Origin of the sequence: Heterorhizobium halophytocola, from assembly GCF_017873095.1 — a bacterium.
Lineage (GTDB): Bacteria > Pseudomonadota > Alphaproteobacteria > Rhizobiales > Rhizobiaceae > Allorhizobium > Allorhizobium halophytocola.
Genome location: NZ_JAGGJU010000015.1, coordinates 1 through 112,192 on the forward strand (window position 1 = coordinate 1; position 112,192 = coordinate 112,192).

Consider the following 112,192-nt stretch of genomic DNA (forward strand, 5'->3'; position numbering starts at 1 on the left):
CCAATCCCTTGACCAAAGCCTGATCAAAAAACCATACTCAGAGGTGGCTCACTTCTCGGTGGAAAAACCGGCTCAGTTCCGCGTGGAAATCAACATGTAGGAACGGGTAGCTGGCTCATGGCGCGCCCTCGCCCCCCAATCCGGGCTCATGGGACTTGGCCTTCGCCTTTTGCCACCAGCGAGGCTCTGTGGCCTTGCCGGTGCCCTTACCGTAGCCCTTCTCCTTGCCCTTGCTGTCGCCAGCCGAGGAACCTTGAGCTTCCGAAGGCGCTCGGCGGTCAGCCTTGCACTCCCTCTCAAAAGCCGAAAGCACCCTCTCGGCTTTCTCAACGCTTGTTTTATAAACTTGAGTCACTGAGGTGCTCAAATTTTTGAACCCTATGGCCCTCTTGATCCAAGAACGCCAAGTCTCTGAAACAATTCGGATAATGTTCGTCAGGTTCTTGCCGGCGCGCTGCGGCCGCTCGCGCACCGAAATATCGCGTCGTTCGTTCGACCGCGCCTTGCGGATCGCGTTCTGCGCGGACGTGCGGCCGACGCCGGCGATACGGGCAATCTCGTCGATGCAGAGATCACAGAAGCCCTTTTCTTTGCACCGCTGAGCGATAACGCACATGACGGCGCGCTCGGACTCCGAGTAATGGCTCCGGAGCTCGGGCGGCATATTGCCACCGCCACTCCATTCTCTGCGGCGCTTGATCTCTTTTTCGCGTTCCGGGGCCGGTAGGGGCCGGCGGATGCGCCGGGCCACCTTCTGCGCGGCTCCGGCAAGCGATTGCTTCTCGTACGACTTGGATGCCGGCTTGGTGCCGGCCCCGCTTCCATAAAATCCATCGTCGGCTTGGTCGCTGCGGCCAACAATCCGCGTGCGAAGCAACGCAGCGGAGGGCGTAAACGAACTCATCGGATCGCGCCTCCGCGTTGGGGACGGCGCAATCGAGAAGAACGGGGCGAGAACGGACTCCCCGTAATTTCCCCGTATTCTTGCGGGGAAACACGTTTTGTTCCGCTCTGACGTGCCGGGGATTGGGGAGCGGTTGACGCGGAAAGTTCAGCATTTCCAGGGGGATAAATGGTGCTGCTAGAGAGATTTGAACTCTCGGCCTCTCCCTTACCAAGGGAGTGCTCTACCCCTGAGCTATAGCAGCATCCGTGTTCGGCGAAGCGGTGCCCGCCGGAAGCGAGTGGCCTATTGCCATAGCTGGACGGAGAGTGCAAGCCGCAAATCGACAATGCTGTGCACAAATCGCGGTCTGCTGCTTGGTGCTTCCGTCACTGCGGCTTTTCCGCTAGAGACGGGGCCATGTCAAAAGCCAGCGACGATAGCCCGGAAACGGGGGCCATGACGGGCATCCAGAAGCGCCAGCCGACCGAGGCCGATATCCGCCGGGCGCGCGTGGCGCAGAAACTGCGGGAAAATCTTGCCCGCCGCAAGCATCAGAACCGGGCCCGCCGCAGCGGCGAGGCCGACGAGACGGACGGTCTGCCTGCCGCAAAATCGACGCAGGCCGATGATTAGCCCTTTCTCCATCGGCGCGGAATTGATGCCTGCGCTGTTTTCCACTAAGACGCATGTCCCTTCCCCCGGAAGAACTGGCTGAATGAGAGAGGCGGGCTGCGCCCGAAGGTTGATAGATGGATCGAATTCGCATTGTTGGTGGCAATCAGCTGAATGGCGTGATTCCGATTTCCGGCGCCAAGAACGCAGCTCTGCCGCTGATGATCGCCTCGCTGATGACGAGCGACACGCTGACGCTCGAAAACGTGCCGCATCTGGCCGATGTCGAACTGTTGCTGCGGATTCTCGGCAATCACGGCGTCGATGTCGCGGTCAATGGCCGGCGCGAGCATCAGGACGGGTCCTATGCCCGCACCATCCATTTCACCTGTCGCACGATCGCCGACACCACGGCGCCCTACGAGCTTGTCTCCAAGATGCGGGCAAGCTTCTGGGTCATCGGTCCGCTGCTGGCGCGCGAGGGCAAGGCCCGTGTTTCGCTGCCGGGCGGTTGCGCCATCGGCACACGTCCGGTCGATCTGTTCATCGACGGTCTGCGGGCGCTCGGTGCGGACATGGAAATCGACGCCGGCTATATCAATGCGACCGCGCCGAAGGGCGGCCTGGTCGGGGCCAGCTACACCTTCCCCAAGGTCTCCGTCGGTGCCACCCATGTCATGCTGATGGCCGCCTCGCTGGCCAATGGCACCACGGTGCTGCACAACGCCGCGCGCGAGCCGGAAGTCGTCGATCTCGCCAATTGCCTCAATGCCATGGGCGCGAAGATCACCGGCGCCGGCACCGCCGATATCACCATCGAGGGCGTCACCAGCCTGTCGGGTGCCCGCCACCGTGTCCTGCCGGACCGGATCGAGACCGGCACCTATGCCATGGCGGTCGCCATGGCCGGCGGGGACGTCACCCTGTCCGGCACCGATGCGACGCTGCTCGACACCGCGCTGGAATCGCTGCGCCGCGCCGGCGCCGAGATCACCGTCGTCGAAAACGGCATCCGGGTGATCGGCCATGGCGATGCCATCCGTCCGGTCGATATCGTCACCGATCCCTTCCCGGGCTTTCCGACCGACCTGCAGGCGCAGTTCATGGGCCTGATGACGCGCTCGACCGGCATTGCCCATGTCACCGAGACGATCTTCGAAAACAGGTTCATGCATGTGCAGGAACTCGCCCGCCTCGGCGCCAGGATCAGCCTCAACGGCCAGACCGCGCGGATCGAGGGCGTGCGCAATCTGCGCGGTGCGCCGGTCATGGCGACCGACCTGCGCGCCTCCGTCTCGCTGGTGATCGCCGGCCTTGCCGCCGAGGGCGAGACCCTGGTCAACCGCGTCTATCATCTCGATCGCGGTTTCGAACGGCTGGAAGAAAAGCTGAGCCGTTGCGGCGCCATCGTCGAGCGCATCAGCGACTGATACCGGGCGGGACGGTGGCTTGTCGGCGGCTCGTCGGGGCACCGTCCCGGCCGGCAATCCGCAGCGTGCTGATCTCCCGGTCGCGCTGGCCGTTGCGTTGTCGCGTCCGGTGACCTATGTGCGAAGGCAGGAAGGCTGCACTCCTGTGGCCCGTAGGCGGGATCTGGCGAATGGACAATCTGAGGCTTCTGGCGCTCGATACGGAAGATCTGGCAATCGTTTCTGCCCATATGCAGGATGCGGTGCTGAAGGTCGGCGACATCTCGTTTTCCAACAAAAGCGGTCATTTCACCCTTGTCGCCAATCGCTTCGTCTGGGAAAAAGCCGCAAGAGCCGCGAAAAGTTTCGAGCGCCGCCGTGCAGGGCTCGGGTTCAAGCGGGTGCGGTCGGTCCGCTCCACCGGGTTTGACCGGGCCAGGCGTGACGAGGTTCTCTCGCTGCTGGCAATCCGCTTCCAGCCGCAGGGGGAGGGGCCGGAAGGCGTGGTCGAGCTGGTGCTGTCCGGCGGCGCGCTGATCGCGCTCGAAGTCGAATGCATCGAAGCGCAGCTTGCCGATACCGGCGGCGCGTGGGAAACGAAGTCCAGGCCCAGCCACCCCGACGACTGAGACGGGTGTCACAGGCCTTTTGAAGCGAAGAAGGTTTGAAAGAGCGTGGCAATCTGGCTGGAACAGGCGCAAGCCGATTTCGACGAGCGGTTCAAGACATTCCTGACCACCAAGCGGGAAGTCTCCGCCGACGTCAACGCCACCGTGGCGGACATCATCGCCGATGTGCGCCAGCGCGGCGATGCCGCTCTTGCCGAATATTCCAAGCGCTTCGACCAGCTCGATTTCGCCGAGACCCCGATGCGCGTCACGCCCGAGGAGATCGCCGAGGCGCTCCGCTCCGTCGATCCGCAGATCGTCGATGCCCTGAAATTTGCCGCTGCCCGCATCGAGAAGCATCATGCACGGCAGATGCCTGCGGATGACATCTATGAAGACGCGATCGGCGTCGGTCTCGGCTCGCGCTGGACGGCGATCGATGCTGTCGGCCTGTACGTGCCCGGCGGCACCGCCAGCTATCCGAGCTCGGTGCTGATGAATGCGGTGCCGGCCAGGGTTGCCGGAGTGCCGCGTATCGTCATGGTCGTGCCGGCGCTTGCCGGTGCGATCAATCCGACGGTGCTGGCCGCCGCCAGCATTGCCGGTGTCGAGGAAATCTACCGCATCGGCGGCGCCCAGGCGATTGCGGCGCTCGCCTATGGCACCGAGACGATCGAGCCGGTCGCCAAGATCGTCGGCCCCGGCAATGCCTATGTGGCGGCCGCCAAGCGTCAGGTCTTCGGCACGGTCGGCATCGACATGATTGCCGGTCCCTCCGAAGTGCTGGTGATCGCCGACCGGAACAATGACCCTGACTGGCTGGCAGCCGACCTCTTGGCCCAGGCCGAGCACGACACCGGCGCCCAGTCGATCCTGATCACCGATGATGCCGATCTCGGCCGCGCGGTCGAGGCCGCGGTCGAACGGCAGCTGAAGACGCTCGGTCGATCGGAGACGGCGACAGCCAGCTGGCGCGATTTCGGCGCGGTGATCGTGGTCCGGGATCTGCTCGACAGCCTGCCCCTGGCAAACCGCATCGCGGCCGAGCATCTGGAGCTCGCCGTGGATGACCCGGATGCGCTGCTGTCCGGTGTGCGCAATGCCGGCGCCATCTTCGTCGGTCGCCACACGCCGGAAGTGATCGGCGATTATGTCGGCGGCTCCAACCACGTGCTGCCGACCGCCCGCTCGGCGCGCTTCTCGTCCGGCCTGTCGGTGCTCGACTTCGTCAAGCGCACCTCGATCCTCAGGCTCGGGCCTGAGCAGCTTCGCCAGCTCGCGCCCGCGGCGATCACGCTTGCCCGCAGCGAAGGGCTCGACGCGCACGCGAAATCCGTCGCAATCCGCCTCAATCTCGAGGGATAGGATCATGGCCAAGGGCGACTTCCGGCTGAGCGACGTCGTGCTCGACGAGACCATCGGTCGCGCAGCACCCGATGTCGAACATGAGCGGGCTGTCGCGATCTTCGACCTGATCGAGGAAAACGAGTTCGAGCCCGTTGGCCATGCCGGAGGCCCCTACAAGCTCTATCTGTCGCTGGTCGATGCCAAGCTGGTGCTGTCGGTCAGGACGGAGGGGGACGAGGAGGTCGTTACCCATGTGCTGTCGCTGACCCCGCTTCGCCGGATCATCAAGGACTACTTCATGATCTGCGAAAGCTATTATGAAGCGATCCGCGCCTCGACGCCGAGCCGCATCGAGGCGATCGACATGGGCCGGCGCGGCATCCACAACGAGGGATCGCAGACGCTGATGGATCGCCTGTCGGGCAAGATCACCATCGATTTCGACACGGCGCGGCGGCTCTTCACCCTTGTCTGCGTGCTGTACTGGCGTGGATAGGCCGATGACCGGCGATCCGATCGCGCCCGAGATGCCGCGTCAGCCAGGATCGATCCTGTTCGTCTGCGGCATGAATGCGATCCGCTCGCCGATGGCCGAGGTGATCGCAAGGCAGCAGCTGCCGTCCGGCACCTATGTCGCGTCCGCCGGCGTGCGCGAGGGGGACCGCGACCCCTTCGTCGATGTGGTGCTCGACGAGATCGGGCTGAGCCTCGGGCGCCGCCAGCCGCAGACGCTGGAGGAGCTGGAGGACGATTTCTTCGATCTGGTGATCACGCTTTCGCCGGAGGCGCATCACGCCGCGCTGGAGCTGACCCGTTCGTCCGCCGTGGAGGTGCTCTACTGGCCGATGCCCGATCCGACGGGTGCGACGGGCCGGCGCGAGCAGATCCTGGCAAGCTACCGGGAGGTGCGCGACCGGCTGAAGAGCCTGATTGGCGAGCGGCTTGCCCATGCCAGACCGCCCGCCATATGAGGCTTTTCGGGCAAAAGTGAAATCCCCCGTCAACAAGGTTCACAAAGCCACCGTGATTGTGTAGTTTCCGCCCACATTTTAGCGGACCAGACGTTCCGCATTCCCAGAGACAGAAAGAAAACCCTTCAATGCCGAAAGAAGAAGTACTCGAATTCCCGGGTGTTGTGACCGAATTGCTGCCGAACGCGACATTTCGTGTGAAGCTCGAAAACGAACATGAGATCATCGCCCATACGGCCGGCCGCATGCGCAAGAACCGTATCCGCGTTCTGGCCGGCGACAAGGTGCTTGTCGAAATGACACCCTACGACCTGACCAAGGGTCGCATCACCTATCGTTTCAAGTAGGCCGAATGCCCTTGCCTCTGACACTGCCGAAGGCGTCATGGAACCGAGACAGTCACTGATATTGGCCTCCGGCTCGCCGCGGCGGCTGGATCTGTTGAAGCAGGTCGGCATCGAGCCTGCGCGACTGATGCCGATGGACCTCGACGAAACACCGAAGAAGTCCGAGCATCCGCGCTCGCTCGCCCGTCGTCTGGCACTGGAAAAGGCCAAGGCGGCGCTGGCCGAGACGAGCCGCGATCCCGCCTGGAGCGGTGCCTATATCCTGGCGGCCGATACGGTCGTCGCGGTCGGGCGGCGTATCCTGCCCAAGGCCGAATATCTTGAAGAGGCCTCCTCGGCGCTCCATCTCCTGTCCGGCCGCAATCACTGGGTCTTCACCGGTGTTTGCCTGGTGACTCCGGACAGGACGCTGCGGTTGAAGGTTGGCGAGACCAAGGTGCGGTTCAAGCGCCTGTCGACGCGCGACATCGATTTCTACCTGCAGTCGGGCGAGTGGCGCGGCAAGGCAGGGGCCTACGGCATTCAGGGCATTGCCGGCAGCTTCGCGCAGAAGCTTGTCGGTTCCTACACGAATGTCGTCGGCCTTCCGCTCTTCGAGACCATGCAGCTCTTGTCGGGGGAAGGCTTCGATGTCCATTCCGGCTGGGCGGAAGGGTGAGAGGACGATGACTGAGCAGACCAAGATCGAACCCCTGCGCCGGGCGCATCCGTGCCCGGAATGCAAGAAGGCATCGACCCGCGAGAACTATCCGTTCTGTTCGGAACGCTGCCGGGAGCTCGACCTGTCACGCTGGCTGACAGGCGCCTATGCCATTCCGGTGGCCGACGACGAGAGCAAGGCGGACGATGAGCAGTCCGATGCTTACGGGCGCGACCGCGCAGGCTTTTGACAAAGCTATTGCAGCTGCTAAGCTTGCTGCATGAGCGAAAAAGACGCCGCGGCGGCCCCTGAAGTCGAGCAGGCAATCGATCAGTCGGAGCGGAAGATTCCGCGCCGCCTGCGTCACAGCCTCGAAATGCATCTCCGGAACATCTATCCCGATGCCGATATCGGTCAATTGGCCGATGCGGTGATCGCGGCCTTCTGGGACAAGGCGCAGGCGCCGCGACGGCGCGCACGCACGCCGATGCATCCGATCTGGAGCGAGCGCGATACCTATGTCATCACCTATGGCAACAGCCTCGTCGACGGCGAGCACAAACCGCTCGATCTGCTCTACAATTTCCTGACTACCTATCTGAAGGGGACGATCACCGGCGTCCACGTGCTGCCCTATTTCCCCTACACCTCCGACGACGGCTTTGCGGTGACCGACTACCGGGCGGTCAACGGCATTCTCGGCGACTGGGAGGACATTTCCCGCATCGCCGGCGAGTTTCGCCTGATGTCGGATCTGGTGCTCAACCATGGCTCCAGCCAGAGCCAGTGGTTTGCCGAATATCTGCAGGGCCACGCGCCCTATGATCGCTTCTATTTCGAGGCGCAGCCGACCGACGATCTGTCCCAGGTGGTACGCCCGCGCGCCCACCCGCTGCTGCGCGAAGTCGAGACGTCCCGGGGCACGCGCCATGTCTGGGCAACCTTCAGCCATGACCAGGTCGATTTCGACTTTTCCAATCCCGAAGTCCTGCTCGAATTCATCCGCATCCTGCGCTTCCATGTCGATTGCGGCGTGCGCACGGTGCGTCTCGACGCCGTCGCCTTCGTCTGGAAGGAGGTCGGCACGACGAGCATCCACCTGCCGCAGACGCATGAGATCGTCCGGCTGTTCCGCGTGCTTGCCGACTGGGCGGAAGAGCCGCTGGTGCTGATCACCGAGACCAATGTGCCGAATGTCGAGAACCTCTCCTATTTCGGCAATCTCAACGAAGCCCATGCGATCTATAATTTCTCGCTGCCACCGCTGATGCTGCATGCATTGCTGAACGGCACGTCGAAGCATCTGGTCGCCTGGCAGATGGCCATGCCGCCCGCCCATCTCGGCTGCGCCTATCTGAATTTCACCGCCTCGCATGACGGCATCGGCCTTCGCCCGGCCGAAAGCCTGCTGGCTGACGACGACATCGCCGACATGATCGAGACGGTGCAGAAATTCGGTGGGCTGGTGTCCATGCGCCGGCTGCCCGACAACGGCTTTCATGCCTATGAGCTCAATGTCGCGCTGTTCGACGCGCTGAAGGGCACGGTCAAGGGCGAGGACGAATGGCAGGTCGAGCGCTTCCTGTGCAGTCAGGCGATCGCCATGTCGCTGGAGGGCATTCCGGCCTTCTACATCCATTCCCTGCTCGGCACGCCCAACGATCTGGAAGGCGTCGAGAAGGCCGGCCACAACCGCGCGATCAACCGCCGCCGCTGGAACTATCCCGAACTCCTGGCCCGGATGGAAGACCCGGAAAGCTTGCAGGCGCAGGTTTTCGCGCAGATGAAGCGGCTGATCCAGATCCGCATCCGGCAGCCCGCCTTTCATCCGAATGCCACCCAGTTCACCCTGCAGCTCGGTGACAAGCTGTTCGGCTACTGGCGTCAGAGCGATGACCGCAGCCAGAGCATCTTTGCCATTCACAACATGACCGACGAGGACGTGGTGCTGCCGGCCATGGCGCTCAACCTGATCGGTGGGGTCGGCTGGAAGGATCTGCTGAGCGGTGACGTGGTGCGCCCCGCCGGCAGCGAGATCGTCTTCGCGCCCTATCAATGCCGCTGGATCAGCAATCGCAGCTGAGCCGGAAGCCGTCCCTGAAACACCCTTAAATATCTGGCTGCACTCTATCTTTTGCCCCATTCGCAGGCCTGTCAAAAAAGTGATATTTGCGGCTGGACATGGCCGAGCAAGATGTTATAACCGCGCTCGTTCCGGGGGAGACCAAGCCTCGGACGGCCTTTAACCAAGGCTCGCCGCTTTCCCTCGGGAAAGCCGGATGCCCGGATAGCTCAGTTGGTAGAGCAGCGGATTGAAAATCCGCGTGTCGGTGGTTCAAATCCGCCTCCGGGCACCATTTTCCTCGGAAAATATAGTTCTCCCAGATCGGTTCGCCCGTGGTGGACATCATTCCCGTTTCCGAGGATGTCCGGGCTCATCGCCCCCGTATCGTGTCTCCGATCGGCGATTTCCGATCCGTTGCGGCGCCTCTCGGTCCTCGGCCTGTTCCGCCCGAAGCCATGCCGTCCACCGCCACTTATTTTCTCTCCACCCGGCAGACAGAACTTGCCTATGCCCTTAAGCAATCTATCTTGCTAGGTATTCAGGAAAGAGCATGGGCAGATATATGAGTGAAATGGCACGCACCGGCGTTCAGGGCCTTGATGATGTCTTGTCAGGCGGATTCACGCGGGGCCATGTATTTCTGCTGGAAGGGTCGCCCGGCACCGGCAAGACCACGATCGCCATGCAGTTCCTGCTCGAAGGCGCAGCCCTGGGCGAGCGCTGTCTCTATATCAGTCTCTCCGAAACCGAGCAGGAATTGCGCGACTGCGCGCGGTCCCACGGCATGCAGGTCGACGATGCCGTCGAGATATTCGAGCTCGTGCCGCCCGAGAGCCTGCTCGATGCCGAGCAGCAGCAGAGCCTTCTTTATTCGTCGGATCTGGAGCTTGGGGAAACCACCAAGCTGATCTTCGAAGCTTTCGAGCGCCTGAAGCCGCAAAGGGTCGTCATCGACAGCCTTTCCGAGATCCGGCTCCTGGCGCAGAGTTCCCTGCGATATCGCCGGCAGATACTGGCGTTGAAGCATTATTTTTCCCGCTCCGACGCCACGGTCCTGCTACTGGACGACATGACCTCCGACGCGCTGGACAAGACCGTGCACAGTGTCGTTCACGGTGTCATTCATCTCGAACAGCTGGCACCCGATTACGGCTCGGAACGCCGCCGTCTGCGGGTGATCAAATATCGCGGCCTCTCCTTTCGCGGCGGCTATCACGATTTCATCATCAGGACCGGCGGTGTTGCCGTCTTCCCGCGTCTGCGCGCGGTGGAACACAAGACCGGTTTCGAGCGCACCACGCTGAAAAGCGGCATACGGGAATTCGACGACCTGCTGGGCGGGGGGGTCGAGCGCGGTTCCAGCACGCTGCTGATCGGGCCTGCCGGCACCGGCAAGAGCCTGTTTGCGCTCAACTTCATCAATGCTGCCGTGAAGCGGGGCGAAAAGGCGGCGATCTTCGTCTTCGACGAGGAACTTGGCCTGCTCTTTACCCGCACGAAGCCGATGGGCCTCGATCTGGAGAAGATGCGCGACGACGGTATGATCCATATCGAGCAGCTGGATGCAGCCGAGCTGTCTCCCGGAGAATTCGCCCAGCGCGTCCGCGACAAGGTCGCGACCTTCGATGCCAAGACGGTCGTGATCGACAGCATCAACGGCTATCAGGCGTCGATGCCGGGCGAAAACGCCCTCGTTTTGCATATGCATGAGCTCCTGCAGTATCTGAACCGGCAGGGGGCCAATACTTTCCTGACTGTGGCGCAGCACGGTCTTGTCGGCGACATGAAGTCCCCGGTCGATGTGACCTATCTCGCCGATACCGTGATCCTGCTTCGCTATTTCGAAGCCATGGGCAAGGTTCGCCGCGCCGTCTCGGTGATCAAGAAGCGAACCGGCCGACATGAGGATACGATCCGCGAATTCAAGATCACCGGCGAGGGGCTCACGTTGGGCGAGCCGCTCTCCGGTTTCCAGGGGGTCCTGCGCGGTGTCCCGAACTTTATCGGCGACCGGGGACCCTTGCTTCCGCTTGCGGACAAGGATGCCGACTATTCCTAGCAACGACGCCATCGCTCTGGTCTTCGCACCGCTGGGACGCGACGCGCAGATTGCCACCTCGCTGTTGAGCGAGGCCGGCATCGCGTCGAGAGCGGCTGACTGTCTGGCCGACCTGATCGCCGGCCTCAGTGACGACACCGCCTTTGCCATTCTCACCGAAGAAGCCCTCAGATCGGTGGATCTCAGGGGTGTTTCCGCCTGGATCGAAGGGCAGCCGAGCTGGTCGGACCTGTCCTTCATCATCCTCACCAATCGCGGTGGCGGGCCGGAGCGCAATCCGGCGGCGGCGAGGTTGTCGGGGGTGCTCGGCAATGTCAGCTTCGTCGAGCGCCCTTTCCACGCCACCACATTCATCAGTGTGGTGCGCACGGCCATGCGTGGCCGGCGGCGACAATATGAGGCGCGGTCGCGCATAGAGGCGCTCGACGATGGCGAGCGCCGCCTTCAGACGGCCTTGCAGGCCGGGCGGCTGGGCGCCTGGGAACTCGATGTCGCCACCGGTGTCCTGACCACGTCGGCCACATGCAGGCAGGTGTTCGGGCGCGGGCGGGACGACACGTTTTCCTACCAGGACCTGCTGGATGCCATTCATCCGGACGACCTGCCGCGCATGCAGGCCGCCGTCAAGGCAACGCTTGAGACCGGCGCCGATTATTCGATCGAGTACCGCATCATATGGCAGGACGGCTCCGTGCACTGGGCCGAAATTCGCGCCCAGCTTTATCGCGACCGGCGAGGGACGGCGATAAAGCTCGTCGGGGTATCGGCCGATATCACCGTGCGGATGATGGCAGAAGAGCAACAGCGGCAACTCAACGAGACTCTCGAAGAGCGCGTGGCCGAGCGCACCCGCGAGCTGGAAGAAGCCCATGCGATCGTGATGACGGAGATCAGCCAGCGCGAGCGGGCGGAAGACCAGCTGCGCCAGGCGCAGAAGATGGAAGCCATCGGCCAGCTGACGGGCGGTGTTGCGCACGATTTCAACAATCTGCTGATGGCGGTGCTCGGCAATCTGGAACTGCTGCGCAAGCATGTCGGCGACGATCCCAAGGGCATCCGCCTGATCGACGGCGCGCTGGAAGGCGCCCGCCGGGGTGCGTCTCTGACGCAGAGACTGCTTGCGTTTTCCCGCCGGCAGGACCTGCGCATCGCGCCTGTCGACCTGCAGGGCCTGGTCCGCGGCATGGAAGACCTGCTGAAACGGTCTGTCGGCTCCACCATCTCGATCGAAGCGGTCACCCCCGATGGCCTGTCGCCGGTGTCGGCCGATGCCAACCAGGTGGAGCTCGCACTGCTCAACCTGGCCGTCAATGCCCGCGACGCCATGCCGAACGGCGGCACGATCCGGATCGTGTTGTCCGAGGCGGAGCAGACTCGCGAGACGGGCGAGCTTGCCGTGGGGCGCTATGTGGTGCTTTCGGTTGCCGACCAGGGCCATGGCATGGATGAGGAGACGCTGCGCAAGGCGGTCGAGCCGTTCTTCTCGACCAAGGAACTGGGCAAGGGAACGGGACTTGGATTGTCGATGATCCATGGCCTCGCCTCGCAGTTGAAAGGTGAGCTGAAACTGAAAAGCACGCTTGGCCACGGGACGACGGCAGAGCTCTGGATACCGGTCTCGCAATCGGCGATGTCTGCCATTCAGCTCGAAGCAGCGCCCACAGGCCAGGCGGCAAGGGTCTCCGGGCCCAAGCGCATCCTGCTGGTCGATGACGATGTCCTCATCGCCATGAGTTCGGCCGACATGCTGACCGATCTTGGCCATGACGTCGTCGAGGTCCATTCCGGCAAGGAGGCCCTTGCGCGGCTTGCCGAGGGAGCCGCCTTCGATCTGATGATCACCGACTATTCGATGCCGGGCATGACCGGCGGAGACCTGGCCAAGGCGGTGCGCCAGATGCTGCCCGACCTGCCGATCCTCATCGCCTCGGGATATGCCGATCTGCCGCCCGGTGTCGACCTGGATGTCGCGAGATTGGGCAAGCCCTATACGCAGAACCAGCTGGCGTCGGAGATCGACAAGCTCGTCTCCGCCTGAACCGTCGGCCGGAACCGCGGCTCCGTGCGGCGCGCATGGGGTCGAAAACAGGCGATTTCGTTTTTGGCCGTAATGCTTTAAGCCTGCGGTCATCAGAAAGGGAGACGCCTATGAAATCGTTGTTCCACCTCGCCATCCACGTCACGGACCTGGAAGAGACGCGCATTTTCTACCGGGATGTTCTCGGGTGCGAAGAGGGGCGTTCGACCGAAACCTGGGTCGATTTCGACTTCTTTGGCCACCAGCTCTCCCTGCATCTCGGCACGCCTTTCGCGACCACCCGCACAGGCAAGGTCGGCGACCACATGGTGATGATGCCGCATATGGGGGCCGTGCTGGCCCTGGCCGACTGGCTGGCGCTGGCCGACCGGCTGAAGGAAAAGGGCGTCACCTTCGACATTCCCCCCGTCGTCCGCTTCGAGGGCGAGCCCGGCGAACAGCGCACGATGTTCTTCTTCGATCCCTCGGGCAATCCGATCGAGATCAAGGGCTTTGCCGATTTCGAAGGGCTTTTTGCAAGATAGGGACAGGCGGGCATATATGCAGATCGATGGGCCCGGCCGGGGGTATGTATGGACGAGGTCCTGAGTAGCGTCGTGGCGCCGGCATTGCCGCCAGGCGCCTCCTACCTCCCGGAAATGCTGTCTGTGGACGACGAGCGACATCTCGTCGAACAACTCGACCAGATGCCGTGGAGCAGGGATCTGAAGCGCCGGGTCCAGCATTTCGGCTACCGCTACGACTACAGGGCGCGCTCGATCGCGGAGGCTGCCCATCTCGGACTGTTGCCGGACTGGCTGCAATCGCTCGCCGCACGGCTGGTTGCGGATGGCCTGTTCGAAACGCTGCCCGATCAGGTAATCGCCAATGAATACCGGCCGGGCCAGGGTATCGGTGCCCATGTCGATTGCATCCCCTGTTTTGACGATACGATCGTCTCGATCAGCCTGCTGTCGGCCTGCGAGATGGTGTTTCGTGACCTGCAGGGACCGGCAAGGACAGCCCTGATCCTGCGGCCGCGATCGGCCCTGGTGCTGAAGGGGGAGGCGCGCTACCGCTGGACCCATGCCATAGCGCCGCGCAAGTCGGATCCGATCGATGGCGGGCGGGTCTTGCGCAAACGGCGGGTGTCCCTGACCTTCCGCCACGTGCTCAAGCCGGCCTGAGATGGAAGAAGGCCACCGGGCGTTCCAACCCGGTGGCCTTGTCTTGTTCGCGTCCGGCGGTTGCCTGCCGTCAGCCTGCGATCGCGCCTGGGCCCGGCGTGGCGCCGGGTGGGCACTTGCCCATGATGATCATCCCGAGCACCTCGTCCTTGGTAACGTCGGTCGTCCTGGCCTGGCCGACCACCTGACCGTTCTTCATCACGAAGACCCGGTCGGCGAGGTCGAAGACGTCGTGGATGTCGTGGCTGATCAGGAAGATGCCGATGCCCTCGGCCTTCAGCTGCTTGATCAGTTCGCCGACCTGGGCGGTCTCCTGCGGCCCAAGGGCTGCCGTCGGCTCGTCCATGATCAGGATGCGGGCGTCGAACAGGATGGCGCGGGCGATGGCCACCGACTGCCGCTGGCCACCGGACAGTGCCTTGACCGGCTCCTTGAAGCGGCGGAAGTTCGGGTTCAACCGGCCCATCACCTCGCGCGCCTTGGCTTCCATGGCGACATCGTCGAGCGTGCCCCAGGCGGTTCTCAGTTCACGGCCGAGATAGAGGTTGGCGGCGGCGTCGACATTGTCGGCGACGGCGAGCGTTTGGTAGATCGTCTCGATCCCGTATTGCTTGGCATCGCGCGGATTGCGGATCTCGACCGTCTCGCCATTGATCAGGATCTCGCCGCTGTCGCGCTTGTAGGCGCCGGCCAGAATCTTGATCAGGGTCGACTTGCCGGCGCCATTATGGCCAAGCAGGGCCACCACTTCTCCGGGATAGAGATCGATCGAAGCCTGGTCGACGGCATGGATCCCGCCGAAGGCGATGGAAATGTCCTTCATTTCCACCAGGGGAGTGCGTTGCTCCGTCATGGGGTAGCTCCTCGAATTACTTGGCGCGGGCGCGATAGACGGTATCGAGCCAGACGGCGACGACCAGCACGACGCCGACGACGACGTTCTGGATCGGCGTATCGACGTTTGCGAGCCCCATGCCGGATTGCAGGGATTGCATGACCAGCGCGCCCAGCATGGCTCCGGCGATCGTGCCGGTGCCGCCTGCCAGCGAAGTGCCCCCGATGACCGCTGCAGCGATGGTGTAGAGTTCGTAGGTGGTGCCCTGCGAGTTCGCCGCCGCATTCAGGCGGGCGGTGGAGATCGCGGCAGCCACCGCGGCCAGCAGGCCCATGATGGCGAACACCCTGACGGTGACCCAGCGGGTCTTGATGCCGGCGAGTTCAGCCGCCTCGGGATTGCCGCCGATGGCGAAGACATAGCGGCCGAAGCGCAGGCGGGTTGCGATGAAGGTCATCACGATGCCGACCAGGATGGCGATCAGCACCGGCACGGCGATACCGTAGGGAATATCGATGCCGCCGTCCGGCCAGGCGATGTTGTGCGCCTGGGCATAGCGCTTGGCGATACCGAGCGGCCAGTAATAGACGGTGGAGACCCAGATCGCGCCCAGCACCAGCACGCAGCCGACGACGGCCAGGAAGATCTCTGCCCAGAGCGGCCGCTGCGGGAAGTTGAAGCGCTTGCGCTGATGACGCGAACTGGCGAGGCCGGCAATGATCATCAGGCAGGCGATGACGCCGATGACCCAGCTCCAGACCGAGCCGATGGAGCCTTCCGCACCACCCCCCATGATGCGGAAGGTCGTGTCGAGCGGTGCCACGGTCTGGCCGCTCGTCACATACCAGGCAAGTCCGCGCCAGGCGAGAAAGCCGCCCAGCGTGACGATGAAGGAGGGGACCCCCATGAAGGCGATGATGACGCCCTGCAGCGTGCCGATCAGCGTGCCGACGATCAGGCCGCAGGCAAGGGTGATCACCCAGGTAAAGGAATTGTCGAAGCCGAGATATTGCGGCAGGAACTTCACCTGGATCACGCCCATGATCATGGCGACGAAGCCGAGCATGGAGCCGATCGACAGGTCGATATTGCGGGTGACGATGACCAGTACCATGCCGGTCGCCAGAACCGCGATCTCGCAGGTCTGGACCGAGAGGTTCCAAAGGTTGCGCGGCGTCAGGAACAGGCCGTCGGTATAGATGTGGAAACCGACCCAGATGATCAGCAGGGCCGCGACCATGCCGAGCATGCGGGTATCGATTTCCGTCGCCCGCAAAAAGCGCGTCAGCGGATTTTGCTCGACCTTGCCCGGACTTGCGATAGTGGAGTGGGAGGTGTCTGTCATGGGGGTCTGTATTCCCATATTTCAATTGGGGCTTTGAACTGCCGATCCGATGGAAAAGCCGGTCAATGCCATCCGGTTGTGGACGGACCGCGCGCGGTGCCGGAAGAAAGGGCGGTGCGCGCTGTTCTGGCGGGGATCGAGTGTTGGCTACGTGACGCAATACCGGAGAAGCCCGCCAGGTACATCAGCCGCCTGCGGCGTCGCAGCGATCGTCTGCTGCGGCGCCGGCATTCGGGTTCAGGCGGTCCTGATCAGTCGCAGGCCTTGACCGAGCCTGCCTTCACGCCCTGGCAGGCTTCTGCCTTGGAGATCCAGCCGGCGTCGATGACGACGTTCAGGTTGTCCTTGGTGATCGGCAGCGGCTTCAGGAAGATCGAGTTCATCTCGACGCCCTTCGGACCGCCGGAGAACTTCTCGACATTGGCGACCTTGTCCATATCGGTGCCACTGGCAAGCTCGACGGCGATTTCAGCGGCGTTCTTGCCGAGTTCGCGGCTGTCCTTCCAGACCGAAACCGTCTGGGTGCCGAGCGCGATGCGGTTGAGCGCGGCCTTGTCGGCGTCCTGGCCGGAAACCGGCACGGTGCCGGCCATGCCCTGGGCGTCGAGGGCTGCGACAGCGCCGCCGGCGGTACCGTCATTGGAGGCGACGACCGCGTCGACCTTGTTGTTGTTGGCTGTCAGGAACTGCTCCATGTTGCGCTGGGCGTTCTGCGGCAGCCAGCCGTCGGTATAGGCTTCGCCGACATTCTTGATCTTGCCGGCATCGATCGAAGGCTTGAGCACTTCCATCTGGCCGGAGAACAGGAAGTCTGCATTCGGGTCGGACGACGAGCCCTTGATGAAGACGTAATTGCCTTCCGGCTTGGCTTCGAGAATGGCGCGGGCCTGCATGCGGCCGACTTCCTTGTTGTCGAAGGTGATGTAGAAGGCGTTCGGGTTTTCGATCAGGCGGTCATAGCCGACCACCGGGATGCCTTCGTCATGCGCCTTTTCGACGGCCGGGCCGATCGCGTCGGAATCCTGCGCCAGGATGATCAGCGCGTTCGCGCCCTGCGAGATCAGGGTGTCGACATCGTTCAGCTGCTTGGACGCGGACGATTGGGCGTCGGCGGAAATGTATTTCGCGCCTTTCGCTTCGAGCGCCGCCTTGATCGCGGCTTCATCCGTCTTCCAGCGCTCTTCCTGGAAATTCGACCAGGACACGCCGACGATCAGATCCTGCGCCAGTGCGACGCCATGCATGGAAACGACGATGGCCGCGCCGGCCATCAGCTTCAAAATAGACTTCATATTATCCTCCCAGGTGCCAAGATCGATCTTCCGTCCTCTCCGGCAAGATCGCTGCAAGAAAGCCGAGAACACTGGAAAAACAGTTTTTTCTCGACAGTCGAGAAATTAAATGTCAGAGATTTTCCTGGCTGTCAACACACCTCGGCTTCGCGCGGATGTTGCGGTCGCGGGGCGGTGCACCTGAAGGCGGAAAGCCGGAAATAATGGCTCTCGAATGACGGGAGCAGGGAGGTTGATGGCATGCTGGCGAAATCAAGCACCGAAATGGTGCGCCAGCAGAACAGTGCTTTGGTCCTGCGGGCGTTGCGCCGCCACGAGCGGCTGGCCCACACGGAGATCGCGGTCGTTACCGGGCTCGCCTCGGCGACCATTTCGGCCATCACCGGCGATCTGGAACGGGCAGGCATCATTGAACGCTCCGAACAGCAGGCGGCCACCGGCCGCGGCCGCCCGCGCGTGCTTTTCACCCAGAACCGCAGCGCCGCCTATCTGATTGCCGTCAGTATTTCCTCCGATGCCGCGCAATATTCGCTGGCCGATTATAGCGGCCGCCTGATCGACCGGTTTGCCGAACCGCGCAGTCTGGGCGGCGCCAAAGTGTTCCTGAGCGCAATGACCGGCGCGCTGGGCCGGCTTGCCGAACGCAGCCGGCTGCCGCATTCGGCGATCAAGGCGATCTCGATCAGCAGCAAGGGGCTGGTCGATCCGGAGCGTCCGGTGCTTTTGTGGTCGCCGGTACTGGGGTCCGACCCTTGCGATTTCGGCGCGGCGCTGGCGCAGGACTGGCAGGCCAGGGTTCTGCTCAGCAACGAGACGCTGCTGGTCGCCCGGGCGCTGTCGCAGAAGGCGGAACGGCAGAACGGCGCGCTTGCCCGCGGCATGGTCACCTTGTCGCTCGGCCACAGCATCGGCCTTGGGGTCGCGCTGCGTCGCGGCGACGGCGAACTGGAGGTCCGCGCTCCCAATTTCGGCCATATGCTGCATGTGCCCGACGGCGCACTCTGTCGCTGCGGGGCGCAGGGTTGCATCGAGGCCCATGCCGGCTTCTATGCCATTCTGCGCACCGCCTTCAAGGTGCCGAAGAACACCATTCCGGCGCCTTTCGTGCCGGTCGGAGAGGTCGACAAGCTGGCGGGCCGCGCCCGTGCCGGCGAGCGCATGCCGGCCTATGCCTTCCGCGAGGCGGGACTGGCGCTCGGCTTCGGCCTGTCGCGCGTCCTCAGCCTCTACGGACATTTGCCGGTCGCCGTGACAGGCGTCGGCGCACGCTATTACGACCTGCTGAAGGCGGGCCTTGAGGAGGGGCTCGGTCGGTCGCAGGTCGTGCGGATGGGGGGACTGCCGGAGATCTCGATCATGCCGGACGAGCCGATGCTGATCTTCGACGGGCATCTCGATCGGGCGCTGGCGGCGATAGACGAGGCGATTGTGTCAGCCGGCGTGTAAATGGCCGGCGGGGAGGGGAGAATGACGATGAGGACAAGCTGGTGGCTGCTGGCGGCCGGGTCATGGCTGGCAGGCAGCATGGCCGTGCAGGCCGGCGCGCCGTGGGAGGAGCGCTCGGCGGCGATCGGCGCGGCAGGGCAGACGGTCGCCGGCCGGATATCCGGCGATGCGCTGGAGCGTCTGCGCGCCATCGGCCTGGAGCTGTTCAAGGGAGAGTTCACCGTCAATGACGGCGTTGGCCGGCCGGGTGCCACCCAGGCGATCGTGCCGACAAAGAGGCGTCATCCGGCGGCCACCGAGTTCAACCGCACCGCCGGCCTTGACGCCAATGCGTGCTCTGGCTGTCACAACAAGCCGATCGTCGGAGGTGCCGGCGATTTCGTTACCAATGTCTTCGTCTCCGAGGGCTTCGAAAGCGCCGATTTCGACACCACCGATCCGCAATTTTCCAATGAGCGCGGCACCAATCATCTGTTCGGTGCGGGCCTGATCGAGCTGCTGGCGCGCGAGATGACGGCAGACCTGCAGGGCGCGCGCGACAAGGGGCTGGACGATGCTGCCCGGACAGGCGAAGTCCAGGCGGTCCGGCTCGTCACGAAGGGCGTCGATTTCGGCAGGCTGACGGTGCATCCGGACGGCATCGTCGATCTCGACAAGCTTGACGGCGTCGACATGGATCTGGTCATCCGTCCCTTCAGTCAGAAGGGTGTGATGACATCGCTCAGGCAGTTCACCGTCAACGCCATGAACCAGCATCACGGCATGGAGGCGGTCGAACGCTTCGGCGGCCGCTGGACCGGGACGGCGGATTTCGACGAGGACGGCAGGCAGGATGAACTGGCCGACGGCGATATCTCCGCCCTCGTTGCATGGCAGGCCGGACTGGAGCCGCCGACCACGGCTGTCGTCGAGCAGGCGTTCGCTGCGCGGGCCGCAAGCGGAGCGCATCTCTTCGAGAGCTATGGCTGCGACAGCTGTCACCGCCAGGAATTGCCGCTTTCCAGCCTCGATTTCGCCGATCCCGGTCCGGTCGATGCCGCAGGCACCTTGAACGACGGACAGGTCAAGCAGGTCGCGACTTACGACCTTGCAAGCCTGCCCTGGGCGAAGACCCTCAAACACAACGAGAAGGGCGAGGTGCTCGTGCCGCTGTTCGGCGATCTGAAGCGTCACGTGATGACCGACAACCGGATCGACCGGTTCGGCAATGAGCTGCTCGCCCAGCGCTTCGTCGATCGCAACATCTTCATGACGACCGAACTCTGGGGCATATCGTCGACGGCCCCTTATGGCCATCGCAACGACATCACCACGCTCGACGAGGTGATTCTCGCCCATGGCGGCGAGGCCCGAGCGGCGCGCGATGCCTATGCGGACGCGTCGAAGGATGATCGCGCCGATCTCATTGCCTTTCTGAAGACCCTGGTGATCCCGCAATGACCCGATTTCTCCTGCTTCTCCTGTCACTCTCCGGATCCGCCTCCGTCATCGTCTCTCCGGCCGGAGCGGATGAAACGGATTTCCCGATGGACGTGCCCGCCTATCATGAAGAGGCGATCGCGGCCGGCATCGACCACCGCTATACCGGCGGCTGGGAATTCTTCGTCGGAGGCGGGGTTGCGAGCTTCGACTGCAATGGAGACCGCATGCCGGACCTGTTGCTGGCCGGCGGCACCAGCGAGGCGGCGCTCTATGTCAATCACAGCGCCGCCGGCGGACCGCTGTCTTTCGAAAAGCTCGGGCTCGACCTTGCCGAGCGCGACCTGACATCGGTGATCGGCGCCTATCCCGTCGATATCGACAATGACCGCCAGACCGACCTCGTATTGCTGCGTCTCGGCGAGAACATCGTGCTCAAGGGCAAAGGCAACTGCCGCTTCGAAAAGGCCGACCGCCTGTTCTCGCTCGATGGCGGACGCGACTGGACCACGGCCTTTGCCGCCACCTGGGAAACGGGCCAGACCTATCCGACGCTGGCCTTCGGCAATTATGTCGATCGCTGGGCTCCCGGGACGCCGTTCGGCACCTGCAGCCCCAATGTTTTCCTTCGCCCGCGGCTGGGTAATGCCGAGAGCGCCCCGGCCCCCGGCCAGACCGTTGAACCCGGCGCCGGCGGCGGCGCTGGCACGCCCGATTATTCCGACGCCCTCCGGCTCGATCCGTCCTATTGCACGCTGTCGATGCTGTTTACCGACTGGAACCGCTCGGGCCAGCCGTCGCTCAGGGTCACCAACGACCGGCAGTATTACCGGGGCGGTCAGGAACAGCTCTGGCAGATCGATCCCACCCGTCCGCCGAAGCAGTATCTGGCAAGCCAGGGCTGGTCGCATCTGAAGATCTGGGGCATGGGCATCGCCGAGACCGATCTGAATGCCGACGGACTGCCCGAATATGCCCTGACCTCGATGGGCGACACCATGCTGCAGACGCTGGACGACGAGGCGGAGGAGGACCGTCCGACCTACCGCGACATCGCCTTCGAGCGCGGCACGACGGCGCATCGCCCTTATTCCGGCGACGACCATCGCCCGTCCACCGGCTGGCACAGCCAGTTTGCCGACGTCAACAACGACACCAACATCGATCTGTTCATCGCCAAGGGCAATGTCGAGCAGATGCCGGAATTTGCCAATGACGATCCGGACAATCTGCTGCTGCAGGACTTTGCCGGAAAATTCCACGAAATGGGCGACACGGCGGGGATCGGTCTGCCGACCAAGGGGCGCGGCGCGGTCGTCGAGGATTTCAACGCCGACGGCATGCTCGACCTGGTCGTTGTCAATCGCAGCCAGCCGGCAAGCCTGTTTCGCAATCTGGGTGCAAGGACCCCATGGGGTCACCGACCGCTCGGCAACTGGACCAAGATCGAACTCGACAATGGCAAGGTCAACCCGATGGGGATCGGCGCCAAGATCAACCTGCGCGCCGGAACCCTGACCCAGGTCCGTACCGTCGAGATCGGCGGTGGCCATGCTTCGGGGCATGTGGGGTTCACGCATTTCGGGCTCGGCGTCAACGAGCGGGCGGTCGTGCGGGTGCAGTGGCCGGACGGCGAGTGGAGCCCGCCCTACCGGATTTTCGCCAATCAGCATGTGGTCATCCGCAGGGGAGACGTCACCGCCCGCTACTGGTTTCCGCGAAAGGCCGGTTCCGGCACGGTGGAAACGAAAAATTAACGCAGCATGCGTAAGAATTTCTGCGAATTCGAATGTACTGATAGTAAAGTTGTTTGTTAAGGCTTCTTAACCTTCAGGCAAGGAATTAACCATAGGAATGCTAGATACGACGGACTGGGATTCGTGGAGACCCGAACCCTTTCAGGCATGAAGCCGCACCGGCGTACCGGTCAATCCGGTATGTTTTCATTGAAGAAATGCCATGTGGCGGCTTCGATGGGACGGCGTTTCGTTGCCGCGTGACAGCATCGCAACAGGCTTCATTTCCCGACGAGCTACCCTTGGAAAAGGTGCGTTTGGCTATTTTTCGACAGAAAAATACCGCAGGGGTCGGGGACAGAAGTGCGTCAGGACGTGGGAAATGATGGTGCGAAGACAGCGCAGAGCGGCAGCCTGCGCGATCGTTTGCGCTTTTGTGCCCTCGACGGCGAGACCGGCGATCTGCTGCGCCGCCACCGCCCGCTGCTGCAGCCGCTGATCGAACGCGGCCTTCGCGATCTTTTCCAGCGCTTTGCCACCTCTCCGGAAGCCGCCCGCTGTTTCGAAAGCGCACGTCAGATCGACCGGCTGCACGATCTTCTCTCGTCCCATTTCGACGTTCTGACGGATGCGCGCTTCGACGCGCTCTATGCCGAACGCGTCAAGGTTCTTTCAGACAGCCAGAGCAAGCTGGGTCTCGACCCGCGCTGGCTGATCGCCGGCCATGCCGTCCTGCTTGAGCATCTGCTCGCCGGCGTCTTTGCCGAAGCCGGCCAGCCCGGCGTCTTTTCCCGGGGTGCCAGGCAAAGGCAGAGCGAGATGTCGGCGCTGGGTGCCGCCATCGTGCGCCTGGTGATGGTCGATGTCGAAATCGCCACGTCGCTGCGCTTCAACCAGCTGCGCCTGAAGCATCATCAGGACATGAACGGTCTGCGCGACAGTGAGCGCACCCAGACCAATGCCGCTTTCGCCTCCACGCTGAAGGCCTTTGCCGAACGCGACCTGACGGCCCGCATCGAACAGGACGATCTGCCGGAGGATTACCGCGAGCTGGCAGATGCCCTGAATGCCGGCATGGCCGATCTTCAGGCGATGATGGAGGGTTTCGACGAGAAGGTCGCAGCTGTCGAGGAAAAGACCGCCACCTTCTCCGCACGGGCCACTGTCCGCCACGATGCCGCCCGTCAGCAGCAGCGCCAGGTAGGCGATGCGACCGAAGCGCTGGAACGCGTCTGGACCCGGATGCGCGACAGCGCCCAGAAGAGCGCCGAGACGCTGAAGAATGCCGCCGTCACCCGCGAGGCTGTCGAGCGCAGCGGCCAGGTTGCCGGTCGCGCCATGACTGCCATGGCCGATATCGAGACCTCTGCCGAACAGATCGGCCGGATCATCGGCGCGATCGACGAGATCGCCTTCCAGACCAATCTTCTGGCGCTCAATGCCGGCATCGAGGCGGCCCGCGCCGGCGAATCCGGGCGCGGCTTTGCCGTCGTAGCCCAGGAAGTTCGTGCTCTTGCCCAGCGTTCGGCCGACGCCGCGCGTGAAATCAAGACGCTTGTCGCCACCACCAAGTCGCAGGTCGAGGCCGGCGTCGAGATCGTCGCCGAGACCCAGCAGGCGATCGGCCAGATCGCGCTTCAGGTGACGATGATCAATGACGGCATGGGCGAGATCGCCAAAGGCACGGCCGACAGCGTCATCGAGATCGAGCATGTTTCCACCGCCTGCCGTGCCATCGGCTCGGGTGCGGAAACGCTCGCCGCCGAGATCGCAGCCGATGCCGGTGAGGCCGACCAGCTTCACACCGTGATCCTGGAGCTTGGCGCGACGGTCCGCCGCTTCCGCGTCCAGCGTCGCCGCCAGATGCGCACGATCTTTGCCAAGCCCGCTGCCCCGGCCATCGAAATCAGCCCCCGCGAGCCCGTCGAAAAGCACGCAAGGGTCGGATTTTCCGAGAATATCAGCGAAAACGAATTTTCCTTTGCCGATCCGCTAAGAGAGGCCTCCGCATGAGGGGATTGTTTACCGTATTCGGATACACAGGAACGACGAGGGTGGATAACCGGAGTGCGAAAGGCGCGAAAAGCCTGTCGCCGGTCATCGCTCCAAGGGTCGTTTTCGGGCGCTTTGACAGACGAGGTAACTACTGATGGCAACCAAGAAAAGCGAACAGGGGACGTTCACGCTGGCCGCCGTGCTGGACTTGAACGAAGCCTCCAATCTGAAGGCCAATCTGCTTTCACTGCGCGGCAAGCCGCTGTCGATCGATGCGTCGGCCGTCGAGCGGGTCGGTGCGCAGTGCGTACAGGTGCTGATGTCCGCAGCCCAGACCTGGGAGAAGGACGGCAAGCCGTTCCTCATCTCCAAGGCCTCGGAAGCCTTTAAAATGACGATGCAATTAATTGGCGTGAACGTCGAGCATCTGCTCGCTAAGGAGTAAATAGAATGAAGAAGAAGGTTTTGACGGTGGATGATTCCAGGACCATCCGAAACATGCTTCTGGTGACCCTGAACAACGCCGGCTTCGAGACCATTCAGGCCGAAGATGGCGTCGAGGGACTGGAAGTCCTGGAAGGCTGCAACCCGGACGTGATCGTCACCGACATCAACATGCCACGGCTCGACGGCTTCGGCTTCATCGAGGGCGTGCGCAAGAACGACAAGTATCGTGCCATTCCGATCCTGGTGCTGACCACGGAAAGCGATGCGGAAAAGAAGAACCGTGCCCGCCAGGCCGGTGCGACTGGTTGGATCGTCAAGCCTTTCGACCCTACCAAGCTGATTGATGCGATCGAGCGCGTAACCGCCTAAGCCGAGGAAGTCCAGCCATGGATATGAACGAAATCAAAGAGATCTTTTTCCAGGAGTGCGAGGAACAGCTCGCCGAACTGGAATCCGGTCTGCTGAAAATGAACGACGGCGATCGCGATCCGGAAACAGTCAACGCTGTGTTCCGTGCGGTCCACTCCATCAAGGGTGGTGCGGGCGCCTTCGGTCTCGACGACCTGGTCGCCTTCGCGCATGTCTTCGAGACGACACTTGATTGCGTTCGCTCCAACAAGCTGGAACCCGGCGAAGCGGTGATGAAGGTCATGCTGAAGTCGGCCGACGTGCTGGCGGATCTGACCAATGCCGCCCGCGACGGCGGCAGCATCGACCCGGCCCGCTCCAGCGGGCTGGTGAAGGAACTGGAAGCGCTGGCAAACGGCGACGTGCCGCAGGCTGCAAGCCCGGCCGCAGCCGTCGCCGCTCCCGAGCCGGCGCCGGAAGCGCCCGCCATGCCGGCGCCGACGGATGACAGCGGCTTCCAGCCGATCCCGTTCAGCTTCGACGCGCTCGACGGCGATGACGATCTGGGCGCCTCGTCGTTCGAGGTGAGCTTCAAGCCGCGCCGCGACCTCTATGCCAAGGGCAATGAAGCCGTTCTCCTGCTGCGCGACCTGTCGCGTCTCGGCGAGATGAGCGTGCACTGCTCGCTCGACGAGCTGCCGGATCTCGATGCGATCGATCCGGAAGAGGCCTATCTCTCCTGGAAGATCGGCATCGCGCCTGAAAAGGGCGAGGAAGCCATCCGCCAGGTCTTCGAATTTGCCGAATGGGACTGCGATCTCGAGGTGAATGCCAAGGACGCCGGCGCTGCCGCCACCAGCGAAGAACAGCCGATGGTCCCGGTTCCCTTCGATCTGTCGGCCCTCGACGATGAAGACAGCGCCCCGGCGGTTGCCAGCGATGCGCAGGCCGCGGTCGCCGCTGCCGTCACCGCAACCGGCGTCGCCAAGGCCGTTTCGACCGCGGCTGCCAAGCCACAGCCGAAGGAAGCCGCCGCTGCCGCACCGCCGGCCGCTGCCGCATCCTCCGCCGGCCAGACCATCCGCGTCGATCTCGACCGCGTCGACCGCCTGATCAACCTTGTCGGCGAGCTGGTGATCAACCAGGCGATGCTGTCGCAGAGCGTCACCGACAACGACAATAACGGATCGTCGACCGTCAACATGGGTCTGGAAGAGCTGCAGCAGCTCACCCGCGAGATCCAGGACTCGGTCATGGCCATCCGCGCCCAGCCCGTGAAGCCGGTCTTCCAGCGCATGTCGCGTATCGTCCGCGAAGTCGCCGACATGGTCGGCAAGTCGATCCGCCTGGTCACCGAGGGTGAGAACACCGAAGTGGACAAGACGGTCATCGACAAGCTCGCCGAGCCGCTGACCCACATGATCCGCAACGCCGTCGACCACGGCGTCGAGACACCGGAAAAGCGTATTGCCGCCGGCAAGAACCCGGAAGGCACCGTCAAGCTTTCGGCCAAGCACCGTTCGGGCCGTATCGTCATCGAGCTGGCCGACGACGGCGCCGGCATCAACCGCGAGCGGGTCAAGCAGAAGGCGATCGACAACGAGCTGATCGCCGCCGACGCGAACCTGACGGACGAGGAAGTCGACAACCTGATCTTCATGCCGGGCTTCTCCACGGCCGACCAGATCTCCGACATCTCCGGTCGCGGCGTCGGCATGGACGTCGTCAAGCGCTCGATCCAGGCGCTCGGCGGACGCATTTCGATCAACTCGAAGCCGGGATTCGGCTCGACCTTCACCATGAGCCTTCCGCTGACGCTCGCCGTTCTCGACGGCATGGTGGTCACGGTTGCCGGCCAGACCCTGGTCGTGCCGCTGACCGCGATCGTCGAGACCCTGCAGCCGGAAGCCGAAAGCATCCATTCCTTCGGTGCGAACCAGCGGCTCATCTCGATCCGCAATTCGTTCTGCCCGCTGGTGGACGTCGGCCGCATCCTCAATTTCCGCGCCAACCAGGCGGATCCGATCGAGGGCGTTGCCCTGCTGGTCGAATCCGAAGGCGGCGGCCAGCGCGCCCTCATGGTCGATGCGATCCAGGGCCAGCGCCAGGTCGTCATCAAGAGCCTCGAGGCCAACTATACCCACGTGCCCGGCATTGCCGCGGCGACCATTCTGGGAGATGGCCGCGTCGCCCTCATCCTGGACGTCGATGCGGTTGTTGCCGCCTCGCGCGGTCAGTCGCTGAGGCAGGAAATGTCGCTGGCGGTCGCAGGATAAGTTGATGTCTCATGCCGCCAAAAATCTGAATGAGGGCAGTCGCGAACTGATCGCCTTTCGGATTGGCGAGCAGGAGTTCTGCGTCAACATCATGTCGGTCCGGGAAATCCGGGGTTGGACACCGGCCACCCCGCTTCCTCATGCACCGTCATACGTGCTTGGCGTCATCAATCTGCGCGGTGCGGTGCTGCCCATCGTCGACCTTTCCCGTCGACTGGGCATGAACAGTGCCGAACCGACCGCGCGTCACGTCATCATCGTGGCGCAGGTGAAGAGACGGGTCTTCGGCCTTCTGGTCGATGCCGTGTCGGACATCCTGACGGTCAGCGACGAAAACATACAGCCTACGCCCGAGGTGTCATCCGACCTCGAGCGCCAGTATTCCCGCGGAATTCTGGCCATAGATAAAAGGATGATTTGCATGGTGGAACTGGATGTCCTTTTCCCCGAAACTGAGAGCGAGGCCGCATGACATCGTTGCTGCAGGCGACACCACGGCTGAATGATGACGAGATCCTCGCAAACGGCGAATACCCGCTGCGGCGCAAGGACCTCAACGAAATCGCCGCCATGATCTATTCCGATGCCGGCATCGCGCTGAACGACAGCAAGGCCTCGCTTGTCTATTCGCGCCTGTCCAAGCACATCCGTGCCCTGGGCCTGAGCGGCTTTGCCGAATATTGCCAGCTCGTCTCGTCGCAGGCAGGCGCCGCGCCCCGGCGCGAAATGCTGTCGCATCTGACGACCAACTTCACTCGCTTCTTCCGCGAGAACCATCACTTCGAGCATCTGCGCGACGTGGTTCTGCCGGGCCTGATCACCCGTGCCCGCTCGGGTGGACGCGTGCGGATCTGGTCGGCGGCAAGCTCGGACGGCCAGGAGCCCTATTCGATCGCGCTGACGGTGCTTGCGATGCTGCCGAATGCGGCCGACTACGATTTCAAGATTCTGGCGACCGACATCGACCCGAAGATCCTCGAGGTTGCCCGCCAGGGAGCCTATGACGAGCAGGCGCTGGAAACGGTCAATCCCGCCATGCGCAAGCAGTGGTTCCGCGAGGTCGAAATCAACGGTCGCCGCAAGTTCCAGATCGACGACAAGGTCAAGCGGCTGATCACCTATAACGAACTGAACCTGATGGCCCAGTGGCCGCTCAAGGGGCCGTTCGACGTGATCTTCTGCCGCAATGTCGTGATTTATTTCGACGAGCCGACGCAGATGCGCATCTGGCAGCGCTTTGCCGGCTTGCTCCCCGAGGGCGGCCATCTCTATATCGGCCATTCCGAACGGGTGACCGGCGACGCGAAGCCGCTGTTCGACAATACCGGGATCACCACCTACAAATATATCGGCAAATCGGGAGGGCGTTCCTGATGGTACCCGCACGCGTACTCGTTGTAGACGATTCTCCGACCATGCGCGGTCTGATCACGGCGGTCCTCAACCAGGATCCCGAGGTCAACGTGATCGGCCAGGCCAGCGATGCGCTGGAAGCCCGTGCCGCGATCAAGCAGCTCAATCCGGATGTCGTCACCCTCGACATCGAGATGCCCAACATGAACGGCCTGGAATTCCTCGACAAGATCATGCGGCTGCGTCCGATGCCGGTGATCATGGTGTCGAGCATGACCCACCAGGGGGCGGATGCCTCGCTGGCGGCCCTCGAGATCGGTGCCTTCGATTGCGTCGGCAAGCCGGCTCCGGGCGAGCGCCGGCCCTTCTGGGATCTGGCCGAAAAGGTCAAGGCGGCGGCCCGTTCGCTGCACCGTCGCGCGCCTTCCGGTCCGGCCGTGCAGCATGTGCTGTCGGCTGCCGCAAACGACTTCCGGGTCGGGCGCAAGATCGTTGCCATCGGCTCGTCCACGGGCGGTGTCGAGGCGCTGATCAGCGTGCTGCAGAAATTCCCGCGCAACTGTCCGCCGACGGTCATCACCCAGCACATGCCGCCGACCTTTACCAAGAGCTTTGCCGAGCGGCTCGACCGGATCTGCGCCCCCATGGTCGAGGAGGCGACGGACGGGGCGCGGCTGGAGATCGGCAAGATCTATCTCGCCCCGGGCGGCGAGCGTCATCTCGAAGTCGTCAACCCTGCCGCACCCTGCTGCCGCCTGGTCGATCGTGAGCCCGTCAATGGTCACCGCCCGTCCGTGGACGTGCTGTTCGATTCCGTCGCGGAACTGGCGGGCCGCAAGGCCGTCGGCGTCATCCTGACCGGGATGGGACGCGATGGCGCATCGGGCCTCTTGAAAATGCGTCAGGCCGGTGCACGTACCATCGGCCAGAACGAGAGGACCTGTGTGGTCTACGGCATGCCCCGTGTCGCCCACGAATTGGGAGCCGTCGAGAACCAGCTGCCACTGACCTCGATCGGTGACGAAATTCTTAAACTTACTGCTGCCCGAAAAGAAGGTATTGAATAATGTCGATAGCTGAGAAAATCAAAGTCTTGATCGTTGATGACCAGGTTACCAGTCGTCTGCTCCTGAGTGACGCACTGACCCAGCTTGGCTTCAAGCAGATCACCGCCGCCGGCGATGGCGAGCAGGGCATGAAGATCATGACCCAGCAGCCGCACCATCTCGTCATCTCCGATTTCAACATGCCGAAGATGGACGGTCTGGTCTTTCTCCAGCACGTGCGGGCGAACCCGAACACCAAGAAGGCGGCGTTCATCATTCTCACCGCGCAGGGCGATCGTGCCCTGGTGCAGAAGGCGGCTCAGCTTGGCGCGAACAACGTGCTGGCCAAGCCTTTCACCATCGAGAAGATGAAGGCAGCTATCGAAGCTGTATTTGGAGCCTTGAAATGATCAGCGATGGCGCGGCCAAGCGAATCCATATTATCCAGGGGGAGTACAAGGTCGTCACAGACCCCAATGTTGTCCTCGCGACGATACTTGGATCCTGTGTGGCCGCGTGCATTCGCGATCCGGTCGCCAATGTCGGCGGCATGAACCACTTCCTGCTGCCGGGCTCGGCGACGCCCGGCGCCGGGGGAGGGGATGCAACCCGCTACGGCGTTCACCTGATGGAGTTGCTGATCAACGGCCTCCTGAAGAACGGCGCACGACGCGACCGGCTGGAAGCGAAAGTCTTCGGAGGAGCGAAGACGATTGCGACATTCTCGAATGTCGGCGAACAGAATGCCGCCTTCGCCATGCAGTTCCTGCGGGACGAAGGGATCAATGTGGTCGGCGGTTCCACGGGCGGGGAACATGGCCGTAAGCTTGAGTTCTGGCCGATCAGCGGTCGCGCACGGCAGTATCCGCTGACGGGCGCCGAAACCCAGCGCACGGTTGCCCTGGAACAGAAGCCGGCACCTGCACCCAAGCCGGTCGATAACACGATTGAATTCTTTTAACGGCGGCATGAGTTCGCAGACGATGTATGGAGAGCCGAACGTGGAAGAAAATTTGCCGGAAGTGCTGATGCGGGTCGTCTCGGAACTGCATGACGTTGCCTATCTGATCGAGCGCATCGAGCCGCAATTGCTGGATATCGGCGGTGACCAGATCATGCAGTCGGCCGACGCGATGAAGGTGCTTCAGGGCATCGACCTTGCCGTGCAGAAAACCCGCGGGCTTGCCGAATTCATCGATACCATCACCGCGACCATTCCCAGTGAATGGGTCGTCGATGTCGCCACGGCGCTCAGCCTGGTCAAGCTGACCGAGATGCAGAAGTCGCTCGGTGCCGGCATGCGTCACGGCCATTCCCAGCCTTTGACCAAGGCCGCCGGAGACTTCGACTTCTTCTGATCGGGCCCTTGACGACCGGATTCTGTATTAGAGGAAACGTTCGCACAAGTTTCGCCCCCTAGTGTCTCGCCAGGGCAAATGCGCCTTGAACCTCAATTTTGATGGTGCGAGACAGAATGAATCTGTTAAATCAACTTGTCCAGGTCACGAAGAACCTGGCTGGATTGGGCCAGACCAAGCTTCTGGCACTGGCCGGTGTCGGGGTTGTGACCATTGCGCTCGTTCTTTTCGGCGCGATTTTCATCAACAAACCCGCATACGAACCCCTCTATGTCGGTCTCGAAACCGTCGATCTCAATCAGGTCAGCATGGCGCTTGCCGAATCCAATATCGATTTCGAGATTGGAACGGACGGCAAGAGCATCAGCGTGCCGGCCGGCCTGACGAGCAAGGCGCGTCTGCTTCTGGCCGAACGCGGCCTGCCCAACAGCGACAATGCCGGCTACGAACTCTTCGACAATGTCGGTTCGCTCGGCCTCACCTCCTTCATGCAGGAAGTGACGCGTGTGCGGGCGCTGGAAGGCGAAATCGCCAGAACCGTTCAGCAGATCTCCGGCATCAGCGCCGCGCGCGTCCACATCGTCATGCCCGATGTCGGCAATTTCCGCCGTGGCGAACAGAAGCCGACGGCCTCCGTGATGATTCGCGCCAACGCGACCACGGGGCGCAAGGCATCGTCCTCGATCCGGCACCTGGTGGCTTCTGCCGTACCGGGACTCAATATCGAGGATGTCACCATTCTGGATTCCTCCGGCCAGCTGCTCGCCTCCGGCGACGACGCCGGCTCCGGCAGCGGTGCGGCGCGTTCCATCGGCGTCGTCCAGCAGGTCCAGGAAGAAATCGAGTCGAATATCGACAAGGCGCTCGCACCGTTTCTCGGTCTCGACAACTTCCGCTCCTCGGTCACCGCCGACGTCAACACCGACGCCCAGCAGATCAAGGAAACCACCTATGATCCCGAATCGCGCGTCGAGCGATCGGTCCGCGTGACCAAGGAAGCGCAGCAGTCGCAGCAGCGTTCGCCGGATACGGCAACGACCGTCGAGCAGAACGTGCCCCAGGCCAGCCCGCAGGGCGGCGGTGGCGGTCCGGAATCGAGCGACCAGAGCGACAAGAAGGAAGAGCAGACCAACTACGAGATCAATTCCAGGACAGTTGCCACCGTGAAGAACGGCTACACCGTCCAGAAGCTCTCGGTCGCGGTCGTCGTCAACAAGGGGCGCATCGCCACCATGGTCGGTGAACCGGTCGACCAGGCGAAGATCGATGCCTATCTGGCCGAGATGCAGAAGATCGTCACCTCGGCCGCCGGTCTCGACCCCGCCCGCGGCGATGTGATCAATGTCACGGCCATGGACTTCCTCGAAAACGAATTGCTGGCCGACAATGCCGGCGGCCCGACGGTCATGGATACCCTCAGCCGCAATCTCGGCGGCATCATCAACTCGCTGGCCTTTGTTGCCGTCGCGTTCTTGATCGTCTGGATGGGTGTCCGTCCGATCGTCCGCTCCGTCGGCGGTGGCAGCACGGCGATTGCCACGGCTGCTGCCGAAGAAGCCGGTGGCCTGGAACTGCCCGACTTCTCGCCGGCCATGGCCGGTGCCGATGCCGGCGGCATGATGGACGGGTTCGGCGCCGACTTCGGCTTCGACTCCACCGAAGACCTGCTGTCGATCGGCGACGACCCGAATGGCGGCTTCAACCGCCGGGTCAAGGAAGGTCCCGAACGGCGGCTGTCGCGCATGGTCGAGCTCAGCGAGGAGCGTGCAGCCAAGATCCTGCGCAAATGGGCCGTCGAAAACGCCGCCTGAAATAAAGACTAAAGTCGCAATTTACAAAACGCGTCGGCTCTGCCGACGCGTTTTTGCGTTTGGCAGTGAACAGAAGCGCGATACTGAAAATGCCCCCGGATATTATGGGGTTGAACTGGCTTTCGTCTTGCATTCCGCCACAGACATGCGCCCTAGACATGACAAGGACGAGAATAAAAGCAATAATGCTGCATTCCGTCCCGAGAAACAGGGATATGGCAAGGCGTGCAAACTGGCATAGAATGAATTGTGATTCGCGACTCGACCTGAAGTCGGCGGTGCGGGGATACGGCGGCATCCCGCACGCGGCATCGAGATCGAATACCTTGCCGTTTCGACCCGGAGAGGAAGAAACAACCATGGATGTTAGCTTTGTCAAGGAAACGACGGCGCCGCGGCGTCCGTTGCTATACGACGATCAAAGAGGGCTGGAGAACCTGACCCGCGAACAGCTCGTCACGCGGCTTGCGCGCGCCTCTGCGGCGGAATCCATCCCGATGGCACTCAGCGCGCTGACCGAATATGTCGGCGCCTCGCTGTATCTCCTGGTGCGATACGATTTGATCCAGGAGCAGGGCCTGGATTTTGCGGTCTCGTCCAACTGGCCGTTCGACATGGTCCGGCGCATCGGCCAGGACCTGGCGCTGGCGCATGTGAAGTCGAGCGAGTTCGAGCGCTGTCTTGCCTTCCTGCAGCCGCGCTTCGCGCTGTTGCCGGACGAGGCGGACCTGCCGGAGCATCTGAGCCGGCAATATTGTTCGCTGACGCTCAATGTCGGGCGCACGCGGCTCGCGCTGCTGCTCCTGTTCCCGGACGATGTCGTGCTGTCGCCGGAGCGTCTGCGCGAAACCGGTCTGCTGGCCGGCTACTGCGTCAGCCAGTCGGTTTCCACCCGCCAGCGCGCCGACCGCGAGTTCGAACTCACCGAGCGCGAGCTGGAATGCCTCTACTGGATCGCCGAAGGCAAGACCAGCGACGAGATCGCCATGATCCTCGGCATCTCGCGCAACACCATCAACAATTACATCACCAGCGTGATGCGCAAGACCGCGACCAAGACCCGTTCCGAAGCCATCGCCTATGCGGTGCGCAACAACCTCGTCTAGGAGGCGCATCGAATGCTTTATGGCGACGATAGCCCGGCGCGGCCGCCCATCGATATCCCGGGCGTGCAGCACCGCAAACCGATCAGTCGTTCAGACGTCTTCCCGCATTTCCTGTCGCTGCAGAAGACGCTGAAGGCACGCAGCTTCTCGGTTCTGCGCGCCATCACCGGCATTCTGCCCGGCAAGGCCAGCCTGACTGTCCAGATGGAAAACTGGGACCCGGTGCTGGGCGCCGGAAGCACGTCGGTCATCTCGGCCTACGGCAAGGAGTTCCTGACCCATATCGACTGCTCCCTGCTGCCGCTCATATGGAGTGCCGGGCATGACGGCAGCGTCACCCATGTCAGCGACTTCGCCGGCTTCGTCAAACGGCTGCCAAGCGGCGCGCTCGACTTTTCCGGCATTGCCTTTCCTGTGCGCCCCGGCGCGGTGGGGAACGGCTATGTCGTCTTTGCCAGCACCTCGTCTCTGGACCTGTCGGCAGAGATCATCCTCGACGCCCACACCCGCTGCTGCAAGCTGATGACCGACGTGATGATGGCAGAGGAGCGTCGCGCATTGCCCGCCGATACCTTGAGCGAACGCGAGATTGCCTGTCTTCAGCTGGCCGGCGACGGCAAGATTTCCGACGAGATCGCCGAGCGGCTCGGTCTGTCGGTCCACACCGTCAACGCCTATCTGAGCTCGGCGACGATCAAGCTCGATTCGGTCAACCGCATCCAGGCGATCGCCAAGGCGATCCGGCTCGGCTTCATCAACTGATCCGCACGGATTTCGGTCCCGGCAAGGTTTCAAAGAGAAAGGCCCGGCGCGATGCGCCGGGCCTTTGATCGTTCCGACAGGAACGCCGCGCTCAGCTGTGCGCGAAGTCCATCGGTTCCTTGACGAATTTCGACGCCGCAAGCGTGCGGGCCAGGAAGTCGGTGTTCTGGTTCGGGTCGCCGCTGGACTCCTGGAAGGCGATATGGCTGATCTCCAGTCCGGCCTTCAGGTCGGTCAGACTCAACCGCGCATAGATCGTGACGCCCTTCGGCCGGATCTCCAGATCGAGGATGACCTCCGGTTCGCCACTCCATTCCAGTCGGTAATCACCGCCTGCGCCGAAATTGACGGTGCCGGGGTGAAAGTAGAGTTCGGCAGCAGATGCCACCAGGTCTGCAATACTTGAGTAAAATTCGAAACGCAGCAGAGAAATGATATCCGCTGCGTCGAGCAATCGCAATTCGCTAGCCACCGGGCTGATGGCGTCCGCGACGATCTTCTCGCGCTGTTCTGTGAATGGGCATTTTTTCATCTTGCTTTTGGCACCCGCCTCTTCTGATTCTGCCGGACATAGACGCGATGCACGAGCTCGGCCACGGCTTTATAGAAAACTGACGGGATCACACTATCCACCGAGACTTGCGCAAACATGGAGCGGGCCAAAGGTGGATCTTCGAAAATCGGAATGTCGTGCTCCTGGGCGATTTCGCGAATCTTCAGGGCCACGAGGTCCTGGCCCTTGGCGACGACCACTGGAGCGTCGTTTTCCGAGCGCTCGTAGCGCAGCGCCACGGCGTAGTGGGTCGGGTTGGTGATGACCAGGGTGGCGCGCGGCACATTGGCAATCATCCGGCGGCGGGCGCGGTCGCGCGCGATCGAGCGCTGCCGCGACTTGATGATCGGGTCGCCCTGCGACTGCTTGTACTCGTCCTTGATCTCCTGCTTCGTCATCTTCAGCTGGTCGAACCAGTGATAGCGCGTCCAGAAAAGATCGATGGCGGCAAGCAGGCCGGTGGCAAAGAGGATGATCACCATGATCTTGCGGATGACCGAGGCCATCCGAGTGAAGATCGTCTCCGGGTCGGAGAACATCGCATCGAGCGTCGAGAAATAGTCCTGCCGCAGAGCCGCGATGATAATCGCCGCGACGATGACGATCTTGAACAGGGACTTGCCGAATTCCACCATGCCGGACGAGGAGAAGATCCGGTTCCAGCCCTTGGAGAGCGAGATCCGGTTGGCCTGCGGCCGAATGCGCTCCAGCACGAATTGCGGCATGTTCTGCCCGAAGGAGGCAACCAGGCCGGCCAAGATGAAGAGGGTGAAGACCGGGATCAGCAGGCCAGCCGCCGCCCAGCCGAGATAGACGAACAGCGACACCACGTCGGAGGCGGTCCCGAGCCGCCACTCGTCGGGCTGCTCGAAGAGATCCTTCAGCGTCTCGCCCAGATGGATGATCCCGTCCGGCAGGAAGAAGACGATGTAGATATAGAAGGCCAGCGACGAGGCGAAGATGGCGACTTCGCGCGATACGGGCACATTGCCCTTCTCGACCGCGTCGCGAATCTTCTTGTCTGTCGGGTCTTCTGTTTTACTGTCTTTGTCCTGATCGTCGGACAAGGCTTCTGCCTCTTCATGGGCCGCATCAATCGGAAGGTCATGCCGGCGAAACGAATCGGTTTCGCTCTGTCGGCATCACCGTCGGCCCTGAAAACTAACGCCCCGACCGTGTCCCTGCAATCGGTCGGGGCGTTCGCATGTGTCTATCAACAGGCGTGACGCCGTCAGGCCGCCTGTTCCTCGCCGTTCTCTGCGCTTTCGGGCGCTTCCTTCAGCTGGATCTGGCCGCCATTGGCAAGCCGGATGGCTTCCTGGGCCACGGCACGGCGGGCAATCGCGATTTCGCGCGGATTGACACCGGCGGTGCCGGAGGCAAGATCGGATTCGATCATCCGGCGCGAGCGCGGGCTGATCGAAGCCAGCACGCATTCCTTGATCTCGCCCGAGGCGCCGCGAAGGGCCATGGTCAGGATATCGCCGGAAATGTCGTTCAGCAGAATGACGCGGCTGCGCTGCGGCATGGCCAGAAGGTCCTCGAACAGGAAGATCTTCGGGCGAACCTTGCTTGCGGACACCTTGCTGATCGTTTCGAGCGATTCCAGCAGGGTATCGACCTGCGGCTTCTCGAGTTCGTTCATCAGCTCGGCGACCTTTGCCGTACCGGTCGAATTCTTGTCCGCATCGATGACCGCGATCAGTTCCTGGATCCGGTTCTCGATGATCTGCGAGGCCTTCGGGTTGATGTTCTTCAGGTTGACAGTACGGTTCATGATGTCCGCGCGACGGCTGTCGGGCAGCTTCAGCAGAACCTTGGCGCCGAAGGACGACGGCAGCATCGACAGGATATAGGCAACCGTCTGGGGATGCTCGCGCAGCAGGTAGTTGGCGATGAAGTCGGGGTCGGCGTCCTGCAGGCGATCCCAGATCGAGGCCTCGAATGCCTGGAAGGCGGCCCGACGGCCAAGCAGACCGTCGACCTCTTCCGGGGTCAGGCCTTCCTCGAGGATCTCCTCGATGGCCTTGGCATTGTCCATCAGGCCGGTACCCTCGGTGAACAGGTCCTCGAACTCGTTGACGAGCTCGTTCAGTTCATCCGGGGGAATGGCCCTGAGGGTCTGGGCAGATGAAATGATCATCTGCAACTCGGCCTGGGTGAAGTACTTCAGCAACTTGCCGGCGATGCCCTTGCCCATGGCCAGCAACACAGCGGCTGCCTTGTCCGCCTGGGACAGGGGTTTGCCGATTGCCGAGCCGCCGAAATCGTCGAAGTCCATCATGGTCTTTCCCTTCTGGCCCTACATCGGGTCAGTGCACTTTGGTACTCAATACCTCGATCAGCTTGACACCGAACCTGGTGTCGTCGTTTTCGAGAACCGCGATCTCGCCCCGTGCAATGCGCCGGCCGTTGACCATGATCTCGACCGGCTCGCCGATCTTCTTGTCGAGGGCGATGATCGCCCCTTCTTCCAGATTCATAAGCCCCGAAACCTGCATGCGGCTGGAGCCGAGGACGATCTGGACATCGATCGGGATGTCCATGATCAGGTCTAGATTGGCATTCAGCGCGCTGCCGGGGGCCGCCGTCGCCGGGGCATCCCCGCCGAAGTCAGAGCCGCCGCCGAAGCTGCCGCCGAGATCGGAACCGCCGAGATCTGCAGCGCTGCCGAAATCTCCACCGAGATCGCCGCCACCGAAATCTCCGCCGCCAAAATCGGCGTCGAAGCTGGATCCGGCATCGCTGTCGCCCAGGTCCGCGCCGAATTCAGCGCCGAAATCCGAGCCGATGTCGGGAAGCGTGCCTTCGGCATCGTTCTGCAAAACGCCGCGAAGATCGCCTACCGCCTGGTCCAGATCGGATTCGCTCGCACCGAAATCCAGTGCATCGTCTTCTGTCGCATTTTTTTTCTTAGGTGCCATGGGTCCATTATTCCTATCGAAACTTGCCCCAACCTGCCGCGCCTCGTAGCGGCAAGTCTAAACTCAACCCAGCAGGTGACGGAGAATTTCGTCATCTGTGGTTACGTTGTCCTTTACGCGGACGGTGTATTTCTCACCCGAGCGGCCGAACTCGCATTTGTAGAGTTCCTTGCCGTTGGCGCTGACGTCGACGGTCACGTCGCCGCGCTCGTCGAACGCGATGACGTCGCCGGGCGCCAGCCTGGAGATCGTGCCGAGGGTCAGCGACTGCAGGCGGATGCGCGCTTCGAGCGTCACCTGCGAGCGTCTTACCTGCTCGGCGATATTGTCCGACCATTCCTTGCTGCGGGCCGATCCGCCCTTGGATTTCGGCAGGGTCACCACCGTCTTCAGCAAGGCCTTCTGCGGCACGATCAGCGCGAATTCCGACGTGACGTTGCCGAGCGTGATCTCCATCTTGATCGTGGCAGCGTACTGATCCGGCACATCCGGATCATGCGGCGGCCGATGCTCGGCATTGCAGGCCTTCTCGATAACAGGCTCGAAACCGCCCGCGGCATTGATGCCGGAGTGGAGAACGTCGCCGATTCGCTCGAAGACCATGGTCGACAGGTCCAGCTCGATGCTGGACAGCGGCCGCTCGATCGGCTGTTCGATCGTCTCCGACAGGGCGCCCAGCATGTTTTCCATCAGCGTGATGATGAAGCCGTTGCCGCAGGCTATCACGAAGACAGGGCACCAGTTGCGCAGCGTGGCGTCGGCCAGCACGTAGTTCTCGCCGAGGCCGGCGACCAGGTCCGTCATCAGGCCGGTCTCGTGGCCGCTATAGTGCACTTCCAGCGTGAAGCCGGTTTCGCTGTGGAAGATATCGGGCAGGAACTCGGCATAGAGCCGGCCGAAATTGCTGCAGATCTTCTCGATCTTGGCGCTGTCGCCGAGCGCGCCTGTCAGGCGTGCAAGCAGAGCGGGGTCCATGGCTTTTGCCGGGACGGTGGCCTTTGCTGCGGCGGTGGTCGTTTCACTCATCTCAAGCTGCCTTGTTTTCGCCGCCCGGGTTCATCATTTCCTGCTCGACGGCGTCGATCGACGGACGCTCGTAGGAGGAGATGGTCTTGCGGCCGTATTCGAGTGCGACCTGCGGGACGGAACCGTTCATGTAGGCGAGCAGTGTCTGCTTCACGATGATGTAGAGGCGATGCTGCTTGCTGCGGACCGTCTTGATCTGCGCGATCAGCGGGTTGCAGAGGCAATAGGACAGGAAGATGCCGAGCATGGTGCCGACAAGGGCGGCACCGATCAGCGCGCCGAGCACGGCCGGCGATTCGTTGATCTTGCCCATCGCCTTGATGACGCCGAGCACGGCAGCAACGATACCGATCGCCGGAAAGCTGTCGCCCATCGCGGTGATCGCGTTGTAGGGCTTCATCTTGTCGTAGAGGATCGTGTTGATTTCCTCGTCCATCAGCGCCTCGATCTCGTGGCTGCGGGCATTGCCGATGATGATCAGGCGGACATAGTCGCAGATGAAGGAAGTCAGTTCCCGGTTCTTCAGTACCGAGGGCGCGTTCTGGAAGATCGTCGATTCATCGGGATTGTCGATATGCGCCTCGATCTCGTTGCGCGACTTGGTCCTCAGATCGCGCATCAGCGAATAGAGGCAGCCGAGCAGGTCGAGATAGGAGCGTTCCTTGGGCACCGCATGCTTGAACGCCTCGCCGATCGCCTTGCCGGAATCCTTCACGACTTTCATCGGGTTGGCCATGATGAAGCCGCCGACGCCGGCACCGCCGATGATCACCAGCTCGAAGGGCTGGACGAGAACGTCGACATGGCCGCCCATGGCCATGAAGCCGCCGAGGATACACCCGACCGTGATCACAAATCCCAGGATGATAGTCATATCGTGCTCGCAATCAGTCCGTTTCTTTTCACAAGAAGCGATAGGGCGGTTGCCTTGCGTGAGGCTGTAGGTTGCACTTTAGGGTTTCGTGAACCGACAAACAGTTTCGCACAAGCCATTTTTGCCAGAAAGAGCGATAACTGAGGCCCCGTATCCTCAAGGAGGCACCAGATCGTGACGACGACTTATGTAAGCTATCAGCAGATCAGTGCGAATATATCGACCTCGCTGGACCGCATTGCGCAGAAGACCGATGTGGCGCGCGAGACCGAATACTATATGTCGAAGATCGGCGACGTGAAGTCGGTCGACGACTTCATGGCGGATACTCGTCTTTATAACTATGCACTCAAGGCCAACGGCCTGGAGGACATGGGGTATGCCAAGGCTTTCATCCGCAAGGTGCTGACCGAAGGCATCGACGGCGACGATGCGTTCGCCAACAAGTTGTCCGACACCCGCTACAAGGATCTGGCGACGACCTTCAACTTCCAGGCTTTCGGCGCGGCGGCCACCAGCTTCGACAAGGCCCAGCAGGGCGTGGTCGACAAGTATCTGCGCCAGTCGCTTGAGGAGGAGGCCGGCGAAGACAATACCGGCGTGCGCCTGGCACTCTATTTCGAGCGCAACGCGAAAAACATCAAGACCGGCTACGACATCCTGGCCGACGATGCGGTCGCCCAGGTGGTGCGCACGGCCCTCGGCCAGCCGGACGAAATCGCCATGTCCGATATCGACAAGCAGGCCGACTATCTGGAGCGGGTGCTTGATCTTTCCGATTTCCAGGACACCGAGAAGACCGGCAAGTTCCTCGAGCGCTTCACCGCCATGTGGGAACTGTCCAATCCGTCCGAGAACTACGATCCGCTGGCCGTGTTCGGCTCTTCGACCGGGTTCGGCATCTCGGCGGATCTTCTCATCTCGATCAACGCCCTGAAGCTGGGAGGCAAGTAATTGCAATCTGGACTATACGTATCGCTGTCTGCGCAGATGGCTCTGGAAAAGCGCCTGACGACGGTCGCCGACAACATGGCCAATGTGAACACGGTCGGTTTCCGTGGCACGGAGGTCAAGTTCGACGAGATCCTCAGTCGGACCCAGAACGACCTGAATGCCAAGGTGGCCTTCGTTTCCCAGGGCAATGACTATCTGTCGACCCATGCCGGCGAATACCAGCAGACCGGCAACCCGCTCGACTTCGCGGTCAAGGGCGACGCCTGGTTTGCGGTCGACACGCCGCAGGGCCAGGTCCTGACCCGTGACGGCCGTTTCACCATCAAGGACACGGGCGAACTCGTCTCGATCCGCGGTTATCCGGTGCTCGACGTCGGCGGCGCGCCGATCCAGCTCAACCGCGCCGGCGGTCCTCCGGAGGTCGGCGCCGACGGCAAGCTGATCCAGGATGGCCGCGAGGTCGCCCAGCTCGGCGTCTTCACCGTCGACGTGACCAAGGGCTTCCTGCGTCACGACAACAGCGGCATCACCACCACCGACACGCCGCAGCCGGTCGTCGACAATCGCGACGTCTCGGTCATGCAGGGCTATGTCGAGAATTCCAACGTCAACGGCATTTCGGAAATGACCCAGCTGATCGAGATCAACCGTCTGTTCGAGAGCGTCTCGTCTATGGTGTCCGACAGCGAAACGTCGATGTCGGACGCGATCAAGACGCTCGGCGGCACGCGCTGACCGCCTGAAGGGACCGAACCGCGATGAACGAGATCGTATTGCCGCCACTTGCCGCCTCCGAAAAGCTCAGCCAGATGGCGGGTCTCGCCGAACGCTATGCGACGCCGGAATATGCGGTCGCGCAGGGCGGCCGGGTGCGCACCATCGCCGCCGGACACTACACGGTCACCGGCCTGTCGCGCCATATCCGGCTCGGTGAGTTCGTCGCCCATCGCAGCCCCGGCGGCATTCATCTGGGCGAAGTCGTGCGCGTCGAACCCGATATCGCCTATGTCTGCCCGATCGAACCGGGCGAGCCGATCGGCATCCACGACGTCGTCATCCGCAAGGGTGCCTTCCGCATCGCGCCGCATGCCGGCTGGTGTGGCCGCACGATCAATGCGCTCGGCGAGCCGATCGACGGCAAGGGCCCGATCCAGCCCGGCCCGAAGCGGCGCTCGATCTCCAACCAGGCGCCGCCCTCGATGGCGCGCCGGCGGATCGACGAGGGCTTTCGCACCGGCGTACGTGCGATCGATATCTTTTCGCCGCTGTGCCTCGGCCAGCGTCTCGGCATCTTCGCCGGCTCCGGCGTCGGCAAGTCGACGCTGCTTTCCATGCTCGCCCGTGCCGATGCCTTCGACCGCGTCGTCATCTCGCTGGTCGGCGAACGTGGCCGCGAGGTGCGCGAATTCATCGAGGACACGCTCGGCGACAACATGGCCAAGTCGGTCGCCGTGGTCGCCACCAGCGACGAAAGCCCGATGCTGCGCAAGATGGCGCCGCTGTCGGCCATGACGATTGCCGAGCATTTTCGCGATCAGGGCGAGAACGTCCTGTTCATCGCCGACAGCATTACCCGCTTTGCCCATGCGATCCGCGAAGTGGCGATGGCCGCCGGCGAGCCGCCGGTTGCGCGTGGCTATCCGGCATCGGTGTTTACCGAACTGCCCCGTCTGCTCGAACGCGCCGGTCCCGGCGAAGAGGGCCAGGGCACGATCACCGCAATCATCTCGATCCTCGTGGACGGTGACAACCACAACGACCCGATCGCCGACAGTACCCGCGGCATTCTCGACGGCCATATCGTGCTCGACCGCTCGCTTGCGGAAGAGGGGCGCTACCCGCCGATCAACCCGCTGGCCTCGATCTCGCGTATGGCCCGCAAGGCCTGGACCTCGGATCAGGAAAAACTGGTCTCGCGGCTGAAGTCGCTGATCCACCGCTTCGAGGAAACCCGCGACCTGCGCCTGATCGGCGGCTACCGCGCCGGCAGCGATGCCGATCTCGACATGGCGATCAAGCAGGTGCCGATCATCTACGAAATTTTGAAACAGACGCCCTCGGACAAGCCGGTGGTGGATGCCTATGCCGACCTTGCGGTCGCCCTGAAGGCTGCCGCCAACAACGGACCCGGCGGGCTGCGCAAGTAGTTTGAAGGAAGTGACCGTGACCGACATCGATGCAGACGAGCCGGTAAAGCCACGCAAGGGCGTCGTTATCAACAAGACCTCGCCGACGACCGACCGCATGCTGATCGGGGTCGGCGTGACGCTGGCCTTCGCCGCGGCGCTGTTTCCCTGGTATGTCTTCTTCAACGAAGAGAAGTTCGGCCTGAAACCGGCCGACTGGGGCTTGACCCGCGACCTGCCGGAAGGGCCGGGCCGCGACGTGTTTTCCGTCTCGCCGCTGGCCATGGTCGACAACGACCACGACGCCTCGCCGGTGATGCCCGACAAGCTCGACGACCTGACGACCGCCACGGCGTCCAATCTGGGCAATGTCGAGCCGGTCGAGAAGGCCAAGGTCCTGACCCAGCCGTTTCCGGGCGGCGCCGGATTCCGCCTGCTGCATGTGGCCAACGGCCGTGCCCTGATCGAGGATCCGTCGGGCATGTATCTCGTGCGCGTCGGCTCGATCCTGCCGGACGAAAGCAAGGTTGCGATGCTGGAAATGCGCGACGGCCACTGGGTCATCGTCACCTCCAAGGGCGACATCTACGACAGCCATTAAGGGCTGTCGGCATTCTTTCGAACCCCTGCAAGTCCCACGCAAGATTAGTCGAATAGGTTTTCCTCAAGAACGATTGGAGAAGCCTATGAACCCCATCCAGCTCTTCTCGCTGGCATCCCGGCAAGCCGAATGGCTGAGCATTCGCCAGGAAGTGGTGGCGAGCAATATTGCCAATGTCAACACGCCGGAATTCCGTGCCAAGGACATTACGCCTTTCGCGGCGGTGCTCGACGACACCCAGTCCACCGCGATGGCGCGCACGCAGCCGGGTCATATCCAGGGCTTCTCCGGCTCCGACGACATCGAGGTCCGCGAAGCGGCCCTCGACCAGGAAATCGGTGTGCAGGAATCGGGCAATACCGTTTCGCTCACCGACGAACTGACCAAGGGCGGCGAGATCCAGCGGCAGTATCAGCTCAATGCCAACCTTGTCAGCTCCTTCCATCGCATGATGCTCCAGACGGTGAAGAGGTAAGATCATGGATCCCTTGTCAGCTTCGCTGAAGATCGCAGGCAGCGGCCTGGAAACCCAGTCCACCCGCCTTCGCATCGTGTCGGAAAACATCGCCAACGCCCGCACCACCGGCGATACGCCCGGTGCGGACCCCTATCGCCGCAAGATCATCACCTTCGGTTCCGAGATGGACAAGGCCAGCGGCGCCGACATCGTCTCGGTCAAGAAACTTGGCGTCGATCGCTCAGACTTCACCGAAGTCTACGATCCGGGCAATCCGGCTGCCAATGAGAAGGGTGTCGTCAAGATGCCGAACGTCAACGTGCTGATCGAAATGGCCGACATGCGCGAAGCCAACCGGTCCTATGAAGCCAATCTTCAGACCGTCAAGCAGACCCGCGACCTTATCAGCCAGACCATCGACCTCCTGAAGGCTTCACAATGATCGACAGTGTAACGAATGTCAGCAGCCTTTCCCTGACCAAGGGGCTTGGCTCGCTGGTCGAAACCGACAAGTCCTCCCAGACCCAGGCCGTTCCCGGCCTGACGATGGACGGCACCACGCCCGGCACGCAGACCGGCCAGAGCTTCGCCGACGTCATGGGCAGCATGGCGACCGATGCCTTGGGCAGCCTCAAGCAGGCCGAAAGCATGTCCTTCGACGGCATTACCGGCAAGGCAAACACCCGCGAAGTGGTGGATGCGGTCCTGAACGCGGAACAGACGCTGCAAACAGCGCTCGCCTTCCGCGACAAGATCGTCAGCGCCTACCTCGAAATCACCAAGATGCAGATCTGAGAGAGTTAAGGACGAAGCTATGAGAGCGCTTGCCATTGCCGCCACGGGTATGGATGCCCAGCAGACCAATCTCGAGGTCATTGCAAACAACATCGCCAACATCAACACGACCGGCTACAAGCGCATGCGCGCCGAGTTTTCCGATCTGCTCTACCAGACGGAGCGCGCCCAGGGCGTGCCGAACCGCGCCAACCAGGCGATCGTGCCGGAAGGCGCCAATATCGGTCTCGGCGTGCAGACGGCCGCCGTGCGCACCATCCACACCCAGGGCGAACTGGCCCAGACGGACAACGAACTCGACGTCGCCATTGTTGGCCGCGGCTGGTTTCAGGTCCAGACTCCGGATGGCAACACGGCCTATACCCGCGCCGGTTCGTTCAACACCAATGCCGACGGCCAGCTGGTCACCATCGATGGTTACACCGTCGTTCCGGGGATCACCGTGCCGCAGGATGCCAGCGAGATCGAGATCAGCCGGACCGGCGTGGTGTCGGCCCGCATCGGCAATGATGCGGACTATACCGAACTCGGCCAGCTGACGATTGCCAATTTCGTCAACGAAGCCGGCCTGAAGCAGCTGGGCGACAACCTGTCGGCCCAGACGGCAGCCTCCGGCGAAGCGATCGTTGCAGCCCCGGAAGATCCGGGCTTCGGCTATCTCAAGCAGAATTACCTGGAATCGTCGAATGTCGACTCGATCCGCGAGATCACCGACATGATCTCGGCGCAGCGCGCCTACGAGATGAATTCCAAGGTCATCGAGACGGCCGACCAGATGGCTCAGATCGTCAGCAAGAACCTGAAATAGCCAACACGAGGGAGGGCGACCATGATGGTTTGCCTCAGGAAGTTAGAATGGGGACGGGTAGCAGCGGCAGCTTTCGCTTCCGCGGCCGTCCTCCTGTCAGCGGCCTTCGGGGCGCGGGCCGAAGGCTTTGCCGTCGTCCCGACCGGTGTCATCTATCCAGGCCAGGAAATCGAGGCCACGCAACTGAGCGAGGTCGAGATCACCAATCCGAACCTGCGGGGCGGCTACGCCACCTCGGTCGGCCAGGTGGTCGGCATGATTTCCAACCAGACCCTCCTTCCAGGGCGCACCGTTCCGATCGCGGCGCTTCGTGCTCCCTATGCCGTCAAGCGCGGCAGCCAGCTGCGGCTCAACTTCACTATCGGCAATATGGTGATCTCGGCCGCCGGCATGCCGCTCCAGGACGCTCAGATCGGTGATCTGATCAAGGTCCGCAATCTCGATTCCGGCGTGATCGTCAGTGGGACGGTCTTGCCCAACGGTTCGGTGCAGGTGCTCACGCGATGAAATTTCTCGGTAAATCCATCGCGGTCTTCGCAGCGTTCGCTTGTGTCCTCGCCTCGGCCGGCCCGTCCATGGCCGGCACCTCGCGCATCAAGGACATCGCCTCGCTGCAGGCGGGCCGCGACAACCAGCTAATCGGCTACGGCCTGATCGTCGGCCTGCAGGGGACCGGCGACAGCCTGCGCTCCTCGCCGTTCACCGAACAGTCGATGCGCGCCATGCTGCAGAATCTCGGCATTTCCACCCAGGGCGGCCAGTCGAATGCCAAGAACGTGGCAGCCGTCATGGTCACCGCCACGCTGCCGCCCTTTGCAAGCCCCGGCAGCCGCATCGATGCCAATGTCAGCTCGCTCGGCGACGCCACCTCGCTTCGCGGCGGCACGCTGATCATGACCTCGCTTTCGGGCGCCGACGGCCAGATCTACGCGGTGGCGCAGGGCTCGGCCGTCGTGTCGGGCTTCACCGCGCAAGGCCAGGCGGCCAACATCACCGAGGGCGTGACGACGTCGGGCCGGGTTCCGAGCGGCGCGATCATCGAGCGCGAACTGCCTTCGAAATTCAAGGATTCGGTCAATCTGGTGCTGCAGCTGCGCAACCCGGACTTCTCGACCTCGATCCGCATGGCCGACACCATCAATGCCTATGCGCGCAACACCTTCGGCGCCCCGATCGCCTCGGCGCAGGATAGCCAGGAAGTGGTGATCCAGAAGCCGCGCACCGCCGATCTTGCCCGCCTGATGGCGGCGATCGAGAACCTCGTGGTGGAAACCGACACGCCGGCCAAGGTCGTCATCAACGAACGCACCGGAACGATCGTCATCGGCGCCGATGTGCGGGTCTCCAAGGTCGCGGTCAGCTACGGCACCCTGACGGTACAGGTCAACGAGACGCCGCAGGTCATCCAGCCGGCCCCCTTCTCCAAGGGCGAGACGGCCGTCCAGCCGCAGACCGACATCCTGGCCCAGAAGACCGGCGGCAATGTCGCAGTCGTCGACGGTCCCGACCTGAAGACGCTGGTGGCCGGCCTCAACAATATCGGCGTCAAGCCCGACGGCATCATCGCCATCCTCCAGGGGATCAAGTCGGCTGGCGCTCTCCAGGCGGAGCTTGTCCTGCAATGATCGCTTTGACGACAACCGTTTCGCGCCGACGCCTTCTCGGTCCCGTGCTCCTGCTCGGCGGATTGCTGGCCGGTGGCCTGCTGGGGCCGTCCGGTGCGCGCGCCCAGGACGCCACGCCGCTCGACAGCGCCACCCAGGAAGAGATCCAGAAATTCTGCACCTCGATCGCCGACCCTGCACGCGACCAGCGTTACCTGCTGCAGAAGCAGGAACTGGAAAAGCTGCAGGCCCAGGTCGATGCGCGCATCGCCGTCATGGAAACGCGCAAGACCGAGTATGAGGACTGGCTGAAGCGGCGCAACGACTTCCTCAAGCGGGCACAGGGCAATCTGGTCGGCATCTACAAGAAGATGAAGCCGGATGCGGCCGCCCCGGCGCTGGCCGAACTCAATGTCGAGATCGCGGCCGCCATCATCATGCAGCTGCCGGCGCAGCAATCCGGTCTGATCCTGTCGGAGATGAAGCCCCAGAAGGCGGCCCTCGTATCGGCCATCATTTCCAGCGCAGGTGATCCCAACACGTCGAAGGACCCGACATGAGGAAGTCTATTCCAGCCCTGCTGGCCGTCGCCGTCCTGGCGGGTTGTCAAAACCAGACGATCAACGAGATCGGCAAGGCGCCTGCCATGTCGCCGATCGGCAGCGGTCTGCGCTACAGCCAGACGCCGCAGATGGCACTCTATCCGAAGCAGCCGCACCATGTGGCGAGCGGCTATTCGCTGTGGAGCGACAGCCAGGCCGCCCTGTTCAAGGATGCCCGTGCGTTGAATGTCGGTGACATCATGACGGTCAACATCCAGATCAACGACAAGGCGCAATTCGCCGACAACACCTCGCGCAGCCGCAAGAACTCGACATCGCTGAGCTTCAATTCGGCCCTCAACATCTTCGGCATCGTGCCGCCGGATGCCGGCGGTGCCGCCGGTACCGATTCCGACACGAGCTCGGACGGCAAGGGCTCGATCTCGCGCTCGGAGAAGCTGACGCTTCTCGTCGCCGCGGTGGTCACCAGCGTGCTGGAGAACGGCAATCTGATGATCAGCGGCTCCCAGGAAGTGCGGGTCAACCACGAACTGCGCATCTTGAACGTCGCCGGTATCGTGCGCCCGCAGGACGTCGATGCGGACAACACCATATCGTACGAGCGGATCGCCGAGGCCCGCATCTCCTACGGTGGCCGCGGCCGCCTGATCGAGATGCAGCAGCCGCCGGTCGGCCAGCAGGTCGTCGATCAATACTCGCCGTTCTAACCAAATTCGGCCAGAAAAGCCTGTCGGGACCAGCCTATGGATGACCAGTCGGAAGACCAGCCCAAGAAGAAATCACCGCTTGTGGTGATGCTCATCTCGCTCGCCGTGCTGACGATCGTCGGCGGGGGAGGGGGCTGGCTCGTCGGCGGGATGATCGCACCGGCGGTCAAATCGGCCAAGGAAGAGGCGGCCAAGGCGGAGGAAGCCAAGGCCAAGCCCGAGGGCGAGGGCGAGAAGAAGGGCGAAGAGGCCGGACTGCCGCATGTGGCGACCGAGGCCAACGGCATCGTCCAGCTGGAGCCGATCACCACCAATCTGGCCTATCCCTCCGACAACTGGGTCCGTCTGGAAGTCGCCCTGCTGTTCAACGGCAAGCCGGACGTGGCCATGGCCGAGGATATCAGCCAGGACATCATCGCCTATATGCGCACGGTTTCGCTGCAGCAGGTGGATGGCCCGCGCGGCCTTCAATATTTGAAGGACGACATACAGGAGCGTGTTGACCTGCGCTCCGAAGGGCGGGTAACCAAGGTGATGTTCAGAACCTTCGTCATTCAATGATTCGGACGCTTCTCCTGCTTGCCGTCTTCATGGCGGTTCCGGAGCTGGCTGTGGCCCAGCAGCTCCCTGACGTATTCAACCAGCCGATCAACGGTTCGGTTGCTGCCTGGATCGTGCGCACCTTCGGTCTGTTGACCATCCTGTCGGTGGCGCCCGGCATCCTGATCATGGTGACGAGCTTTCCGCGCTTCATCATCGCCTTCTCCATCCTGCGCTCCGGCATGGGCCTGTCCAGCACGCCCTCCAACATGATCCTGACCAGCCTGGCGCTGTTCATGACCTTTTACGTCATGGCGCCGACCATGGACCAGGCGTGGAACAACGGCGTGCAGCCGCTGCTCGCCAACCAGATCGGTGAAGCAGAGGCGGTGCAGCGCATCGCCGAGCCGTTCCGCACCTTCATGACCGCCAATACGCGCGACAAGGATCTGGCGCTCTTCGTCGATATCGCCAAGGAGCGCGGACAAGCGACCGTCAGCGACGGCAAGCTCGACTACCGCGTCCTCATCCCGGCCTTCATGCTGTCGGAAATCCGCCGCGGCTTCGAGATCGGCTTCCTGATCATCCTGCCCTTTCTCGTGATCGACATGGTGGTCGCCACGATCACCATGGCCATGGGCATGATGATGCTGCCGCCCACCTCGATTTCGCTGCCGTTTAAGGTCTTGTTCTTCGTCCTGATCGACGGATGGAACCTGTTGGTAGGGTCTCTTGTTCGATCGTTCAACTGAACAAAAAATCGAAATTGTAGAAAAATTCCTCGTTTCGCTAAAATTGCAAATTCCAATTCGAGAAACGTTTTCAGTCATGTAATATACATGAGCGATGCGTTGTATACGCTTTCTTAAGGCGACATTTACCACGCTTTTTCAGCCAACCTTAAAAAGTATGCTGTTTTATCCGTTCCCAGAGGCGGATTAATTTCAGCATTAATTAATTGACATGACGTCGATCGCTTCTGCCGGATCTCAGCCCGGTATGTCCCTCAATAATATTTCGTAACGATAGGGACGAATCGATGACCAGCATCATTACCAACACCGCCGCCATGGGCGCGCTTGATACCCTCCGCTCGATCTCCAAGAGCATGGACGAAACCCAGAGCCGCGTATCGTCGGGCTACAAGGTCAACACGGCTTCCGACAACGCCGCCTACTGGTCGATCGCGACCACGATGAAGTCCGACAACAAGGCGCTCGGCGCTGTTCAGGACGCTCTCGGCCTCGGCGCTGCCAAGACCGATACGGCTTACACCGGCATGCAGGCCGCAATCGACGTTGTCACCGAAATCAAGTCCAAGCTCGTCGCTGCTCGCGAACCGGGCGTCGACAAGGACAAGATCAACAAGGAACTGACGGAACTGAAGAGCCAGATCACCTCGATCTCGCAGTCGGCTTCGTTCTCCGGTGAAAACTGGCTCTACAACGACTCGTCTGCCGCTCTCGGCGACAAGGAAATGGTCGGCTCCTTCGTTCGCGACTCGACAGGCAATGTCTCGGTCGAGACCCTGACCTTCGACGCCAGCAAGTCCGTCCTGATCGACACCCAGACGACCGATGGCGGCCTTCTGACGAAGGACTATGCTGTTGCTGTCGACGACGGCACGGCTTCCGGCACGACCGCGACCTACTTCCTGCTCGACTCGGGCACGGGTACCTCGGGCAGCGTTGTCGAACTGACCTCGACCACGACCGACGATGAAGTCGAAGGCATGATCTCGGCTGTCGACGCCATGCTCTCCGACATGACCGATGCCGGCGCCACCCTGGGTGCGACCAGCAGCCGCCTCAGCAGCCAGGACGAATTCGTCTCCGACCTGATGGACGTGATCGACACCGGCGTTGGCCGTCTCGTCGACGCCGACATGAACGAGGAATCGACCCGCTTGAAGGCCCTGCAGACGCAGCAGCAGCTGGGCATCCAGGCTCTGTCGATTGCGAACTCGAATTCGCAGAGCGTATTGTCTCTGTTCCAGTAAGCTTACTTCGCTTTACGGAAGAGATAGATCGGAGCCGCGCCTTGGCGCGGCTCTTTTCATTCGAAGAACTGCCGAAAATACTTCTGCCTGAATTTTTCCCCCAAAGTTTTTTGCTCGACGCATCAATGGCTTCGCTTCTGCGCGCCAGTAGAAGCGGGAAAAATCGCATCTAATTTAGTCGGCGTTAACTTGGCTAGCGTTGAATGTGGCCGTGAAGACGACGGATTAACCAGCAGCAGACCCTGGTTGATTGCATGAGGCCACTCGTCGTCTGCCGGTGCGTAAAATCCGGAATGTCCCTTCGTATAGGTTTTGTCTAAAGGGGCAGATCAAACATGACTAGTATTATTACCAATACCGCTGCAATGGGCGCACTCGATACCCTGCGCTCGATCTCCAAGAGCATGGACGAGACGCAGAGCCGCGTGTCCTCCGGCTACAAGGTCGACAAGGCTGCTGACAACGCTGCCTACTGGTCGATCGCAACGACGATGCGGTCCGACAACAAGGCTCTCGGTGCCGTTCAGGACGCCCTCGGCCTCGGTGCAGCCAAGACCGATACCGCCTATACCGGCATGGAAGCCGCCATCGATGTGGTGACGGAAATCAAGGCCAAGCTGGTTGCCGCCCGCGAACCGGGTGTCGACAAGGACAAGATCAACAAGGAACTGACGGAACTGAAGAGCCAGCTCGGCTCGATTTCGCAGTCCGCGTCGTTCTCCGGTGAAAACTGGCTCTACAACGACTCCAGCGCCCAGATCGGCACGAAGGAAATGGTTGGTTCCTTCGTCCGTGACTCGACAGGCAATGTTTCGGTCGAAACGCTGTCCTTCGACGTCAACACCTCGGTCCTGATCGACACCCAGACGACCGACGGCGGCCTTCTGACGAAGGACTATGCCGTTGCCGTTGACGATGGTACGGCTTCCGGCACGACGATGACCTACTTCCTGCTCGACCTGGGCACGGGTACTTCGGGTAGCGTCGTCGAACTGACCACCACCACCACCGACGACGAAGTCGAAGGCATGATCTCGGCTGTCGATGCCATGTTGGCCGACATGACCGATGCCGGCGCCACGCTGGGTGCAACCAGCAGCCGCCTCAGCAGCCAGAACGAGTTCGTCTCCGACCTGATGGACGTGATCGACACCGGTGTCGGCCGTCTCGTCGACGCGGACATGAACGAGGAATCGACCCGCCTGAAGGCCCTGCAGACGCAGCAGCAGCTCGGCATCCAGTCGCTGTCGATTGCCAACTCGAACTCGCAGAGCATCCTCTCGCTGTTCCAGTAAGAGGCACACGCAATACCGGCCGCGTGAGCGGCCGGTAAACACCCGACGACATCGTGACGCCGCGGCCCTAAACGCCCGCGGCGTCATTTTTTTTGACGAATTAACCTTAGCCATGCCGGCTTCAATATTTGTTAACCTTAATAGCGTCTTTTTAGGTCATCAAAACGGTTGGCCGGTCCCCACAGGCAAGAACAGGGGCGGCAGGCATGACGCCAACTATCGTTGCCGGTACGACAGCCCGGCATGCCCTTTCCCATATCTACTGTCATAAGGGGCAGCTAACATGACTAGCTTGATGACGAATACCGCAGCAATGGGCGCACTCGATACCCTGCGCTCGATCTCTACCAGCATGGAAGAAACCCAGAGCCGCGTTTCCTCCGGCTACAAGGTCGACAAGGCTGCCGACAATGCTGCCTACTGGTCGATCGCAACGACGATGCGCTCCGACAACAAGGCGCTCGGCGCCGTTCAGGACGCCCTCGGCCTCGGTGCTGCCAAGACCGACACCGCCTATACCGGCATGGACTCGGCCATCGACGTCGTCACCGAAATCAAGGCCAAGCTGGTTGCTGCCCGCGAGCCGGGCGTTGACAAGGACAAGATCAACAAGGAACTGACCGAGCTGAAGAGCCAGATCGCTTCGATCTCGCAGTCGGCTTCGTTCTCCGGTGAAAACTGGCTCTACAACGACTCCTCCGCCGCTCTCGGCAACAAGGAAATGGTCGGCTCGTTCGTCCGTGACACCTCGGGCAATGTTTCGGTCGAAATCCTGACCTTCGACGCCAGCAAGTCGGTCCTGATCGATACCCAGTCGACCGATGGCGGCCTTCTGACGAAGGACTATGCTGTTGCTGTCGACGACGGCACGGCTTCCGGCACGACGATGACCTACTTCCTGCTCGACCTGGGCACGGGTACTTCGGGTAGCGTCGTCGAACTGACCACCACCACCACGGACGACGAAGTCGAAGGCATGATCTCGGCCGTCGATGCCATGCTCTCCGACATGACCGATGCCGGTGCCACGCTGGGTGCGACCAGCAGCCGCCTCGCCAGCCAGGACGAATTCGTCTCCGACCTGATGGACGTGATCGACACCGGTGTCGGCCGTCTCGTCGATGCCGACATGAACGAGGAATCGACCCGCCTGAAGGCCCTGCAGACGCAGCAGCAGCTCGGCATCCAGTCCCTGTCGATCGCGAATTCGAATTCGCAGAGCATCCTCTCGCTCTTCCAGAGCTGATTCGGTTACGCGCGGGGCCATCGGCTCCGCTCTCAACCAGCAGGCTATGCAGCCGCTCCCGGGCAACCGGGAGCGGTTTTTTCGTTTATCTTCATCTATCTGAAATTGCTGACTTTTTTGTTCTTCGCGCGCGGTCGATCTTTACGATTTGTTTGGACAGCTTAACGAAACCTTCCAGCGTTAATGTTTTGTTAACCAAAGTTTTGTTAAGCATTCGTTAAATAACGACGGCTCGATCACAGGGCAAAATTATCGTGATCGGGTGCATGAAGCCTTCCGTCGTTGCCGGTAAAAATATGACAAGCCCGGCCTGTCCCGCAATTCCCGATGGGGCATATCCATGACCAGCATTATGACCAACACGGCTGCAATGTCAGCCTTGCAGACCCTTCGCAGCATCGACGCCAACATGGAGCAGACGCAGAACCGGGTATCCACCGGCTACCGCGTCGACAGCGCCGCCGACAACGCGGCCTACTGGTCGATCGCGACCACGATGCGGTCCGACAATTCCGCTCTGTCGACCGTGCAGGACGCTCTCGGGCTCGGCGCGGCCAAGACTGATACGGCCTATACGGGGCTTGAATCGGCGGTCGAGGTCGTCACCGAGATCAAGTCCAAGCTGGTTGCGGCCCGCGAACCGGGTGTCGACAAGGACAAGATCAACAAGGAACTGTCCGAGCTGAAGAACCAGCTGCAGTCGATTTCCGAATCGGCATCGTTCTCCGGCGAGAACTGGCTCTACAACACCTCCAGCGCGGCGCCCGCCACCAAGGAAATCGTCGCATCGTTCAACCGCGCCACCGATGGCTCGGTGTCGGTGACGACACTTGCCTTCGACACCGGCGAATCGGTGCTGATCGATACCTACGACGCCAGCCGCGGCCTGCTGACCGGTGACCGGCCGACCGATGTCGATGTCGGCGGCACGACCCAGACGATCAATTACTATCTGCTCGACGCCGGCTCCACGACGGCTGCCACCGGCACTGCGATCGAGCTCAGCACGACGACCACCGACGACGATCTCGACGGCATGATCAGCGCCACCGACGGCATCCTGCAGCAGCTGACCGACTCCGCCTCGACGCTGGGTGCGATCACCAGCCGCATCGACATGCAGACCGAATTCGTCGCCACCTTGATGGACGTGATCGAGAAGGGCGTCGGGCGACTGGTCGATGCCGACATGAACGAGGAATCGACCAGGCTGAAGGCGCTGCAGACGCAGCAGCAGCTGGGCATCCAGTCGCTGTCGATCGCCAACACCAATGCCGAAAACATCCTGACGCTGTTCAAGCAGTAAGGACGTTTTAAGGCGGCCCGTCGCCGCCTTGAGAATTCTGCCTCTCCGTGGTCATCGGATGCAGGTGGAACAGCCGGACCGTGCCGCTGCCCTGGCGCGGTCCGGCGTATCAACCCTCGCACAAGTTTGCATCCCTAACTTTGTCAAGGACGATGACCGAAAGCTGCCGGCACGGAGAATGCGCATCGCCGTGCTGTGGCAGTTACCCTTGGATGTTATGATGACACGCCCAACCTCGATTTCCTGCCACAGACGCCGCATGGGGCCGCAGCATTCTGCGCCGGCCGCCCGCGCCCTCGATCGGAGGGCGTGAGATGGCGACGTCCATTGCCCAGTATCTCAAGGATTTCTCAAAGCCTCAGGCGCCTGCCATGGCCTTCGACACAGGCTTTGGCGACGGCGATTTCGGCCTGGATGCCGATGTTCCGGCCGTGCATGTGCCGGACCCGGTCGAGATCGAGGCCGAGCGGCAGGCAGCCTATGACGAGGCGGTGAAGATCACCACGGACGAATTGACGGCCCGTTTCGAGGCCGAGAAGGCAGAGCTCGTGGCGGCCCACGAGCAGGCGCTCGCCGATCTCGCCCGCACGCTGGAGGAGACGTCCGCCGCGGCAATGGCCGACGGCTTTGCCAGACTGTCGAAACAGCTGGCCGAGCATGTCAGCGGCCAGGTTGCCGAGGGCCTGGCGCCCTTCCTGACCGAAGAAGTGATGACGTCCGCGGTCAGCGAACTGGCCAGTCAGGTCGAGATGGCGATTGCGGGCGGCGAAGCCGGGCAGATCGTCGTCACCGGACCGGCAAGCCTGTTCGAGAAGCTGGCCGACAGGCTGCGCGACCACGACGAGATGCTGCGGCACGTGCAGGCCGATGATCTCGATCTCTCCGTCGAACTCGGCGAACAACTCCTTGTCAGCCGCATCTCGGCCTGGACGGCAAGCCTCAGGAAGGTGATGGGATGAGCGACGAAGAAAATCACCATCACGGCAAGAACGAGATCCTGATCATCAAGCGCCATGGCGGCGGCGATCATGACGGCAACCATGGCGGCGCGTGGAAGATCGCCTATGCCGACTTCATGACCGCGATGATGGCCTTCTTCCTCGTCATGTGGCTGGTCAATGCCGCGAACGAGGAGACCAAGGCCTCGGTCGCCAGCTATTTCAATCCGATCCGCCTGTCCGAGGAAAAACCCTCGGAAAAGGGCTTGAAAAAGCCCGTCGAAAAGGCCGACGGCAAGGAAAAGCAGAACCAGTCCGAAAACAAGGAAGACAAGGAAACGATCGGGGCATCGGCAGCGACCGGCGAGGACGCGACGGCAACCTCCGGCGACCAGACCAATTACTCCGAAGCCGATTTCTTCGAGAATCCCTATTCGGTGCTGGCCGAGATCGCCCAGGAAGTCGGTCAGCAGGCCAATGTCAGCGCCAAGGGCGAGGGCGGTGCGTCCGATTCCGGCCCGAGCACCGGTGCCGACGGCGGCGAGGCCTATCGCGATCCGTTCGATCCCGACTTCTGGACCCAGCAGGTCCAGTCCGTGCGCGGCAAGCCCGGCCCGCAGGCGGCCAAGGAGGCGCCCGGCGCACTGACGGCCGACAAGCCGTCGTCGGCCCCCGGCGACCAGACCGATGTGGATGTCGCCATGCTGCCGGCCGACAAGACACCGGCCCTGCAGGTCGTGCCGCAGGCCAAGCCCGAGACACCGGATACGGCTGCCGACAAGGGTACCGACCCGGGCACCGAGAAGGCCGATGCCGCTAAGGCTGCGGACGGCGACAAGGACAAGGCGGCCAAGGCCGAAAAGCAGCAGAAGGACGCCGATGCGCTGAAGGCTGCGATCGAGAAACAGATCAGCGGCGTCGCCGGCAAGCTCGCCGAGGGCCTGATCGTCACCCCGACCGAAGGCGGCATGCTGGTCACGCTGTCCGACCAGAGCGACGAGGCGATGTTCAATGTCGGCTCGGCCGTGCCGAGCAAGGAGACCGTGCTGGCGATGGAAAAGATCGGCACGATCCTGAAGGACCGTCCGGGCGCCATCGTCATCCGCGGCCACACCGATGCGCGACCCTTCGCCGGCAAGACGCAGGACAACTGGGGCCTGTCGGCCGATCGCGCCCGCAGCGCCTATTACATGCTGGTGCGTGGTGGTCTCGACCAGTCCCGTGTCAAGCAGATCTCGGGTTTTGCGGACCGGCGCCTGCAGGTTCCGGGCGATCCGTTGTCGGCTGCAAACCGGCGTATCGAAATTCTGATCCAGGCGGACCAGGGATAAGCCATGCGAAGCCGGCGTCTTCTATATCTGCCGCTCCTTGTCGCCGCCCTTTCGGGGACGGCGCCGCCGCTGGCGGCTGCCCCTGCAGCCGCGCCCGTCGACGATATCGAGCTTGCGCCCTACAAGATGCTGCGCTCGCTGCAATTCGTGCAGGATGCCGTGGTGCTCGGCGACCATTCCGCCGGCGAGATGCAACGTTTCATCCTCGGCACGCTGGACGACCGTCTGCGCAGTGCCGACGCCTCGGTCTTTGAAGATCCCCGCAATGTCGATGCCGCCTTCATCTATGCGATGAGCGGCGGCAATCCCAAGACGCTCGACCTATTGTTGTCGCGCGACGTCGACGGCAATTTCGACAGCCGCATCGCCGATCTGCTGGGCCGCTATCTGAGCGGCAAGGGGACGCTGGTGGCCAAGAGCCTCGGCGAACTGGCAACCGAATACCGCCAGACCAAGATCGCGCCTTATCTTTCGCTGGTTGCGGCCAATGTGCTGATCGGCCGCGATCTCGACAAGGCGCTCAAATTTTATGACTGGGCGCGGCTTCTGTCGCCCGGCACGCTTGTCGAGGAAGCGGCGCTGCGGCGTTCGCTCGCGGTCACCGTCGAGGCGGACCGCTCGGCGGATGCCCTGAAATACGCCTCGCTTTATGTAAGGCGTTTCCTGCACTCTCCCTATGCCTCGCAGTTTGCCGATCTCTTCGTCACGCTGATCGTCAAGCATTTCGACGACCTGGATCACCAGCGCGTTCTCGACACGCTGACCTTCATGGATGTCGAGCGTCGGCGCGAGGTCTATCTCAGGGTCGCCCGTCAGGCGGCGATCGACGGCAAGAACGAGCTGGCGCGGCTTGCGGCCGACAATGCCAAGGCGCTGGCCGGCACCGCCGACGACAACGAGGGCGCGCTTGCCGATCTCTATGGCGGCATGGCCAATATCCCGACGGAAGACGTGGCCGCGGTGATGCAGCGCATCGCCAGCATACCACCTGAAATGCTGACGCCGTCCGACCGGGCGCTGCGCTCGGCCGCCGAGGCGATCGCGCGCGAGGTTCTGCGCAGCCCCGAGCCGAAAAGCTCCGCGCAAGGCGACGCACTTAGCAATGACACTTCAGGACAAGGCGCTTCCGTCAGCGAAGCGGATGTCTCCGCAGGCCAGCCGGGTCAACAGGATCCGTCCGCGCCATCGGAACCATCCAAGCCGTCCCCTGTGCAGGAGGCACAGGCCCCGGTCGCTGCGGCGCTCAAACAGGATGATCCTGCGTTTTCAGCATTTGTAGAACAGGGACGAAGCAGGCTCGAGGCGATCGACGGCCTGCTCGACGAGGAACCGAACCCATGATGGATCCCACAGTTCAGTCAAGGGCCGCCTTCGACACCGCGTCTGGTTATGGCGCGGGCCGATCCGACAGGCAGGCCGCGACACCGGGTTTCTCGGACGCCCTGAAAGGCGCAGACCGTAAGTCATCGCAAACTGATGACACGCGGACCGACGATCGCCAGACGACCCGCGCCGGCGATACCACCGATGAGGACAACCGGTCCCGAAGTGCTGCAGACGCCGACGACGGCGCGTCGCAGGACATGGGTGACACCGATAACGCGTCGACTGCGGAAGATACGGCGCCGCAGCGTCGCGTGCGCGCCGATCAGGCATTGCATATTTTCAAGGACGCTCAGCAGCCAAACAAACCTGCCGGCGCGGCAGGCGTGACGACCGATGCGAAGGCTGCCAAGCCGAATGACGGTGATGCCGATCTGGCCGAGACGACCGCCGAAGACGGCAAGGAGACCACAAGAGCCGTGGTCGAGGGCGCCGGAAAGCAGGTCAAGGGGGCCAAGGATCCGCTTGATGCCCTTGACGGCAAGGACAAGCTCAAGGGCAAGAGTGCCGACAAGGCCGACAAGAGTGATGACGCCATCGACGATGGCAGCGGCGATACCCGGGCGACTGCCGGGGATGCCGGCGCCGCCGGCAAGACCGGTCAGGCGTCGGGCACCGCCACGGCAACCGACGCGTTGATGCTGCTGATCATCGGCAAGGCCGACGATGCCGCGGCCGCCCAGGCGGCCACGGCGCTGAAGCCGGTTGCCACCGATGATGCCAAGGGTGCAAAGACGAAGGTCGCGGACGCGGACGCCGCCGGCAAGTCCGGCAACCTGGCGTCCGATCTCTCCAAGCTCCTTGCCGGCGATCCGGACGTCGATGGCGACACCCAGGCGCCGGAAACCGCGGCCGAGACCAAGGGCACCGAATTCAAGGCGATCCGCCTCGACCGGCTGGCGACCTCGCCCGACGGCCAGCCGCGCGACCGTGATGGCGCCGGCGCCAGTGCGCCCGGCAATTCGACACCGACCGTCGGCGTCCTGGAATCGCGCCGCTATATCGCGCCGGTTTCCACTTCCAATGTCGCCAATCTCGCAGCCGCGATGAATGGCGACAGGGATTGGGTCAATGCCCTGCGCAGCGGCGCAATCGACAGCGCCACCATGCCCGACACCACCGGCAAGGTGATGAACAGCCTCAAGCTGCAGCTGAACCCGATCGATCTCGGATCGGTTACCGCGACGCTGAAGCTCACCGGCGACACCTTGAATGTCCAGCTGACGGTCGAGAACAGCGCGGCCTATCGCAAGCTCAGCGACGATCACAGCGAGATCGTCAAGTCGCTGCGCTCGCAGGGCTATGCTGTCGACAGCGTGCAGATCTCGATTTCCAGCACAGACAGATCCGGCGCCGGCAGCAACCAGATGTCCGGTCAGCAGCAGGGCCAGCAACAAGCCGGCCAGCAGCAGGCAGGATCGCAATCCTTTGCCGGCACCCCCCAGGGATCGGGTGGCGGACGCGAGGGGGGCTTCGGCGCCTCTTCCAACGGCAACACGCAGACAGGATTGACGGGCGATGACGGCATGGCGGCGGCTCTCGGTGAAGGTGGCGCTGGTGGCGCTCGCGGCGGGAGCGGTGTCTACCTCTGAGGCCCTTGCCTCGACCGGCTCGTGCGAGCGGGAGATCCAGGTGGCTGCTGCCAAATACGGCATTCCCGAAGGCATCCTCTACTCCGTCGGCCTGACCGAGACGGGGCGCAAGGGCTCGCTGCAGCCCAACGCGGTCAACATCGAGGGCAAGGCCTATTTCCCGCCTGACGAGGGGCAGGCGCTGGCGACGGTGGCCGCAGCAAGGCTGCGCGGCGCCAAGCTGATCGATATCGGCTGCATGCAGATCAACCAGTATTACCACGGCGAGAATTTCACCTCGCTGGAGGCGATGTTCGACCCCCATCGCAATGTCGATTATGCCGCCCGGTTTCTCGTCCGGCTGCATCAGAGGCACGATACCTGGACCATGGCGGTTGCCAGATATCACGCCGGCCCGAACAATGATCCGGCGCAGAAGCGCTATGTCTGTCGGGTGATCGCAAATCTCGTGGCCACCGGCTATGGGAGCTGGACAACGAATGCCAGAAAATTTTGCGGTGAATAGCAACTCCTGATTGTAGACAGAGATGCTAAAATAGCCCTTCGAATTGGGGCGTCATTGTGCGCCAAAAAAGGCAGTGCAAGGATTAGTTAACCATAAGTTAAAATTGCCCTCAGAAAAATTGTGCCAATTTGCGCCGGTGACCACTAGATGTAGATCAAATCGCGCCACAAAGGTTAATCAACTATTAATAACTACCATTAACTTTCTCCCCTTGTTCCAGAATCGCTCGATTCGTACCCATTGGTCATCGAGGCACCACACTGATTCGGAGGCGGACGAATGATCGTAGTGGTTGATGAGCGAGAGCTCGTGAAAGATGGGTATACTTCTCTTTTTGGACGTGAGGGCATTCCCTCGACCGGGTTCGACCCGGCCGAATTCGGGGAATGGGTGAACACGGCAGCGGATACGGACATCGCTGCGGTGGAAGCTTTCCTCCTGGGGCAGGGTGAACAGACCCTGGAGCTGCCGCGGGCAATCCGCGACAGGACCCAGGCGCCAGTCATTGCCGTGAGTGACCAGCCTTCGCTGGAAAGCACTCTGGCACTGTTCGATTGCGGCGTCGACGATGTCGTGCGCAAACCCGTGCACCCGCGGGAAATCATGGCTCGGGCTGCGGCTATCCGCCGTCGCCTGAAGGCAATCTCCAACTTCACCGAAATCGGGCCGATCCGTATCTTCTCGGACGGTCGCGATCCGGAAATCCAGAACGAGGTATTTCCCTTGCCGCGGCGTGAACGCCGCATCCTGGAATATTTGGTCCAGAACCGCGGGCGGCGCGTTTCCAAGACCCAGATCTTCAACGCGATCTACGGCCTGTTCGATGACGAGGTCGAGGAAAACGTGGTGGAAAGCCATATCAGCAAGCTGCGCAAGAAACTGCGCAAGAAGCTCGGTTTCGATCCGATCGATTCCAAGCGCTTCCTCGGCTACTGCATCGACTGGAGCTGAGCTTCGGCAGCAGCTGCGCGAACAGGGACTGGGGCTTCGGCCCCGGTCTTTTTTTTGCCCGCGTGACAGGGCCATCCGCGCCCTGACGATTAAAAGTCTCTAATTCAGACAGCTTCACGCAAGGCTTACTTCCTAGTCTCATTTCAACAAATCACACGAGGAAATATCATGAGCCTCTACGGATCTATGCGTACTGCCGTGTCCGGCATGAATGGCCAGGCGAACATGCTCAGCACGGTCGCTGACAACATCGCGAACTCCAGCACCACCGGCTACAAGAAGGCCTCGGTGCAGTTCTCCTCCATGGTGCTCCCGAGCACGTCGGGTACCTACAATTCCGGCAGCATCGAGACCAAGGTGGCCTACGGCATCTCGCAGCAGGGTTCGCTTTCCTACACCTCGTCGGACACCGACCTTGCGATCAACGGCGACGGTTTCTTCATCGTCAACAACGGCGACGGCTCGAACTACCTGACCCGCGCCGGTTCCTTCACCATCCAGGACGACGGCACGCTGCAGAATGCCTCCGGCTACACGCTGATGGGCTACGAATATTCGTCGACCGAAGATCCGACGATCGTCGTCAACGGTTACGACGGCCTGAGCCCGATCGATCTGTCCGGTCTGGGCATCTCGGCGACCGCCTCGACCACCGGATCGCTGGTCAGCAACCTGCCGTCGACCGAGCCGGACGGCTTCAGCCAGTCGACCTCGCTGGTTGCCTATGACAGCCAGGGCAACAGCCGCCTGCTGACCTTCACCTATACCAAGACGGCCGACAACGAATGGTCGGTCGAAGCCAGCTATGACGACGAAGGCACGCCGGTCCAGGTGCTGGCGCCGACGACGCTGACCTTCGATGTCGACGGCACGCTGATCAGCCCCGATCCGGCCGAACTGGTCACCGACTCGATCGACTCGACCGTTCTCGACGGCGCGGAACTGCCGCAGCTGACGATCGATCTCGGCAACACCACGCAGCTCGCTTCCGACTTCGCGGTCACCACCGGCGAAGTCGACGGCAACGCGGCCTCGGCCGTCAGCGGTTACGACATCGACTCCGACGGTATCGTCTCGGTGATCTACGAGAACGGCGACGTCGTGCCGACCTATCGTATCGCCATGGCCAACGTGCAGAGCCCGAACAACCTGACGGTCGAATCGGGCAACCTCTACAGCCAGAGCAGCACCTCGGGCGTCGTGGTCCTCGGTTATGCCGGCTCCAGCGGCTTCGGCGAAATCATCTCCGGCGCGCTCGAGGACTCCACCGTCGATACCGCGACCGAACTGACCAACATGATCGCCGCGCAGCGCAACTACACGGCAAACTCCAAGGTCTTCCAGACGGGGTCGGAACTTCTCGACACCCTGGTGAACCTGAAACGGTAAGTAATCTCTTACGCTTAGGATGATCCTATGACGCTTACGTCTGCCATGAATTCCGCGAAAAGCGTATTCTCCAACACGGGCGAGCAATCGCAGATCGTGTCGAAGAACATCGCCAACGCCGGAAACACGAACTATGTTAAGCGTTATACGAATGTCGCAACGACCACGGACGGAGCGACCGTTGTTTCCATCGGTCGCTCCGAAGACCTGATCCTGCAAAAGCAGCTTTTGACGACGACGTCCGACAGCGCTGGCCAGGATGCCCTGCTCGACGGCCTCGAACGCCTGAAATCGGTGCTCGGCGGCAATGACTACGAGCTGTCGCCCTCGACCTACATGGCGCAGTTCTACAACGACCTGCAGGCCTATGCGGCAAAGCCCGGCGAACTGTCGCTGGCCCAGACCGCGATCTCGTCCGCCCAGGACGTCGCCAATTCGCTGAACAAGGTCACGGGCTCCGTTCAGGATGTGCGCGAGCAGGCCGACCTCGACATTTCCAATGCGGTCACGAACCTCAATTCCCTGCTGGCCAACCTGCAGAAGGTCAACGACAAGATCGTTTCGCTGACGGCGACCGGTGGCGATCCGAACGACTATCTCGATCAGCGCGACACCATTGTCAGCCAGATCTCGAGCATTATCGGCGTCACGGTACAGACCCGCGACAACAACGACATGGTGCTCTATACCTCGGACGGCACGACGCTGTTCGAAAGCATTCCGCGCAATGTCACCTTCCAGGCCAAGACCACCTATGACGGGGCGACCACCGGCAATTCTGTCTATATCGACGGGACCGCGGTCAAGTTCGGCGTCGGCGGCGATACCTCGGCCCAGGGCACCATCGCGGCCAATCTTCAGCTGCGCGACGAGATCGCGCCGACCTTCCAGAGCCAGCTCGATGAAGTCGCGCGCGGCCTGATCACCGTCTTCGACGATTCCGGCGTGCCCGGTCTGTTTGCCTGGTCCGATCCGTCCAACGGCGTGACCATGCCCGGCGACCCGCTGCCAGCCGGCACCGTCTATCCCGGCCTTGCCGGCCTGATCACCGTGAATCCGGACTATGTCAGCGCCCAGGGTGGCGATCCGACCCGTCTTCGCGACGGCAATTCGGTCGACATGAACCCGGACGACAGCGCCGGCTATACCGGCCTGTTGACAACCTACATGGACGGCATGACATCGGACATGACGTTCGATCCGGACAGCGAACTCGACGACAGCACCAGCCTGTTGAACTACGCCACCGACTCGGTCGGCTGGCTCGAGGAATACCGTTCGAACGCCAGTTCGGCTTCCGAAAAGAAGACTGCAATGCTGCAGCGTTCCCAGGAAGCCTATAGCAGCCAGACGGGTGTCAGCCTCGACGAGGAACTGGCGTTGCTGCTCGACATCGAGCAGTCCTACAAGGCTGCGAGCAAACTCTTGAGCACTGTCGATGAAATGATGCAGGCTCTGCTGACGGCTACGGGGTAAGTCATGAAGACATCCAACGTTTCCAATCTTTCCATTCAGAATTCGATGCGCCTGACCATTCTGCAGGCGCAGAGCGAATTGCTGAAAAGCCAGACGGAAGTGTCCACCGGTCAATATGCCGACGTGGGCTCGGAACTCGGCTCGCGTACCTCGCTGTCGCTCGACCTGACGCGCGAAGGCATGCGGCTGCAGTCGCTCGTCGACACCAATGCCATCGCCACCCAGCGGCTGGAATCCTCGCAGGAAGCGATGACCAGCATGTCGACCTCGGCGCAGAGCATGATGGATTCGCTGGTCGCCCTGAAGGGCAGCAACGACCAGTCCAACCTCGATGTGGCGGCCCAGTCGGCGACCAATGCCTTCGACAGCTTCCTCAGCATGGCCAATACCTCGGTCAGCGGCGAATATCTGTTTGCCGGGATCAACAGCGACGTCCAGCCGCTCACCGACATGGACACCTTCATGGGCGACTTCGAAACCGCCTTCCAGGGCTATTTCGGCTTCCCGTCCACCGATGAAGCCCAGACCGGCGCGATCACCGCGACGCAGATGGACGACTTCATTACCAACACGGTTAAGCCGATGTTTATGGACCCGGGCGGCGCCTGGGACACCGACTGGTCGACGGCGACCGACGACGAAATGATGTCGCGGATCAGCCAGAGCGAGACGGTCCAGACCTCGACCAGCGCCAATGCGACGGGCATGCGTGCCTTCGCGTTCGCAGCCGTACTGTCCAAGGGATTACTTGGACTTACCATCCAGGAAGACGTGCGCAGCGTCGTCTCCGACAAGGCGATCGAAGCAACCGGCGTGGCGATTTCGGGCATCGACAATGAGCGTACGCAGCTTGGTCTGTCGCAGGAGCGCGTCGAAGCGGCCAATTCCTCGCTGCAGATCCAGCACGACATCATCGAAACCAACTTTACCTCGATGGTCGAGGTCGATGCTTACGAGGCGTCGACGAAAGTTAACAATCTTTTGTCTCTCGTCGAGGCATCATACACGCTGACCGCAAAGATCCAGCAGTTAAGCCTAGTAAACTACCTTTGATGAACAGAGGCAGGCAGCGAAATGAAGGACGACTAGATGTACCAGTTCTCATATGCCGAGATCATGGAGGATGGGGTCGCGGATGCCAAGGACCGGGAGCGTCAGGCACTCACTCGCTCGATGGAGTTGTTGACGACCGCAAGGGACGAGCGCGCGTATTCGCGCGACGCCATTGAGGCCCTGTTCTACACGCGCCGCGTCTGGGTCCGCTTCATCGAGGACCTCCGGCATCCGGAAAACCAGCTCGACGCCGAGCTCAGAGCCAATCTGATCTCGATTGCCATATGGATTCTCAAGGAGTGCGATCGCATTCGCCGACGCGAATCGACGAACTACCAGGGGATCATCGACGTGACCACCATCATCAGGGATGGACTGAAATGAAGAGCACTTTGCGCATCTCGCTGAAATCCGGCGAACGTATTTTCATCAACGGGGCGGTTCTGCGTGTCGACCGCAAGGTGTCGCTGGAATTTCTCAACGACGTCACCTTCCTGCTGGAGAACCATGTTCTGCAGCCGGAACAGGCGACCACGCCGTTGCGTCAGCTCTATTTCATCGCCCAGATGATGCTGATCAATCCCGACGGCAAGGAACAGTCGATGCTGATGTTCCGCAAGTCGATCACCATGCTTCTGTCGTGCTTCCGCAATGAGGAAGTTCTGGCCGAACTGAAGCGGATCGACGGCATGGTCGCATCCGGCCGGCCGTTCGACGCCCTGAAGGCGATCCGCGCCCTCTATCCGATCGAGGACCGTATCCTGAACAACCAGGAAATGGCGCCCGCGACGGTCGAACAGATCAGCAAGGAGATGGCTCCGTGGCGGTAGACAGTGTAGCCTCGACAACCTCGGCGACCGCCAAGTCGTCGCAGACCTCGGCGATGAGCGCATCGCTCGACTACGACGATTTCCTGCAGCTGCTCATCGCGCAGATGAAGAACCAGGACCCGACCGATCCGATGGATGCGAGCGAGCAGGTCGCCCAGCTCGCGACCTTCTCCCAGGTCGAGCAGGCGATCCAGACGAACTCCTACCTGGAGAGCCTGATCGCGTCCAACGCGCTCGACATCGCGTCCGACTATGTCGGCAAGACGATCACCAGCGCCGACGGCAATACCAGCGGCACGATCGCGGCGGTCAAGGTCTACAGTGACGCCATGGTGGCGACGACGACGGCCGGCGACAAGATCACCATCGATGTCGGTGTCACGATCGGGTCTCCCGGGACAGCCTCGACCGGCGACAGCACGGATACGTCCGACAGCTCTGACACCGACAGCTCCGATACCGCGAGCTGAACCGGCGTCTGGACCCCGGTGGTCGGCGATGCTAGGCCTTTTGAGGCGACCGAACTGAGTCGGTCGCCGACGATTCCCTGGAGTATCCGACAGTGAACGAGGCAGACGCTCTCGACATCATGCAGGCGGCGATCTGGACCGTGCTGGTCGCAGCCGGCCCGGCGGTTCTCGCCGCCATGATCGTCGGTGTCACCATCGCGCTGATCCAGGCGCTGACCCAGGTTCAGGAAATGACCCTGACCTTCGTGCCGAAGATCCTGGCGATCCTGGTTGCCGTCGGCGTCTCCGCCCCCTTTATCGGCGGGCAGATCTCCCTCTTTGCCAATCTGGTCTTCTCCCGCGTCCAGTCCGGATTCTGACCGGGGCAGGGCGCGTCTGCCACCCTCGCGCAAGCTTCGCCGTCTAGACCGGAGCGAATTAAGCGCGCGGAATGTGTCCGCTCGCCACCATCTCATGAAGAGACGGGACCAAAATGGCGCAACCTCCTGCAATCTCGCTGCCGAAAGGCACCTTCCAGGGACGGGACATCGGCTTTGCCCTCGGCATCGTCTCGATCCTGTGCATCCTGTTCCTGCCGATCCCGGCCTTCCTGATCGACATGGGCCTGGCGTTTTCGATCGCCTTTTCCGTCCTGATCCTGATGGTGTCGCTGTGGATCCAGCGGCCGCTCGATTTCTCCTCCTTCCCGACCGTCCTGCTGATCTCGACGATGATCCGCCTGTCGCTCAACATCGCGACGACGCGCGTCATCCTCTCGCATGGCTATGAGGGGCACGGCGCTGCCGGCAATGTCATCGCCGGGTTTTCCGGCCTCGTCATGTCGGGCGATTTCGTCATCGGTCTGATCGTCTTCATGATCCTGATCACGGTCAACTTCATCGTCATCACCAAGGGCGCCACGCGTATCGCCGAAGTCGGCGCCCGCTTCACCCTCGACGCCATCCCCGGCAAGCAGATGTCGATCGACGCCGACCTTTCGGCCGGCATCATCGACGAGAAGGAAGCCCAGCACCGCCGCAGCGAGCTCGAGCAGGAAAGCTCGTTCTTCGGCGCCATGGACGGTGCGTCCAAATTCGTCCGCGGCGATGCGATTGCCGGCCTGATCATCACCGCCATCAACATCTTCGGCGGTATCATCATCGGCTATTTCCGCCATGGCATGGCAGTCGGCGAAGCGGCCGACGTCTTCGTCAAGCTGTCGGTCGGTGACGGTATCGTCACCCAGGTTCCGGCCCTGATCGTCTCGCTCGCTGCCGGCCTTCTGGTGTCGCGTGGCGGCACGATCGGCTCGACCGACCAGGCCGTCGTCAACCAGCTTTCCGGCTATCCGCGCGCCCTGATGGTCGCCTCGGTGCTGATGGGCCTGCTGGCCCTGATGCCCGGCCTTCCGGTCGTGCCGTTCACCGTGCTCGGCGGCATCATGGCCTTCGGCAGCTGGTTCATTCCCCGCCAGCTCGCGGCCGAAAACAAGGTCAAGCGTGAGGCCGAGGAAAAGAAGGTCATCCAGAGCAAGGAGGCGGAAAAGGACTCCGTCAAGAACGTGCTGAAGACCTCCGAGATCGAGCTTGCGCTCGGCAAGCAGGTCTCCACCCGCCTGCTCGGCGCCCACCAGGAGCTCGCCTTCCGCGTCGGCAAGATGCGCAAGAAATTCGCCACCCAGTATGGTTTCGTAGTGCCGGAGATCAAGGTCAGCGACGACATATCGATCCCGGAAAAGGGCTACCAGATCCGCATCCACGGCACCACGGTCGCCTCCAACCAGCTGCGCGTCGGCGAAGTGCTGGTCGTCACCGGTTCCGGCCGCAAGCCGAGCGTGCCGGGCGACGAGATCCGCGAACCCGCCTTCGGCATGCCGGCGGTGTCGATCCTCGAAACCTTCCAGGAAGACCTGAAGCGTGAGGGTTTCCACCCGATCGACAACGTCTCGGTGGTGCTGACACACCTGTCGGAAGTCATCCGCAACAATCTGCCGCAGCTTCTCTCCTACAAGGACGTGAAGATCCTGATCGACAGGCTCGATCCCGAATACAAGAAGCTTGCCGACGAGATCTGCTCGTCGCACATGTCCTATTCGGGGCTGCAGGCAGTGTTGAAGCTGCTGCTGGCCGAGCGCGTGTCGATCCGCAACCTGCATCTGATCCTCGAAGCGGTCGCCGAACTGGCGCCGCATGTGCGCAAGACCGAGCAGATCGTCGAGCATGTGCGTGTGCGCATGAGCCAGCAGCTCTGCGGCGACCTTGCCGACAACGGCACGCTGCGCGTCCTGCGTCTCGGTCCCAAATGGGACCTGATCTTCCACCAGGCGCTGAAGCGCGACCCGAAGGGCGAGATCATCGAATTCGACATCGATCCGCGGGCACTGGAAGAATTTTCCGAGCAGGCGAGCAAGGTCATTCGCGAATTCATGGACCGCGGTCTGCCCTTCGTACTTGTCACGTCGCCCGAAACGCGTTCCTATGTGCGGATGATTATCGAGCGTCTCTTCGCCACCCTGCCTGTGCTGTCCCATGTCGAACTGGCAAAGGGCATTGAGATCAAGATCCTGGGTTCCATTTCATGATCAACGACCCCGAGGGGAGCGTTCTGGCCCTGTTCGTCGTCATCTGCCGGATCGGCGGATGCATGATGGCGATGCCGGGTCTCGCTTCCGCCAGGGTGCCGGTGCAGATCCGGCTTTTCGTTTCGGTGGCGGTCTCGCTCGCCATCCTGCCGGTCATGTGGAGCACCATCTATCCGCGCGTATCCGGCGGCGATCCGGCGATCTATGTCCAGCTGATCCTCGGCGAACTGGCGATCGGCGTGATGTTCGGCCTGATCGCCCGCTTCTATACGCTGGGCCTGCAATTTGCCGGAACGATGATCGCCATGTCGATCGGCTTTTCGGCGCCCGGCGCCGGCGACATCCTGGAAGACACGCCCGAAAGCCAGCTGACCAACATGATCAGCTTCGGCGGCCTGATGCTGCTGTTCATGATGGATTTCCATCACATCATGTTCCGCGCCATCATCGACAGCTATTCCGTCATGCCGCTCGGCGGCATGCCGGATTCGCAAAAGATGCTGATCTCGCTCACCGACACGCTGCGCGACACCTTCATGATCATGCTGCGGCTGGCGAGCCCCTTCCTGCTGTTCGGGCTGATGTTCAATGTCTCGATCGGCCTGATCAACAAGCTGGCGCCGCAGATCCCGATCTACTTCATCTCCACGCCCTATCTGCTGATGGGCGGGCTCTTCCTGCTCTATCTGTCGATCGCGGCGCTCGTCCGGCAGTTTGCCGACGCCTTCCCGTCAATCTTCCACGCGGGCGGGTGACGACATGGCCGGCAATGCCAAATCCGACAAGCTGAAACGTCTCGTCGCCGTCCAGCGGCATGTCGAGCGGATGGCCGAAAGCGACCTGGCGGCCACCACCCGCCAGCGCGACGAGGTCAGCGTCTCCATGGACAATGTGATGCTGGCGATCGGCTCGCTCGATCCGGTCCACCGGCTGTTCGCGCAAGGCTATGCCGACCGCTTCAACCGCCTCTCCAATGCCGACCTGCAGCTGGCTAATCTGCAGAAGATGCAGGAGATGAAGCTGCTGCGCGAGGGCGCCAAGGCGGACCGGTTGGAAGACAGCATGAAGGACGCCCGCGCGCACGAGCAGCGCGAGCGCGACGACGAGGCCGTACTCGACGTGGTCGACATGCGATACGCAACGCCAGCCTCCAGCAAGCTTCAAGAGCGATAGTCCTTCCACCGCAATTGGAGGACAGTTCTATGGCCATCTCTCCCCCGAGTGACCTTATATTGGACGTGGTCCGAGCCGCCGATCCGACCGACGTGGCTGCCGCGCAGGAAAAAATGAAAGCCAACCGGGCCGCCTTTGCCGCTACCAGTCTGGCAGACAAGGGCAACGGCTTCGACAATGCCGTCTCCGTCTTGAACAGTGCTGCCAGCAAGGCCAAGCTCGATCAGGCCTCGCAGGCCGATACGGGCGAGGTGCCCAAGGTCTACAAGCAGTTCGAGGCCGTCATCCTGCAGAATTTCATCAAGGAAATGCTGCCCAAGGACAGTGAGGCCGTCTACGGCAAGGGCAATGCCGGTGGCATCTGGAAGAGCATGATGGCCGAGCAGATCGGCAATGTCATGTCCGAGCGTGGCGGCGTCGGTATCGCCGACCAGATGTATTCCCAGGCCCTGGCCGCACACCGCAATGAAGGTGTCGTCTCCAGCAAGACCGACGAGGACAAACGCAACCTCGCCGTCAGCATGATTACCGATATCGAACGACGCACGTTCGGCCCATCGGCGACTGAATCAAAAGACCAATCCTAAAACAAAGAACAGTTGAGAAGATCACATGGAAATCGTCTCTAGCGACTATCGCATCCAGTCCGTTCTGGGTCGTTTGGAACGCATTATCGACAACGAGAATCAGCGGATCGGCCGGGACCCCGAATTCGACCTGAAGGTGTCCAACGCGCACAAGAGCCGCTGCCTCTATGAACTGGCCATGCTGTTTCGCGACACCGATCCGAAGGAACTGGCCAAAGGCTATATCGACCAGATGCATGGGCTGAAGAAGAAGCTGGCGCTCAACGCCCAGCGCGTCGAGGCCCATATGAATGCTGTGCGCGCCGTCGCCGATCTCCTGAAGAATGCGGTCAAGGACGCCGATGCGGACGGAACCTATTCCCAGGAACAGTTCCTCTTTTGTGAGCACTGATGATTAAGCTGCTGATTGCCGGAATCTGGGTTTGTGTCGTCACGCTGGGCGCGGTCTATTTTTCCGTGGACATGGCAACGGCGCCGGAAAAGCCAGCAGACGATGCAAACCGGCCGGCCCTTGAGCTGGTGCGGGGCGAAACGCTGACCATTCCGGTGTTTTCCAGCGACGGCGTGAAAGGCTATTTTCTCGGCCGCATCTCGTTCCAGATGGACAAGGCGAAGATGGCCGGCCAGGACCTTCCGATGAAGGAACTGATGACCGACGAACTGTTCACCCTGCTCGTCGGCAACAAGATGGTCGACCTGTCCAATACCAGCGCCTTCGATCTGCAGGGGTTTCGCGACCACCTGAAGACCGATCTGAATGCGCGGCTGGGGCAGCCTCTCATTCAGGAAGTCCTGGTCGAGCAGCTGGACTATCTGTCCAAGGAAGATATCGCCGCCAATTCGGAGGCCGGTCAGGAACGCAAGCCGCCGTTGAAGATCGCCGAGGGCGTGACGATCGACGGCGCCCAGAGTTCCGGCCACTGACCACGGCATTCCGGCACGGCCAGACCGGTTGAAATCCCTGCGAAAGCGGGGTTTTTCTCGTTCTGGCACAGGAATTTCGCCCATTCCTTGCCGGAAGGTTAAGACGATCGTTTCAAGTTGATGGTCGTCCTTAAGCGTATCGTGAAGTATGCATGCTACACCGCCCCTAGTGACGAGGTACTGGGGTGGTAACCGATGTCGAATATGACAGAGACGATGCATGATGCGCCTGTGGGGCGGCGCTGGCCGGACGGATTGCGTCTGGTCGAACAATCCTCGAGGTGGTGGTCGTGAACGCCCGGCAGCAACTTGTGGCGACCATTCCGCAGATGCCGATCTTCGGGCTTCCGGTCTATGATCTCGACTGGGAGATGGCGCTCGCCTTCATAGCAAGCGCAGTCACCCTGCCGGTCGGCCAGGTCCGGGTCGCCTTTCTCAACGCCAACAACGCCAATATCCTGCATGTCGACCGTGACTACCGCGAGATCCTGGCAGGCCAGATCGTGCTGCCCGACGGCTTCGGCATCGACCTGGCGGCCTGGGCGCTGAACGGGACGATGTTCAAGGCCAATCTGAACGGCACCGATCTCGTGCCTGCGCTGCTGACCTATATGGAAAAGCCGATGCGCATCGGCCTGATCGGCGGCAAGGGGGATGTGGTCTCGGTCACCGCCGGCCAGTTCCGGCAGCATGCGCCGTGGCACACCTTCATTCCGGTCTCCGACGGCTTCCTCAGCGAGAAGAACGCAACCGAGGTCGCTGAGCGGCTGTCGACGCTCGATCTCGACATTCTGATGGTCGGCATGGGCACGCCCTTGCAGGAAAAATGGATGGCCCGCCATATCCGGCCGGAGCATGCCCGCCTGGTGTTCGGCGTCGGCGCCCTGTTCGAGTTCGTCTCGGGCCGTGTGCCGCGCGCGCCGCCCTGGATGCGCCGCCTTCGCTTCGAATGGGCCTACCGGATGGCCTGCGAACCCGCGCGCCTGTGGCGTCGCTACATCGTCGGCATCCCGTTGTTCTTCTGGAACGTGGCGCTCTACCGTCTGTTCGGCCAGGACCGCATGGCCGGCATTCGGTCCGGTCCGCGGTAGGGCTCCGGCCCCGGGCGCATCGCGCTGAACGGCGATGCGCGATGCCCGTGCGTCAACTTTCCCTGTTGCAATCGCGCAAGTTTGACAGGATAGGACGGCCTCAGACAATGTCGGGCCGTCGACCACGTTCTAGAACACGTGTCGATACCAAGCGTGAAGCGGGAGAGTTCATGTCCAGGGTGATTGACGGAAAAGCGGTGGCTGCAACGGTCATCGACAAGGTAAAGGCGTCTTCGGCAGACCTGCAGGCGGCAGCCGGAGTAAAGCCCGGGCTGGCGGTGATCATTGTCGGCGACGATCCGGCAAGCCATGCCTATGTGGGTGCCAAGGGCCGCATGGCCAAGGAATGCGGCTTCACCTCCGTCCAGCACACGCTGCCGGCCGACACCGGTCAGGCCGAGTTGATGGCACTCGTCGCCACCCTCAACGAAGACGCCGCGATCCACGGCATCCTGGTGCAGCTGCCGCTGCCCGGGCATCTCGACAGCGATGCGGTGACCCAGGCGGTCCTGCCCGAAAAGGATGTCGACGGCCTGCATGTCGTCAATGCCGGCAAGATTGCCACCGGCGATCTCGACAGCGGGCTGCTGTCCTGCACGCCTGCCGGTTCGATGGTGCTGGTGCGCGAGATCCATGGCAAGGATCTCTCCGGTCTCAACGCGCTGGTGATCGGCCGCTCCAACCTGTTCGGCAAGCCGATGGCGTTGCTGCTGCTGGCCGCCAATGCTACCGTGACCATCGCCCATTCGCGGACCAGGGACATCGCCGCCCTTGCCCGCAATGCCGATATTCTGGTGGCCGCCGTCGGTCGTCCGCAGATGGTCAAGGCCGATTGGGTCAAGCCCGGTGCAACGATCATCGATGTCGGCATCAACCGCATCGATGCGCCGGAGAAGGGCGAGGGCAAGACGCGCCTGGTCGGCGATGTCGCCTATGACGAATGTGCTGCCGTCGCCGGCGCCATCACGCCCGTTCCGGGCGGCGTCGGACCGATGACCATTGCCATGCTGATGGCCAATACCGTGATTGCCGCATGCCGCGCCGCCGGCCGGCCGGCCCCGGCATTCTAGCACGTCCGGTAAGGACGCGTTCACCAGACGTGCCTTAGCGTATTGTTTTTGCGCATTTCCGGACGGAAAGCCGCGACGACACTTTTCTGGGAAATGCTCTGGAGCCGGGCCTCAGGCCTTCGGTGCAGGGCCGGTCGAGGCCCGCACCACCAGGTCCGCCTCCCACAATTCATGGCTCGGCAGCGAGGGCGCCGCGCCGTTGATTTGGGCGATCAGGCGCTCGGCGATCCGGGTGCCGGCGGCTCTCAGCGACGAGCGCGTCGTCGTCAGCGGCACCAGGAAGTTTTCCGGTTTCAGCAGCGGCAGCACGTCGTCATGGGCAATCAGCGACATGTCGCGGCCGAGCGTCAGCCCGGCGCGGTTGAGCGCCCGCACCGCGCCGAGCGCGATGACCGTCGAGCAGCACAGGACCGCAGTCGGCCGCTGCGGCGCCTGCAGCAACCGAGTCATGGCGCTTGCCCCCATTTCGTCCGTCATCGCGCCGTGCATATCGAAGGCCAGATCCAGCGCCAGCCCGCGTTCGGCCAGAGCGTCGATCAGGCCCTGGCGCCTGCGGATGGCGAAGTCGTATTCGGAAGGCCCGTTCAGCAGCGCCACGCGCGTATGCCCGAGGTCGAGCAGCAGCCTGGCCGCCCGGTAGAAGGCGCCGTGATTGTCGACGTCGAGATAGGGATAGTCGACATCCACGCCGGTCGCCCGGCCGTGCACGACGAAGGGCATGTCGAGCGACAGCGCCAGCGCGATCCGCGGATCGTTGCGCCGCATATAAGCAAGATAATAGCCGTCGACATGACCGCTCGCCGCCATCCAGCGCATCGCCTGCGCCTCGTCCTCGCCATGCGCCGGCATGATGACGAAATGGAAGTCGTGGCGCAGCGCCTCCTCGGCAAGACCGAGCTGGAACTCGCCGAAATGGACGTCGGAGGTCTGGCCGGGCTTGGTCGGGATCACCAGGCCGATCGAGCCGGACTTGCCGGTCGCCAGCCGGCGTGCCGCGCGGTTCGGGCGGTAGCCGGTCTCGTCAGCGGCCAGCCTGACCCGCCGGCGGGTCTCTTCGCTCACCTCCGGATAGCCGTTCAATGCCCGGCTGATCGTCGTCTGCGACAGGCCGAGCAATTCCGATAATTGTCTAAGATTCACAGGTCCTGCTATCTCCGCTGTCGGCAGAGCTCCTCCAAGCGCCTCCCAAAGCGCTATGGATACTGCATATGGTGGCGTTGAAACAGCCTTAAATGTGACCGGCTGTTGACGGCATGCGAGCAATTGCTGTTCGAATGAGCAAAAAACCACCGAGCGCTGGTTGTATAATCCTCTTGACTCTGTTTTCCGATCAATGGGAAACAACTGTGTCAAAGCGCTTTGGGCGCGCCGGCCTGTTTCAGGTCGCGGTGTGCCGATATGATCGCAGAAAAATGTGATGGGAGGTAAATCACATGAAAAAGGCATTTTTCCTGAGCGTCGCGGGTGCAGCGCTGCTGGCAGGGGCGGCGCATGCCGCCGACCTGAAATTCAAGCCGGGCGAAGACAGCAAGTTCCATTGGGACAGCTATGAAGAGCTGAAGAAGACCGACCTGAAGGGTGAGCAGCTGACCATTTTCGGTCCCTGGCTCGGCCCCGACCAGGAACTGGTCGAAAGCGTGCTTGCCTATTTCCAGGAAGCCACCGGCGCCGATGTCCGCTACACCGGTTCCGACAGTTTCGAGCAGCAGGTGGTCGTCGATCTCGAAGCCGGCTCGGCCCCGAACATCTCCATCTTTCCCCAGCCGGGCCTGGCGTCCGACATGGCCAAGCGTGGCTTCCTGACGCCGCTCGGCGACGAGACCGCAGCATGGCTGAAGGAGAACTACGCGGCCGGCCAGTCCTGGGCCGATCTCGGCACCTATGCGGGCAAGGACGGCACCAAGGCCTTCTACGGCTTCCCCTACAAGGCGGACGTCAAGTCGCTGGTCTGGTATGTGCCGGAAAACTTCGAGGATGCCGGCTATGAAGTGCCGGAAACCATGGAAGACCTGAAGGCGCTGACCGAGAAGATCGTCGCCGACGGCGGTACGCCCTGGTGCATCGGTCTGGGTTCAGGTGCCGCCACCGGCTGGCCCGCGACCGACTGGGTCGAGGACATGATGCTGCGCACCGCATCGCCGGAAGACTACGACAAATGGGTCAAGAACGAGATGAAGTTCGATGACCCGATCGTCATCAACGCCATCAACGAATTCGGCTGGTTCGCCAAGAACGACAAGTTCGTCGCCGGCGGTCCGGGGGCTGTCGCCTCCACCGATTTCCGCGACAGCCCCAAGGGCCTGTTCTCCTCGCCGCCGCAGTGCTACCTGCACCACCAGGCGTCGTTCATTCCCTCCTTCTTCCCCAAGGACGTGCTGGTCGGCGAAGACGTCGATTTCTTCTACATGCCGGCCTATGCCGACAAGGATCTCGGCAAGCCGGTTCTGGGGGCCGGCACGACGTTTACCATCACCAAGGACAGCAAGGCGGCCGAAGCCTTCATCAAGTTCCTGGAAACGCCGATCGCGCATGAGATCTGGATGGCCCAGAAGGGCTTCCTGACCCCCTACAAGGGGGCCAACACGGAGGTCTTCACCGACCCGACCGTGCGCAAGATGAACGACATCCTGCTCAATGCCACGACCTTCCGCTTCGACGGATCCGACCTGATGCCCGGTGCCATCGGCGCCGGCGCCTTCTGGACCGGCATGGTCGATTACGTCGGCGGCAAGTCGGCCGAACAGGTCGGTGCCCAGATCCAGAAGGCCTGGGACGGCATCAAGTAGGACCGGGCCGAAGCTCGATTCAACGGTTTCGATCGCCCGGGGACACGCTCCGGGCGGTCGCGAAAAGACAGGCCACATGTCGATAACGACCAAGAACAAGGGCCTGGTGGAGGGAGCGCATGAATCCGGCAATTCAGGCTGTGATCACCATCGTCATCGGTGTCGGCGGCTGTATCGGCTATTTCTATCTGTCGAACCTCGTTCTCGACCGCGTCCTGTTCAGGGCCGACGGACCGAATGCCGGGCGAAACATCAACCGCGCGAACATGATCCGTCCCTGGCTGTTCCTGTTTCCGGCCATCGTCGCGCTCGGGCTTTATCTCGCCTATCCGGTCGTCGCCACGCTGTGGCTGTCGGTGACGACCCGCAGCGGCGCCTTTATCGGGCTCGAAAACTACAGTCGCATGGCCGGCGAGGCGAAGTTCTGGGAAGCGCTTCGCAACAACATGTTGTGGCTGATCATCGTGCCGGCGGCCTCCACCGCCTGCGGGCTTCTGGCCGCCCAGCTGACCGACCGCATTTCCTGGGGCAGCATCGCCAAATCGCTGATCTTCATGCCGATGGCGATCTCCTTCGTCGGCGCTTCCGTCATTTTCAAGCTGGTCTATGATGCCCGGCCCGAGGGCCAGGAACAGATCGGCATCCTGAACGCCATGTGGCTGTCCTTCGATGGCGGGGCAGGCTCCTTCCTGGTGCTGAAGCTGGTGCCGGTGCTTCTGCTGCTGATCTTCGCCGCGCTGATGGTCTATGCGATCTACAGCCTGATGATGCCGCTGGTCGCCGGCGGCCCGCGCCCGCTGCAGCGACCTGTCTGGATGAAGGCGCTGCGGGTCTTTGGTGCGCTCTTCGCGCTCTGGCTGCTGTTCCTGTCCCTGCGCTCCGGCCTGGGCGTGCTGACGGCCGATCTGCCCTATGGCCAGCCGCAGAACTGGCTGACCATTCCGTTCTGGAACAACCTGCTCTTGATGGTGGTGCTGATCTGGATCCAGACCGGCTTTGCCATGGTCATCCTGTCGGCCGCCATTCGCGGCATCCCGGAAGAGACCATCGAGGCCGCGGTCATCGACGGTGCCAACCCGTTCCAGATCTTCTTCAAGATCAAGGTGCCGCAGATCATGGGGACCGTGGTGGTCGTCTGGACGACGATCACGCTGGTCGTGCTGAAGATCTTCGACATCGTCTTTGCCATGACCAACGGCCAGTGGCAGACCCAGGTTCTGGCCAACTACATGTATTCCAAGCTGTTCGTCGCCGGCGACTGGGGCGTGGGCTCCGCCGCCGCCATCGTCATCATGCTGCTGGTGCTGCCGATCCTTGTCTGGAACGTCTACAGCGCCCGCAAGGAAATGCGCTGAGGAGGGCGAACCATGGCCAATGTCGCAGGCAAGAAATCCGGTCTGGTCTGGGCCGTCCACCTTTCGGTGCTGGTGCTGGTCATCCTGTGGCTGACACCGACGCTCGGTCTGTTCATCTCGTCCTTCCGCACCGCCGACCAGATTTCGGCCAGCGGCTGGTGGAAGGCGCTGTTCTCGCAGGAACAGAACATGGTGCTGCGCACCGGCGACCCCTCGACCCAGAAGCAGGAGGGTGACCTCTATGTGATTGAGGGCAATGTCTTCGAAGAGGATGGATCGACCGCCAGTTCGGCGATTTCCGCCTGGGGCACATCCTCGCTGAAGATTTCGGAATATGAGCCGGGCCAGACGGCCGAGCTCAAGGATGGTGCGCGCCTGACGGTCGAGGACGATGGCGCCTATCGCTACGAGAGCCCGACAGAGTTCAAGGGGCGGCGCGGCGACCGCGTCTTCGTCACGGCGGAAACGCCGCCGGAGTTCACGTTTGCCAATTACCGCACCGTGCTGTTGTCCGGCTCGACCACCGATTCCATGGCGAAAGCCTTCTTCAACACGCTGACGGTCACCATTCCCGCCACCATCATTCCGATCCTGGTCGCGGCCTTTGCCGCCTATGCGCTGGCCTGGATGCGCTTTCCCGGACGCGCGATCCTGATTGCCATCGTCGTGGCGCTGCTGGTCGTGCCGCTGCAGCTGGCGCTGATCCCGTTGCTGCGCCTGCATCTGGCGATCGGCATCGGCAAGGGCTATCTCGGCGTCTGGCTTGCCCATACCGGCTTCGGCCTGCCGCTCGCCATCTATCTGCTGCGCAATTACATGGTCGGCCTGCCGCGCGACATCATCGAAGGCGCCAAGGTCGATGGCGCCACCGATTTCCAGATCTTCACCCGCATCGTGCTGCCGCTCTCCTTCCCGGCGCTCGCCTCGTTTGCCATCTTCCAGTTTCTCTGGACCTGGAACGATCTTCTGGTCGCCAAGGTCTTCCTGATCGACGCGACCGGCGACACGACGGTGATGACCAACCAGATCGTCGAGCTTCTGGGCACCCGCGGCGGCAACTGGGAAATTCTGGCGACGGCCGCCTTCGTTTCGATCGCGGTGCCGCTCGCCGTCTTCTTCGCCATGCAGCGCTATCTTGTCCGCGGCCTGCTGGCCGGCTCGGTCAAGGGCGGCTGACATGGCATGCCAAAGCAATCAACAGGATGACATCATATGACTGCAGTGTCTGAAAACGTCGGCGTCGTGGACAAGGACTGGTGGCGCGGTGCGGTGATCTACCAGATCTACCCCCGGTCCTATCAGGACTCCAACGGCGACGGCATCGGCGACCTGAAGGGCATCAGCGCCCGGCTTCCACATATTCAGGCGCTCGGTGCCGACGCGATCTGGATCTCGCCGTTCTTCAAGTCGCCGATGAAGGATTTCGGCTACGATGTCTCCGACTACTGCGATGTCGATCCGATGTTCGGTTCGCTGTCGGATTTCGACGGCATGATCGCCGAGGCGCACCGGCTGAACGTCAAGGTGATGATCGACCTGGTGATGTCCCACACTTCCAGCCAGCATGACTGGTTCGTCGAGAGCCGCTCCAGCCGGGACAATGCCAAGGCCGACTGGTATGTCTGGGCCGACGCCAGGCCGGATGGCGCCCCGCCGAACAACTGGCTGTCGATCTTCGGCGGTTCGGCTTGGCAGTGGGACCCGACCCGCATGCAGTATTACCTGCACAACTTCCTGACCTCGCAGCCGGACCTCAATCTGCACAATCCCGAGGTCCAGGACCGGCTGCTGGAGGTCGTCCGCTTCTGGCTGAAGCGCGGCGTCGACGGCTTCCGCCTCGACACCATCAATTTCTATTTCCACGACCAGCAGCTGCGCGACAATCCGGCGCTTGCGCCCGAGCGGCGCAATGCTGCCACCGCACCGGCGGTGAACCCCTATAATTTCCAGGAGCATATCTACGACAAGAACCGGCCGGAAAATCTCGAATTCCTCAAGCGCTTCCGTGCCGTGCTGGAAGAATTTCCGGCGATTGCCGCGGTCGGCGAAGTGGGCGACAGCCAGCGCGGCCTGGAGATCGTCGGCGAATATACCTCCGGCGGCGACAAGATGCAGATGTGCTACGCCTTCGAGTTTCTGGCTCCCGATGCGCTGACGCCGGAACGGGTGATCGAGACGCAGAAGGCGTTTTCGCAGGCCGCCCCCGAGGGGTGGGCCTGCTGGGCCTTTTCCAACCATGATGTGGTGCGCCATCTCAGCCGCTGGGGGCTCGACGTCGTCGATCGCGACGCCCATGCCAAGCAGCTGGCCGCCATCCTGCTCACCCAGCGCGGCTCGGTCTGCATCTACCAGGGCGAGGAACTCGGCCTGACGGAAGCCGACATCGCCTTCGAGGACCTGCAGGATCCCTATGGCATCGAGTTCTGGCCGGAGTTCAAGGGCCGCGATGGTTGCCGCACGCCGATGGTCTGGGACAGCCGCACGGCGCAGGCCGGCTTCTCGACCTCGGAAAAGACCTGGCTGCCGATCCCGGTCGAGCATGTGATCCGGGCCGTCGACACCCAGGAGGGCGACGCGCATTCGGTGCTCGAGCAGTATCGCCGCTTCCTCGCCTTCCGGCGCGAACATCCGGCGCTCGCCAAGGGCGCGATGGAGACGGAACCGGTGCAGGGCTCGGCGCTCCTCTATCGGCGCATTCTCGGCAACGAGACGGTACTCTGCGTCTTCAACATGTCGCAGGCCGATGTCGCGATCGCTCTGCCGGACGGCAACTGGCAGGCGCTCGACGGGCACGGTTTCGACAGCCATTTTGAAAACAATGAACTGAAGCTTCCGGCCTGGGGCGCGTATTTCGCGCGGCTGGCCTGAAACAGGGAGGGAAGTCGATGACGGGTCTCGTACTGAAAGACATCCGCAAGAGCTACGGCCAGGTCAAGGTCATCCATGGCATCGACCTGGAGATCCAGCAGGGCGAATTCATCGTCTTCGTCGGTCCCTCCGGCTGCGGCAAGTCCACGCTGTTGCGGATGATCGCCGGGCTGGAGGATATCACCGGTGGCGAGATGTGGATCGACGACCTGAAGGTCAATGACGTGCCGCCCTCCAAGCGCGGCATCGCCATGGTCTTCCAGTCCTATGCGCTCTACCCGCATATGACCGTCTACGACAACATGGCCTTCGGCATGCGTATTGCCGGCGAGAGCAAGGAAGAGATCGATCGCCGGGTCAATTCCGCCGCCGCCATCCTGCAGCTCGAACCCTATCTCGACCGTCTGCCCAAGGCCCTGTCGGGCGGCCAGCGCCAGCGCGTCGCGATCGGCCGCGCCATCTGCCGGGATCCCAAGGTCTTCCTGTTCGATGAGCCGCTCTCCAACCTCGACGCTGCCCTTCGCGTCGCAACCCGCATCGAGATCGCCAAGCTCAACGAGCAGATGGCAGACACGACGATGATCTACGTCACCCATGACCAGGTCGAGGCGATGACGCTGGCCGACCGGATCGTGGTGCTGTCGGCCGGCCGGATCGAGCAGGTCGGCCCGCCGCTCGAACTCTATGAGCGGCCCGCCAACCTGTTCGTTGCCCGCTTCATCGGCTCGCCGGCGATGAACATCCTGCCAGTGACGATCGAGGCGGCCGGCGGGAAGACGCAGGTGAAGCTTGCCGACGGCAGCACGGTGACGATGGATATTGCCACCGACCCGCAGGAGATCGGCAAATCCGCCAGTTTCGGCGTGCGCCCGGAGGACCTGACGATCGCGACCGGCGAGGCGTCGCTGTTCGAAGGCGTCGTCGAGATCGTCGAGCAACTCGGTGAAGTCACCATGCTTTACGTCAAGGGACCGGTGGAAGACGAGCCGATCGTGGTGAAGCTGCCGGGGATCATCAAGGTGACGAAGGGCGAGACGGTGAAATTTGCCGCCGATATCGACCGTTTGCACCTTTTCGACGCGGACGGGAAGAGCTACCAGAGATAGCTGATTTGCGAGGTCCTAATTTACCCCGTGAAAATGGGGTATTCTGATCTTTAGCACTCGCAATCGAACCATCTGTTAAATTTCAGGCGGTAGGCTGTGTGCTAAATAGAACGGAGGGTTGAGCATCAGATGTCGGGGCTGAGCGGGGGGCATTTCCTGAAGCGCGAAGAGTCGTTCATGTATGATCGGGAAAACCGGTTCCGCATGGAAGAGACGATGAATGCCGGGCGTATCGAATTCACCGAGAAGGGCATGAGCCATATGGCGGCGCGGCGTTGCGACGTTATCGGCATTTCCCGCAGTGGTGCCATGCTCTCGCTCCTGACGCAGTTCAACCTGCCGCAGCAATTCTATCTCGACATTCCCGACGCCCGTATCGCCAAGATCGGCAGCGTGGTGCTCAAGAGCTTCGCCAACAATACCGTCCAGATCCGCTTTCTGCGGCTGATAACCCAGAAGGAACTGGACCGGATCTTCGTCTTCTCGACCCATCCTGCCCATCGCGACCGGGTTCTCGACGTCCGGACCTGGTAGCGTCAACAGTCAAACCCGTCCTGACCCAGGACCCGCATCTTGAAGGATACCAGCGGCGCTCCCTGGGATCTTGTGCATTGCAGTGCCGATGGGGGGCCGGAAACGGCCTTGCGGCACTGTATAGAAGCCGGCGCACCGGGGGGTGGCGCCGGCTTCGCCTTTTCCGATTGAAATATCGGGGCCGCCCGTCGCATGATCCGATCTCGATCCAGCATGTGAGGAGAGCAAGATGTCCGACACCAAGGTTGCCGTTATCACCGCAGGCGGAAGCGGCATGGGGGCGGCCGCTGCCCGACGCCTCGCCGCCGATGGCTTCACGGTCGCGATCCTGTCCTCCTCCGGCAAGGGCGAGGTGCTGGCAGGCGAACTCGGCGGCATCGGCGTCACCGGTTCCAACCAGTCGAACGACGACCTGAAACGGCTGGTCGACCGGACCATGGATCGCTTCGGCCGGATCGATGTGCTCGTCAATAGCGCCGGCCATGGCCCCCGCGCGCCGGTCCTGGAGATCACCGACGAGGACTGGCACAAGGGCATGGACGTCTATCTGCTGAACGTCGTCAGGCCGACGCGGCTGATCGCCCCGATCATGATCGGCCAGAAGCAGGGCTCGATCGTCAATATCTCGACGGCCTGGGCTTTCGAGCCGGCAGCGATGTTTCCGACCTCGGCCGTCTTCCGGGCCGGGCTTGCCGCCTATACCAAGCTGTTTGCCGACGCCCATGCCGGCGACAATGTGCGGATGAACAATGTGCTGCCCGGCTGGATCGACAGCCTGCCGGAGCTGGGCGAACGTCGCGACCAGGTGCCCATGGGCCGCTACGGAACCTCGCAGGAGATCGCCGCGACCATCGCTTTTCTCTGTTCGCATGGGGCCGGCTATATCACCGGACAGAACCTGAAGGTGGACGGCGGGTTGATGCGCGGCGTCTGAGCGGGCGCGGCGCGGCCTGCCTTCCCTGGACGGGCATTTCCGCCGCCAGAGTTTGGGCTAAGTGTTTTACAGGTGAATTTCAAGAGGTTGCTGTCTTTGTAGCGTCGCCGCCAAACAGCGGTGGCGAACGCGTCTGTAAAGACTTTTTAAAGCCTTGCGGCAAGTGCATAGCGGCCTTGCCGCTGTTCTGCCACATCCTCGCCCATTTGTTCTTCCTAAAATATATCCCGACTCGTAAAGAACTTGGTTACCAAGTTCCTTCATTGTTTACGTGTCCGGTCGATGGGGACAATGGCTTCATGAAGTATCGGATCGGCTTTTCGACCCGGCGGGCGACCGCTGGCGAGGGCTGGAATGGGATTGTAAGGATACGAGGTTAGTATGGCGTCCTCGAAAGTAGTCAGCCGCAGCGCAGGTGCTGCCGGCCGGTCCGTTTCCGTGCGCGGAAAAAGCGGCCTGCCCAAGAGCACGACGGTTGTCGGCGGCGGCATCGCGGCCTGCCTGGTGCTGGGCCTCACCGTCACGGCGATGTTCAGTCTGGGCGCCAAGCCCGGAACACTTGCCGGTGATCAGGGCGCCAGTCTGGCGATGAGCCTGGGCGGTGCCCCGTCCCTTGCCCGCGACGATCGCAAGGCCCCGCGCCGCATTATCCGTGCCGATGACCGCGAAGAAGCGGCCGCCCGCATGATGGCCGCCGTCATAGCAACCGACGATCCGGCCATTGCCGTCCTGCCGGGCGACATGCGGCTGTCGTCGGTGGACAAGTCGACCCGACCGGCGCGACGAAGCGTGCTTGCGGACCACGCCAATGTGGCTCTCCTGCAGGAAGCCCTTAAAGATGCCGCACAGGAGCGCGCCGCGCGCCTTGCTCTGGTGGCGGAACTTGGCAGATCCAACAAGACGCTGTCGCAGCAGATGCTGGCAGACGCCATGGACAGGGATAACGCCGAGAGTGACGATACGGTTCCCACCTCCCAGATGCTTGCCTATGCGCCGTCCGCCGGCGCCCAGCAGGTGATGACGGACGAGGCGCAGGAGCGCTTCGGCTCGATCATGGGCGAGGGCACCGACGACGGCGTGGACGCCGAGGCCGAAGCCGGCCTTCTGCCGGACGACGACGACATTCCGCTGCCGATGGACAAGCCCGAGCTTGCCACGGTCATGCCGCCGAAGACGCTGATCCCGTCGACCGCGCTGCCGTCCAATGTCGCGCCGCTGAAGCCCGACAGCCCGGTGGTCGAGGAAGACGAGAAGCGGCCGTCGCTGTTCGGTTCGCTGTTCGGCAAGAAGACGACTTTGCCCGGCCGTGGCAGCCGGATCGCCGTCTACGACATCTCGTCGAAAGTGGTCTACATGCCCAATGGCGAGAAGCTCGAAGCCCATTCCGGCCGCGCCGGGATGAAGGACAATCCGCGATACAGCCATATCAAGAACACCGGCCCGACGCCGCCGAACGTCTACAAGCTGCGCATGCGTGAATCGCTGTTCCACGGCGTCGAGGCGATCCGCATGCTGCCGGTCGGTACCAGCCCGATGCACGGCCGCAACGGCATTCTGACGCATTCCTATCTGCGCCGGATCCCGGGCGATTCCTCCGGCTGCATCGCCTTCGCGAACTATCCGAAATTCCTCAACGCCTTCAAGCGCGGCGAGGTGACGAAGATCATCGTCGTGCCGAGCATCAACAAGCTGCCGAGCTATCTGGCGATGCTCTGAGGCCGCCAGGCGCGCAGGAAGAGACCAAAGGCCGGTCCTGGACATCACGTCCATGGCCGGCCTTTCAGTTTGCGCTCGAAGTGGTCGTTGCAGGCCGACATGCCCAGAGCCTCGTCGATTGCGGCGAGGATCAGGGCGTATTCGCGGTCCGGCTGACCCCGTTCTGCCGCGACGCAAATCGGCAGGCGCGCGCGCAGGTCGCTCTTGATGCCGACCAGCGCGCGCGCCTTGGCGGCCATCTCCAGATGCGGGCTTGGTACCATCGGGCCGGTGCAACTGCCATCCCGGCGGCATTTGCGGATGCGGCAGGTCGAGACTTCCCCCTCGTGAACGGCGGCCAGCCGGGCCCGCCATTCATGATAGCGGCAAAGCCTGCGCTCGACCTCGCTCACGTCGGGTGTGGGGTCTTCGGTCATGCGGGCATCTCCTTTCCAGCTCCCGGGATTTTCAATTGGCCAGGCGGCTGCGTTCACGCGCGCCGCTCGGCACCGTGGCATGCGCATTTTCGGTGTCTCTCCGATATGAGAGACGGACGGGGCGCCTTCGGCTGCCGCGTTAAGTAATTAAATAAGACACCCGCAGGCGCCCCGTTCGGTGTTCTTGTGCCGGTGCTGTGCGATCCCTCTGCGCGGATCCGGTGCCTTTTCCAGGGACGGTGCTCATCGGGGCGCTACCCCCTTGGGACGTGTCAGGTCCGGCACCGCGAAAGCCGGGAAACCCCGACAGTCACCGGTCATGTCATGTGTGCCCCACAGGCACGCCCCGCCTGCAGTCAGGCGAGAGGGAGATCCGTCAACACGCGGCCCCTGGCATCGCGGTCCACGTCATCGACCACGCCCCCAAGGCACCGGCCCCGCCTCGCCGGCGACGTTCACCGGTGTATCCGAGGGCGGGACGGGTTGAGTGTGGCACGGGGCGATGGGGCGGGGAAAACGGGGCGGGTTTTTTGTGGGGGCTGGGTTGGTGGGGTGCGGTTGATGCGAGGCTCGGGAGGCAGGTTTTGGCTGCGTGCGGGGAGGAGGAAAGTGTGGCGGGCGGTGAGACCGCCGGCAAATGCGCCAGAGACAGCCCACCGGCTAACGCTTGGTTTTTGCGGGATTACCAGCGTTAAACGCCATCGCTTGCGCTGACAGCGAACCAGCGCGGCGTGGCTCTTTTCCTGCTGGCGGTGAGACGATCCGGGCAGCGAGATGAGAGCGAGGAAAAATCGCTGTCACCGAGATTTTTCGGTTTTGATTTTCCCCGTCGTCGGCGCCTGTGGCATGGCCCCGCGGCTTGTGCGACGTGACCCTCCCCCTTGTGGGGAGGGTCGGAGCGCAGCGACGGGGAGGGGTATTGGGTTCAGCGGGCGCAGGGCGAGGAGATGTCGGGCGCGTGCCGCAGCAAAGACCCCGCCCCAGCCCTCCCCAAAAGAGGGAGGGAGCGCGTCGGCGGGATGGGCGTGGGGCTCGGCGTATTCCCGGGGCGACCGCCGGTCAGGGCCGGGGATGTGGATGCCGGATGGGGGAGGACGGCAGGACGCCGGCGGCGTCCCGGCTCAGAACTCTTCCCACTGGTCCTGCTTCAGCGCGGTATTGCCGACGGAGGCGATAGATCTGCCGCGGGGGTGGCTTGCCGCATCGGGGAGGGCCGGAGGAGCTGCGGCGGGACGCAGGGTCGGGGCGGATGGGTGCACCGGTGCTTTGGCGACCTCCGGTCGGCCGCGGTTGGCGGCGTGGCTGGGGTCGGCGGCGGGCGAATCCGGTTCGCGGATTACCTTGCGACGGTTGAGCCGGAAACGCTTGACCAGTTCCTCGAGCTTGGCAGCGCCCGTCGACAGCGCATCGCTGATGGAGGCGGTGGTCGTGACCATGCTGGCATTTTTCTGGGTGACCTGGTCGAGCGAGTTGATCGCCGAATTGATCTCGATGAGGCTGCGGCTCTGTTCGGCCGATGCGGTGGCGATCGCTTCGATATTGACGTCGATCGTTTCGACGAAACTGCCGATGCGGCCGAGGGCGGTGCCGGTCTCGCCGACCAGCCGCACACCGTCCTTCACCTCATTGGTGGAGTTCTGGATCAGCTGCTTGATCTCCTTGGCGGCATTGGCCGAGCGCTGGGCGAGTTCGCGCACTTCCTGGGCGACGACGGCAAAACCCTTGCCGGCGTCCCCGGCGCGGGCAGCCTCGACACCGGCGTTCAGCGCCAGAAGATTGGTCTGGAAGGCGATCTCGTCGATCACGCCGATGATGTTGGCGATCTCGTTGGAGGCGCCGTCGATCCGCTGCATGGCGCTGACCGCCTCTGCGACGACCTTGCCCGATTCGGTGGCGGCGGCGCGCGCCTCGCGGGCGACGGTGCGGGTCTCCTCGGTCCGCCCGCTGGATTCGCGCACGGTGACGGTGATCTGTTCGAGCGCGGCGGATGCCTCTTCGAGCGCGGCTGCCTGCTGTTCCGAGCGATGGGCGAGCTCGTTGGCGCTGTCGCGCATCTCGTCGCTGCGCTTGGAGACAAGGCTGGTCTCGGTCATGACCTCGACCAGGGTCTCCTGGAAGCGGCCGATCGAGGTGTTGAAATGCTGGCGCAGGTGATCGAAGGTCGGGATGAATTTTTCGTCGATGGTGATGCGGATATTGCTCTCGGCCAGCCGTTCGAGGCCGGCGGCGATCTCCTTCAGCGCATTGACCCGGCCGGTGACATCGGTGGCGAACTTGACCACCTTCACCACCTTGCCGTCCTCGTTGAGGATCGGATTATAGGTCGCCTGGATAAAGACCTGCGCGCCGTCCTTGCGCAGCCGCAGGAACTCGTCGCTCTTGAACTCGCCGGTGGCCAGGTCGTGCCAGAAGGTCTTGTATTCCGGGCTTTCGGCATAGTCCCTCTGGCAGAAGATCCGGTGATGCTTGCCGGCGAGCTCGTCGAGCGTGTAGCCGAGGGTGTCGAGGAAATTGGCATTGGCCGTCAGGATCGTGCCATCCGGCTTGAACTCGATTACCGCCTGGGCACGCGACAGGGCGTCCAGCTTGCCGCTGCTGTCGAGCGCGGCTTCCTTCTCTGCGGTGATGTCGGTCGCGAACTTGACGACCTTGTAGGGCTTGCCGCGGCGAAACACCGGGTTGTAGGTGGCCTCGACCCAGATCGGGTCGCCCGATTTGGTGAAGCGCTTGTACTGCCCCTGGTCGTATTCGCCCTTGCCGAGCTTTTGCCAGAATGCCCGGTAAGCGGGTGACGCCGCTTCCTCGGGCGACACGAAGATCCGGTGATGCTTGCCGACGATCTCCTCCGGTCCGTAGCCGAGCGCCTTGCAGAAGTTCTCGTTGGCCCGAAGGATCGTGCCGTCGAGATTGAACTCGATGACGGCCTGCGAGCGGCTGATGGCATCCAGAACGGCAAGCGCATCGGATCCGCCGGGAGTGAGAAAGCTCATGGATTTCCTCCGAAAGAGTGACCCGTTCGTTTTAATGCGGAATAACTAATGAACGCATAACGCGAAAGATCCGAGATCCGATAGTCTGTCGTGCCGACCCGGGACGGCGATCGGGAGGGAACCGACCCGCGGGCGAGCGGGTTCTGCCTGTGATCTTCAACCACAATCGCAACAGGAGAAAACACCATGGCCATCAAGAAATACGGCTCGGCGGAATGGAACGGCGGTCTGAAGGACGGCAAGGGCAAGATCTCGACCGAGAGCGGCGCATTGAAGGCGCAGCCCTATGGCTTCAACACCCGGTTCGACGGGGCGGTCGGCACCAATCCGGAAGAGCTGATCGGTGCGGCCCACGCCGCCTGCTTCTCGATGGCGCTGTCGAAGGCGCTGGAAGACAATGGCCAGAAGGCCGAGAGCATCGAGACCAAGGCGACCGTGTCGCTGGAGCAGAAGGGCGGCGGGTTCGAGATCACCGGCATCGCGCTGAGCCTGAAGGGCGTCGTGCCCGGCCTCGACGAGGCGACCTTCAAGAAGCTTGCCGAGGAAACCAAGAGCGGCTGCCCGGTGTCGAAGGCACTGTCGGCGGTGCCGATGACGCTGGACGTCACCTTCGGCTGAGGCTGAGGCTGAAGCATGGCCTTTCCGGATCATCAAAAAAGGCGGGGACCTGCTTGAGGTCCCCGCCTTTGTTCTGTCTGTCTGTCGGTGTGGCCGCGGCGGGCCTTAGGCGACTGCTCTGGTAGCCGCGGCTTCGGGCGGTGCATTGACCCCGGTGCGCGGCAGATAGATGCTGTTCTTGCCATAGCCGCGGTTTTCCGGCCCGCGCAGGGCGGCCTCCGAGCCCGGCTCGCGCTTCCATTTGCGCCGGTTGAGCTTGAAGCGCCGGACCAGCTGTTCCAGTTCGGCCGCACCGCCTGCCAGGGTTTCGGCAATGGCGCTCATGCCCGAGACCATGCCGGCATTTTCCTGGGTCATCTGATCGAGCGCGTTGACCGCCGAATTGATCTCGTTGAGGCTGGTCGCCTGTTCCGCCGAGGCCGTGGCGATCGCCTCGACATTGATGTCGATCGACTTGACGAATTCCTCGATGCGCTTCAGCGAGTTGCCGGTCTCGCCGACCAGGCGCACGCCTTCCTTCACCTCGCTGGAGGAATTGGCGATCAGGCCGGAGATTTCCTTGGCGGCCTTGGCCGAGCGCTGGGCCAGTTCGCGCACTTCCTGGGCGACGACCGCAAAGCCCTTGCCGGCGTCGCCGGCGCGGGCTGCCTCGACGCCGGCATTCAGCGCCAGAAGGTTGGTCTGGAAGGCAATCTCGTCGATCACGCCGATGATGTTGGCGATTTCCTTGGAGGCCGATTCGATCCGGCCCATGGCGTCGACGGTCGAATTGACCACGCTGACCGACTGCGAGGCGGCCGTGCGGGCATCGAGCACCAGCTTGCGGGCGTCGGCCGTGCGGCCGCTCGATTCCCGCACCGTGACGGTGATTTCCTCGAGGGCTGCCGAAGTCTGTTCCAGCGCCGCAGCTTGCTGTTCGGAGCGATGGGCGATGCCGCCGGCGCTTTCGGTCATCTCGCCGCTCTTGGTGGACAGCGTCACGGTCTCGACCAGCACCTGTTCCAGCGTCTCCTGGAACTTGGCGAGCGACTGGTTGAAATCGTGGCGCAGATGGTCGAATTCCGGAACGAAGGGGTCGTCGATGGTGAAGCGGATATTGCAATCCGCCAGACGTTCGAGGCCGGCACCGACTTCCTGCAGCGCCTTGACCCGGCCGGTGACGTCGCTGGCGAACTTGACCACCTTGATCACCTTGCCGTCCTCGTCGAGGATCGGGTTGTAGGTCGCCTGGATGAAGACGGACTGGCCTTCCTTGCCGATGCGCTTGAACTCGTCGCTGAAGAACTCGCCCTTGGCAAGCCGCGGCCAGAACTGCGCATAGTCGTTGGATGCGGCATAGTCCTTGTCGCAGAACATCGCGTGATGCTTGCCGACGATTTCCTCCAGCGTATAGCCGAGCGTGTCGAGGAAATTCTTGTTGGCGGTGAGGATCCGGCCGTCGGGCAGGAATTCGATCACCGCCTGGGCGCGCGACAGGGCGCTCAGCTTGCCGCGGCTGTCGATGTCGTCGCGCTTGGCAGCCGTGATGTCGGTGGCGATCTTGACGATCTTGACCACCTTGCTGCCGCGCATGACGGGATTATAGGAGGCTTCGATCCAGATCTGCTCACCGGATTTGGTGAAGCGCTTGTACTGGCGCTGGTCGAATTCGCCGCGGCCGAGGCGCTGCCAGAAGGCCCGGTATTCAGGGCCTGCCGCTTCCTTGGGATCGACGAAGATACGATGATGCTTGCCGACGATCTCTTCGCGACGGTAGCCGACGGCCTTGCAGAAATTGTCGTTGGCGTCGAGGATCGTGCCGTCGGGCTTGAACGAGATGATGGCTTGCGAACGGCTGAACGCCTGCAGGACTGCAGCGGAATCGCTGGCGAGGAGGGAAGAAAGCGGCATCGAAATATCTCCATTCGGATGCACGCAATCTAACTTCACCTTCCTAATTTAGGATTAAAAGGGGAGTATGGTTAGTGTTTTGATCCAAAACGACCATTTCTGAGCAAACCCCCAGAAAGAAAGGGGTTATTCAGCCGTCCGGTAACGACCCCAGCGGACGGCATTCCATATTTTTTCATGGACGAAAAACAAAAGGAAGCCGCTGGCCGAGGCCGAGACGGCAATCCAGAGTGCCCCCGTCAGCGAACCCGTCTGCAGATAGCCAAGCGCCGTCATGATGGTGATGCCGAGGGTCTGCCAGGTGATGGCCTTGAGAATGGTGCGTCCTGTGGACTCCATGGGGTTTGCCTGCTCCTTGTTGATCGGTCGCAGATGCCTCTCTATCAGCGGCGGTCGTGTCGCGGGAATTCTGAACATTCACGACAATATAGCGCGAGTGTTGATTTTTATCGTCAATGGTCGAATAATGTCGACATGGACAAGAGAGACCGAGCCGAGCTGTTCCGCACCCGCCTGGATGAGGCCATGCGCGACGCCGGCGTCAGCCGCAGCGCACTTGCCAGGACCGCCGGCGTCGATCGCTCGACGATCGCGCAATTGCTGGAGGAGGGGGGCGAGGCGCGCCTGCCGAATGCGCAGCTCGCCGCCGAATGCGCCGACGCGCTGCGGGTCAGTGCGGATTGGCTGCTGGGACTGTCGGCGCGCCGGCAGACGGCGGCAGACCTGCTGGAAAGCTCGCTCAGGATCACCGAAGCCGACCGCACCTTTGCCGACCAGCAGATCGACGACTGGCACCGGGAGGCGGCCGGCTACAAGATCCGCCACGTGCCTGCAACCCTGCCGGATATCCTGAAGACCGACGCAGTGCTGCAATTCGAATATGCCGCATTCCGCGACAAGACCCCGCAACAGGCGATGATGACGGCCAGGCTCCGCAGCGACTGGCTGAACCTGCCGGGATCCGACTACGAGATGTGCGCCTCGCGCGAATTGCTGGAATCGCTGGCCCGCGGGGAGGGCTATTGGCGGGGCCTGGACAAGGCCGCAAGGGTCGAGCAGCTCGAACACATGGCGGCGATCTGCAGGGACCGGTATCCGTCGCTGCGGCTCTATCTGTTCGACACGAAGACGGTGTTTTCGGCACCGGTGACGATTTTCGGCCCGCTGCTCGCCGCCGTCTATATCGGGCGCTATTACATGGTGTTTCGCGAAAGCCAGCAGATCCGCGCACTGACCGATCATTTCGACCAGCTGGTGCGCGACTGCGACACGGATGCCAGACACACGGCTGCGTATATCCGATCGCTGATCTGAGCAAAGGCGCAGGGACGTCGAGCCTGACCGGCGATGTCCATCCTCGATACCCGGCTTGCACCTTCAGAAATATTGCGGCCGCCAGATATCCGCAAAGCCAGGCTTTTCAGCCCGCGGCTGGGTAATTGCGCAAACCATAAGTGTGCGGCGTTTTTTAAGTCAATTTTTATATGTTCATATAAGGATGTGCGAAAGTCAGCCGCTTGACGACCGGATCTCCTCCCCCCGGTCAGCGGTGACCGTCCGGAGCACGTCATGAAAATTTCCATCAAGCAGACCCTGATCCTGGCCTTTGCCATTCTGAGTATTGCCGTCATCGGCCTTGTCGGCCGGTCGCTGCTGCAGGAGGTTTCGGTCTACCGAAACAATGCAGCCCTGTCCAAGCTGTCGCGGCTCGACGGACGGCTGTTCGACGCGCTGCTCGGTCTGCGCGGCGAGCGCGGCGCCCTGTCCTCCGCCGCGAAACTCGAGCCTGCGGACATGCAGTCCACCCTTGCCAATCTCCAGGATGGCCGCCAGTCGGTCGACCCGGCATTTGCCGAGGTGAAGAGCCTGCTGGAGGATGTCAGGGTGGCCGAGATCAACAGCGCCGTCGGCAAGGTCATGGGCGAATATGCCCAGTGGATGTCCCTGCGCCAGCAGGTCGACGGGCTTCTCAAGCAGCCGCTGGCCGATCGCGATGCGGCCCTCGTCAAGCAGGTGCTGGGTCTTGCCGACCAGATGCTGGTGGATCTCGAGCAGGCCTCCAATGCCGTCGAGGCAGTGATCATCGACCGCGATCCGAAGATGATGATGTTCACCCAGTTGCGGGCGCTCGGCTGGTCGATGCGCGCCAATGGCGGTGCCGCGAATTCCACGCTGGTCGGTTCGCTGATCGCCAACGCGCCGCCGAGCGCTGCCAAGCAGACCGAACTGGCCGTCCAGGATGGTAAGGTCGCCTTTGCCTGGGCCCAGATCGGCCAGATCGTCCTCAGCCCCTCCACGCCTGACGAGGTGACCCGCGCCTACAAGACCGCCGAGACGACCTTCTTTGGCGGTGCCTATGCGGACCAGAAGGCTGCCGCGCTCAAGGCCTTTGCCGATGGCAAGGCGCTGGGCATGGATGTCGATCTGTGGCGCAAGCCCGCCGGCCCGGCCCAGCAGTCGCTTGCCGACATCGCCATGGCCGCGCTGACCCAGATGAATGCCATCACCGCCGGGAAGCTGTCGGCGTCTGCCGGCGCCATCCTCCTGGGTGCCATCGCGCTGGCCCTGACCCTTGCCCTTTCGGTCGCCGGCATTCTCACGGTCATCTTCCGGGTCACCAACCCGATCGGACAGCTGACCGATGTCATGCGGAAACTGGCCGATGGCGATCTTTCCGTCATCGTCACCGGCGCCGGCCGACGGGACGAGATCGGCGAAATGGCCCGCGCCGTCGAGGTCTTCAAGACCGCGGCGGAGCACAATCTGCAGCTCGAGGCGCAGGCCGAAACGCAGCGCAAGGCTGCCGAGCAGGAGCGCATCAGCTTCCAGCAGAAGGCGGAGCGCGAGGCGGAGGAGCGTCTCACCCAGGCGACCTCGGGACTGGCGTCCGGCCTCAAGGCGCTGGCCGCGGGCAACATGGCCTGCGAGATCCATGACGCCTTCAGCGAGCAGTTCGAGCAGCTGCGCCACAACTTCAACGATTCCGTCCGCCAGCTGCGCACGGCCCTTGAGGGCGTGAACCAGACCGCGCTCAGCGTTCGCACCGGCAGCGGCGAAATCTCGGGTGCCTCGGAAGAGCTTTCCAAGCGCACCGAACAGCAGGCCGCCTCGCTGGAGGAGACTGCGGCCGCCCTGGAGGAGGTCACGACCAATGTCCGGCAGACCTCGGAGCGCGCCAGCGAAGCACGCGAAATGGTCCGCGATGCCAGCCAGCGCGCCGGCAATTCCAGTACCGTGGTGACCAATGCCGTTGCGGCAATGAACCAGATCGAGGTGGCATCGAGCCAGATTTCCAGCATTATCGGCGTCATCGACGACATTGCCTTCCAGACCAATCTGCTGGCGCTCAATGCCGGCGTCGAGGCGGCGCGTGCCGGCGACGCCGGCAAGGGGTTCGCGGTCGTGGCCCAGGAAGTGCGCGAACTGGCCCAGCGCTCGGCCAATGCGGCGAAGGAAATCAAGGCGCTGATCAGCAATTCGGAGGCGGCCGTCACGCAGGGCGTGACGCTGGTCAACGACACCGGCGCCGGCCTCAAGGAGATCGCTGAACTGGTGGGGTCGATCAACCAGCACATGGAGGCGATTGCAACGGCTGCCAAGGAGCAGTCGAGTGGTCTTGCCGAGATCAACACGGCCGTCAATCACATGGACCAGGCGACCCAGCAGAACGCCGCCATGGTCGAGGAGATGAATGCCGCAGGCGTCGGCCTGGCCGACGAGAGCAACCGGCTTTCGCAATTGCTGGCCCGGTTCGATCTCGACGGGTCGGGCGCGCGCACGACACTCCAGCGCGCCGATCGCCACGCCGCCTGAGCGGGCGGCTATCCCCGCAGCCTTGCGGCCGGGCCGCAGAAGCGCGACGAAACGGCATTCGCCCCGCGGATCGCAAGGTCCGCGGGGCGTTTCCGTCAGGCGCCGCGTCTCCGTGGCGACAATGTTCTGCCTTTCCGGTCAGCATGTTGTCGCCGCGATTGGCGCGTGGCCCTCTTTACAGGGCCGGCATCACCGTGATCGACTTCATCGGCGCATCCAGTCCGCCGATCATGCCGGCGCTTGTCGCCTTGCCGGTCGAGAGATCGACCGTGTAGAGACCGTTGTCCGCCACCAGCCATGCGACATTGCCGCTGTCGCCGGTTGCCTGGATGTCGAAGGCGTAGGATGCCGGCTTGCCTTCGATGCCGAGCTTTCCGATTGCTTTCAACGTGCCGTCATTGGGCTTGGTCTGCTGGATCAGGGCACCGATGGTGGCGTCGATATTATACATCGCCGTCTTCTCGGGCTTGCCCGTCGAATTGGTGTAGGCCGCAGCAACGGTATTGGGCGTCTCGCCCTTGTGCATGTCCATTTCCTCGAAGGCGAGGCTGCCATCGACCGTCACCGCGCCCGTATCGGGATGCACGCGATGGTTCGTCACGCCGCTCATGTAACGGATGCGGTCGGCCGCGGGGTTGAAATTGACGATCACGGGGGCATCGCCGATGTCGAGCGGCGTGTCCATTTTCGCCACCTGGGTTGCCGCGCCGCTTTCCGGGTCAATGGTGACGATGCTGTGGTCGGAGGTCACGCCGACGATGGTCTTGGTGGCAGGCCTGAAGTCGAGGCCGACAAGGGTTTCGACGCCGGAAATTTCCACCGTGCTGGTGGTGCCGGGGCTGTCTGTATCGAACATTACCAGTGTTCTGTCGCCGACAAGGCCAAGGGCCGGGGCTGCGAGCGCCGAGGAGGCGGCGAGGGTGGCCGTCAGGCAAGCGAGGCTGAACGTGTACATTGGTATCTCTCCCGAATTCTGGTCACGGCAGCATCGGAATGATGGCGCCTGACTGGTGGACACGCCAGGAGGGCTTCTGGATGCAGAACCTGCAGAATTATTTTTGCGCAGGCAGAGCGGGGCAGGCGAGCAGCCGACCGGAGCAGGCGGCACCAGGCGGAAATCGAGAAGAAGCATCGTGCCGGCGCATCCAAACGGCCGTCCCCGGTGTCTTGGCAGATATGGGTTCACAGGGGTTTGATCGAAATGGACGACGCACAGACGGCGAGGCTACGACCGGCGGCTTGTATTCGCACCGCACCCCGGTACGTTCAGTCCATGGAATCCGGGGGAGGTTTTATGGGAGATGCGCAGACCGCGCTTGCACAGGCGTTGAGTGCCTGCGCCAAGGGGGACCGTCAGGGGTTGAAGGCGATTTACGAAGCCGAAGCCAGGCGCATGGTGACGATCGCCGAACGGATCCTGCGTCGGCACGATCTGGCGGAGGAAATCGTCCAGGAGGCTTTTCTGCAGATCTGGCGCAAGGCGGGACAGTATGATCCGGCCCGCGGCTCGGCGCGCGGCTGGCTCTATGCCGTGGTGCGCAGCCGCGCCTTGAACGCCATCCGTGACGGACGCCGGGAAGAGGCGGTCGACGCCGACAGCCTGGAGCGCCTGCAGGACGAGGCGCAGGACGGCCTGTTTTCCGATATCTATAACGATCTCGACCAGGCAAGCCGGCTGCGGGCCTGTCTCGACCGGCTGGATGCGGCACGCCGCAGGACCATCCTGATGGCCTATGTCTCCGGCTACAGCCATGGCGAGATCGCCGGACGGCTGAAATTGCCGCTCGGCACCGCCAAGGCCTGGATCCGCCGTTCCTTGCTGACATTGCGGGAGTGCATGGCATGAGCCGGTTCGAGACCGAGGCCGAACGGGCCGACGCCTATGTTCTGGGGCTGATGGACGACGACGAGATCGCCCGCATCGAGGCCGACCTGGAAACGGACCTGTCCCTGCAGGCCGCGGTCGGGGTTGGCCGAGACCGTTTCGTGGAACTCGATCTGGCCGGGCGGGAAGGCGAGATCTCGCCGGACCTGTGGGAGCGTATCGCCAGGACGATCGACGGGGGCGGCTCGCGGGGCGAGGGGCAAGGCAGGGCGGCAACCGCGGGTCCTGTCCCGGACAACGACAACCGGCTGGTGTTCTGGCGGCGCATGACGGCGTCCGCTGTCGCGGCATCCGCCGTGCTCGTCGCCGGACTTGCCTATCTCAGCCTTCATCCGCCGGTGCCCAAGGTCATCGCCGTGCTGATGAACGCGGCCGGCCAGCCGATCGTGATGGTCGAGGATTTCGGCGATGCCGATGCCCGGCTGACCCCACTGGTCGACTATGCTGTGCCGGACAATCGGACTCTGCAGGTGTGGACCCTGCCCTCGAAGACGACAGGGCCTGTGTCCCTGGGCGTGCTGGAGGGCTGGCGCAGCGTGACGGTCGGCGATCGTGACCTGCCCGCGCCGCATGAGGAGCAGCTCTACGAGATTACCATCGAACCGGCAGGCGGATCACCGACGGGACGGCCGACAGGCCCTGTTCTCGGCAAGGGGTTTGCCCGCGCGCCGAGAATTTGACCGGGCCGGTCCGTCGCTGTCCAAGCTGTCGTCACGCCACCCGGGCGGCCTGGCCGGTCGCCCGTCCCGGCGGATGGCCGGTGACCCGCTTGAAGGCGCGGCTGAAGGCCGCTTGGCTGGCATAGCCGAGCTTCAGCGCCGCCGTTTCGATCGGCATCCGGTCGCGGGCAATCCAGTCGACCGCCAGCCGCATGCGCATTTCCGTCAGGTAGCGCACCGGTGTGACCCCGGTCACCTCGAGGAAGCGTTCGGCAAACACCGAGCGCGAGGCCCCCATGGTGCTGGCGAGTTCGGCAACCGTCCAGTTGCGGCCCGGATCGCGATGGAGCGCCACCAGCACCCGGCCGAGCTTGGGATCGCGCAACGCGGCGATCCAGCCGGTCGCATCGCCGCAGCCGCATTCGACCCAGCCGCGCACGATGCAGGCGGCGACCACGTCGGCCAGCCGTGACAGGATGCCGGCATAGCCGGCGCGCGCGCTTTTCGCCTCGCGCTCCATCGCCTCCAGCATCGGCAGGATCTCCGGATAGCGGTCGACCAGCGTGCCGACCCGCATGACGGCGGGCATCAGTGCGATCAGCGGGTGCATGCTGCCGAGCTCGAAATCCATGCAGGCGGAAAACAGCACGGTGCGCGCTTCTGCCGGGCAGGTCGCCTCGTCGCAGTCGCGGATCTCGCTCACCATCGGGCAAAGTTCGGCCTTGTCATAGGTGCCGAGGTCGCGGCAGGCGCGGTCCAGCTTCGGATCGGAGGCGATCCGATGGAGGCCGCCGCGCGGCAGCAGCGCGGCATCGCCCGCCGCCATCTCGTGTTCCTCGCCGCCGGGCGAGCGCAGCGCGATCCTGCCACGCGCGACGAAGACGAATTTGGCGCGCGGGTCACCCTCGCCGAAGGAGACGGCAAAGGGCGGCGACAATTCGATGCGCCGATAGTCGATGCCGACGAGCCGCATGCCAAGCAGCAGTTCGCTGACCATGTCTGGATCGAGAGAATTGGTTGCCATGCGTACAGTTCCGGACGAATGATCAATCATGCCGGAGTTTTTGGCATGGATCGTCCGGTGAGTCCAGCCTAGCTTGAGGCCATCCTTTCCTCCCATCCGCAAGGACCTTGAAAACATGACTTCTCCCAGCGAACAGACCGGCCGAATGGCCGGAGGGCAAAAGCCCGCCTGGAGCGCCGTCTACGCGATGACGCTCGGTGTCTTCGGCCTGGTGACCGCCGAATTCCTGCCGGCAAGCCTTCTGACTCCGATCGCCGCAGACCTGTCGATCAGCGAGGGCGCCGCGGGCCAGGCGGTGACGACAACGGCGCTTCTCGGCTTCGTCACCAGCCTGCTGATCACGGCCGCCGCGCGCGGCGCCGACCGCCGCAAGCTGCTGATGTTCTTCTCCGTGCTTCTGGTCGCCTCCAACCTGCTGGTCGCCTTCGCGCCGGGCCTTCCGGCCCTGTTGCTTGGCCGCGTGCTGCTCGGCATGGCGCTCGGCGGCTTCTGGACCATGGCGACCGCCGTCACCATGCGGCTGGTGCCGGAGGCGCTGATCCCGCGGGCGCTGTCGATCCTGATGAGCGGCGTGTCGGCCGCAACCGTGCTGGCCGCGCCCATCGGCAGCTATCTCGGCGAACTTGCCGGCTGGCGCACTGTCTTCCTGATGGCCGCCGCCTTGGGCGTCATCACCTTTTTCGTTCAGTGGCGAACCTTGCCCTCGATGCGTCCGACCAGCGCGACGAAGCTCGGGACCATGGCGGAGGTGCTGATGCGGCCCGGTATCGGGCTCGGCATGCTGGCCGTGCTGCTGGTGTTCGGCGGGCATTTCGTCTTCTTCACCTATCTGCGCGCCTATCTGGAAACCGGCAGCGGCTTTGAGATCGGCTCGATCTCCACCATCCTGCTCGGCTTCGGTGTGGCCAACTTCGTCGGCACCCTGCTGGCCGGCCGGATGGTCGAGAAGAGCCTGCGCCTGACGCTCGTCGCCGCCCCGCTGGTCATGGGGACGCTCGCCCTGACGCTGGCGAGCTCCGGCGCCAACCCGCTGTCGGATATCGTTGCGGTGGTGCTGTGGGGCCTGTTCTTCGGCGGCGTCCCGGTGGCCTGGTCGAGCTGGATCGCCCGCACCGTGCCCGACCAGGCCGAAAGCGCCGGCGGCCTGTTCGTCGCCGCCATCAACCTTGCCATCGCGCTCGGGGCCGGCCTCGGCGGGGCGATCTTCGACATCTCCGGCGGCTTCGGCACGATGACGACGGCCGGGCTGGTGCTGATCGCCGCGGCCTTCTCGATCCTCGTCGGCGTGCGTCTGCGCCCGTCGGTGCCGGCAGCAGCGTAAGCAACGCCGGCTGACAAGCAGGGAAACAGAAAAGGCGGGCCAAACCGGTCCGCCTTTTTCCGTGTTCGGTGTCCTTCAAAGGGCCGCTTTATTTTCTGGTCGATCCGGTCTAGTAATTGGACATGCGTAGCACTTCTGACCAGACCGAACCGTCGACCGAGCGCAGGCGCGGCCGTCCGAGACGCGCGCCGGCGGATGCCGAGGCGCATCGGCGACTGATGCGCAGCGGTCTCGTGCATCTGACGGAGACCGGCTATTCGGCCATCGCGATCGACGAGATCCTGCGCCATGCCGGTGTGCCGAAGGGCAGTTTCTACCATTATTTCCGCACCAAGCAGGCCTTCGGTGCCGCGCTGATCGAGGCCTATCACGGCTATTTCGTCGAACGTCTGGACCGGTCGCTGCTCGATCCGACCCTGGGGCCACTCGACCGCCTGCGCCATTTCACGAAGAAAGCGGAAGAGGGGATGGCGCGGCATGACTTCCGACGCGGCTGCCTCGTCGGCAATCTGGGGCAGGAGATGGGCACGTTGCCCGAAGCCTATCGCGCCCGGCTGATCGCCATTTTCGAGGACTGGCAGGCGCGCACCACCCGCTGTCTCGAAGAGGCGAGGGCGGCCGGCGAGATCGCGCCGCATCACGATCCGGCAGCGCTTGCCACCTATTTCTGGATCGGCTGGGAGGGCGCCGTACTGCGCGCCAAGCTGGAGCGGCGCGCCGAGCCGCTGCGGCTGTTTGCCGATCTTTTCTTCCGACATCTAGCAACCAGGGAGGCCCGCGATGGGTGAGGCAATCTTCATCGACAAGACCGGGGAGGCACAGCAGGTGGCGATCCGCGCCCTCGCGACCGCGGACCTGCCCGACGGCAATGTGCTGGTCGACATCGCCTGGTCGACGCTGAACTACAAGGATGCGCTGGCGATCACCGGTGCCTCGCCGGTGGTCCGGGCCTTTCCGATGGTGCCGGGCATCGATTTTGCCGGCGTCGTCACCGAGAGCGCCCATCCCGATTTCAGGCCCGGCGACCGCGTGGTGCTGAACGGCTGGGGCGTCGGCGAGACCCATTGGGGCGGCCTGGCCGCGCAGGCGCGGGTGAACGGCGACTGGCTGGTGCCGCTGCCGGACGGGCTGAGCGCAAGGCAGGCAATGGCGATCGGCACCGCGGGCTATACCGCCATGCTGTGCCTTCTGGCGCTGGAGGCGCATGGCGTGACGCCGGATGCCGGCGAGGTGGTGGTGACCGGGGCCGCGGGCGGCGTCGGCAGCGTGGCGGTGACGCTTCTGGCGCGCAAGGGCTACGAGGTTGCCGCCGTGACCGGCCGGACGAGCGAGGCGTCCTATCTCGAGGCGCTCGGGGCCTCGCATGTCATCGACCGCGCCGAGCTGTCGCAGAAGGGCAAGCCGCTGGCCCGCGAACGCTGGGCCGGCGCGATCGACGTCGCCGGCAGCACGGTGCTTGCCAACGTGCTCGCGGCCACGAAATCCCGCGGCGTGGTCGCCTGTTGCGGACTGGCGGCCGGGATGGATCTGCCGACCACCGTGGCGCCGTTCATCCTGAGGGGCGTGACCCTTGCCGGCATCAATTCGGTCACCTGCCCGAAGCCGGAGCGGATGGAAGCCTGGCGCCGGCTTGCGCTCGATCTCGACCTTGCGCATCTGGAGGCGATGACCACGGAAATCCCGCTGGATCGCGTCATCGAGATGGCACCAAAATTCCTCTCCGGCGAGATCCGCGGGCGGATCGTCGTGCCGATCGCACCCGATATCGCCTGACGCTGTTTTTTTACGTCCTCCTTTTGCCGGATGATCCCATGAGCGACACGTCGATCCCCCCTGCCGCTGCCGAGACGAACGAAAATCTCCCGCGCCTGAAGGAGATGCCGGACTGGCTTTATCTGCTGCGGGAATTCGAGGCGCTCTACCGCCACGGCTCGGCCGGCGGCAGCGCCTCCATCCGGGCCCACCGCAAACGCGTCCGCGACACCCTCTCGGCGGTGATCGCCGCCAATCCGCCGATCACCCGGCGTGAACCGGTGACGCGACCGGTGACGGCCCATCTCGGCCGGGCGCTGGATCTGGGCGAACGCGGTGCGATGCAGGGCATGGCCCGGGCGCTGCGGGAAGTCCGTGGCGGCCTGGCCTGGGAATACGGCTATGAAAAGCTGCCGAAGGCCCTGGCGCAGAAATATGCCTATAGCGAAGTGCTGGGGCCGCAGGGACCGGTGCGTGCCGACCAGCTGATCCTCGGTTTCGTGCTGTTTGCACCCAACACCACCTATCCGCAGCACAGCCACCGCGACATCGAGGAAAGCTATATCTCGGTTGCCGGCGCCTGGTCGGAGAATGACGCCGCCGTCTACGCGCCGGGATCGCTGATCCTCAACAAGCCCGGCGACGAACACCGGATCACCACCGGCGATCAGGATCCCTGCCTGCTGGCCTATGCATGGGTGGGGCCGAGCGAGCGGCTGAGCGCGCCGGGCATGAAGCTGACGGCCACCCGCAAGGCGCGGGCGGCGAACGGCATCTGACGTCTGCTCGTCATTCCGCCGGTTCGCCGAACAGGAAGATCAGCGCGCCGAAGATGGCAAGCGCCAGCAGCGCGATCGAGAGCTTCCGGTGGCCCTTGCGATTGGCCGCGGTGGCGGCCACGGCGGCCTGGATGGCGTAGTAGAGCGCAAAGGCGCGCGAGGCATAGGAGATGATCTCGAAGACGTCGAGCGTCCAGGTCAGCAGAATGCCGATCACCACCAGCAGGGCATAGGCGGCCGGTTCCGGCACGCGGCCGGCGGTCTGCTCGGCGATCAGGCCGCCCGAACCGCTGGTGTCGGCGACGGCGGCGGAAAACTGGGCAGACAGCGCTGCCAGCACCAGCAGGGCCGGCAGGATCGGCGCCACCACCTGCATCATGTCGATGATCGCCGTCTCGGTGAGCGCGAAATCGCCCTTGGCAAAGACATAGGACAGGAAGACGATGTAGACCATGTAGATCGCCGTCGACAGCCATTGCGACAGCCGCATCGAGCGGATGCGGGTCCGGGCGTCATAAGTATTGCCGAGATAGCGCGATGTCTCGAAGCCCTGCACCGTGACGATCAGCCCGAAGCCGAGGGTGATGGCATGCAGGCCCGACAGGGTGGGCGGATTGAAGATCAGCGTGCCCGCGGAGACATGGCCGAAGAAGTACCAGCCAAGGCCTGCCAGCAGGGCCGCGATGATCGCAAGCTTGATGCCGACCGAGATCTGCTCCATCCGCTCCATCGCCTTGAAACCGTAGAACCAGCCGACGCCGAGGATGGCGACGAACACCGCGGTCGTGAGGATGCGGGCCGCAATCTTGCCGTCGACCGGCGTCAGGCTGACGCCGAAGGCGCCGAAAAGGTTGAGATAATAGCTGACCGAGATGACATAGGCGAAGGCGAGCACCCAGGAGGAGAGGGTGTCGAGCCGCTGTTCCATCGGTCCGCGCTTGTCCTCGCCCTCGTCGATGACGGCGATGTTGTAGCGCACGGCAAAGCCGAAGAGATAGGCGACGAGGCAGAGCGCCGCCATCACCAGCGGCGCCAGATGGCCATAGCTGTTGTCGAGGATCGGACCGAGCACCAGAAAGCCCGAGCCGATGATCGAGGCCAGCGGCGTGATGGTGGCGCGCCAGAGCGGGGCTTTCGACACCCGTGGCCAAAGGAGGATCGCCCCCGTGACGATGACGATGACGACGAGGGCGATATCCAGCATTCAGCGGTCCTGTGCGTGCGTCCCGGCTGCGGTGAACCGCGACCGGGTCATGGGGGTCTCAGTAGAGAACGCTGGCACCCATGTCCGCGGTTCCGGCCAGACGGCGAAGCGGCGCGAAAAGTTCGCGGCCCATGCCGTATTCATTGCCGGAAAGGTCCGGTGTCGCAGGCGTGCGGGCGGCAAACTCGGCCTCTTCGACCAGCACTTCGAGCTTTCCGGTCGTGGCATCGAGGCGCAGGATGTCGCCGGTCTCGATCTTCGACACGGGACCGGCATCGACGGCCTCCGGCGTCAGGTGGATCGCCGCCGGCACCTTGCCGGAGGCGCCCGACATGCGCCCGTCGGTGACCAGCGCCACCTTGTGGCCGCGGTCCTGCAGCACGCCGAGCGGCGTGGTCAGCCGGTGCAGTTCCGGCATGCCGTTGGCCTTGGGGCCCTGGAAGCGGACGACGGCGATAAAGTCGCGGTCGAGTTCGCCGCGCTTGAAGGCAGCCTGCAGTTCCTCCTGGTCGTGGAAGACGATCGCCGGCGCCTCGATCACATGGCGCTCCGGCTTGACGGCGGAGATCTTGATGACGGCCCGGCCAAGATTGCCGGTCAGCATCTTCAGTCCGCCGTTTGCCTGGAAGGGCTCGCCGGCTTTCGCCAGCACCTTCGGATTGCCGGATTCCTCCGGCGACGGATCGCGCTGCACGGTGCCGTCTTCGGCAAGCTTCGGATCGATGGCATAGGCGGCAAGCCCCTGGCCATAGACGGTGCGCACGTCGTCATGCAGGTAGCCGCTCTTCAGCAGTTGCTTGATCAGGAAGCCCATGCCGCCGGCGGCATGGAAATGGTTCACGTCGGCAAGCCCGTTCGGATAGACGCGGGCCATCAGCGGCACGATGTCGGAGAGATCGGAGATATCCTGCCAGGTCAGCTGGATGCCGGCCGCGCGGGCCATGGCGACGAGGTGCAGCGTGTGATTGGTCGAGCCGCCTGTCGCATGCAGGCCGACGACGCCGTTGACGATCGAGCGCTCGTCGATCATTTCGCCGACGGGGGTGAACTCGTTGCCCTGCGCGGTGATGGCGAGCGCCCGCTTGGCCGCTTCCTTGGTCAGCGCGTCGCGCAGCGGCGTGTTCGGGTTGATGAAGGAGGCGCCCGGCATATGCAGGCCCATGATTTCCATCAGCATCTGGTTGGAATTGGCGGTGCCATAGAAGGTGCAGGTGCCGGGGCCATGATAGGACTTCGATTCCGACTCCAGCAGTTCGGCGCGACCGACCTTGCCCTCGGCATAGAGCTGGCGCACGCGGGCCTTCTCGTCGTTCGGCAGGCCGGATGTCATCGGCCCGGCGGGGATGAAGATCGTCGGCAGGTGACCGAAGGTCAGCGCGGCGATGACGAGGCCCGGCACGATCTTGTCGCAGACGCCGAGGAAGACGGCGGCATCGAACATGTTGTGGGAGAGGCCGATGCCGGCCGCCATCGCGATCACATCGCGGGAAAACAGCGACAGTTCCATGCCCGGCTGGCCCTGGGTCACACCGTCGCACATCGCCGGCACGCCTCCGGCCACCTGCGCCACGCCGCCGACCTGGCGCGCGGCCTCGCGGATCATCTCCGGAAAGGTCTCGAACGGCTGATGGGCCGAGAGCATGTCGTTATAGGCCGTGATGATGCCGAGATTGGGGACGACGTCGCCCGACAGCGCGTCCTTCTCGGCGGGGGAACAGACGGCAAAGCCGTGGGCGAGATTGCCGCAGGACAGCACCGAGCGGTGGACGCCCTTGATGGCCGCGGCGCGGACCCGTTCGAGATAGGGTTCGCGGCTCGGCCTGGAGCGTTCGACGATGCGGCGGGTGATCTCTTCGATGCGGCGATCGGCTGTCATGGCTCAATCCTCCTTAGGTCGCGGGCAGGCGTCGCTTGTTGGGCGCCCGGCTTACAGCGCGGTGATGTTGCCGCTCATCCGTCGCGGCGCGGTCGGGCACGCGTTCAAGGCGCCCAGTAGATCTCGACGGGCGAAGCCGCCCGCAAGAGCGGTGCGCGGATCGGCATGTCTGCCTCATCCGTGCCGGCCAGTGCTGTCTCGAGCACGGCCTTCTTTTCATTGCCTTCGATATGAAGCACCAGAAGACGGGCGTCGTGAAGGGCGGAGAAGGAAAACGTCAGCCGCGGCTCGCCGGCACCCTCGGCCTGCATGGCGAAAACGCGCGGCGGCAGGGAGAGGTCGAGCGCCTGGCCCAGATGATCGCCGCCGGGGAAGAAGGAGGCGGTGTGGCCGTCCCCGCCCATGCCGAGCACGACGACGTCGAAGGGATGGCCAAGCGAGGCCATGTCGACGGTGACGCCTTCGGCGGCGCGCTCGACATCCTGGTCGTCCCGGTAGAGCGGGATGAAGGCGGCTTCGGCCGCCTTGTTTTGCAGCAGGTGCTCGGCCACCAGCAGGTGGTTGGAGCGTGGATTGTCGGCCGGCACATAGCGCTCGTCGACCAGCGTCACGGTGACTTTGGCCCAGTCGATGTCGCGGGTCGATAACGCCTCGAAAAACGCCTTCGGCGTCGAGCCGCCCGAAACGGCAAGCGTTGCGGATCCGCGGGTCTCGATGCCGGCCGTCAACTGGGTGGCGACCCGGTCTGCGAGACCGGCTGCGAGTGCGCTGCGATGTTCGAAGCTGTTCAGGGTGCTGGCCATATCGCTCTTCCGTCCCTTCCTAGTCGACTTCGTGCCAGGTGCGCCCGTCGCGCTCGATCAGCGCGATGGCCTGGCTCGGACCCCAGGTGCCGGAGGTATAGCCCTGGGTCTTCTGCCCGGTCTGTTCCCAGCCCTTGAGGATCGGATCGACCCAGGTCCAGGCGGCCTCGACCTCGTCGCGGCGCATGAACAGCGTCTGGTTGTTGCGGATCACGTCGAGCAGCAGCCGCTCATAGGCGTCCGGGCTGCGCACGCCGAAGGCCTGGGCAAAGCTCATGTCGAGCGACACATGGCGCAGGCGCATGCCGCCCGGGCCCGGATCCTTGATCATCAGCCACTGGCGCACGCCCTCGTCGGGCTGCAGGCGGATGACCAGCTGGTTTGCGGCCACGCGGCCGGCCGCATCGTCGAAGATCGAATGCGGGATCGGCTTGAAGGTGATGACGATTTCCGACATGCGGCTCGCCAGCCGTTTGCCGGTGCGCAGGTAGAAGGGCACGTCGGCCCAGCGCCAGTTGCCGATCTCGGCCTTGATGGCGACGAAGGTTTCGGTATCGGAGGCTTCGCCGAGTTCTTCCAGGTAGCCGTCGACCGGGCCGCCGGCAGAGGCGCCGGCGCGGTACTGGCCGCGCACCGTGTACTTCTCGACATCGCCGTCGACGATCGGCTTCAGCGAGCGCAGCACCTTCAGCTTTTCGTCGCGCACGGCCTCGGCGTCCATCGAGGCCGGGGGCTCCATGGCCACCAGGCAGAGGAGCTGCAATATGTGGTTCTGCACCATGTCGCGCAGCGCGCCGGCCTTGTCATAATAGCCGACGCGGCCTTCCAGCCCGACCGATTCCGCCACCGTGATCTGCACATGGTCGATATGGGCGGAGTTCCACAGCGGCTCGTAGAGCGCATTGGCAAAGCGCAGCGCCATCAGGTTCTGCACCGTCTCCTTGCCGAGATAGTGGTCGATACGGAAGATCTGCTCTTCCTTGAACACCTTGCCGATATTGTCGTTCAGCGTGCGCGCCGATGCCAGATCGCGACCGATCGGCTTCTCGACGACGATGCGGGTCGAGCTGGTGATCAGCTTGTGCGATTTGATCTTGTCGGCGATGTCGCCGAAGATCCCCGGGGCCACGGCGAGGTAGAAGGCGCGCACCACATCCTTGCCGCTGTCGAGCAGCTTCTTGAGGTCGTCCCAGCCCTGGTCGGACTTGGCGTCGACCGAGACATAGTGAACGCGGGCACAGAACTTGGCGACTTCGTCCTTGTCGTATTCGCCTTCCTTCAGGTGCTCTTTCAAGGCCTTCTGGGTATATTTGCGATAGTCTTCATCGGACATCGGCGTGCGGGAAGCGCCGATGATGCGGGTGGGGTCGGTCAACTGACCCTCGACCTGGCGATGATAGAGCGCAGGCAGAAGCTTGCGCTCGGCGAGATCCCCGGTACCGCCAAAAACGACGTAATCGAACGGTTCCACGGGAATGATTTGGCTGGTCATGGAGGACTTCCCTTAATCCGCATCAGTTCGGGCTCTTGTAATCTAATCGATTTAAGAAAGCCAGAACCGATCGATGAAAATCGTTTCATCTTTCGATGAAGGCCCCTTCGAGACGCGTGACGGAGGGGGATCTGAGGACGGCGCGGCCACTGTCCGGAGGAACGAGCCCGAAGGCAAGAAACAGGAGGATATGGCCGATATCCCGTCCGTCGATCTGCCACCATTTTCGCCGCAGTGCAACAGGCGCATCCGCTCCGGCAGCATCCACCGTCTGAAGCAGCGACCGGGCGAGCTCCGACTGCCACGCGGGCACGAGAATGCCGATGCCGTTCAGCGCCGTCATCCATTGCCAGTTGACCGTGGCGTGATGAAGGCCGCAATCGACGACGAAGACCTCGTGCGCCTCGAGAAAGGAGCGCGTGACGGCCCAGTCGGAGAGACTGTGGCAACGGGCGATGCAGACGACGTCCGCAGCCTCCATGTCACTCAGACCCGGTCCCGGAGTGCATACCAGGTGAGCGCCAGGAAGAGCAGCGGCTTGCGCAGGGCCGCGCCGCCCGGGAAGGCGCCGACCTTGAGGTCGCCGGTACCGCTAAAAGCGAAGTAATCGAACGGTTCTACGGCAATGATTTGGCTGGTCTTTTAGGACTCCCCTTAATCATCATCAGTTCAGATTCTTGAGAAAGCCAGCATTCCGCATAAAAATCTGCTTTGTCTGAGGGGGCCAAACGGGATCGAGACCGCGATCGATCTCAGACTGTGGATGCGCATCCACGCCGGTTCGGCTTACAATCGCCGGGCGCTGAGGTAAACAGTTTTCGGCCTGCGTTAAGGTAGACGCGAGCATTGTGATGGAGCCTGCGTTCGTACTCAGCCTGTTGCTTTGCTTATTGCGTTCACGTTGAGAGGCTCGGCGCACCAGGGGCAATAGCCGATGACGATGCCCTCGTTTTGTTTGCCAGCAAAATTGACGAGGTAGACGTCGTGGAATCGACAGATCACGCAACCCGCCTTCGGGCTGGTCGCATAAGCGATGTGAACACAGGGGAAATCTTCGACCCGCAGATCCGCTCTGATCTCCACATACCACCAGATATCGTTCCAGAGGTTGGGGTGGCTCGAAATGCGCCGCCTGACATTCTCCGGGACATGGATCAGATTGGAAAAATCTTCAGAAGCGATGGCATTCCTGATTTCCTCGTCAGAGTGATGGTCTAGAAATTCACGGATGTCATGAAGGTAGTGGCTCAGTTCGTTCGGGGACATGTTGTTCATAGAGGCTGTTCTCCGGTATGACTCGCTCAAACCCGGTCCCTCATTGCATACCAGGTGAGCGCCAGGAAGAGCAGCGGCTTGCGCAGGGCCGCGCCGCCCGGGAAGGCGCCGACCTTGAGGTCCTTCAGCAGGTCGAGTTCGGTGGAGCGGCCGAGCACCTGATCGGCCCAGAGCTTGCCGCAATAGTTCGACAGCATGACGCCGTGGCCGGAATAGCCGCCGATCGAGGTGACGCCGGGCATGACCTCGCGGGCAAACGGCTTGCGCGGCATGGTGATCGCCACCGATCCGCCCCAGCCATGGCTGATCTCGATGTTTTCCAGCGCCGGGTAGAGCTCGGCGATCTGCCGGCGGATATGGATGGAAATGTCGCGCGGGGTATCGGACGTATAGGCCTCGCGCCCGCCAAACAGCAGGCGTCCATCCTTGGTCTTGCGCCAATAGCGCACGACGAAGCGCGAGTCGGCGATCGCCTCGGAGCCCGGGATGACGGAGGGGAAGGCGTCGAGCGGCACGGTGGCGCCGATGAACGAGCGGATCGGCATGACATGGGCGGCGGTCACCGGCTCCAGATCGCCGATATAGCCGTTTGTGGCGATCAGCACCCGCTCGGCGGTGATCGTGCCGTTGGCCGTCTCGATGATCGTCTTGCCGGAGGCCTGGCGCAGAGCGGTCGCCTTGGTCATCTCGTAAAGGTCCGCACCGGCAGCCTTTGCCGCCTTTGCCAGCCCGATCAGCAGTTTCAGCGGGTGGATGTGGCCGGTGCCGACATCGCGCGTGCCGCAATGATAATGGGTCGAGCCGACGCGCATTGCCGTCTCCTCGCGGTCCATGTAGCTGATATGCGGATAGCCGTAGCGCGTGGCCATGGTCTCCACCGTCTCGCGATAGTCCTTCTCGTTGCCCGGCTTGTGCTCGACATTCAGCTGGCCGGGCATGTAGTCGATATCGATGGCGTTCGCCGTGGCGAAGTCGAGCAGGTGGCGCTTGGCGTTCTCGGCGAGATCGAACAGTGCCTTGGAGCGTTCGAAGCCGAGCTCTTCCTCCAGTTCGTCCGGGTAGGCGCGCTGGCCGGTACCCATCTGCCCGCCATTGCGCCCCGAGGCGCCATCGCCGAAACGGGCGCCGTCGATCAGCACCACCGGCGTGCCGGCTGCGGCCAGCGTCACGGCTGCCTGCAGGCCGGTGAAGCCGCCGCCGATGATCGCGACCGAGGTGGTCTTCGATCCGTCGAGGGCGGGATATGCGGGGCGCTCGCCGGCGGTCTCCTGATAGAGGGAAATTCCCGGCGCAATCGGGCTTTGCCAGGCCATGGGCACTCCTTGGGATGGGGGTCAGACGTTGAGCAGCAGGAATTCGCGTTCCCAGGGGCTGATCACCTGCATGAAGGTCTCGAACTCGCCGCGCTTGACGCCCGCATAGATGCCGATGAACTCCTTGCCGAAGACTTCGAGAAAATCCGGTTCGCCTTCCAGCAGCGCGACGGCCTCGAGCAGGCCGCGCGGCAGGTCGATCGAGCCTTCGTTGGCCGTCTCGGCCGTCGGCTCGGTCGGCTCGATCTCCTTTTTGATGCCGAGATAGCCGGCGGCAAGCGAGGAGGCGAGGGCGAGATAGGGATTGGCGTCCGAACTCGGCAGCCGGTTTTCGACACGCCGGGCCTGCGGATCCGACAGCGGCACGCGGAAAGCGGTGGTGCGGTTGTCATAGCCCCAGGCATTGTTGACCGGGCAGGCCATGTCGGGCGTCAGGCGGCGATAGGAATTCACATAGGGCGCCAGCATGACCAGCGAGCTCGGCACGTATTTCTGCATGCCGCCGATGAAGTGGAAGAATTCCTGCGACGGGGTGCCGTCGGCGTTGGAGAAGATGTTCTTGCCCGTCGCCTCGTCGATCACCGACTGGTGGATATGCATGGCCGAGCCCGGCTGGCGCTGCATCGGCTTGGCCATGAAGGTGGCGTAGATGCCGTGCTTGAGGGCCGCCTCGCGGATCGTCCGCTTGAACAGGAAGACCTGGTCGGCAAGCGCCACGGGATCGCCGTGGCGCAGATTGATCTCGAGCTGGGCCGGGCCCTCCTCGTGGATCAGGGTGTCGATCTCCAGCCCCTGTTTTTCCGAGAAGTGGTAGATGTCGTCGATCAGTTCGTCGAATTCGTTGATGCCGGCGATCGAATAACTCTGGCCGCCGAGGATGGAGCGGCCGGAACGGCCCTTGGGCGGGCGCAGCGGATAGTCCGGATCATCGTTCATCGCCACCAGGTAGAATTCGATCTCCGGGGCGACCACCGGCTTCCAGCCGCGTTCGGCATAGAGTGCCACGATGTTCTTCAACACGTTGCGTGGCGCATAAGGCACGCTTTCGCCGTCGGTATCGACGACATCGCAGATCACCTGGGCGGTCGGATCGGTTTCCCACGGCACGACGGAAAGGGTGGAAAGGTCGGGCTCGAGCTTCAGGTCGCTGTCGCGGGCCTCATAGCGGAAGCTTTCCGTCTCGTCGGGATAGTCGCCCGAAATCGTGTGGCGGTAGAGCGCCGAGGGCAAGGCGAGCGAGGTATTGGAGGTGAATTTCGAACTCGGCATCATCTTGCCGCGCGCCACGCCGGCGAGATCCGGCGTGATGCATTCGATGTCCTCGATGCCGCGGGCTCTCAGCCACGCAGCGGCTTCCTT

At 62.8% G+C, this 112,192-nt stretch carries 111 protein-coding genes and 2 tRNA genes (1 of these 113 cut by a window edge); 87 read left to right on the forward strand and 26 right to left on the reverse strand.

Going from position 1 to position 112,192, the window contains the following annotated elements; translation table 11 throughout:
* Positions 1-115: 115 nt before the first annotated feature.
* Positions 116-904: a helix-turn-helix domain-containing protein gene (locus tag J2Z17_RS22415; RefSeq protein ID WP_209948533.1), complete on the reverse strand. Its 789-nt coding sequence runs from the start codon at positions 902-904 to the stop codon at positions 116-118.
* 169 nt (positions 905-1,073) lie between these two features.
* A tRNA-Thr gene (locus J2Z17_RS22420) sits at positions 1,074-1,148 on the reverse strand.
* A 155-nt stretch (positions 1,149-1,303) separates the two neighbouring features.
* Here J2Z17_RS22420 and J2Z17_RS22425 point away from each other — a divergent pair.
* From J2Z17_RS22425 to J2Z17_RS22495, 15 genes are all read left to right on the forward strand, one after another.
* Positions 1,304-1,519 (forward strand): hypothetical protein, encoded by a 216-nt coding sequence (locus J2Z17_RS22425; protein WP_209948827.1) that lies wholly within the window; start codon positions 1,304-1,306, stop codon positions 1,517-1,519.
* Positions 1,520-1,635: 116 nt separating this feature from the next.
* Positions 1,636-2,928 (forward strand): UDP-N-acetylglucosamine 1-carboxyvinyltransferase, encoded by a 1,293-nt coding sequence (gene murA / locus J2Z17_RS22430; protein WP_209948535.1) that lies wholly within the window; start codon positions 1,636-1,638, stop codon positions 2,926-2,928.
* A 170-nt stretch (positions 2,929-3,098) separates the two neighbouring features.
* Positions 3,099-3,536, forward strand: coding sequence for a DUF2948 family protein (locus J2Z17_RS22435; RefSeq protein ID WP_209948537.1), 438 nt, complete (start codon positions 3,099-3,101; stop codon positions 3,534-3,536).
* 45 nt (positions 3,537-3,581) lie between these two features.
* On the forward strand, positions 3,582-4,880 hold the full coding sequence (hisD, locus tag J2Z17_RS22440; RefSeq protein ID WP_209948539.1) for a histidinol dehydrogenase: 1,299 nt from the start codon (positions 3,582-3,584) through the stop codon (positions 4,878-4,880).
* Positions 4,881-4,884: 4 nt separating this feature from the next.
* Complete coding sequence (locus tag J2Z17_RS22445; protein WP_209948541.1) at positions 4,885-5,358, forward strand: UPF0262 family protein; 474 nt, start codon at positions 4,885-4,887, stop codon at positions 5,356-5,358.
* A 4-nt stretch (positions 5,359-5,362) separates the two neighbouring features.
* Entirely contained in the window at positions 5,363-5,833 is a 471-nt protein-coding gene (locus tag J2Z17_RS22450; RefSeq protein ID WP_209948543.1) for an arsenate-mycothiol transferase ArsC, read from the forward strand.
* 128 nt (positions 5,834-5,961) lie between these two features.
* Entirely contained in the window at positions 5,962-6,180 is a 219-nt protein-coding gene (gene infA / locus J2Z17_RS22455; RefSeq protein ID WP_004117876.1) for a translation initiation factor IF-1, read from the forward strand.
* A 37-nt stretch (positions 6,181-6,217) separates the two neighbouring features.
* Positions 6,218-6,838, forward strand: coding sequence for a Maf-like protein (locus J2Z17_RS22460; protein WP_209948545.1), 621 nt, complete (start codon positions 6,218-6,220; stop codon positions 6,836-6,838).
* A 7-nt stretch (positions 6,839-6,845) separates the two neighbouring features.
* The gene (gene yacG, locus J2Z17_RS22465; protein WP_209948547.1) at positions 6,846-7,070 is read left to right on the forward strand and encodes a DNA gyrase inhibitor YacG; all 225 of its coding nucleotides are present in this window, start codon (positions 6,846-6,848) and stop codon (positions 7,068-7,070) included.
* Between the two features lie 30 nt (positions 7,071-7,100).
* Entirely contained in the window at positions 7,101-8,903 is a 1,803-nt protein-coding gene (locus J2Z17_RS22470; protein WP_209948550.1) for a sugar phosphorylase, read from the forward strand.
* 198 nt (positions 8,904-9,101) lie between these two features.
* A tRNA-Phe gene (locus J2Z17_RS22475) sits at positions 9,102-9,177 on the forward strand.
* 258 nt (positions 9,178-9,435) lie between these two features.
* Positions 9,436-10,944, forward strand: coding sequence for an ATPase domain-containing protein (locus J2Z17_RS22480; RefSeq protein WP_209948552.1), 1,509 nt, complete (start codon positions 9,436-9,438; stop codon positions 10,942-10,944).
* Positions 10,928-12,982 (forward strand): PAS domain-containing protein, encoded by a 2,055-nt coding sequence (locus tag J2Z17_RS22485; protein WP_209948554.1) that lies wholly within the window; start codon positions 10,928-10,930, stop codon positions 12,980-12,982. Before J2Z17_RS22480 ends, J2Z17_RS22485 begins: the two co-directional genes overlap by 17 nt.
* A 110-nt stretch (positions 12,983-13,092) precedes the next feature.
* Entirely contained in the window at positions 13,093-13,506 is a 414-nt protein-coding gene (locus J2Z17_RS22490; RefSeq protein ID WP_209948556.1) for a VOC family protein, read from the forward strand.
* A 48-nt stretch (positions 13,507-13,554) separates the two neighbouring features.
* On the forward strand, positions 13,555-14,148 hold the full coding sequence (locus tag J2Z17_RS22495; protein WP_209948559.1) for an alpha-ketoglutarate-dependent dioxygenase AlkB: 594 nt from the start codon (positions 13,555-13,557) through the stop codon (positions 14,146-14,148).
* A gap of 70 nt (positions 14,149-14,218) precedes the next feature.
* Here the strand turns inward: J2Z17_RS22495 and J2Z17_RS22500 are convergent, their stop codons facing one another.
* The 3 genes from J2Z17_RS22500 to xylF form a co-directional block, all read right to left on the reverse strand.
* Positions 14,219-15,001 (reverse strand): ATP-binding cassette domain-containing protein, encoded by a 783-nt coding sequence (locus tag J2Z17_RS22500; RefSeq protein ID WP_209948561.1) that lies wholly within the window; start codon positions 14,999-15,001, stop codon positions 14,219-14,221.
* A gap of 16 nt (positions 15,002-15,017) precedes the next feature.
* Complete coding sequence (locus tag J2Z17_RS22505) at positions 15,018-16,328, reverse strand: sugar ABC transporter permease (RefSeq protein WP_209948563.1); 1,311 nt, start codon at positions 16,326-16,328, stop codon at positions 15,018-15,020.
* A gap of 251 nt (positions 16,329-16,579) precedes the next feature.
* A complete protein-coding gene (gene xylF, locus J2Z17_RS22510; protein ID WP_209948565.1) occupies positions 16,580-17,620 on the reverse strand; it encodes a D-xylose ABC transporter substrate-binding protein in 1,041 nt (346 codons plus the stop codon).
* Between the two features lie 240 nt (positions 17,621-17,860).
* Here xylF and J2Z17_RS22515 point away from each other — a divergent pair, with 240 nt between their 5' ends.
* The 16 genes from J2Z17_RS22515 (at position 17,861) to visR (ending at position 34,723) form a co-directional block, all read left to right on the forward strand.
* Positions 17,861-19,066, forward strand: a complete 1,206-nt coding sequence (locus tag J2Z17_RS22515) for an ROK family transcriptional regulator (RefSeq protein WP_209948567.1) — start codon at positions 17,861-17,863, stop codon at positions 19,064-19,066.
* Between the two features lie 21 nt (positions 19,067-19,087).
* Positions 19,088-20,506, forward strand: a complete 1,419-nt coding sequence (locus J2Z17_RS22520) for a di-heme oxidoredictase family protein (protein WP_245224294.1) — start codon at positions 19,088-19,090, stop codon at positions 20,504-20,506.
* Positions 20,503-22,242 (forward strand): CRTAC1 family protein, encoded by a 1,740-nt coding sequence (locus tag J2Z17_RS22525; protein WP_209948571.1) that lies wholly within the window; start codon positions 20,503-20,505, stop codon positions 22,240-22,242. Before J2Z17_RS22520 ends, J2Z17_RS22525 begins: the two co-directional genes overlap by 4 nt.
* A 354-nt stretch (positions 22,243-22,596) precedes the next feature.
* Entirely contained in the window at positions 22,597-24,234 is a 1,638-nt protein-coding gene (locus J2Z17_RS22530) for a methyl-accepting chemotaxis protein (protein WP_209948573.1), read from the forward strand.
* Between the two features lie 136 nt (positions 24,235-24,370).
* Positions 24,371-24,661: an STAS domain-containing protein gene (locus J2Z17_RS22535; protein ID WP_209948575.1), complete on the forward strand. Its 291-nt coding sequence runs from the start codon at positions 24,371-24,373 to the stop codon at positions 24,659-24,661.
* 5 nt (positions 24,662-24,666) lie between these two features.
* Positions 24,667-25,032: a chemotaxis response regulator CheY1 gene (cheY1, locus tag J2Z17_RS22540; RefSeq protein ID WP_209948578.1), complete on the forward strand. Its 366-nt coding sequence runs from the start codon at positions 24,667-24,669 to the stop codon at positions 25,030-25,032.
* A gap of 17 nt (positions 25,033-25,049) precedes the next feature.
* Positions 25,050-27,287, forward strand: coding sequence for a chemotaxis protein CheA (locus J2Z17_RS22545; protein ID WP_209948580.1), 2,238 nt, complete (start codon positions 25,050-25,052; stop codon positions 27,285-27,287).
* 4 nt (positions 27,288-27,291) lie between these two features.
* Positions 27,292-27,759, forward strand: coding sequence for a chemotaxis protein CheW (locus J2Z17_RS22550; protein ID WP_209948582.1), 468 nt, complete (start codon positions 27,292-27,294; stop codon positions 27,757-27,759).
* Positions 27,756-28,661 carry a protein-glutamate O-methyltransferase CheR gene (cheR, locus tag J2Z17_RS22555; protein ID WP_209948584.1) on the forward strand — a complete coding sequence of 302 codons (906 nt, stop codon included), beginning with the start codon at positions 27,756-27,758 and terminating at the stop codon, positions 28,659-28,661. Before J2Z17_RS22550 ends, cheR begins: the two co-directional genes overlap by 4 nt.
* On the forward strand, positions 28,661-29,707 hold the full coding sequence (cheB, locus tag J2Z17_RS22560) for a protein-glutamate O-methylesterase CheB (RefSeq protein WP_377300257.1): 1,047 nt from the start codon (positions 28,661-28,663) through the stop codon (positions 29,705-29,707). The genes cheR and cheB overlap by 1 nt, the downstream gene beginning before the upstream one ends.
* A complete protein-coding gene (locus tag J2Z17_RS22565; RefSeq protein ID WP_209948586.1) occupies positions 29,707-30,096 on the forward strand; it encodes a response regulator in 390 nt (129 codons plus the stop codon). Before cheB ends, J2Z17_RS22565 begins: the two co-directional genes overlap by 1 nt.
* A complete protein-coding gene (cheD, locus tag J2Z17_RS22570) occupies positions 30,093-30,647 on the forward strand; it encodes a chemoreceptor glutamine deamidase CheD (RefSeq protein ID WP_209948589.1) in 555 nt (184 codons plus the stop codon). The genes J2Z17_RS22565 and cheD overlap by 4 nt, the downstream gene beginning before the upstream one ends.
* Before the next feature lie 7 nt (positions 30,648-30,654).
* A complete protein-coding gene (gene cheT / locus J2Z17_RS22575; RefSeq protein ID WP_209948591.1) occupies positions 30,655-31,044 on the forward strand; it encodes a chemotaxis protein CheT in 390 nt (129 codons plus the stop codon).
* Positions 31,045-31,160: 116 nt separating this feature from the next.
* Complete coding sequence (gene fliF, locus J2Z17_RS22580) at positions 31,161-32,855, forward strand: flagellar basal-body MS-ring/collar protein FliF (protein WP_209948593.1); 1,695 nt, start codon at positions 31,161-31,163, stop codon at positions 32,853-32,855.
* Positions 32,856-33,214: 359 nt separating this feature from the next.
* A complete protein-coding gene (visN, locus tag J2Z17_RS22585; RefSeq protein WP_209948595.1) occupies positions 33,215-33,961 on the forward strand; it encodes a transcriptional regulator VisN in 747 nt (248 codons plus the stop codon).
* A gap of 12 nt (positions 33,962-33,973) precedes the next feature.
* Entirely contained in the window at positions 33,974-34,723 is a 750-nt protein-coding gene (gene visR / locus J2Z17_RS22590; RefSeq protein ID WP_209948597.1) for a transcriptional regulator VisR, read from the forward strand.
* Between the two features lie 91 nt (positions 34,724-34,814).
* On the opposite strand, the gene J2Z17_RS22595 is transcribed toward visR, so the two are convergent.
* The 6 genes from J2Z17_RS22595 to motA all read right to left on the reverse strand — a co-directional run bounded on the left by J2Z17_RS22595 (position 34,815) and on the right by motA (position 40,100).
* The gene (locus J2Z17_RS22595) at positions 34,815-35,255 is read right to left on the reverse strand and encodes a hypothetical protein (protein ID WP_209948599.1); all 441 of its coding nucleotides are present in this window, start codon (positions 35,253-35,255) and stop codon (positions 34,815-34,817) included.
* Entirely contained in the window at positions 35,252-36,343 is a 1,092-nt protein-coding gene (flhB, locus tag J2Z17_RS22600) for a flagellar biosynthesis protein FlhB (RefSeq protein WP_209948601.1), read from the reverse strand. Before flhB ends, J2Z17_RS22595 begins: the two co-directional genes overlap by 4 nt.
* A gap of 164 nt (positions 36,344-36,507) precedes the next feature.
* Positions 36,508-37,560 (reverse strand): flagellar motor switch protein FliG, encoded by a 1,053-nt coding sequence (gene fliG / locus J2Z17_RS22605; protein WP_209948604.1) that lies wholly within the window; start codon positions 37,558-37,560, stop codon positions 36,508-36,510.
* Positions 37,561-37,588: 28 nt separating this feature from the next.
* On the reverse strand, positions 37,589-38,200 hold the full coding sequence (gene fliN / locus J2Z17_RS22610) for a flagellar motor switch protein FliN (RefSeq protein ID WP_209948606.1): 612 nt from the start codon (positions 38,198-38,200) through the stop codon (positions 37,589-37,591).
* A gap of 63 nt (positions 38,201-38,263) precedes the next feature.
* Entirely contained in the window at positions 38,264-39,226 is a 963-nt protein-coding gene (locus J2Z17_RS22615; protein ID WP_245224295.1) for a FliM/FliN family flagellar motor switch protein, read from the reverse strand.
* Between the two features lies 1 nt (position 39,227).
* Positions 39,228-40,100, reverse strand: a complete 873-nt coding sequence (gene motA / locus J2Z17_RS22620; RefSeq protein WP_209948609.1) for a flagellar motor stator protein MotA — start codon at positions 40,098-40,100, stop codon at positions 39,228-39,230.
* 174 nt (positions 40,101-40,274) lie between these two features.
* Between motA and J2Z17_RS22625 the strand changes: the two genes are divergently transcribed.
* The 39 genes from J2Z17_RS22625 to folD all read left to right on the forward strand — a co-directional run bounded on the left by J2Z17_RS22625 (position 40,275) and on the right by folD (position 74,424).
* Positions 40,275-41,054, forward strand: coding sequence for a DUF1217 domain-containing protein (locus tag J2Z17_RS22625; protein WP_209948611.1), 780 nt, complete (start codon positions 40,275-40,277; stop codon positions 41,052-41,054).
* Complete coding sequence (gene flgF / locus J2Z17_RS22630) at positions 41,055-41,789, forward strand: flagellar basal-body rod protein FlgF (RefSeq protein WP_209948613.1); 735 nt, start codon at positions 41,055-41,057, stop codon at positions 41,787-41,789. It begins immediately after the preceding gene.
* Positions 41,790-41,812: 23 nt separating this feature from the next.
* Entirely contained in the window at positions 41,813-43,201 is a 1,389-nt protein-coding gene (fliI, locus tag J2Z17_RS22635; protein WP_209948615.1) for a flagellar protein export ATPase FliI, read from the forward strand.
* Between the two features lie 16 nt (positions 43,202-43,217).
* Positions 43,218-43,781, forward strand: coding sequence for a flagellar protein (locus tag J2Z17_RS22640; RefSeq protein WP_209948617.1), 564 nt, complete (start codon positions 43,218-43,220; stop codon positions 43,779-43,781).
* A gap of 85 nt (positions 43,782-43,866) precedes the next feature.
* Positions 43,867-44,256: a flagellar basal body rod protein FlgB gene (flgB, locus tag J2Z17_RS22645; RefSeq protein WP_209948619.1), complete on the forward strand. Its 390-nt coding sequence runs from the start codon at positions 43,867-43,869 to the stop codon at positions 44,254-44,256.
* Positions 44,257-44,260: 4 nt separating this feature from the next.
* Entirely contained in the window at positions 44,261-44,680 is a 420-nt protein-coding gene (flgC, locus tag J2Z17_RS22650; protein WP_209948621.1) for a flagellar basal body rod protein FlgC, read from the forward strand.
* On the forward strand, positions 44,677-45,033 hold the full coding sequence (fliE, locus tag J2Z17_RS22655; RefSeq protein ID WP_209948624.1) for a flagellar hook-basal body complex protein FliE: 357 nt from the start codon (positions 44,677-44,679) through the stop codon (positions 45,031-45,033). The genes flgC and fliE overlap by 4 nt, the downstream gene beginning before the upstream one ends.
* Positions 45,034-45,052: 19 nt before the next feature.
* Positions 45,053-45,841, forward strand: coding sequence for a flagellar basal-body rod protein FlgG (gene flgG, locus J2Z17_RS22660; RefSeq protein WP_209948626.1), 789 nt, complete (start codon positions 45,053-45,055; stop codon positions 45,839-45,841).
* A gap of 21 nt (positions 45,842-45,862) precedes the next feature.
* Positions 45,863-46,348, forward strand: a complete 486-nt coding sequence (flgA, locus tag J2Z17_RS22665; protein ID WP_209948628.1) for a flagellar basal body P-ring formation chaperone FlgA — start codon at positions 45,863-45,865, stop codon at positions 46,346-46,348.
* Positions 46,349-46,416: 68 nt separating this feature from the next.
* Complete coding sequence (locus J2Z17_RS22670) at positions 46,417-47,466, forward strand: flagellar basal body P-ring protein FlgI (protein WP_377300260.1); 1,050 nt, start codon at positions 46,417-46,419, stop codon at positions 47,464-47,466.
* Complete coding sequence (locus J2Z17_RS22675) at positions 47,463-48,005, forward strand: MotE family protein (protein WP_209948633.1); 543 nt, start codon at positions 47,463-47,465, stop codon at positions 48,003-48,005. The genes J2Z17_RS22670 and J2Z17_RS22675 overlap by 4 nt, the downstream gene beginning before the upstream one ends.
* Positions 48,002-48,715 carry a flagellar basal body L-ring protein FlgH gene (gene flgH / locus J2Z17_RS22680; protein ID WP_209948635.1) on the forward strand — a complete coding sequence of 238 codons (714 nt, stop codon included), beginning with the start codon at positions 48,002-48,004 and terminating at the stop codon, positions 48,713-48,715. Before J2Z17_RS22675 ends, flgH begins: the two co-directional genes overlap by 4 nt.
* 36 nt (positions 48,716-48,751) lie before the next feature.
* Positions 48,752-49,276, forward strand: a complete 525-nt coding sequence (locus J2Z17_RS22685; RefSeq protein ID WP_209948637.1) for a flagellar basal body-associated FliL family protein — start codon at positions 48,752-48,754, stop codon at positions 49,274-49,276.
* A complete protein-coding gene (fliP, locus tag J2Z17_RS22690; RefSeq protein ID WP_209948639.1) occupies positions 49,273-50,007 on the forward strand; it encodes a flagellar type III secretion system pore protein FliP in 735 nt (244 codons plus the stop codon). The genes J2Z17_RS22685 and fliP overlap by 4 nt, the downstream gene beginning before the upstream one ends.
* A gap of 287 nt (positions 50,008-50,294) precedes the next feature.
* Positions 50,295-51,254 (forward strand): flagellin N-terminal helical domain-containing protein, encoded by a 960-nt coding sequence (locus J2Z17_RS22695; RefSeq protein WP_209948641.1) that lies wholly within the window; start codon positions 50,295-50,297, stop codon positions 51,252-51,254.
* A gap of 335 nt (positions 51,255-51,589) precedes the next feature.
* A complete protein-coding gene (locus J2Z17_RS22700; RefSeq protein ID WP_209948643.1) occupies positions 51,590-52,549 on the forward strand; it encodes a flagellin N-terminal helical domain-containing protein in 960 nt (319 codons plus the stop codon).
* 283 nt (positions 52,550-52,832) lie between these two features.
* A complete protein-coding gene (locus tag J2Z17_RS22705) occupies positions 52,833-53,795 on the forward strand; it encodes a flagellin N-terminal helical domain-containing protein (protein WP_209948645.1) in 963 nt (320 codons plus the stop codon).
* A 340-nt stretch (positions 53,796-54,135) separates the two neighbouring features.
* On the forward strand, positions 54,136-55,101 hold the full coding sequence (locus tag J2Z17_RS22710) for a flagellin N-terminal helical domain-containing protein (protein WP_209948648.1): 966 nt from the start codon (positions 54,136-54,138) through the stop codon (positions 55,099-55,101).
* A 314-nt stretch (positions 55,102-55,415) separates the two neighbouring features.
* Positions 55,416-56,060: a GTPase gene (locus J2Z17_RS22715; protein ID WP_209948650.1), complete on the forward strand. Its 645-nt coding sequence runs from the start codon at positions 55,416-55,418 to the stop codon at positions 56,058-56,060.
* Positions 56,057-57,370, forward strand: a complete 1,314-nt coding sequence (locus J2Z17_RS22720) for a MotB family protein (RefSeq protein WP_209948652.1) — start codon at positions 56,057-56,059, stop codon at positions 57,368-57,370. The genes J2Z17_RS22715 and J2Z17_RS22720 overlap by 4 nt, the downstream gene beginning before the upstream one ends.
* 3 nt (positions 57,371-57,373) lie before the next feature.
* The gene (motC, locus tag J2Z17_RS22725) at positions 57,374-58,711 is read left to right on the forward strand and encodes a chemotaxis protein MotC (protein ID WP_209948654.1); all 1,338 of its coding nucleotides are present in this window, start codon (positions 57,374-57,376) and stop codon (positions 58,709-58,711) included.
* The gene (fliK, locus tag J2Z17_RS22730) at positions 58,708-60,345 is read left to right on the forward strand and encodes a flagellar hook-length control protein FliK (RefSeq protein WP_209948657.1); all 1,638 of its coding nucleotides are present in this window, start codon (positions 58,708-58,710) and stop codon (positions 60,343-60,345) included. Before motC ends, fliK begins: the two co-directional genes overlap by 4 nt.
* Positions 60,272-60,850 carry a transglycosylase SLT domain-containing protein gene (locus J2Z17_RS22735; RefSeq protein ID WP_209948658.1) on the forward strand — a complete coding sequence of 193 codons (579 nt, stop codon included), beginning with the start codon at positions 60,272-60,274 and terminating at the stop codon, positions 60,848-60,850. Before fliK ends, J2Z17_RS22735 begins: the two co-directional genes overlap by 74 nt.
* Before the next feature lie 279 nt (positions 60,851-61,129).
* Positions 61,130-61,801, forward strand: coding sequence for a transcriptional activator Rem (gene rem, locus J2Z17_RS22740; protein WP_209948661.1), 672 nt, complete (start codon positions 61,130-61,132; stop codon positions 61,799-61,801).
* A gap of 168 nt (positions 61,802-61,969) precedes the next feature.
* Complete coding sequence (locus J2Z17_RS22745; RefSeq protein WP_209948663.1) at positions 61,970-63,190, forward strand: flagellar hook protein FlgE; 1,221 nt, start codon at positions 61,970-61,972, stop codon at positions 63,188-63,190.
* Between the two features lie 27 nt (positions 63,191-63,217).
* Complete coding sequence (flgK, locus tag J2Z17_RS22750) at positions 63,218-64,666, forward strand: flagellar hook-associated protein FlgK (protein WP_209948665.1); 1,449 nt, start codon at positions 63,218-63,220, stop codon at positions 64,664-64,666.
* 3 nt (positions 64,667-64,669) lie between these two features.
* On the forward strand, positions 64,670-65,719 hold the full coding sequence (locus tag J2Z17_RS22755) for a flagellar hook-associated family protein (RefSeq protein WP_209948667.1): 1,050 nt from the start codon (positions 64,670-64,672) through the stop codon (positions 65,717-65,719).
* 36 nt (positions 65,720-65,755) lie between these two features.
* Positions 65,756-66,103: a flagellar biosynthesis regulator FlaF gene (flaF, locus tag J2Z17_RS22760; RefSeq protein ID WP_209948669.1), complete on the forward strand. Its 348-nt coding sequence runs from the start codon at positions 65,756-65,758 to the stop codon at positions 66,101-66,103.
* Positions 66,100-66,549 carry a flagellar biosynthesis repressor FlbT gene (gene flbT / locus J2Z17_RS22765; RefSeq protein WP_209948671.1) on the forward strand — a complete coding sequence of 150 codons (450 nt, stop codon included), beginning with the start codon at positions 66,100-66,102 and terminating at the stop codon, positions 66,547-66,549. Before flaF ends, flbT begins: the two co-directional genes overlap by 4 nt.
* Complete coding sequence (gene flgD / locus J2Z17_RS22770; RefSeq protein WP_209948673.1) at positions 66,540-67,019, forward strand: flagellar hook assembly protein FlgD; 480 nt, start codon at positions 66,540-66,542, stop codon at positions 67,017-67,019. Before flbT ends, flgD begins: the two co-directional genes overlap by 10 nt.
* Positions 67,020-67,111: 92 nt before the next feature.
* Entirely contained in the window at positions 67,112-67,378 is a 267-nt protein-coding gene (gene fliQ / locus J2Z17_RS22775) for a flagellar biosynthesis protein FliQ (protein ID WP_209948675.1), read from the forward strand.
* Positions 67,379-67,491: 113 nt separating this feature from the next.
* Positions 67,492-69,579, forward strand: coding sequence for a flagellar biosynthesis protein FlhA (gene flhA, locus J2Z17_RS22780; protein WP_209948677.1), 2,088 nt, complete (start codon positions 67,492-67,494; stop codon positions 69,577-69,579).
* Positions 69,576-70,334 carry a flagellar biosynthetic protein FliR gene (gene fliR / locus J2Z17_RS22785; protein ID WP_209948679.1) on the forward strand — a complete coding sequence of 253 codons (759 nt, stop codon included), beginning with the start codon at positions 69,576-69,578 and terminating at the stop codon, positions 70,332-70,334. Before flhA ends, fliR begins: the two co-directional genes overlap by 4 nt.
* A 4-nt stretch (positions 70,335-70,338) precedes the next feature.
* A complete protein-coding gene (locus J2Z17_RS22790; protein WP_209948681.1) occupies positions 70,339-70,752 on the forward strand; it encodes a hypothetical protein in 414 nt (137 codons plus the stop codon).
* Positions 70,753-70,781: 29 nt separating this feature from the next.
* The gene (locus tag J2Z17_RS22795) at positions 70,782-71,339 is read left to right on the forward strand and encodes a rod-binding protein (RefSeq protein ID WP_209948684.1); all 558 of its coding nucleotides are present in this window, start codon (positions 70,782-70,784) and stop codon (positions 71,337-71,339) included.
* A 25-nt stretch (positions 71,340-71,364) separates the two neighbouring features.
* Positions 71,365-71,730 (forward strand): hypothetical protein, encoded by a 366-nt coding sequence (locus tag J2Z17_RS22800; RefSeq protein ID WP_209948686.1) that lies wholly within the window; start codon positions 71,365-71,367, stop codon positions 71,728-71,730.
* A complete protein-coding gene (locus J2Z17_RS22805; RefSeq protein ID WP_209948688.1) occupies positions 71,730-72,263 on the forward strand; it encodes a hypothetical protein in 534 nt (177 codons plus the stop codon). The genes J2Z17_RS22800 and J2Z17_RS22805 overlap by 1 nt, the downstream gene beginning before the upstream one ends.
* Positions 72,264-72,553: 290 nt before the next feature.
* Positions 72,554-73,354 (forward strand): WecB/TagA/CpsF family glycosyltransferase, encoded by an 801-nt coding sequence (locus J2Z17_RS22810; RefSeq protein ID WP_342454451.1) that lies wholly within the window; start codon positions 72,554-72,556, stop codon positions 73,352-73,354.
* Between the two features lie 170 nt (positions 73,355-73,524).
* Positions 73,525-74,424 carry a bifunctional methylenetetrahydrofolate dehydrogenase/methenyltetrahydrofolate cyclohydrolase FolD gene (gene folD, locus J2Z17_RS22815; RefSeq protein WP_209948690.1) on the forward strand — a complete coding sequence of 300 codons (900 nt, stop codon included), beginning with the start codon at positions 73,525-73,527 and terminating at the stop codon, positions 74,422-74,424.
* A gap of 111 nt (positions 74,425-74,535) precedes the next feature.
* On the opposite strand, the gene J2Z17_RS22820 is transcribed toward folD, so the two are convergent.
* Entirely contained in the window at positions 74,536-75,564 is a 1,029-nt protein-coding gene (locus J2Z17_RS22820; RefSeq protein WP_209948692.1) for a LacI family DNA-binding transcriptional regulator, read from the reverse strand.
* 293 nt (positions 75,565-75,857) lie between these two features.
* Here J2Z17_RS22820 and J2Z17_RS22825 point away from each other — a divergent pair, with 293 nt between their 5' ends.
* From J2Z17_RS22825 to J2Z17_RS22860, 8 genes are all read left to right on the forward strand, one after another.
* Positions 75,858-77,210, forward strand: coding sequence for an ABC transporter substrate-binding protein (locus tag J2Z17_RS22825; protein ID WP_209948695.1), 1,353 nt, complete (start codon positions 75,858-75,860; stop codon positions 77,208-77,210).
* 119 nt (positions 77,211-77,329) lie between these two features.
* Complete coding sequence (locus J2Z17_RS22830; RefSeq protein WP_209948697.1) at positions 77,330-78,565, forward strand: carbohydrate ABC transporter permease; 1,236 nt, start codon at positions 77,330-77,332, stop codon at positions 78,563-78,565.
* A gap of 12 nt (positions 78,566-78,577) precedes the next feature.
* A complete protein-coding gene (locus tag J2Z17_RS22835; protein WP_209948699.1) occupies positions 78,578-79,741 on the forward strand; it encodes a carbohydrate ABC transporter permease in 1,164 nt (387 codons plus the stop codon).
* 36 nt (positions 79,742-79,777) lie between these two features.
* On the forward strand, positions 79,778-81,433 hold the full coding sequence (gene bglA, locus J2Z17_RS22840; RefSeq protein ID WP_209948701.1) for a beta-galactosidase BglA: 1,656 nt from the start codon (positions 79,778-79,780) through the stop codon (positions 81,431-81,433).
* A 17-nt stretch (positions 81,434-81,450) separates the two neighbouring features.
* The gene (locus J2Z17_RS22845; RefSeq protein ID WP_209948703.1) at positions 81,451-82,539 is read left to right on the forward strand and encodes an ABC transporter ATP-binding protein; all 1,089 of its coding nucleotides are present in this window, start codon (positions 81,451-81,453) and stop codon (positions 82,537-82,539) included.
* 129 nt (positions 82,540-82,668) lie between these two features.
* Positions 82,669-83,073 carry a hypothetical protein gene (locus tag J2Z17_RS22850; protein WP_209948705.1) on the forward strand — a complete coding sequence of 135 codons (405 nt, stop codon included), beginning with the start codon at positions 82,669-82,671 and terminating at the stop codon, positions 83,071-83,073.
* Positions 83,074-83,302: 229 nt separating this feature from the next.
* Positions 83,303-84,007 carry an SDR family oxidoreductase gene (locus J2Z17_RS22855; protein WP_209948707.1) on the forward strand — a complete coding sequence of 235 codons (705 nt, stop codon included), beginning with the start codon at positions 83,303-83,305 and terminating at the stop codon, positions 84,005-84,007.
* Positions 84,008-84,388: 381 nt separating this feature from the next.
* Entirely contained in the window at positions 84,389-85,723 is a 1,335-nt protein-coding gene (locus J2Z17_RS22860) for a DUF2778 domain-containing protein (RefSeq protein ID WP_209948709.1), read from the forward strand.
* Between the two features lie 44 nt (positions 85,724-85,767).
* Here J2Z17_RS22860 and J2Z17_RS22865 read toward each other — a convergent pair whose 3' ends face one another.
* Both J2Z17_RS22865 and J2Z17_RS22870 read right to left on the reverse strand, forming a co-directional pair.
* Complete coding sequence (locus J2Z17_RS22865) at positions 85,768-86,139, reverse strand: hypothetical protein (protein ID WP_209948711.1); 372 nt, start codon at positions 86,137-86,139, stop codon at positions 85,768-85,770.
* Between the two features lie 1,121 nt (positions 86,140-87,260).
* Positions 87,261-89,129 (reverse strand): methyl-accepting chemotaxis protein, encoded by a 1,869-nt coding sequence (locus J2Z17_RS22870; protein WP_209948713.1) that lies wholly within the window; start codon positions 89,127-89,129, stop codon positions 87,261-87,263.
* 186 nt (positions 89,130-89,315) lie between these two features.
* On the opposite strand from J2Z17_RS22870, the gene J2Z17_RS22875 reads away from it, so the two are divergent.
* Positions 89,316-89,747 carry an OsmC family protein gene (locus tag J2Z17_RS22875; protein ID WP_209948715.1) on the forward strand — a complete coding sequence of 144 codons (432 nt, stop codon included), beginning with the start codon at positions 89,316-89,318 and terminating at the stop codon, positions 89,745-89,747.
* 105 nt (positions 89,748-89,852) lie between these two features.
* On the opposite strand, the gene J2Z17_RS22880 is transcribed toward J2Z17_RS22875, so the two are convergent.
* Both J2Z17_RS22880 and J2Z17_RS22885 read right to left on the reverse strand, forming a co-directional pair.
* Positions 89,853-91,637 (reverse strand): methyl-accepting chemotaxis protein, encoded by a 1,785-nt coding sequence (locus J2Z17_RS22880; RefSeq protein ID WP_209948717.1) that lies wholly within the window; start codon positions 91,635-91,637, stop codon positions 89,853-89,855.
* 126 nt (positions 91,638-91,763) lie between these two features.
* A complete protein-coding gene (locus tag J2Z17_RS22885; RefSeq protein WP_209948719.1) occupies positions 91,764-91,976 on the reverse strand; it encodes a DUF2061 domain-containing protein in 213 nt (70 codons plus the stop codon).
* A gap of 135 nt (positions 91,977-92,111) precedes the next feature.
* On the opposite strand from J2Z17_RS22885, the gene J2Z17_RS22890 reads away from it, so the two are divergent.
* Both J2Z17_RS22890 and J2Z17_RS22895 read left to right on the forward strand, forming a co-directional pair.
* Complete coding sequence (locus tag J2Z17_RS22890; RefSeq protein WP_209948721.1) at positions 92,112-92,951, forward strand: helix-turn-helix domain-containing protein; 840 nt, start codon at positions 92,112-92,114, stop codon at positions 92,949-92,951.
* Positions 92,952-93,206: 255 nt separating this feature from the next.
* Entirely contained in the window at positions 93,207-95,450 is a 2,244-nt protein-coding gene (locus J2Z17_RS22895; protein ID WP_209948723.1) for a methyl-accepting chemotaxis protein, read from the forward strand.
* A 175-nt stretch (positions 95,451-95,625) separates the two neighbouring features.
* Here J2Z17_RS22895 and J2Z17_RS22900 read toward each other — a convergent pair whose 3' ends face one another.
* Positions 95,626-96,405, reverse strand: a complete 780-nt coding sequence (locus J2Z17_RS22900; RefSeq protein WP_209948725.1) for a DUF4394 domain-containing protein — start codon at positions 96,403-96,405, stop codon at positions 95,626-95,628.
* A 339-nt stretch (positions 96,406-96,744) separates the two neighbouring features.
* On the opposite strand from J2Z17_RS22900, the gene J2Z17_RS22905 reads away from it, so the two are divergent.
* A complete protein-coding gene (locus J2Z17_RS22905; RefSeq protein ID WP_209948727.1) occupies positions 96,745-97,296 on the forward strand; it encodes a sigma-70 family RNA polymerase sigma factor in 552 nt (183 codons plus the stop codon).
* Positions 97,293-98,015, forward strand: a complete 723-nt coding sequence (locus J2Z17_RS22910; RefSeq protein WP_209948730.1) for an anti-sigma factor — start codon at positions 97,293-97,295, stop codon at positions 98,013-98,015. Before J2Z17_RS22905 ends, J2Z17_RS22910 begins: the two co-directional genes overlap by 4 nt.
* A gap of 31 nt (positions 98,016-98,046) precedes the next feature.
* On the opposite strand, the gene J2Z17_RS22915 is transcribed toward J2Z17_RS22910, so the two are convergent.
* The gene (locus J2Z17_RS22915) at positions 98,047-99,018 is read right to left on the reverse strand and encodes an AraC family transcriptional regulator (protein WP_417715072.1); all 972 of its coding nucleotides are present in this window, start codon (positions 99,016-99,018) and stop codon (positions 98,047-98,049) included.
* A 115-nt stretch (positions 99,019-99,133) separates the two neighbouring features.
* Between J2Z17_RS22915 and J2Z17_RS22920 the strand changes: the two genes are divergently transcribed.
* The 4 genes from J2Z17_RS22920 (at position 99,134) to J2Z17_RS22935 (ending at position 102,870) form a co-directional block, all read left to right on the forward strand.
* The gene (locus J2Z17_RS22920; RefSeq protein WP_209948734.1) at positions 99,134-100,339 is read left to right on the forward strand and encodes an MFS transporter; all 1,206 of its coding nucleotides are present in this window, start codon (positions 99,134-99,136) and stop codon (positions 100,337-100,339) included.
* A 122-nt stretch (positions 100,340-100,461) separates the two neighbouring features.
* On the forward strand, positions 100,462-101,127 hold the full coding sequence (gene acuR, locus J2Z17_RS22925; RefSeq protein ID WP_209948736.1) for an acrylate utilization transcriptional regulator AcuR: 666 nt from the start codon (positions 100,462-100,464) through the stop codon (positions 101,125-101,127).
* Entirely contained in the window at positions 101,120-102,112 is a 993-nt protein-coding gene (acuI, locus tag J2Z17_RS22930; protein WP_209948738.1) for an acrylyl-CoA reductase (NADPH), read from the forward strand. The genes acuR and acuI overlap by 8 nt, the downstream gene beginning before the upstream one ends.
* 38 nt (positions 102,113-102,150) lie before the next feature.
* Positions 102,151-102,870 carry a dimethylsulfonioproprionate lyase family protein gene (locus tag J2Z17_RS22935; RefSeq protein ID WP_209948740.1) on the forward strand — a complete coding sequence of 240 codons (720 nt, stop codon included), beginning with the start codon at positions 102,151-102,153 and terminating at the stop codon, positions 102,868-102,870.
* A gap of 10 nt (positions 102,871-102,880) precedes the next feature.
* On the opposite strand, the gene J2Z17_RS22940 is transcribed toward J2Z17_RS22935, so the two are convergent.
* The 8 genes from J2Z17_RS22940 to J2Z17_RS22975 form a co-directional block, all read right to left on the reverse strand.
* Positions 102,881-104,074, reverse strand: coding sequence for an APC family permease (locus J2Z17_RS22940; RefSeq protein ID WP_209948743.1), 1,194 nt, complete (start codon positions 104,072-104,074; stop codon positions 102,881-102,883).
* A 58-nt stretch (positions 104,075-104,132) separates the two neighbouring features.
* Positions 104,133-105,950, reverse strand: coding sequence for a phosphogluconate dehydratase (gene edd / locus J2Z17_RS22945; RefSeq protein WP_209948745.1), 1,818 nt, complete (start codon positions 105,948-105,950; stop codon positions 104,133-104,135).
* Positions 105,951-106,054: 104 nt separating this feature from the next.
* Positions 106,055-106,753 (reverse strand): 6-phosphogluconolactonase, encoded by a 699-nt coding sequence (gene pgl, locus J2Z17_RS22950; protein ID WP_209948747.1) that lies wholly within the window; start codon positions 106,751-106,753, stop codon positions 106,055-106,057.
* 19 nt (positions 106,754-106,772) lie between these two features.
* Positions 106,773-108,245, reverse strand: a complete 1,473-nt coding sequence (zwf, locus tag J2Z17_RS22955) for a glucose-6-phosphate dehydrogenase (RefSeq protein WP_209948749.1) — start codon at positions 108,243-108,245, stop codon at positions 106,773-106,775.
* Positions 108,246-108,330: 85 nt separating this feature from the next.
* Complete coding sequence (locus tag J2Z17_RS22960) at positions 108,331-108,726, reverse strand: hypothetical protein (RefSeq protein ID WP_209948752.1); 396 nt, start codon at positions 108,724-108,726, stop codon at positions 108,331-108,333.
* 389 nt (positions 108,727-109,115) lie between these two features.
* On the reverse strand, positions 109,116-109,520 hold the full coding sequence (locus J2Z17_RS22965; protein WP_209948754.1) for a hypothetical protein: 405 nt from the start codon (positions 109,518-109,520) through the stop codon (positions 109,116-109,118).
* A 26-nt stretch (positions 109,521-109,546) separates the two neighbouring features.
* Positions 109,547-110,833: an NAD(P)/FAD-dependent oxidoreductase gene (locus J2Z17_RS22970; protein ID WP_209948756.1), complete on the reverse strand. Its 1,287-nt coding sequence runs from the start codon at positions 110,831-110,833 to the stop codon at positions 109,547-109,549.
* Positions 110,834-110,854: 21 nt separating this feature from the next.
* A protein-coding gene (locus J2Z17_RS22975) for a glutamine synthetase family protein (protein WP_209948758.1) crosses the window boundary here: on the reverse strand, positions 110,855-112,192 show its 3' portion. The gene runs 99 nt beyond the window's last position; only the last 1,338 of its 1,437 coding nucleotides appear in the window; the start codon falls outside the window, past its right edge; it ends in the stop codon at positions 110,855-110,857.

Excerpts from the sequence above, each read along its gene's own strand:
- J2Z17_RS22670 (WP_377300260.1), top strand. The coding sequence starts at position 46,417 with ATGGCCGGCACCTCGCGCATCAAGGACATCGCCTCGCTGCAGGCGGGC.
- J2Z17_RS22545 (WP_209948580.1), top strand. The coding sequence starts at position 25,050 with ATGGATATGAACGAAATCAAAGAGATCTTTTTCCAGGAGTGCGAGGAA.
- visN (WP_209948595.1), top strand. The coding sequence starts at position 33,215 with ATGGATGTTAGCTTTGTCAAGGAAACGACGGCGCCGCGGCGTCCGTTG.
- J2Z17_RS22865 (WP_209948711.1), bottom strand. The coding sequence starts at position 86,139 with ATGACCGAAGACCCCACACCCGACGTGAGCGAGGTCGAGCGCAGGCTT.
- cheT (WP_209948591.1), top strand. The coding sequence starts at position 30,655 with ATGAGTTCGCAGACGATGTATGGAGAGCCGAACGTGGAAGAAAATTTG.
- J2Z17_RS22920 (WP_209948734.1), top strand. The coding sequence starts at position 99,134 with ATGACTTCTCCCAGCGAACAGACCGGCCGAATGGCCGGAGGGCAAAAG.
- cheD (WP_209948589.1), top strand. The coding sequence starts at position 30,093 with ATGATCAGCGATGGCGCGGCCAAGCGAATCCATATTATCCAGGGGGAG.
- fliG (WP_209948604.1), bottom strand. The coding sequence starts at position 37,560 with ATGATGGACTTCGACGATTTCGGCGGCTCGGCAATCGGCAAACCCCTG.
- J2Z17_RS22515 (WP_209948567.1), top strand. The coding sequence starts at position 17,861 with ATGCTGGCGAAATCAAGCACCGAAATGGTGCGCCAGCAGAACAGTGCT.
- cheB (WP_377300257.1), top strand. The coding sequence starts at position 28,661 with ATGGTACCCGCACGCGTACTCGTTGTAGACGATTCTCCGACCATGCGC.
- J2Z17_RS22805 (WP_209948688.1), top strand. The coding sequence starts at position 71,730 with ATGATTAAGCTGCTGATTGCCGGAATCTGGGTTTGTGTCGTCACGCTG.
- J2Z17_RS22825 (WP_209948695.1), top strand. The coding sequence starts at position 75,858 with ATGAAAAAGGCATTTTTCCTGAGCGTCGCGGGTGCAGCGCTGCTGGCA.
- J2Z17_RS22855 (WP_209948707.1), top strand. The coding sequence starts at position 83,303 with ATGTCCGACACCAAGGTTGCCGTTATCACCGCAGGCGGAAGCGGCATG.
- J2Z17_RS22505 (WP_209948563.1), bottom strand. The coding sequence starts at position 16,328 with ATGACAGACACCTCCCACTCCACTATCGCAAGTCCGGGCAAGGTCGAG.
- J2Z17_RS22535 (WP_209948575.1), top strand. The coding sequence starts at position 24,371 with ATGGCAACCAAGAAAAGCGAACAGGGGACGTTCACGCTGGCCGCCGTG.
- J2Z17_RS22435 (WP_209948537.1), top strand. The coding sequence starts at position 3,099 with ATGGACAATCTGAGGCTTCTGGCGCTCGATACGGAAGATCTGGCAATC.
- J2Z17_RS22550 (WP_209948582.1), top strand. The coding sequence starts at position 27,292 with ATGTCTCATGCCGCCAAAAATCTGAATGAGGGCAGTCGCGAACTGATC.
- acuI (WP_209948738.1), top strand. The coding sequence starts at position 101,120 with ATGGGTGAGGCAATCTTCATCGACAAGACCGGGGAGGCACAGCAGGTG.
- cheR (WP_209948584.1), top strand. The coding sequence starts at position 27,756 with ATGACATCGTTGCTGCAGGCGACACCACGGCTGAATGATGACGAGATC.
- J2Z17_RS22880 (WP_209948717.1), bottom strand. The coding sequence starts at position 91,637 with ATGCCGCTTTCTTCCCTCCTCGCCAGCGATTCCGCTGCAGTCCTGCAG.
- J2Z17_RS22870 (WP_209948713.1), bottom strand. The coding sequence starts at position 89,129 with ATGAGCTTTCTCACTCCCGGCGGATCCGATGCGCTTGCCGTTCTGGAT.
- flgH (WP_209948635.1), top strand. The coding sequence starts at position 48,002 with ATGAGGAAGTCTATTCCAGCCCTGCTGGCCGTCGCCGTCCTGGCGGGT.
- J2Z17_RS22480 (WP_209948552.1), top strand. The coding sequence starts at position 9,436 with ATGGGCAGATATATGAGTGAAATGGCACGCACCGGCGTTCAGGGCCTT.
- murA (WP_209948535.1), top strand. The coding sequence starts at position 1,636 with ATGGATCGAATTCGCATTGTTGGTGGCAATCAGCTGAATGGCGTGATT.
- J2Z17_RS22800 (WP_209948686.1), top strand. The coding sequence starts at position 71,365 with ATGGAAATCGTCTCTAGCGACTATCGCATCCAGTCCGTTCTGGGTCGT.
- flgC (WP_209948621.1), top strand. The coding sequence starts at position 44,261 with ATGGATCCCTTGTCAGCTTCGCTGAAGATCGCAGGCAGCGGCCTGGAA.
- visR (WP_209948597.1), top strand. The coding sequence starts at position 33,974 with ATGCTTTATGGCGACGATAGCCCGGCGCGGCCGCCCATCGATATCCCG.
- J2Z17_RS22895 (WP_209948723.1), top strand. The coding sequence starts at position 93,207 with ATGAAAATTTCCATCAAGCAGACCCTGATCCTGGCCTTTGCCATTCTG.
- J2Z17_RS22720 (WP_209948652.1), top strand. The coding sequence starts at position 56,057 with ATGAGCGACGAAGAAAATCACCATCACGGCAAGAACGAGATCCTGATC.
- infA (WP_004117876.1), top strand. The coding sequence starts at position 5,962 with ATGCCGAAAGAAGAAGTACTCGAATTCCCGGGTGTTGTGACCGAATTG.
- J2Z17_RS22460 (WP_209948545.1), top strand. The coding sequence starts at position 6,218 with ATGGAACCGAGACAGTCACTGATATTGGCCTCCGGCTCGCCGCGGCGG.
- acuR (WP_209948736.1), top strand. The coding sequence starts at position 100,462 with ATGCGTAGCACTTCTGACCAGACCGAACCGTCGACCGAGCGCAGGCGC.
- J2Z17_RS22500 (WP_209948561.1), bottom strand. The coding sequence starts at position 15,001 with ATGACGGAGCAACGCACTCCCCTGGTGGAAATGAAGGACATTTCCATC.
- J2Z17_RS22745 (WP_209948663.1), top strand. The coding sequence starts at position 61,970 with ATGAGCCTCTACGGATCTATGCGTACTGCCGTGTCCGGCATGAATGGC.
- edd (WP_209948745.1), bottom strand. The coding sequence starts at position 105,950 with ATGACAGCCGATCGCCGCATCGAAGAGATCACCCGCCGCATCGTCGAA.
- J2Z17_RS22485 (WP_209948554.1), top strand. The coding sequence starts at position 10,928 with ATGCCGACTATTCCTAGCAACGACGCCATCGCTCTGGTCTTCGCACCG.
- J2Z17_RS22705 (WP_209948645.1), top strand. The coding sequence starts at position 52,833 with ATGACTAGCTTGATGACGAATACCGCAGCAATGGGCGCACTCGATACC.
- J2Z17_RS22685 (WP_209948637.1), top strand. The coding sequence starts at position 48,752 with ATGGATGACCAGTCGGAAGACCAGCCCAAGAAGAAATCACCGCTTGTG.
- xylF (WP_209948565.1), bottom strand. The coding sequence starts at position 17,620 with ATGAAGTCTATTTTGAAGCTGATGGCCGGCGCGGCCATCGTCGTTTCC.
- J2Z17_RS22890 (WP_209948721.1), top strand. The coding sequence starts at position 92,112 with ATGGACAAGAGAGACCGAGCCGAGCTGTTCCGCACCCGCCTGGATGAG.
- J2Z17_RS22915 (WP_417715072.1), bottom strand. The coding sequence starts at position 99,018 with ATGGCAACCAATTCTCTCGATCCAGACATGGTCAGCGAACTGCTGCTT.
- J2Z17_RS22795 (WP_209948684.1), top strand. The coding sequence starts at position 70,782 with ATGGCCATCTCTCCCCCGAGTGACCTTATATTGGACGTGGTCCGAGCC.
- J2Z17_RS22525 (WP_209948571.1), top strand. The coding sequence starts at position 20,503 with ATGACCCGATTTCTCCTGCTTCTCCTGTCACTCTCCGGATCCGCCTCC.
- J2Z17_RS22695 (WP_209948641.1), top strand. The coding sequence starts at position 50,295 with ATGACCAGCATCATTACCAACACCGCCGCCATGGGCGCGCTTGATACC.
- J2Z17_RS22675 (WP_209948633.1), top strand. The coding sequence starts at position 47,463 with ATGATCGCTTTGACGACAACCGTTTCGCGCCGACGCCTTCTCGGTCCC.
- J2Z17_RS22710 (WP_209948648.1), top strand. The coding sequence starts at position 54,136 with ATGACCAGCATTATGACCAACACGGCTGCAATGTCAGCCTTGCAGACC.
- J2Z17_RS22905 (WP_209948727.1), top strand. The coding sequence starts at position 96,745 with ATGGGAGATGCGCAGACCGCGCTTGCACAGGCGTTGAGTGCCTGCGCC.
- pgl (WP_209948747.1), bottom strand. The coding sequence starts at position 106,753 with ATGGCCAGCACCCTGAACAGCTTCGAACATCGCAGCGCACTCGCAGCC.
- J2Z17_RS22885 (WP_209948719.1), bottom strand. The coding sequence starts at position 91,976 with ATGGAGTCCACAGGACGCACCATTCTCAAGGCCATCACCTGGCAGACC.
- fliP (WP_209948639.1), top strand. The coding sequence starts at position 49,273 with ATGATTCGGACGCTTCTCCTGCTTGCCGTCTTCATGGCGGTTCCGGAG.
- J2Z17_RS22835 (WP_209948699.1), top strand. The coding sequence starts at position 78,578 with ATGGCCAATGTCGCAGGCAAGAAATCCGGTCTGGTCTGGGCCGTCCAC.
- J2Z17_RS22595 (WP_209948599.1), bottom strand. The coding sequence starts at position 35,255 with ATGAAAAAATGCCCATTCACAGAACAGCGCGAGAAGATCGTCGCGGAC.
- fliR (WP_209948679.1), top strand. The coding sequence starts at position 69,576 with ATGATCAACGACCCCGAGGGGAGCGTTCTGGCCCTGTTCGTCGTCATC.
- J2Z17_RS22875 (WP_209948715.1), top strand. The coding sequence starts at position 89,316 with ATGGCCATCAAGAAATACGGCTCGGCGGAATGGAACGGCGGTCTGAAG.
- J2Z17_RS22755 (WP_209948667.1), top strand. The coding sequence starts at position 64,670 with ATGAAGACATCCAACGTTTCCAATCTTTCCATTCAGAATTCGATGCGC.
- J2Z17_RS22845 (WP_209948703.1), top strand. The coding sequence starts at position 81,451 with ATGACGGGTCTCGTACTGAAAGACATCCGCAAGAGCTACGGCCAGGTC.
- J2Z17_RS22495 (WP_209948559.1), top strand. The coding sequence starts at position 13,555 with ATGGACGAGGTCCTGAGTAGCGTCGTGGCGCCGGCATTGCCGCCAGGC.
- cheY1 (WP_209948578.1), top strand. The coding sequence starts at position 24,667 with ATGAAGAAGAAGGTTTTGACGGTGGATGATTCCAGGACCATCCGAAAC.
- bglA (WP_209948701.1), top strand. The coding sequence starts at position 79,778 with ATGACTGCAGTGTCTGAAAACGTCGGCGTCGTGGACAAGGACTGGTGG.
- J2Z17_RS22940 (WP_209948743.1), bottom strand. The coding sequence starts at position 104,074 with ATGCTGGATATCGCCCTCGTCGTCATCGTCATCGTCACGGGGGCGATC.
- J2Z17_RS22715 (WP_209948650.1), top strand. The coding sequence starts at position 55,416 with ATGGCGACGTCCATTGCCCAGTATCTCAAGGATTTCTCAAAGCCTCAG.
- J2Z17_RS22935 (WP_209948740.1), top strand. The coding sequence starts at position 102,151 with ATGAGCGACACGTCGATCCCCCCTGCCGCTGCCGAGACGAACGAAAAT.
- fliE (WP_209948624.1), top strand. The coding sequence starts at position 44,677 with ATGATCGACAGTGTAACGAATGTCAGCAGCCTTTCCCTGACCAAGGGG.
- fliF (WP_209948593.1), top strand. The coding sequence starts at position 31,161 with ATGAATCTGTTAAATCAACTTGTCCAGGTCACGAAGAACCTGGCTGGA.
- motC (WP_209948654.1), top strand. The coding sequence starts at position 57,374 with ATGCGAAGCCGGCGTCTTCTATATCTGCCGCTCCTTGTCGCCGCCCTT.
- J2Z17_RS22700 (WP_209948643.1), top strand. The coding sequence starts at position 51,590 with ATGACTAGTATTATTACCAATACCGCTGCAATGGGCGCACTCGATACC.
- fliI (WP_209948615.1), top strand. The coding sequence starts at position 41,813 with ATGAACGAGATCGTATTGCCGCCACTTGCCGCCTCCGAAAAGCTCAGC.
- J2Z17_RS22470 (WP_209948550.1), top strand. The coding sequence starts at position 7,101 with ATGAGCGAAAAAGACGCCGCGGCGGCCCCTGAAGTCGAGCAGGCAATC.
- J2Z17_RS22735 (WP_209948658.1), top strand. The coding sequence starts at position 60,272 with ATGACGGCATGGCGGCGGCTCTCGGTGAAGGTGGCGCTGGTGGCGCTC.
- J2Z17_RS22450 (WP_209948543.1), top strand. The coding sequence starts at position 5,363 with ATGACCGGCGATCCGATCGCGCCCGAGATGCCGCGTCAGCCAGGATCG.
- flgB (WP_209948619.1), top strand. The coding sequence starts at position 43,867 with ATGAACCCCATCCAGCTCTTCTCGCTGGCATCCCGGCAAGCCGAATGG.
- J2Z17_RS22910 (WP_209948730.1), top strand. The coding sequence starts at position 97,293 with ATGAGCCGGTTCGAGACCGAGGCCGAACGGGCCGACGCCTATGTTCTG.
- J2Z17_RS22425 (WP_209948827.1), top strand. The coding sequence starts at position 1,304 with ATGTCAAAAGCCAGCGACGATAGCCCGGAAACGGGGGCCATGACGGGC.
- J2Z17_RS22790 (WP_209948681.1), top strand. The coding sequence starts at position 70,339 with ATGGCCGGCAATGCCAAATCCGACAAGCTGAAACGTCTCGTCGCCGTC.
- J2Z17_RS22490 (WP_209948556.1), top strand. The coding sequence starts at position 13,093 with ATGAAATCGTTGTTCCACCTCGCCATCCACGTCACGGACCTGGAAGAG.
- fliN (WP_209948606.1), bottom strand. The coding sequence starts at position 38,200 with ATGGCACCTAAGAAAAAAAATGCGACAGAAGACGATGCACTGGATTTC.
- rem (WP_209948661.1), top strand. The coding sequence starts at position 61,130 with ATGATCGTAGTGGTTGATGAGCGAGAGCTCGTGAAAGATGGGTATACT.
- J2Z17_RS22965 (WP_209948754.1), bottom strand. The coding sequence starts at position 109,520 with ATGAACAACATGTCCCCGAACGAACTGAGCCACTACCTTCATGACATC.
- J2Z17_RS22415 (WP_209948533.1), bottom strand. The coding sequence starts at position 904 with ATGAGTTCGTTTACGCCCTCCGCTGCGTTGCTTCGCACGCGGATTGTT.
- flgG (WP_209948626.1), top strand. The coding sequence starts at position 45,053 with ATGAGAGCGCTTGCCATTGCCGCCACGGGTATGGATGCCCAGCAGACC.
- flaF (WP_209948669.1), top strand. The coding sequence starts at position 65,756 with ATGTACCAGTTCTCATATGCCGAGATCATGGAGGATGGGGTCGCGGAT.
- J2Z17_RS22960 (WP_209948752.1), bottom strand. The coding sequence starts at position 108,726 with ATGGAGGCTGCGGACGTCGTCTGCATCGCCCGTTGCCACAGTCTCTCC.
- J2Z17_RS22520 (WP_245224294.1), top strand. The coding sequence starts at position 19,088 with ATGACGATGAGGACAAGCTGGTGGCTGCTGGCGGCCGGGTCATGGCTG.
- zwf (WP_209948749.1), bottom strand. The coding sequence starts at position 108,245 with ATGACCAGCCAAATCATTCCCGTGGAACCGTTCGATTACGTCGTTTTT.
- J2Z17_RS22850 (WP_209948705.1), top strand. The coding sequence starts at position 82,669 with ATGTCGGGGCTGAGCGGGGGGCATTTCCTGAAGCGCGAAGAGTCGTTC.
- fliK (WP_209948657.1), top strand. The coding sequence starts at position 58,708 with ATGATGGATCCCACAGTTCAGTCAAGGGCCGCCTTCGACACCGCGTCT.
- J2Z17_RS22830 (WP_209948697.1), top strand. The coding sequence starts at position 77,330 with ATGAATCCGGCAATTCAGGCTGTGATCACCATCGTCATCGGTGTCGGC.
- J2Z17_RS22445 (WP_209948541.1), top strand. The coding sequence starts at position 4,885 with ATGGCCAAGGGCGACTTCCGGCTGAGCGACGTCGTGCTCGACGAGACC.
- J2Z17_RS22860 (WP_209948709.1), top strand. The coding sequence starts at position 84,389 with ATGGCGTCCTCGAAAGTAGTCAGCCGCAGCGCAGGTGCTGCCGGCCGG.
- folD (WP_209948690.1), top strand. The coding sequence starts at position 73,525 with ATGTCCAGGGTGATTGACGGAAAAGCGGTGGCTGCAACGGTCATCGAC.
- flhA (WP_209948677.1), top strand. The coding sequence starts at position 67,492 with ATGGCGCAACCTCCTGCAATCTCGCTGCCGAAAGGCACCTTCCAGGGA.
- J2Z17_RS22970 (WP_209948756.1), bottom strand. The coding sequence starts at position 110,833 with ATGGCCTGGCAAAGCCCGATTGCGCCGGGAATTTCCCTCTATCAGGAG.
- J2Z17_RS22565 (WP_209948586.1), top strand. The coding sequence starts at position 29,707 with ATGTCGATAGCTGAGAAAATCAAAGTCTTGATCGTTGATGACCAGGTT.
- flbT (WP_209948671.1), top strand. The coding sequence starts at position 66,100 with ATGAAGAGCACTTTGCGCATCTCGCTGAAATCCGGCGAACGTATTTTC.
- J2Z17_RS22900 (WP_209948725.1), bottom strand. The coding sequence starts at position 96,405 with ATGTACACGTTCAGCCTCGCTTGCCTGACGGCCACCCTCGCCGCCTCC.
- flgA (WP_209948628.1), top strand. The coding sequence starts at position 45,863 with ATGATGGTTTGCCTCAGGAAGTTAGAATGGGGACGGGTAGCAGCGGCA.
- flgK (WP_209948665.1), top strand. The coding sequence starts at position 63,218 with ATGACGCTTACGTCTGCCATGAATTCCGCGAAAAGCGTATTCTCCAAC.
- yacG (WP_209948547.1), top strand. The coding sequence starts at position 6,846 with ATGACTGAGCAGACCAAGATCGAACCCCTGCGCCGGGCGCATCCGTGC.
- J2Z17_RS22615 (WP_245224295.1), bottom strand. The coding sequence starts at position 39,226 with ATGAGTGAAACGACCACCGCCGCAGCAAAGGCCACCGTCCCGGCAAAA.
- motA (WP_209948609.1), bottom strand. The coding sequence starts at position 40,100 with ATGACTATCATCCTGGGATTTGTGATCACGGTCGGGTGTATCCTCGGC.